Origin of the sequence: Allobosea sp. 2RAB26 (assembly GCF_052115465.1) — a bacterium.
Classification (GTDB): domain Bacteria; phylum Pseudomonadota; class Alphaproteobacteria; order Rhizobiales; family Beijerinckiaceae; genus Allobosea.
Genome location: NZ_JBFRGS010000008.1, coordinates 230,015 through 328,287, shown reverse-complemented (window position 1 = coordinate 328,287; position 98,273 = coordinate 230,015). Strand labels below are relative to the sequence as shown.

Here is a 98,273-nt window from a genome sequence, read left to right as displayed (position 1 = left end):
GGAGTGGTCGCGGCAGCTCCAGCGTTTGGAGCTTCCCTGATGTTTTGAGGGGCTTTTAGGGGCGTTTTCCCTCAGGAAACGCTGAAACACCGTATTTTGACGCGTGGAGAGCACCGGCCTCCCAGGCATGGTCCTTGCTCATGATGTCCCTGCCAACCCGGAGGCAGGGACGCAATGTCCGTCTTTCCACCCGCCCAATGCTGCATTCGAGCAGCGATCGCTCAACGACGGTAGCAGCGATTTCTCAAGCTTCTCCCCCAGTCCGCAAGTCTTTGCGATCAGCAAGTCCTGGCAACCGGCAAGTCTTGGCAATCAGCAAGGTCTCGCGGCCCCCACGTTTTTCGCACGCAGGCGCGGCCGTCTGGAGGCTCGTCGGCCGATGAGCCCGCATTCCTCCAATCAAAGCGCGAAGCAGGAGACGACATGCCTAGTGAACGCTGCAGGGTCTTGATGGTCTATCCGCGTTTCAACGCGGGCTCGTTCTGGAACTACAAGGCGACATGCGAGCTCGCCGGAGCGCTCCATCCCGCCGCCCCCCTCGGATTGATCACGGTCGCTGCACTACTGCCGGCGGCGTGGGAGATCCGTCTCGTCGACCTGAACACGGAGGAACTCGCCGAAGAGAATCTCGGCTGGGCCGACCTCGTGATGACGGGAGGCATGCTGCCGCAGCAGGAGGGTACCCTCGCCATCATCGAGCAGTGCCGCATGCACCGCAAACCGGTCGTCGTCGGCGGACCCGACGCAACCTCCACGCCGCATGTCTATGAGGCCGCGGACTTCCTGGTGCTCGGGGAGGCGGAGGAGATCATGGCCGGTTTCGTGTCCGCCTGGAGATCGGGGGCGAGGACCGGCGTCTTCAGGTCCGAAATGGGCAAGACCGATGTCACGAGGAGTCCGACGCCGCGCTTCGATCTGCTGAAATTCGAGCGCTATCTGCATGTCGGCATCCAGTTCTCGCGCGGCTGCCCCTTCAATTGCGAGTTCTGTGACATCATCGAGCTCTATGGGCGCGTGCCGCGTACCAAGACGAGCGCGCAGATCCTGACCGAGCTCGAGGCGCTGCATGCACTCGGCTATCGCGGCCATGTCGATTTCGTCGACGACAATCTCATCGGCAACAAGAAGGCGCTCAAGCAGTTCCTGCCCGACCTCAAGCGCTGGATCACCGAGAAGGACTTCCCCTTCGAATTCTCGACCGAGGCGTCGATCAACCTTGCCGATGATTCCGCCCTGATGCAGGCGATGAGCGAGGCCAATTTCTTCACGATCTTCGTCGGCATCGAGAGCCCGGACTCCGAGACGCTCATCTCGATGCAGAAGAAGCAGAACACAAGGCGCAGCCTGCAAGAGAGCGTGCACAGGATCTACCGGGCGGGGCTGTTCGTGAATGCCGGCTTCATCCTCGGGTTCGACAGCGAAAAGGGCAGCGTCGCGCGCGACATGATCGCCTGTATCGAGGATACCGCGATCCCGGTCTGCATGGTCGGCCTGCTCTATGCCCTGCCCAACACCCAGCTGACGCGACGCCTGGAGCGCGAGGGCCGGCTCCAGATACCCGATGAGACCGCTCCCGCACTGCAGTTCGGCGATCAGTGCACCGCTGGCCTCAACTTCGAGACCAGTCGCCCGCGTCGCGCCATTCTGGCGGACTACGAGGCCGTTCTGGAGGCCGTCTATGCGCCCGGGGCTTTCTTTGGGCGGGTTCGGCGCGTCGGCCGGATGCTCGACTGCACCAATCGCCGTCTGGAGCTGCCGAAATCCATGGAATGGCAGGAGCTGAAATCGTCCTGGCGTCTGCTCTGGCGCTTGTCGACGATGAGGGGCGGCGTCAGGCGCGAGTTCTGGAAGACACTGGTCGACTGTCTCGCGCATAACCGCCGGGCCTTGCCCTATGTGATGATGATGGTCGCGCTCTACGTCCATCTCGGCCCGTTCTCTCGCCAGGTGATCGCCCAGGTGCAGCAGCAGATCGACGATATCGACAGGGGGCGCCACGCGCAGATTCGAGTGAAGCAACGCGAGCCGGAGGTGATGGCCGTGGGCTGAGGGGCGCTTCGCAGTTACGACCTCGCCTTCCGCCTGATCACTGTCTGGCATGGCTATGTCGGCCGCTCCTCGCAGGGCGGTGAAGCGTCCTTGAAATTGGACGCCGCGGCACGGGAAACTGGCTACTGAAAGCCCCGATCGGCCCCGTGGCGCGCCTTTCGCCGGAACAAAATCATAAATCCCTTCAAATGCTAACGACCGTTCACATCGTGCGGCTGTGCCCGTCTGGTCCCGTCCGGACGTTCTGGTAAGACCGGACTGTCGCAGCGGCAGGTTCCTGCTTCGTGCTCGCGGCGGTGGTGGTCATGGAGGCTTCGCCGGTGAGGCGGAGCGCGGGCGATCGGCCCGGGAGGGAGCGCTGCTTGCCTGGTGTAGCGACGATACTGACCCGGGCGAGGGTTTCGGGCCATGCGCGGGGCATACGGGCGAGGCGCATGTGCGGCGTGATCGTGGAAGCCGCTCCCGTGATTTTCAGACGATGGGTCGGATGCTTGCTGCTCCGCGCCTCCGGCGCGGCAGCGCGTCAAGCGGCGGACCGGGGAGCGAGCGGCGGCGCGAGACGGCGCTCGCTGCCGATCTGATGTGTGTTCTGGCCGACGGCGCCCTGACGGGCGCTGAGTGAGACGACGTAAGCGACCTCGCAATCCGGGGTTGCATCAAGGATTGGGGCGCTCGGCGCCTGGGGGGATTTGGGCTTCGCCATGACCGCAGAGATCGAGACGGGGCGCCGGGTTCGGCTGGCCGGAACAGGCATCGATGACGGGGCTGCTCCCGTGGTCAACCGGGCGGAGCGGGTTGCCGCGCCGGTGCGCCACTGGCGCAGGCGTCGCGCAGTGCTGCTTGCCTGCACGGCGCTGGTCATGCCGGTCATGCTGGTGGCGACGCAGCGGCCAGCGCTGGCACAGTACACCGGAGCCAATGGCGGCAATGGCAGCGGCGCGCCGAATGGCGCTACCGCAGGCGGCGCCGGAGGCGGCGGCGCCTACGGAGACGGCAGTGCGACGGCTCCCGGCGGCGGCGGCGGAAGCACCGGTGGTCAGGGGAATCGAGGCGGGAGCGGTGGCGGCTCCGACGGTGCCGGCGGCGGCGGCGGTGGTTATGCGGCGGGCGCCGGTGGTGGCGGCGGCGGTGCCGGCGGTGCGGGTCTGACCCTTAACGCCGATCTGAACAACAGCGCCGCCATTACCGGCGGCAAAGGCGGTAATGGCGGCGGCGGAAACTACAATTCCGTGCCGAACTACTCCTATGGCGGTGGCGGCGGTGGCGGCGGCGGTGGCTCCGGCATCATCGCCGGAACCGGCGCGAACCTCACAAATTCCGGCACGATCACGGGCGGCAATGGCGGCGGCGGCGGCTCATCCAACGGAGCAATCAATCCGTTCACCGACCCCTCCGGCAACGGAGCGGGCGGCAGAGGCGGCAACGGCATTACCGCGACCGGCTCGGCCGGGCTGACGATCACGAATACAGGCACCATCAAGGGCGGCGGTGGCGGCACCGATTTCCAGAACGCCCAACCCTACCGGCCACAGGCCGGCGGCTACGGAATCATCGGGCAGAACCTGACGATCATCAATAGCGGCACGATCGCGGGTGGCGCCTTGGGCGGTGCCGGAGGCCTGAACGGCGCAGCGTCGACGGCCATCATCATCACCGGCGGCACCAACAGCATCAGGGCGCTCGCCGGCAGCTCGATCGGCGCGATCGAACTCGGCGGCACCACCACGCTGGCCGGCGTCTTCAACAACACGATCCAGGTCAATGGCGGCGTCGCCATGTCGGTGAGCGGCGCGACCGCGGCCGATGATGTCACCGGCATCACCACTCTGACAAACTACGGCACGACCACGATCGGCGCCGGGCGCACGCTCAGCGCCCAGACCATCAACAACGCCGCGGGCACGATCAGCATAGGCACTGGGGCGACCCTGAAGGGCATCGGCAATACGCTCAACAACAATGCGGTCATCGATGTCGGTGTGGGCGGCAGCGTCATCGATGCCGGCGCGATCAACAACCAGGGCGGCGGCACGATCAATTTCAATGGCCCGACCGGGTCGGCGGTGCTGTCGGCCGGCCAGGGCATCAACAATGACGGGCAGATCAAGGTGCTCGGCGGCGATGTCGCCGTCATCGGCGACATCAACAACCAGAATAACGGCACGCTTTCGCTGACCGGCGGCAACATGACCGGTATCGGCACGCTGACCAATAGCGGCACCGCGACGGTCAATGTCGCCGCGGGCTACAATCTCGGTGTCGGGACGTTCACGATGACCGGCGGCAGCGTCACCGGAACAGGCTCGATCACGGCCACGACTGCCTTCAACCTGTCGGCCGGCACGATCGGCGCCAGCCTCGCGGGCGCCGGCGCTCTGGCAAAGACGGGTGTAGGCACGCTGATCCTGACCGGCACCAATACCTATACCGGTGGTACGACGATCTCAGCCGGCACCTTGCAGCTCGGCAACGGCACGACCGATGGCACGATCCTCGGCTCCGTGATCAATAACGGTACCTTGGCTTTCAACACCTCCGGCAGCATCAGCTATGGCGGTACGGTCACCGGCACGGGCGCTCTAACCAAGGCGGGCAGCGGCACGCTGACGCTCACGAGTGCCATCGGCAGCACCGGCGCGACAAACATCAATGGCGGCACTCTGAAACTGGGCGCCGGCGGCGCCCTCTCCAGCGACAGCCTGCTCAACATCAACAGCGCGGCGGGCGTCTTCGATCTCGACGGCCGCACGCAGACGATCGGTGGGCTCGACGGCTTGGGCGAGGTCAAGCTCGGCAGCGCTGGGCTGACGGTCTTGAGGACGTCCAGTTTGTCGAGTTTCGCCGGCGTGATCTCCGGCACCGGGTCGCTTACCAAGAGCGGGGCCGGCCAACTCGTCCTGACCGGCGACAACACCTATACGGGCGGGACGACGATCTCCGGCGGGACGCTTCAAATCGGCTCGGGCACGACAACCGGCTCGATCCTGGGCAATGTCGTCAATGACGGCATGCTCGCCTTCAGCCGCAGCGACGACTACATCTTCGCAGGCAACATCTCCGGCTCCGGCCAGGTCACCAAGACCGGCAACGCCAAGCTCATCCTGACAGGCAACAACACCTATACCGGCGGTACGACCGTCAGCTTCGGGACGTTGCAGATCGGCGACGGCACGACCGATGGCAGCATCGCCGGCAATATCTATGTCCGCACCAGCCTTGTCTTCAACACGGCCGGCACGAGCAGTTATGCCGGGGGGGCCTTGGACGGCGGCAGCGATCGCGGCACCTTCACCAAGGACGGTGCGGGCACCTTGACGATCACCGGGGAGAACACCCATCGGGGCGGCACCAAGGTGGTCGCCGGCACGCTCAAGCTCGGCGGCAACAACCGGCTGGGCAGCGATGGCGACCTCGAGGTCCAGTCGGGCGCGACCTTCGACATGGATGGCAGGGCACAGGGCCTCGCCAAGCTCGAAGGCGCCGGCACGGTCCAGCTCGGTACGGGCGGCGCACTGACGGTCGGCAACGCCGATGCCTCCTCGACCTTCGCCGGCGGCATCATCGGCGGCGGTTCGCTGACCAAGGCGGGGACGGGCACGCTCACGCTGACCGGCGCCAACGGCTTCACCGGCGGCACGACGATCAGCGGTGGCACATTGCAGATCGGCGATGGCAGCGGCACCGGCTCGCTCGTCGGCAATGTCGTCAACAATGCCGCGCTCGCCTTCAACCGCACCGGCAGCCTGAGCTTCGCCGGTGACATTTCCGGCACGGGTGCGTTGACCAAGAGCGGGGCGGGCACGCTGATCCTGACCGGCGCGGCCAGCCATGCCGGCGGCACGACGATCAGCGCCGGCGCCCTGCAGATCGGCGACAGCGGCACGACCGGCGCGATTTCCGGCAACATCCTCAACAACGGCGCGCTCGGCTTCAAGCGCACGAACGACCTTAGCTATGCTGGCGTGATCAGCGGCAGCGGCTCACTGACCCAGGCCGGCAGCGGCACCTTGACGCTGACGGCGGTTAACACCTTTTCCGGTGGCACGACCATCACCACCGGCGGCACGCTGCGGATCGGCAATGACGGCACGAATGATGGTTCGGTCGGTGGCGCTGTTTTCAATGACGGCTCGCTCGAATTCGACAACCTGAACGCTGCCAGCTTCGCGGGCGTGATCTCCGGCAATGGCGCGCTCCGCAAGCTTGGCAGCAACACGCTGACCCTGACCGGCGCCAGCACCTATTCCGGCCCGACCTCCATCGCCGCCGGCACCTTGCTGCTCGGCGGCAACAACCGGTTGAACACGAGCAGCGATGTCTCGGTCTCCTCGGGAGCGTCCTTCGACCTTGGCGGCTTCTCGCAAGGCATCGGCGCCCTCAGCGGTGCAGGCGAGGTCAAGCTCGGTTCGGGCGGGGCGCTCAGCGCGGGCACGACCACCGATTCGATCTTTGCCGGCGCCATCAGCGGCGCGGGCTCGCTGACCAAGACGGGCACGGGCCGCCTGAGCCTGACGGGCGACAACACCTTTACCGGCAGCACGACGATTGCTGCCGGCACGCTGCAGATCGGCAATGCCGGAACGGCTGGCGCGCTTGCGACCGATGTCAGCAATAGCGGCGTCCTCGCCTTCAACCGCATCAACGAATACATCTTCAGCCACGTCGTTTCCGACGGCGTCGGCGCGGGCTCGGTCGAGCAGAACGGCACCGGACGAACGATCCTCACCGGCACAAACACGTATACGGGAGGCACCACCGTCAATGCCGGTGCATTGCAGATCGGCAATGGCGGCGCGGCGGGTTCGATCGCGGGCTCGGTCACGGTTGCGTCCGGCGCCGAATTCGCGGTCAAGCGCTCCGATATCTATGCGATGCCCAATGCCGTCAGCGGCGCAGGCAGCTTCGCTCAACGCGGCACCGGCACGACGGTCCTCGGCGATGGCATGACCTATAGCGGCGGCACCGTGATCGAGGCCGGCACGCTCAAGGTCGGCAGCGGCGGCGCACAGGGCTCGCTCGGCAGCGGCGCCATCGCCAATGCCGGCGCCCTCGTCATCGACAAGAACAACGCGATCACGATCGCTGGCGCGATCAGCGGCACCGGCAGTTTCGAAACGACCGGTGGTACCGGCGGCACGGGCGTCACCAAACTCTCGGGCGCCAGCTCCTATACCGGCGCGACCACGGTCAGCGGCGGCACGCTGGAGGTGTCGGGCTCGCTCGGCAACACGGCGGTCACGGTGCAGAGCGGCGCGACGCTGGCCGGTGCAGGCACGATCGCCGGCGCGGTCACCATCGCCAGCGGCGGGCGCCTGGCACCTGGCGCCAATCCCGGCACCCTGACCACGGGCACGCTCAACGTCGGTGCGCTGACCTTGTCCTCCGGTTCGCAGCTCGATTTCGATCTCGGCCTGCCCAATCTCCCGACCGGGAGCGGCAGCGATCGCGTCGACGTGACCGGCAATCTCACGCTGGCCGGCACCCTCAATGTCGCGAATGCCGGCGGCTTCGGCGGCGGCATCTACCGCCTGATCAACTATGGTGGCACGCTGACGAATAACGGCTTGACGCTGGGCACGCTGCCGAGCGGCGTTTCGGCCGGCGATCTCTCGGTGCAGACCTCCGTCGCGAGCCAGGTCAACCTGGTCAACAGCAACGGCCTCACCCTGAAATTCTGGGACGGCGGCGCGGCGGGCAACGCCAATAACGGCGCGATCGATGGCGGCGCCGGAATCTGGAGCGCGACCAGCGGCAACTGGACCGACCAGAACGGCAGCATTAACGCCCCGGCGGCGCCGGCCCCGGGCTTCATGGTCTTCCAGGGCACGAGCGGCATCGTCACGGTCGACACGAGCCTCGGCACGGTCTCGGCGACGGGCATGCAGTTCGCAGCGGACGGTTACAGGATCGAGGGCGGTACTGTTACCCTCAGCGGCGCGCAGGCGATCATCCGTGTCGGCGACGGCACCTCGGGCGGCGCCTCCTATGTCGCCACCATCGCATCGAACCTGACCGGTGCGAGCGACCTGGTGAAGACCGATCTCGGCACGCTCGTCCTTTCCGGCGCCAACAGCTACACCGGCAACACGCTCCTGAACGCTGGCACGCTCTCGGTCTCGTCCGACGGCAATCTCGGCCAGGCGGCCGGCGGTCTGGTCTTCAACGGCGGCGTCCTGCGCGTGACCGGCACGAGCTTCACCGCGACCAGCCGGGCTGTGAGCTGGGGCAGCAATGGCGGTGGCTTCGACATCGCCGATGCGGCCAACAGCTTCACCCTGAGCCAGGCGCTCAGCGGCGCCGGCGGGCTTACCAAGCTTGGCGCGGGCACGCTCGTCCTGACCGGAGCGAACAGCCATACTGGCGGCACGACGATCTCGGCTGGTACCTTGCAGGTCGGTGCCGGCGGCACGACGGGCGAGATCACCGGTGCTGTCGTCAACAACGGCAGGCTCGCCTTCAGCCGCTCGGACAGCGTGACCTTCGCAGGCGCCATATCCGGCTCGGGCGCGCTGACCCAGATGGGGTCGGGCACGCTGATCCTGACCGGCGTCAACAGCTACACGGGTGGCACAGCGATCAGCGCCGGCACCTTGCAGATCGGCGATGGCGGCACGACGGGGGCGATCAGCGGCAATGTCGCCAATAGCGGCACGCTGGCCTTCAACCGATCCGACATGGTCGCCTTCTCCGGCCAGATCTCCGGGGCAGGTGCTCTGAAGCAGCTTGGAACTGGCACGCTCGACCTGACCGGCGTCAACACCTATTCCGGTGGCACGACGATCACGGCCGGCATGTTGCGCGGCAGCGCAACCAGCTTCGGCAGCGGCGCAATCCTGAACAACGCCGCCCTGGTGATCGACCAGGGCAGCGACGCCCAGTTCGCCAACGCCATCAACGGTATCGGCCGCTTCACCAAGACGGGCACCGGCTCGCTCAACCTGACCGGCACCAGCACGCTGTCGGGCCCCACCACGATCGCGGCCGGGCGGCTCGCCGTGAACGGCTCGCTCGCCAATTCCGCCGTGACCGTCGAAAGCGACGCGACGCTTGGCGGCAATGGTACGATTGGCCGACTGAACGTGCTCAGCGGGGGTATTGTCGCGCCAGGCAACTCCATCGGCACCTTGACCGTCAACGGCAACGTAAGCTTCGCGCCGGGTTCGATCTATCAGGTCGAGGTGAATGGCGCCGGCCAGTCGGACCAGATCATCTCGACCGGCACGATCACGGTCTCCGGCGCCACGCTCGCGATCGCGGCCATCTCGGGCGCGATGCCGCCCTCGGCGCGCTTCAAACTCTTCGATGCAGCAGGCGGCGTTTCCGGCCAGTTCACCTCGGTGACCAGCAATTTCGCCTTCCTGACCCCGGGCCTGAGCTACGATGCCGCGCAAACCTACCTGACGATCGCGCGCAACGATGTCTCCTTCGGCAGCGTCGGCCAGACCCGCAACCAGACGAGCCTGGGCACGGCAGGCGAACGGCTCGGCACCGGCAATCCGGTCTATGATGCCATCGTCAAGCTCGATGCCCCCTCGGCGCGCCAGGCGTTCGACGCCCTGTCGGGCGAAGTGCACGCGTCGGCGCAGGCCATCCTGGTCGAGGACAGCACTGTGGTGCGCGGAACGGCGATCGATCGCCTGAGGTCGGCGTTCGGGACCGTCGCGGCGGCGCAGCAGCCGGTCATGACCTACGGCTTCACGGCCGATATGGCAGCGCCCGTCACCGGGCCGATGCCGCGGCTCGTTCCCAGCGACCGTTTCGCGGTCTGGGGGCAGGGCTTTGGCTCCTGGGGCCGTAATGAGGCCCAGGGCGGCGTGTCGAAGCTCTCGCGCTCAAGCGACGGCTTCCTGCTCGGCGCCGATGCCGCGGTCTTCGACAACTGGCGCGTCGGTTTCTACAGCGGCTACAGCCGTTCGACCTTCGAGGCGAAGGGCCGGATCTCCTCCGGCAACAGCGACAATTATCATCTTGGTCTCTATGGCGGCGGCCAATGGGGCGCTTTCGGATTGCGCGCCGGTGCGACCTATAGCTGGCACGACCTCACGGTCGATCGCACCGTCTCCTTTACCGGTTTCTCCGACCGGCTGAGGAGCGACTACAATGCGGCAACCGCGCAGGTCTTCGGCGAACTGGGCTACCGCATCGATGCCGGGCGCGTCGCGCTCGAGCCCTTTGCCGGCCTTGCCTATGTCAACCTGCAGAGCGACGGCTTTACCGAGCGGGGCGCGGCGGCGGCTCTTGTCGGCCGCAGCTCCGACATGAGCACCGCCTTCACGACTCTGGGCCTGAGAGCATCGACGAACGTGACCGTGAACGGCATGGGCCTGGAGTTGCGCGGTGCGCTCGCCTGGCGGCACGCCTTCGGCGACGTCACGCCAGCCTCGCTTCTGTCCTTCGCTGGCGGCACCCCGTTCAGCATCACGGGCATCCCGATCGCGAAGAACGCGGCCGTCCTCGATGCCGGGCTCGACCTGGCCGTGTCGCCCAATGCGACGCTCAGCCTGTCCTATGGCGGCCAGTACAGCGCCCATGCGATCGAGCAGACTGTCAAGGGCACCTTCGCCGTCAAATTCTGACCGGGCGGATCCTGCCAGACCTTCAGCAAGAGGTGCCCTCGGGCGCCCCTTGCTTCGTCGCGGTCAGCGTAGATCGCGCGGCCTTGCCGCCTCACGGCGCCGCTTTGATCCCAGGACGCCCATTAGGGGCATCGGACCAGCCCTTTGGCGTATTGACGCTCGATGCAATCGATTACATCCTGCCGATAGTCCCGATTAATACGGGACAAGGGAGGAAACGATGATCAACAGCATCACAACCCGCAGGGGACTTCTGACGGCTGCCGCAGTGCTGGCGATGAGCGGCGCGGCGAGTGCACAACAATCCTACAAGATCGGGCTGTCGAATGGATGGGTCGGCAGCGAATGGCGCACGCAGATGATCGAGGAGGCCCAGGCCGCGGCCGCCGCCTGGAAGGCGAAGGGCGTCAATGTCGAGGTCGTGGTCCAGAGCTCGACCGTGGATGTGCAAGGCCAGATCGGCCATGTCCGCAATTTCGTGAACCAGGGCGTCAACGCCATCATCATCAACCCGAACAGCCCGACGGCCTTCGACCCGGTCTTCGCCCAGGCCAAGGCGCGAAACATCCTCGTCGTGTCCACCGATGCCGAGGTCTCGTCCAAGGACGCGATCTATGTCGGCATCGACCAGAAGGACTGGGCGGTGAAATCGGCGGAGTGGCTCGCCAAGGCGCTCGGCGGCAAGGGCAATATCGTCACCATCAACGGCATCGCCGGCCACCCCGCCAATGAGATGCGGGTCGCGGGCTATCGGGAGGTCTTCGCCAAGCATCCCGACATCAAGGTGCTGAACCAGGCCAATGCCGACTGGGACCAGGCCAAGGGTCAGCAGGCGATGCAGAACCTGCTCGCGACCTATCCGGCGCTCAACGGCGTCTGGGTGCAGGACGGCATGGCGGATGGCGCCTGGCGCGCGATCGACGCTGCCGGCAAGAAGGACCAGACCGCTGCGACCGGCGAGATCCGCAAGGACTTCCTGACGCGCTGGTCCGAGCAGAAGCTGAACTCCGGCGCCTCGGTCAATCCGCCGGGCGTGATGGCCTCGGCGCTCAACGTCGCGGTGCTGCGCCTGATGGGCAAGGAGTTCAAGGATGGAGTGTTCAAGGGGCAGTATGGCAACGCCATCTACATCCCGATTCCGTTCGTCGACAATGCCAGCCTGCCGGCGGCTCTGAAGCAGGCGGAGGGCAAGCCGGGCTACTGGTCTGTCACTGCGGTCGTGACGCCCGACGAGGCCCAGCAGTACTTCAAATAGCCATGGCTCTCCTCGAGGCCCGGGGCGTCGGCAAGCGCTTTGGCGCCGTTGTTGCCCTTTCCGACGGGCGGCTCAGGGTCGAGGCGGGCGAAATCCACGCCCTTCTCGGCGCCAATGGCTGCGGCAAGAGCACCTTGTGCAAGACTGTGGCAGGCGCCGTCGCGCCTGACGCGGGAACCATTGCGATCGATGCCGAGCCGCGGCATTTCCGCGGCCCGCGTGATGCGGAGCGCGCCGGCATCGCCCTGTTCTACCAGGAGCTCAGCCTCATCCCGCAGCTCAGCGTCGAGGCCAATCTCGGCCTCGGCCATGAGCCGCGCACGCGGCTGGGCTTCGTCGACCGTCGGAGCTCGCGGGCGAGGGCGCGTGAACTGATCGCTCTCTTCGAGGGAGTCGCGGGACCGGACCTGACACCCGAGGCGTTGATTGCCGATCTGACGCCCGATCTGCGCCAGATCGTCGAGATCCTGAAGGTGCTTGCCCGCGAGCCGCGCCTCCTGATCCTGGATGAGGCGACGGCGGCACTCGACGGGCGGCAGGCCGAGCGACTCTTCGAAATCCTGCGCCGGCGCAAGGGCGAGGGGGTCTCGACCCTGATGATCTCGCACCGTCTCGACGAGGTCTTTGCCGTCGCCGACAGGATCACGGTGATGCGTGGCGGCGCGACAGTCGCCGAGCTCGCAACGGCTAAGACCGATCGTAATACCGTCGTGCGGCACATGGTCGGCGAGACAAAACTTCGCCCCGCTGCCGGACGGCGCCCGCCTGCGGCACAGGCACAGGCAGGGCTGGTCGTGGCCCAAGTCTCGAACCCGCGCCTGCGCGATGTCTCGCTCAGGGTGGCGCCGGGCGAGATCGTCGGTCTCGGCGGGCTGCAGGGACAGGGGCAGTCGGCCTTCCTGCAAGGGCTGTTCGGCGTCCTGCCGTTTTCCTCCGGTGCGGTCACGCTCGCGGGCGAGGCCTTCATGCCGGCCCGACCGGCCGATGCGATCCGGCGCGGCCTCGCCTATGTCTCCGGCGACCGTGGGCGCGACGCGGCCCTGAGCGGCCGCTCGATCTTCGAAAACCTGATCGCTGCCGTCCTCGTCCGCGAGAAGCGGGCGCTCGTCCGGCGGAGCGTGCTCGTGCCGCGCGCCGCGCAGCATGCCGACAGCCTCAGGACCAAATATGCGAGCCTTTCCGCAGCGATCGGCACGCTGTCGGGCGGGAACCAGCAAAAGGTCTTCATCGCCCGTTGGCTGGCGACCGGGCCGCGCGTCGTCCTGCTCGACGATCCGACCAAGGGCATCGATCTCGCCGCCAAGGCCGATCTGCTGGCGATCATGCGGCAGCTCGCCGACGCGGGGGCGAGCATCCTGATCTACTCCTCCGAGGACGCCGAATTGCTGGAATGGTGCGATCGCGTCGCCGTCTTCAACGCCGGGCGGATCGTGGCCGAACTCGCCGAGAACACGCTGGATCCCTTCCATCTGACGCGCGCCTCCTATGGAGAGGTGGCATGAGCGCAGCCCTGATCCGCAGCCGGCCCTGGATGCTGACGCTCGCCGCGCTGATCGTACTCGTCCTGGTCAACACCGCCTTCCAGCCATCCTTCGTCCAGCCGGCGGTGCTGCAATCGAATCTCACGACTTTCCTGCCGCTGGCGCTGGTCGCCATCGGCCAGACCTATGTCGTGCTCAGCGGCGATATCGATCTCTCGGTCGGCGCGATTGCCGCGCTCGTCAATGTGGTGACGGTCAGCGTCATCGCCGCGATCGGCGGCGAGGGGATGGCGGCCATCTTGGCCGGCATGCTGGCGGGGCTGACGACCGCGCTGCTCTGCGGGCTCGTCAATGGCCTGCTCGTCGCGCTGCTCCGGCTCCAGGCCATCGTCACCACCTTCGCGACCGGTATCGTCTTTGCGGGGGCGGCGCTCTTCGTGCTGCCGCAGGCCGGCTTGCCGGTGCCCGAGCGATTCTGGCGCAGCTATGGCGCGACGCTGCTCGGGCTGCCGGTCGTGCTCTGGATCCTGCTGGCGGGGCTCGCCTTTGCGCTCGTCTTCGCCCGCCGGCCCTTTGCCGCGCATCTGCTGGCCGTCGGTGGCAGCCGTGTCGGTGCCTTCCAGACCGGCCTCAGGCTGGAGCGCATCCGCATCGGCGCCTTTGCCCTGTCCGGCCTGTTTGCCGGTTTCGCGGCCCTGTGCCTGACCGGGGAGACGGCGAGCGGCGATCCGCTGCTCGGACAGAGCCTCGCGCTCTCGTCGATTTCGGCCGTCGTGCTCGGCGGCACGGCGCTCTCCGGCGGCTCGGGCAGCCCTGTCGGTTCGGTGCTGGGCGCGCTGGTGCTCGGCATGATCGGCAATGTCATCTTCTTCGCCGGTCTGCCCTTCGCCTGGCAGACCCTGGTCCAGGGCGTCATCGTGCTCGCCGCACTGGCCGGCGGCGTGCTGGTGACGCGGCGATGACGGTGCGGGCCCTTCTCACCAATCCGCTGGCGCTCGCCGCGGGGGCGATCGCGCTGCTGCTCGCCATCGGCGAAGCGCTGTCGCCGGGTTTTGCCCAAGGCGACCAGATCGTCCGCCTGACGACAGTGGCCGCGATCCTCGGCATCGTCGCCGCCGGTCAGAACCTCGTCATTCTCGGCGGGCGCGAAGGCATCGATCTGTCGGTCGGGCCGATGGTCTCGCTCGGCGCGGTCATTGCCGGCAATGTCATGGCCGGGCAGGACGCCGCCATCCTGCCGGCGGTGCTGGCCGCCTGCGGCGTGACCTTCGGCATCGGGCTGGTCAACGGGCTTGGCGTCACCCTGGTCCGGATTCCGCCGCTGGTCATGACGCTCGGCATGACCGCGATCATCCAGGGCGGCCTCGTCGTCTATTCGCAGGGCGTACCCTCCGGCAATGCCGCGCCAGCCCTGATGGCCTTCGTCAATCGCCCGTTGCTGTTCGGGCTGCCCGGCATCCTCCTGGTCTGGGCCGTCATCGCACTGGCGCTCGGCTTCGTTCTGCGCTGCACGGCCTTCGGGCTCGGCGTCTACGCAATCGGCGCCAATGAGCGCGCCGCCATGCTCGTCGGGCTGCCCGTCGCGCGCATCCGCTGCCTGCTCTACGGCTTCTCAGGCCTGTTCGCCGGCCTCGCGGGTGTCTGCGTCATCGGTTACACCGGCAGCTCCTTCATCAGCATCGGCGATCAGTACGTCCTGTCCTCGATCATCGCGGTGGTCATCGGCGGCACATCGCTCGCAGGCGGCGCCGGGGGCTATCTCGGCACGGTGCTCGGGGCGCTGGCGCTCGTGCTGCTGCAGAGCGTGCTGACGACCTTGCAGCTTGAAACCTATGGCCGTCAGATGATCTTCGGCCTGACGCTCCTGGTGCTGATGCTGCTTTACGGCCGTCAGGCCAGGCTGCGGGTCTGATCATGAGCGTGCCCACGATCGCCACGGTCGCAGAACTCGCCGGCGTCTCGACGGCGACGGTCTCGCGGGCATTGCAGCGCCCCGACAAGGTCCAGCCGGAGACCCGTCGGCGCGTGCTCGAGGCCGTGGCGGCGACAGGTTTCGTGCCGAACTCCCAGGCGCGCAATCTCCGGAGCCGCGCGACCCGCACGGTCATCCTGCTGGTGCGCGACATCTCGAACCCGTTCTATCTCGAGATCTACAAAGGCGTCGAAGAGGCGGCCATGCGGGCCGGGTACAAGGTGCTGATGGGGGATGCGCGCGATGACGACGAGCGCATCACCCACTATGTCGACATGGTGCGCGCGCGCCACGCAGACGGGCTCATCCTGATGGTCGGTCGCTTCCCGGACGCCCTGAAGACGGAGCTGTCGCGGCTGCCGCCGATCGTGATCGCGCTCGAGACCTTTCCCGAGCTCGCGCTGCCGACCGTCTCGATCGACAACATCGCTGCGGCCCGGCAAGCCGTCGAGCACCTGCTCGGGCTCGGCCACCGCCGCATCGCCCATATCACCGGGCCGCTGCCGGAGCGGCTCGCGGTCGACCGGCTGGCCGGGTATCGGAGCGGCCTCGCCGCAGCGGGCATCGCGGCCGATGAGGCGCTGATCGTCGAGGGTGATTTCAGCCTGGACGCCGGCCGCCGGGCCGTGCGCCGTCTCAATGAGACCGGGACCGGTTTCACGGCGCTGTTTGCGGCCAGCGACCAGATGGCATTCGGTGCGATCAGCGAATTGCGCGCTTTCGGGCTTTCGGTCCCCACGGATGTCTCGGTCGTCGGCTTCGACGATATCGTGCTCGCCGACGCCTTCATGCCGCCGCTGACCACGATCCACCAGCCGCGTTTCGATATCGGGCGGCAGGCGATGGCGCGCATGATCGGTCTCCTCGGCGAGGAGCCGGCCGCCGCCAATCTGGTGATGGAGACACGCCTCGTCGTGCGCGGCTCCACCGCTCCTGTGCCACTCTGCCCGAACCCCAACCCGAGAACGAAGGAATGAGACGATGAAAGGTCCAGCCCTGTTCCTCGCGCAGTTCGTCGGCCCGACGGCGCCTTTCGACAGCCTCGATGGTCTTGCCGGCTGGGCGGCCGGGCATGGCTATGTCGGCGTCCAGATCCCGACCAACGATCCGGCGCTGTTCGATCTGGCGCAGGCGGCGCAGTCGAAATCCTATTGCGAGGACATCGTCGCCAGGCTCGATCGCCATGGCCTCCAGGTTACCGAGCTATCGACCCATCTCCAGGGCCAGCTGGTCGCCGTGCATCCGGCCTATGACCTGCTCTTCGACGGCTTTGCGCCGGCAGCTCTGCGCGGCAAGCCTGCCGAGCGGCAGGCCTGGGCCGTGGACCAGCTGAAACTTGCCGCCCAGGCCTCGCGAAATCTCGGCCTCGCCACGCATGCCACCTTCTCCGGTGCATTGGCCTGGCCCTATGTCTATCCATGGCCGCAGCGGCCGCAGGGCCTCATCGAGGAAGCATTTTCGGAACTGGGCCGACGCTGGACTCCGATCCTCGACGCCTTCGACGAGGCCGGCGTCGATCTCGCCTACGAGATCCATCCCGGCGAAGATCTCCATGATGGCATCAGCTTCGAGCGTTTTCTTGAATCGGTTGGTGAGCATCGACGCGCCACCATCCTCTACGATCCCTCGCATTTCCTGCTGCAGGCGCTCGACTATCTCGCCTTCATCGACATCTACCACGCGCGCATCCGGGCCTTCCACGTCAAGGATGCCGAGCTCAACCCGACCGGCCGTTCCGGCGTCTATGGCGGCTATCAGGGCTGGGTCGAGCGGCCCGGCCGTTTCCGTTCGCCGGGCGACGGGCATGTCGACTTCGCCGGTATCTTCTCGAGGCTGGCCCAGTACGACTATCAGGGCTGGGCGGTCGTCGAGTGGGAATGCGCCCTGAAGCACCCGGAACAGGGAGCAGCCGAAGGTGCTGCGTTCATCCGCAGCCATATGATCCGCAGGGCCGAACGGCCCTTCGACGATTTCGCTGCGAGCGGCGCCGACAGCGCGACCAACGGCAAACTCCTGGGGCTCACTCGATGAACGCGCGCATTCGGCTCGGCATGGTGGGAGGCGGCGAGGGCGCGTTCATCGGCGCAGTGCACCGCATGGCAGCGCGTCTCGACGGCGAATACGAGCTTCTCGCCGGGGCGCTTTCGGCCACGCCCGAAAAGGCCCTGCGCTCGGGCCTTGCGCTCGGTCTCGACCCGGCGCGGGTCTATGCCGATTTCGAAGCGATGGCGCGGGCCGAAGCGCGACGTCGCGACGGCATCGAAGCCGTGGCCATCGTCACGCCGAACCACATGCATGCTCCCGCCGCGCTCGCCTTCCTGAAGCGCGGCATCCATGTGATCTGCGACAAGCCGCTGGCGACGAGCCTGAAGCAGGCGCAAGGCCTGAAGGCGGCGACGGACCGTGCGGGCGTGGTCTTCGCGGTGACCTATAACTATTCCGGCTATGCCATGGTCCGCCATGCCCGGGCGATGGTCGCAGCCGGCGAGATCGGCCGCATCCGGGTCGTCCAGGTCGAGTACCCGCAGGAGTGGTTGACGGAGGCGCTCGAACAGACCGGCCAGAAACAGGCGGAATGGCGCACCGACCCGGCACGCTCCGGTGCCGGTGGGTCGATCGGCGATATCGGCACGCATGCCTTTCATCTGGCGGCCTTCGTCTCGGGGCTCGCTGTGACGGAGATCTCGGCCGAACTCACCAGCTTCGTGGCCGGCAGGCGTCTCGACGACAATGTCCAGGTCATGCTGCGCTACGAGAATGGCGCGCGCGGCAGCCTCTGGGCGAGCCAGGTCGCGCCGGGCAATGAGAACGGCCTGCGGCTGCGCATCTATGGCGACAAGGGCGGGCTCGAATGGGCGCAGGAACAGCCCGATCAGCTGAAATGGTCGCCCTTTGGCGAGGTGCAGCGCATCGTCACGCGCGGCTCCGGCGGCGCCAATGCGGCAGCGCAACGTGTCACCCGTATCCCCGCCGGACACCCCGAAGGCTATCTCGAAGCCTTCGCCACGATCTACCGGGAGGCCGCCGCCGCCATCCGGGCGCGCCAGGCCGGACAACCCATCCCTGGCGACTGCACGTTCCCGACGCTGGAGGACGGGCTTCGGGGCATGGCCTTCATCGAGGCCGCGGTCGCCTCATCGAAGGCAAACGCGCGCTGGACGAAACTGAAGGGCTGAAGGAGCTGCCACCCTGCGAGCCGCGTGCGGCTGGATCAGGGGGAGATTCAAAGCTCCCCCTGGCGCTGGTCTGGGCGTTCGCTTCGGTGAGGTGCCTTGGCGGGAACAGCTCATTGCTGCAGTGGGTTGCTTTCAGAAGCTCACCCTGATCTGGGCCTGGCCGCCGAGGCGGTTGGTGGAGCCGGAGAGTTCGCCGTCGAGGCGGGCGCCGAGCGTGACGGAGGGGCTGAGCCTGAGGTCGAGCCCGGCGGCGAGCAGCGCGCTGTTGCGGGCGGGCCTGGCACCCTCGACCGCGAAGCCTGAGCCGGTCAGGCCGGCGATCGAGGCGGAGAGGTTGGCGTCACGCTGGTAGTAATGCGCCCAGCTCGCCCGGAGATAGCCGGCGACAGGCAGCCCGTTCAGCCCGCTGGCATAGTCGAGCTGCAGGCCAAGCTCGCTGCGCGAGGTGATGTCGTTGCGCCGGGCCACGTTGAGCGCGCCGGCATTGGCGCCGGCCCAGTTCGCCTCGGTCAGCGCCGGGCTGCGCGCCTGGATCGCCTGCAGCGCCGCCAGCGGCGAGAGCGTCAGGCCGTTCCAGTCCAGCACGGCGGCGCTCGCCTGCAGCCGGCCGCTCCAGGCGGTGGTGGCATAGGACGAGGAGAGCGCGCTGCCGAGCACCGGGATGCTGCGCTTGATCTCGTTCTCGAGCCGGCCATAGCCGAAGGCAGCGGCAAGATTGACCGGCCCGAGCCGGGTCGTGCCGTACAGGCCGGCCTGGAAGACATCGGCCTCGGCCTTGCCGAGACCGCCGGCGAGCGAGGACCGGGCGCTGCCGCCGGAGACCGCAAAACCCGCAACCGTGCCGGGCATGATCCTGAAATCGGCGCCGACGGCGAGATGGGCATCGTCGAGATCGCGCTTGGCCGAGCCGGTTCGGGCCGAGCCATCGCTGCGGCCGACCGAGCCGAAGGCTGCGCCCCAGACGGTGTATGGCGGCGGATCGAGGAAAGCCGGCGCGGTCGGTGCGTCGGCGCCCTTGCGGACGAGGCCGGAGAAGGAGGCTTCGCCGGGAGCAGCCCCGCGCTGCCGCGGCCCGCCGCGAAGGGATCGAGCATCGCACGCAGGAACTGGTCGGCGGCCGAGACCGCCATCGCCGGTGCGGCGGTATGGGCCTCGCCCGAAAGCTGGTTCACCGCCCCGGGGATCGCAGCCGCCGGCAGGTTGTAGATGCCGAACAGCGCCGACGGATCGGCCCCACCCGCCACCGCCCGGTCGAGGCCTGCGGCCACGGAATAGGCGTTCAGCGGAGCCGTGACGCCGAGCGTCGTCATCGCCTTGGGCGTCAGTGTCAGGAGCACGTCATTTGCGGTGTAGCTTACCGCGCTGGTAACGCCGTCGCCGAAGGACGCGGTGACATCGGTCGTGCCGAATGTGCCGCTGCGGCCGCCGGCCGCCGAAAGCAGGGTATAGGCACTGTTGAAGGTGTAGGGGCCACCCAGCGGCACGATCCGCAGCGTGCCGGCAAGCGTTGCCGAGCCGGTGACGTTGACCCGGTCGGAGACCGCGCCCTGCACTTCGGCAATGTAGGTCGAGCCGGCGCCGAGCGTCAGGTTGCCGTTGACCGTGATCGTTCCGGGCGAATTGCCAGGCGCGAGCGTGCCGTAAACTGTGGTGCCGGGCACTTGGCCGGAGCCGCCGAGCGTAGCGCCCGCATTGACGGTCAAGCTGGAGGATGAGGCGATGGAGCCGTTCACCACCAGCGTTCCGACAGTCACGGATGTCGGGCCTGTATAGGTGCTGGTGCCCGAAATTGTCGTCGTGCCGGCGAAGTTCTGCTTGAGGCTGCCCGCCCCGGAGATCGTCCCGGCAAAGACCGCTCCGGTGTTGTCCTCGGTCGTCAACGTCTGGCCGCTGGCGATGATGACCTGCGCGCCGGTAACACCCGACAGGAAGCCGATCGTCTCGCTCTGTGCAACATCGAGGGTCGCGCCGCTGGCGATCTCGACACGCCCGGCGTCACTGATCGCCTGGCCGCCGGTGATGGTCAGGGTGCCAGCGGTGATGAAGGTCGTTCCGGTATAGGTATTGGCGCCCGAAAGTGTGAGCGTGCCGCCGCCGGCCTTGACCAGGCTCCCGGCGGAGGAGCCGTTCGAGATGACGCCCTGCAGCGTCGTCGTCGCGCCGCTGGCCACGTCGATGCCGCCGGAACCGGTGATGCTGAACGTCCGCGCCGCCGCCAGCGTGGTGGTGGCCGTGACCGCCAGCGTGCCGCCGTTCGAGAGCACCAGGTCGTTGGCGGCGTTGCCAAGATTGTTGCTGGCTCCGATCGAGAGCGTGCCGCCGCTGATGGCGATATTGCCGGTGAAGTCGTTCGCGGCGGACAATACGAGGGTGCCCGCGCCGGTCTTGTTGAGCGCCGTGGAAACGCCGCCGCTAATCAGGCCAGTGCCGCCGATAGAGCTGCCATAGGTCACCGTCCCGCTCGAGACGCCGATATTCGCCGTCACGCCGCTGAGGTAGATCGCAGCGCCGCTGACGCTGCCGGCTGCGCCGGGCGACCCGCTGAAACTGCTCGGGCCCTGTCCGACGCCCTGAGTGCCACCAGTCCCCCCGGTGACCGAGACGCCCGAAATCGAGGAATCGAGGATGGTCAGCGAGCCGCCGGTGGCGACATAGATCGCGCCCCCGCGTGCCGCGCCGCCCGCGCCGCCGGAGCCGCCATCCGAGCCTGGGCCTTGCGAGCCGTTGTTGTTGGTAACGCCATCGCCGCCCTGTGCGCCATTGCCGCCATTCGCATTGCCTGCACCGCCATTGTTGTTCGGCGTATAGGCCGTGCTGCTGGTTGTGCCGGAGCCGCCGCCGCCGCCGCCGCCATCGCCGAATGATGCCCCCGCAGTGCCCGCGGTCCCTTGCATGCTGGCATGGCCGCCGGTGCCGCCGAGGCCGCCCGCGCCGCCGCCGCCGGTGGCGCCGCCATTATTGGCTGCGCCACCGGCGCCGCCATTGCCGCCATTGACTGGATCTGCCGCCGCGTTCTGTGCCACGCCGCCATTGCCGCCCGCACCGCCGGTCGCCGCATTGCCGCTGAAGCTGACTTCGGCGATCGTGACGATGGCGCCGCTGCCGACCAGAAGGCCTCCGCCCGCACCGAGGCCGCCGCCCCCGCCGCCGCCCGAGCCATACGCGAGCCCGCCGCTGTAATAGCCGTTATACCCGTTCTCGCCTTTGCCGCCGCGCGCGGCGGTGTTGGTGATCGCGAGATTGGAGATGTTGACGGTCGGCGCATTGGCGCCATTGACCTGAATGCCTTGAAAGGCCGCCGCACCATCGATCGCCTGGTTGTTGCCGGTGATGTTCACCGTGACATTGGCGTTGCTCGCCTGCAGCTGGGTGAGCGAACTCGTCAGCGTAAAGCCATTGGTGATGTTGATCGTCGTGGTGGAACCGGCTCCCGCCGCGGCGACGACCGCCACGGCCGCGTTCCAGTCGCTCTGGTTCGCGACATCGATCGCCAATGCCGGCGTTGCCGCCAGGGCTCCGAGCATGGCGAGCGCCGATACGCTGGCCAACCAGGCCCGCCGTATGCCGGAATGGTGGTGTTCGCGGCCCGTAGACATGCCCGAGTTCGCGCTTACTGCCGGCGCCTGGCGCGCAGTCGATGCCCAGAAATTCATGCTGCGCCCCCCAAAGGCACCGTCCAACGCGATTCGTCCGCTGGTCCCGTCGTCACCGAGCAAAGGACCAAAAAACGAATGGCGAATAGCCATTGTTGACGAGAAATATCCGCGGGAATACGGAAGCTGAGCGCAGATACAAATCAGCAACACTTACCGTGAATGCTGACGTTTCGGCATCTTCACTGCACTTGTCTCAATGAGGCGGCGTTGCGTCGGAACCGATCCGTTTCGCTATCTTGGAGCGGCCGCTGTCTGCAACAACAACTGCTTGCTCGTCATCGCTCTGATCCACCACCCACGGGCGGACTGAAACAGCGCGCCGGGCCACCACGGCAGTGTCGATTATTCCGCGTGGGGTGACGGTCGCGCAGCTCTTCGACAAGGGAGCCAGGATGTTTCCGACGCTGAAGCGCTGTTCCCATCCGCCGCCGCGCGCTTCCCGCGCTGAACGAATAGCCGTTCAGGCCTTGGCCTCGCTGGTGGCGAGGTAGTCAAACACGACCTCGCCGAGGCCCAGCGTCAGGTCGGCAATGTAGTGGCTCGCCGAGACCACTTCGTGGACGGGCAGCCGCGCCACGTCACACATCGCATGCTCGAAGAGCTGCAGGGCGGCCGGGCCGGACCATGCCCCCTTCAACGTCACATCCTCCATGTAGTAGCGCACCAGCTCGCAAATGCGCGGCGAGCCGTCGACATGAGGGATGATCTTGATCATGAAGGCGGGCTTGGCCATGGCCTTGGCAAGTGGCGCCAGATCGAGCTCGCGATGCTTGTAGCCCATGGTGGCGGTCGCGCAGAGGACCGAGCCGTAATGCAAGGTGCCGACGAGCGTCTCCTGTTGATGCGTCAGCTTCGGCGTCGCCAGTTTCTTCGGAAAGCCCCAGATCTCGCGCCCGCCGGCAATGGGTGAATTGTCGTCGAGATACATGGCGTGGACATAGCTGCCTTCCTGCACCTCGCCCGACGCGGTGGTGAAGAGCACCGGGATGACCTGCCCGGTCTCGGTATAGTCGCCGAAGCCGGTCGAATCGGGCATGCGGATGAACTCATAGGCCACGGTATCGCCGATGACCTCAAGCGGCTCGGGCACGAACGCGCGCAGCCGCTCGATATCCGTCCGGTAGTTGATGACGACGAATTCGCGATTGTAGAATTTGTAGGGCGGCTTCGGGTAGGCGGGATTGTTCAGTGGCATCGCGAAAGCATTGGCGCGCACGTCGGCGATCTTCATGACGCTGTGTCCTCGCTGCTCGTTGTCGGTCTGAAGCCTGCTGCGACATGCTCGCAAGCCACTAACTGCGCTTTCGCATCGCCAGTTCAGCCAGATCGAAGGTGGCGACGCCATCGGGTGTCGCCGCGGGCCGAAGCACCTCGGGATAGCTCAGGGTGAAGCACGCGTCTTCGTAGCCCGATGCCCAGTGCTCTTCCATGGTCGCGCGCGAAAACTCGTAGTCCTTGGAGGAGCCCTCATAGCTCTTGGAGCGGTAGATCAGGTGGACGATGTTGTGGATCTTGTCGTCGGCTTCGGCGATCAACGCGAGAACGTCAGGATCGGCGTTGGCCAATGCCGCTTTCGGAACGTATTCGATCAGGTGCCGCAGCGCGCGCCGCAGGCTCTGGTTCTTCCGGAACTGATCGGTCGCTGCGCGGGTCCGGCTTGAGAACCGGATATCCTTCAAGCGCGAATCCTGGCTGGCCAGATCCTTGGGAAACTCGCCCTTCGCGCTCCACAGGTCGACCTGAAATGCGAGCGTGTCCTGGCGAGGCCGGCTGTCCAGAACCCATTGCAGCGGAGTGTTGGAAACAAGTCCGCCGTCCCAGTAGCTCTCGCCATCGATCTCGACGGCGGGGAAACCCGGGGGCAGGGCCCCGCTGGCCATGACATGCTCTGCCGCGATGACATGGGTCGCCGTGTCGAAATAGGCGAAATTGCCCGTTCTCACATTCACGGCTCCTACGCTGAAGCGCATCGGGCCGGCATTGATGCGATCGAAATCGACGAGCCGCTCCAGCGTCGCCTTGAGCGGGCTGACATCGTAGAAGCTCTCTGCAGCCGCACCGCTATCCGAGGACAGGAAGGGCGGGATCGGGCGCGGGCTGAAGAAGTCCGGCGCGCCGCCCATCAGCGTGGCGAAGGCGCGCGTCTGGTTGAGCCAGCCGTGAGCGAGATCGCCATTCCACGCCATCGCTCCCAGCATGGACGAGAGCAAGGCGGGGAAACCCGGCAGCGGCGCGGTGATCGCCTCCCAGAAGGCACGCAGCGCATCCACGCGCTTCTCCGGCGGATTGCCGGCGATCAGGGCGGAATTGATCGCGCCGATCGAGATGCCCGCCACCCAGTCAGGATGCAGTTCGGCTTCGGCCAGGGCCTGGTAAACTCCGGCCTGATACGACCCGAGCGCTCCTCCCCCTTGCAGAAGCAGCGCGATACGCTCGAACGGTGGGCGTTTGGGCATGCGGCGTACCTTGTTCATGGGGCGCAATGGCCAGGCATCTTGCATTGAACCGCTCTGCGATTGGTTCAGATTTTCATGCCGGTTGATGGGTTTCAAGAGCTGCTGATCGGGGCGAACGGGCCTTGGCTGTTCTCCCGGTTGGGGACAGCGCCAGTCCGAGGGGATCGGGCTTTTCGCTCGCTCAGGACAGTTCCTTCGCGCCGGCTGGCGTTTCGATCAGCGCACGATAGCGCAGATCATCGCCTGGTATGATGACAGGCGGACGGTCGATCCCGAGCGTCTCATAGAGCGTCGAGAGGGCGGCCGCGTCACGGTGTGCGAGCGTGAATGAGCGCAGCCGTGCACCGAGATCCGCAATCGCAGCCATCGCGCGCGGCTTGCCCCGCCTGTCGATGATGGAGGGGGCTGCTCCGCCAAGGGGCAGGGCGCCGTCATCCGGGATCGCGAAGTCAAAGGAGGGGGCGGACCATGGCAGCGAGACCTTTCGCCCAAAGATGTCTTCGCGGCCTCGAAGGACAAGGTCGATGGCGCTGGTTCGCGCGACCCAGCCGCGCAGGCGGCGCCCCGCATCCCAATCGGCTTTGACGGCGATGCGATCGTCGAGGCCGAACCAGCGTGCGCGGCCAGGCACCTGCGCATCCGGGTCGAGCGCGACGATTTCCAGATAGACGGTCCCGCCGAGCTGCAGCAGGTGATTATGGGTGCCCATATAGGCATGGCGCTGCCCGAAGGGGACATCGAGATCGAGGCAGGATCGAACATGGGCGACGCCTTCGACCAGCGTCGGCGCAATCACGGTGAGATGGTCGAGCGTCAGCATGTCCTGGCCAGCGGGCAAGGGGGTGGGGTTTCGTTCACGATTGTTCGGAACGCGGTCAAATCCGGAAACCGGGAATGCCGGCTGACGATGTATTTGGGGTGGTTCCCGCTCATGGATTCGAACCACAATTCCCTGAGCCAGAATCAGGTGTCCTGCCGTTAGACGAAGCGGGATCGTCTAACCCTGCTGTCGCCCGGCACTATGCGCGGAGAAATACACCAGGCATCCTCGGTCCGGTCTGAATACAAAGTGTTGCATGGCTCGCGGCTGCACATCAACGGCAATTGGCGTTGGGAGGCTGACCTCGGCCCAGCGAAGGGATCGAGAGAGTCAGGAGACGCCATGTCTGCCGATCTGCTGATCGAAAAATTTGTCGCGCTTTGGCCGGATTCGCCATTCGGGAGGGAGGATTATTACGCCTGGCAGATCACCCAGAGGGCCGCGGAACTGGTCGGAGCGGCGCTCAGCGCTCTTGATGACGGTTACGGGCGCGAGGGCGATATCGCCGTGCACCGGACCGCGACCATCGAGAACGGGGCTGTCCTGAAGGGGCCTGCGATCATCGGGCCGGGCTGCTTCCTGGCCGCCGGCGCCTATCTGCGTGGCGGCGTGTTCCTGGACGAGGGCTGCATCATCGGGCCCGGATGCGAGCTCAAGTCGAGCTTCCTGTTCAAGGGGGCCACGCTCGCGCATTTCAACTTCGTCGGCGACTCGATCCTGGGCGCGGACGTCAATCTCGAAGCGGGTGCGATAATCGCGAACCACCGCAACGAATGGGAGGCGAAGGCTATTCGCTTCGTCTTTGGCGGAGGGGTCGTCGAGCCCGGCGTCGAGAAGTTCGGGGCGCTCGTCGGGGATCATGTGCGGGTCGGTGCGAACGCGGTCATCGCGCCCGGCGCGATCATCGGCCGGGGGACCACAATCCCCCGGTTGACGCTTGTCGATCAGGCTCCCGGCCTCTGAGGGAGGGGCGGTCAAAGCCGGACGCTTGAGCCGCCGCCTTGTGCCTCTCGACCGAGCGGCGCTCGCAAGGGCCGCGCGGTGCAAAGGTCGCTTACGCCGCCCCGCTTTCGGCTGCGGGAAGCGCGGTCGGGCGTTGCGTTCCGTTGAGCAAGGCATGCACCGGATCATCGCCTGCGAAGCCGGCCTGGGCCAGTATCGCATCGACGATCGGCTTTTGCGCGCCATAGCTGAGGAGCTGGCTGCTGAGGTCCGCGATCGGGCCGCCATGTCCGGCCGATCCTGCGCCGCCAGCGCCCATGGCGCCGAGCAGGCCGCCCGCACTGAAGATCTTGATGTCGGAGATCTTCTCGATCGGCTTCATCACCTGCGCGAGAGCTTCGGGAATGACGGCGATGCGCTGCTTCGTCAGCTCGAAATCGACCATCTGCGGCGAGAGCGAATTGCGGGCTTCGTTGAGCGCACGCTCGCGCTTCGCCTCCGCCTCGCCGAGTTCGATGATGCCGCCCGCACGAACCTTGGCGGCCTCGGCCTCGGCCTGTGCCTTGGTCAGCATGGCCGCAGCGAGATTCTCGGCGGCCTCGCGTTCGGCCTCGGCCTTGACCGTGATACCGGTTGCGGCCTGCTCGGCATCCTTGCGAGCGTCGATGACGGCGATCTTCTTGGCGCGTTCGGCGACCTCGACGGCGCGCGCGGTCGCGACCTGCTCCTCGGCGGTGACGGCTGCCGCCTTGGCTTCCTCCGCCTTGGCCTTGGCCTGTGACTCGGCTTCGCTCTTCTGTGCAACGGCGATGGCGGCGTCGATCCTGGCTGTCTCGGTGATGCGCGTCGCTTCGGCCGCGCTTTCGGCGATGCCGCGCTCGGCCGTGATGCGGGCGGTCTCCTTGGCCTGGCGCGCCTCTGCCTCGTTCTTGGCGACGCCACGTTCGGTCTCGAGCCGGGCCGTCTCCTCGGCCAGGCGTGCGGCCTGCTCCGCACGGGCCTGTTCCGCGCGCGTCTCTGCCGTCTTGTTGACGATGTCGCGCTGCTGGTTGAGTTCAGCGTCGCGTTGCTCGCGCTCGATCGTCAGGCGCTGCAGCGTTGCCTCACGGTCCTTCGTCGCGATGGCCACCTCGTTCTCGCGCACGATCTCGTTGCGTTCGCGGCGCCGCTCCTCGGTGACGCGGGTCAGCGCGGTCAAACCCTCGGCGTCGAAAGTGTTGTTGGGGTTGAAATGCTTGATGTCGGTCTGGTCGAGCCGCGTGAGCGAGACGGATTCAAGCTCGAGGCCGTTGGATTGCAGGTCGGCCGCGACGGCATCCTGCACCGCCTTCACGAAGTCAGAGCGCTTTTCCTGCAGGTCCTTCAGGCTCATGGTCGCGGCAACCGAGCGCAGCCCGTCGACGAACTTGGCTTCCACGAGGGTCTTCAGCAGGTCGGCATTGTTGGTGCGGTCGCCCAGCGTCTGCGCCGCCAGGGAGATATTGTCCGCATCCGGTTTCACCCGCACGTAGAACTCCGCGGTGATGTCGGCGCGCATGCGATCGGCCGTGATCAGCGACTCGCCTTCGCTGCGGTGAACTTCAAGGCGCAACGTGCTGAGCTGCACCCAGGAATAGGAATGGAAGATCGGCAGGATCACGGATCCGCCGTCGAGGACGACCCGCTTGCCGCCTAGGCCGGTACGGACATAGGCCTTGTCCCGGGTCGAGCGCGTATAGAGCGCCGCCATGACCACGCCGATGCCGATGATGAGCACAATCGCCGTTCCGGCAATCGTGAGGACGGAAACATAGTCCATGAACGTATTTCCCCTTACCCAGCTTCAGTCTGCGCGCCGAGCTCATCGGGCGCAGGAATGGCCTCGAACAACCCATTGGAACCATCGACCACCAGAACGCTAGCCCCTTGCGGGATGAGGTGGCCCGCGGCGGCTTTCGCCCGAAGGACGTGGATGTTGCCGTGCAGGTCCCTCACGCGGACCCGCCCCGGCTTGCCCTGGTCGAGCGGGCCGAGCGTCACCGTGCCGGTCAGCCCGATCAGGTCGGACTGGCTGATGGCGTTGGATTCATCGCCCGGGATAATCCGCGCCGTCCAACGCGACAGCGCACGTGTCGTCGGCAGCGCCACCATCACGGCGAGCAGGCTCGCAAACAGTGTCGGCAGCGGCGAAAGGAGCGCCTGGGCCACGCCCTGAATGGCGAATCCGGCGATGGCGAACGAGGCCAGCCAGATCATGATCAGCACGAGCAGCGGCACGCCGCCCCGGTTGAGCCAGGACATCCAGGCATCGAGCGGGCCGTGCTCGCTATGGACGCCGTGATGGGAGAGCCCGTCATTCACCAGCGACGAGATCGACATCCCCACGACCATCGCGAGGATCTCGATGGCGACGATGCCGACGAGGATCAGCGCAGCGATCGTGAAGGGATAGAGGCCCGGCGCAGTCAGTGCGCTCATGAACCGCTGTGCCCTTTATAGCGGGCCAGCCGCTCCTGGATTGACCTCTCGCGTTGCAGGCGGGCCAGTTCCTCGACCTCGGAGGCACCTGTCTCCGGCCGCCCGGAGACACCGGTGACGCGCTCGATCGCGTTCAGCGATTGGGCCAGCCGGTTGTCATTGCGGACCGAGGCACTCACGCCCTGGCTCGCATCCTCCGCGCCTTTGCTCTTCTTCAGGGCGGCGAGCCGGGCAACGGCATCCTGCCGGGCGGAGTTGACAGCCTGGAGGGCCTTGCCCGCCTCCTCGATCTTGCCGGCAGCCTCGGCCAGCGCCGTCTCCAGCGCCGAGCGCTGTGCCTCCAGGTCGATCTGCAGGCCGATGACGGGTGTGACCAAATCCTCGCGCCCGCTGGCCAGGCCGACTTCGATCTTCCCTGCGAGATCCTCGATCTCGTCGTTGATCTCGGCGATCTTCGCCTTGAGGCGGTGCTCTTCGGCGCGTGCCTTGCCGGCGCCCGCCCGCGCATCCTCCGCGACCGCGTCGATCTCCCTGATCGACTGCTCGACGGTGACGATGGCGTTGGCGCCTTCAAGGGCATCGACGGTGCCGTGGGCGGCGCCTGCGATGATACGCCCGATGCGCGATAAAATTCCTTCGGTGGCCATGACGGTCTCCTTCGGTGCGATGGCAGCAGCGATGCCGACGAGGATGAGAGTCTCGTCATCCCGCAGCACCAGCCGTGCTTCGGCGTGATCCGACCAACCCGGTACGTAGCCGGCAACAGAATAGGGAATGAGCCTGCGCCCCTCGATGGTGGAGAGGCTCAGATGTGTGGGGGTCTTGATGGCATAGAGCCGCCCATCCAGCGGCAGGTCGGCGACGACGGTTCCACTGGTTCGGCCGGCGTGATCCCGCAGGCCGAGCGTCACCAGCCGCGCCGGTAACCGCGTCTGTTCGCGGATGGTGGCGTAAGCCTGCTCGTGCAAGGCGACGAGATTCGCACTGGCGCCGCGATCCCGTTCGATCTCGTCGAGAATGCGCATCATCTCGGCATAATCCGCGAGCGTTGCGCGGATCGCGCGCATGTCGTCCGGCGAGGGGTCCAGGACGTAGCTCATGGTCGACTGATAGCGCGAAACCATGCCGAGGATATAAAGCACTTCCTTTGTGCTTTCAAGGGACGCCTACGTAACGTCAGCTATGACCTGCCGTTGGTGCGCCGGTCATGAATACGGCCGGGCGCCGATGCGGAACAGGTGCTCGCCCGGAAGAGGGAAAATGCGGGCGCAGATGCGCCGGGGATGCCGCCAAGAGCACCCTGATATCGCCAGCAGCGCGGGCGCGAGGCCCCTCTTTCGCAATACATACAGAGAGACCTTCAGGACTCGGTGCTCAACAAGAGTATGGCGCGTCGCGCCTAGGATACTCTGTTGGCACCGGTGTCTGGCGACGTGCGCCGATTGCTGCCCTGTGCCATGAATTGCAGGCCGCGGTGAGGGCGGCGGGGCCACGCTAACCCGGAAGCCAGGATGACCAGGATTCTTCATCGCTCCCTGAATGGGCGGCTACCGCGAGCGGTTGCGGGGCAGGGCATCACGATCACGGATGCCGAGGGGCGCAGCTATATCGACGGTTCCGGTGGGGCCGCCGTCTCCTGCCTCGGCCATGGCCACCCGGAGGTGCTTGCGGCGATGCGCGCCCAGATGGACCGCATCAGCTATGCCCACACCTCCTTCTTCACCACCGATGTCGCGGAAGAGCTTGCGGAGCGCCTGATCGACCTGGCGCCAGCAGGGCTGGACTACGTCTATCTCGTCTCGGGCGGTTCGGAGGCGGTCGAAGCGGCGCTCAAGATGGCGCGGCAATATTTCGTCGAAATCGGCCAGCCGCAGCGCCGCCATTTCATCGCCCGCCGGCAGAGCTATCACGGCAATACGCTCGGCGCGCTCGCGGCCGGCGGCAATGCCTGGCGGCGGGCGCAGTTCCAGCCGATCCTGCCACAGAGCCACCATGTCTCGCCCTGCTATGCCTATCGTGACCTCAGGCCAGGCGAGACGTCCGAAGCCTATGCCGAACGGCTCGCCGACGAACTGGAGGCGAAGATCCTCGAACTCGGCGCCGAAGAGGTGATCGCCTTCGTAGCTGAGCCGGTGGTCGGCGCAACGCTGGGAGCTGTCGGGCCGGTCGCGGACTATTTCGCGCGGGTGCGCCGCGTCTGCGACAAATACGGCGTGCTGCTGATCCTCGACGAGGTGATGTGCGGCATGGGCCGCACCGGCACGATGTTCGCCTGCGAGCAGGACGGCATCTCGCCCGACCTCGCCACCATCGCCAAGGGGCTGGGGGGTGGCTATCAGCCGATCGGCGCCGTGCTGCTGTCGCAGCGGATCTATGACGCCTTCGCCCAGGCTCAGGGCTGTTCCAGCATGGTCATACCTATATCTGCCACCCGCTCGCGGCGGCGGCGGCGAACAAGGTCGTCGAGATCATCTCGCAGCCGGAAATGATGGGACACGTCCGCCTGATGGGCGAGCGCCTGCAGGCTGGGCTCGACGCACGGCTCGGCCAGCACGCCCATGTCGGCGACATCCGCGGGCGCGGTCTGTTCCGCGGCATCGAGATCGTTGCGGACAAGGAACCAAGGCCCCCTTCGATCCGGCCCTGAAGCTGCATGCCCGGATCAAGAAGGAGGCGATGGCGCGCGGCCTGATGAGCTATCCGATGGGTGGCACAGTGGACGGGCGGCTCGGCGACCATGTGCTGCTTGCACCGCCCTACATCATCCAGCCTGACGAGATCGACCTTATCGTCGAGCGGATCGGCGCGGCGATCGAGGCAGCGGTGCGCAGCTGACTGGCCCGATGCTTCAGCCTTTCCGTGTTTGCATCGGTCCCAAAAACCGGAACTTTTTCGGGCCAGTGATTTTGAGAACCGGCATCCTCCGGCGCTGCCTTCAACGAGATTGACAATGACGAACTCTCCTTGCCCACCGATCACTGACGCCGGCTGGCCGGACCAGATTGCCGAGATGCGAACCGGTTTTGCCGGCGCGCTCAATGTCTACCGAACGATGGCCCATCATCCGGAGCTGCTGAAGGCCTGGGCTGCGCTACGCCAGCATGTGGTGAGGGACAGCGCGCTCGGCGCCGTGCGTTCGGAGCTGGTTATCCTGCGCGCCGCGCACCGGATGGGCTCGCCCTATGAATGGGCCCATCATGTCAGCCGGTCCCGGGTTTTGGGGATGAGCGATGCGCGTATCGCCGCGATGCGCGGGATGCCGGAGGGCGAGGACGGGCTGGTCGCCCGCGCTGTCGACGCGCTCTTCGATCAGCGCCGCCTGCCGGCCGAACTCGAGGCCGAGCTTGCGGAGGCATTCGGGCGCAAGGCGGTCTTCGACCTGATCGCGACCGTCGGATTCTATTCCGTGCTCGGCTATATCCTGATGACCTACGACACGCCGATCGACGGGCCGGTCGCAACGGAAATGGCGGAACGGCCCTTGTCCGGCGCGTAGCAGGACTAGACCGGCCTTTGCGCGCGCCTCGATCAGGCGTGAGCTTTCGTCCAATGCGCAGCCGTCGCATCGAGGGTGGCCGCGATCACGGCGCCGACGCCGCGGTCGTTCAGGCGGTAGAAGATCCGCCGGCCGACGCGGCGCGTCGACACGATCCTTTGAAGCCGCAGGCGGGTCAGCTGCTGGGAGACCATGGCCTGGCTCAGGGACAGGGCGGTTTCGAGTTCCGCGACCGAGCGTTCCTGCTCTGCAAGCAGATAGAGCAGCTTCAGCCGGTTCTTGTGAGCCAGGACCTTGAACAGCTCGCTGGCCTGCAAGGCCCTGGCTTCCAGCGTCGCGGCTGGTTCCGGGAGGGAGGTCGCTCTGTCGTCCGGCATGGCACCCGATGGTCGCGCGATCAGGAAGTTCGCTATATCCATTGGAATATAACCGACCGGGCAGGTCGTTGTCCACGCAGCTCTTCCAGGCCATCGCTGGGAAGGACGATTTGCGCGCAACCGTTACTTCATGACTCTAACGAAGAAGCCAAGACATCGCATTGTATTTCCGTCTGAATAACGGGGAGGGCGGAGAGCTGTCTCCTTGGCCGGCACGCCCCAAACGGATCGAGGCCTGCGGCATGCCGCAGGCCTCGACGGTCACGTCCGAATCCTGTCGGTTACCGGAACAGCGCCAGCGACTTGGACAGGGTGATCCAGACACCCCAGGCAATCGGGATGCCGACGACGGCCCAGGCGAGCAGCGCCGTGCCGTCGAGCCCGCCCTTGCCGATGCCGAAGGAGCCGTAATGCAGGCTGGCGCTGGCATTGGCCGACTTGGCCTGGAGGGCGGCGACTTCCGCGTCCTTCATGAACCATTTCGTCGCAACGGGGCGCACGAGCAGGTTGCAGATAAAGCCCAGCACCAGCATGCCGGCCAGAATATACATCGTCCGGTCATAGACCTGCGCACGGGGCACGCCCGCATTGATCTGCGCCTCGCGGATGTAGTTCACGACCACCGGGCCGACGATGCCGGCCGTCGACCAGGCCGTCAGCAGGCGCCCGTGGATCGCGCCGACGAACTGGGTTCCGAACATGTCGGCGAGATAAGCCGGAACCGTCGCGAAGCCGCCGCCATACATCGACAGGATGATGCAGAAGAAGCCGACGAACAGCGCCAGCGAGCCGGCATGCGCCGCCCAGGGCGAGAGCCCGTAGAGCAGCATGCCGAGGCCGAAGAAGGTGGCATAGGTCAGCTTGCGCCCGAGCTTGTCCGACAGCGAGGCCCAGAAGAAGCGGCCGACGATGTTGAACAGCGAGAGCAGGCCGACAAAGGCCGCGGCGATCGTCGCGATCTGCTTCTTCTGCTCGGCATCGAGCGCGGCAAAGCCGATCTCGGGCTTGCCGATCAGCGATCCCGCGAAAATCTCCTGCAGCATGGGTGACGCCATGCCGAGCACCCCGATGCCCGCGGAGACGTTGAGACAGAGCACCGCCCAGACCAGCCAGAATTGCCGCGTCTTGTGCGCGTCCTTGAGATGGACATGGCCGGACGTGATCATCGCGTTCTGCGTTGCCGGCGGCGTCCAGCCTTCCGGGCGCCAGCCGGCGGGCGGAATGCGGTAGCCGAAGGCACCTGCCATCATAAAGGCGAAGTAGATCACGGCCATCACGACGAAGGTTTGCCAGACACCGACGGAGGTCGGCGTCTTGAAATAGTTCATCAGGATGTCAGCCAGAGGCGAGCCGATCATCGCGCCGCCGCCGAAACCCATGATCGCCATGCCGGTCGCCATGCCGCGCCGGTCCGGGAACCACTTCACCAGCGTCGAAACCGGAGAGATGTAGCCAAGGCCAAGTCCGATGCCGCCGATCACGCCCGAGCCCAGCCACATCAGCCAGAGCTGGTGGGTGTAGACGCCAAGGGCCGAGATCAGCAGTCCGCCACACCAGCACAGCGCCGAGACGAAGGCAGCCTTGCGCGGGCCCGAGCGTTCGAGCCAGCCACCCCAGATCGCTGCCGAAGAGCCGAGCAGCACGAAGAACAGCGTGTACATCCAGCCGAGATCGGCGACCTTCCAGTCGCAGCTCGTCGTGAACAGCGAGCCGATCAGCCCGACATCCGCCGCGCAGGCGACGGGCTTGGTGATGCCGATCGCTTGGCTGAGCGGCAGCCAGAACACGCTGAAACCATAGGCCATGCCGATGCATAGATGGATGCAGAGCGCCGCAGGCGGCACCAGCCAGCGATTGAACCCCGCAGTCGCGATGATCCGCTCCCGGTCCAGCAGGCCGGGCGACGGTGCGACTTGCCCCAGATCTTGTGCGATGCTCATCCCAGTCATTCTCCCCGAGCGTTTGGCGTCCTGGCCGGTTTCCGCACCGGCTTCTTCCGACACCGGCCTTCCCTCGAAGGGCCGGTGGCATTCCGTGAACAGCAGAGATGTCAGCGTCCGGCGGGCGCGCCCTTGATCTTGGGCAGCGCCTTGCGCAGCAGCGGTGGCAATCCGGACGGGTTTGCAGCGAAGGCTGCGATGAAGTCGTCGCGCATGCGCCGGCTCCAGAACTGGTTGATATGGTCGGCGATCGCGGGCACGGCCTGCTCGTCCGGGTAGGATTGGAAGAACTCGGCGATCTGGCCGCCCATGTGCGCGAGCTTGGCGCCTTTGCCTGCCAGCACCGCTTCGGCATGCGAGGAGGGCATGTTGCCTATCGTGCTCATGACGTGTGGGCCTCCCGCTCATGCGCGAGCGTGCCAGTGAAAAGCATGGCAGCATCGCTGCGCGCGATGCTGACCAGGGTGAGGCCGAGGCGCTTGGCCCGCTCGATCGCCAGGGATGTTGGGGCCGAAACCGAAACCAGGGTTCCGGCTCCGAAGATCGCGGCCTTCTCGACCATCTCGAATGAGGCGCGACTGGTGACGAGGACGAAGCCGTCATCGGTGCCATGGCCGGCACGAAGCCGGGCGCCGATCAGCTTGTCCAGCGCGTTGTGACGGCCGACATCCTCGCGCGCAGCCAGAATCTTGCCCTCGCTGTCGCACCAGGCCGCGGCATGGACGGCGCGCGTCCGGCGATGCAGGGGCTGGTGGCCTTCCAGTGCGGCGAGCGCTGCCCGGATGGCGCCAGGTGTCACCGGGGAGCGGCTGCGGGACACCAGTTCCGCCACCGGCAGATCGGCCAGGGTCTCGACGCCGCACAGGCCGCAGGAGGTTCGGCCCGAGAGATTGCGACGCCGGGCCAGATGCTCGCGGAAACGGCCGGGCGCCAGATCGACCGAGACCACGATGCCGTCTTCCCGCGGCGTGACCCGGATCTCGCGGATCTCGTCAACCCCGGCAATGATGCCTTCGGTCAGGCTGAACCCGACGACGAAATCCTCCAGATCGGCCGGGCTCGCCATCATCACCGCATAGGGCAGGGTGCCATAGACGACGTTCACCGGCGTCTCGACCGGGACCTCGGCGATCGCGAACGGCTGCGGGCCTGAGTCGAACCGCAGCGGTTCGACCTGGACGGCGCAGGAGGCCGGGGACTGGGCGGGCGAACTATTCTGCGGCATCCGGCAACCTGCCCGCGATCAGCCTGAGCGAAACGTCTTCCTCCCGGTTCCGCTCCTGCCATTGCGAATAGTAATTGGTGCGCCGAACCTCGACGGCCGTGACCTTGTATTCCGGGCAGTTCGTCGCCCAGTCCGAATAATCGGTGGTGATGACGTTGGCGCCGGTCGAGGCATGGTGGAAGGTCGTGTAGACCACGCCCGGTTGCATGCGTTCCGAGACCTCGGCCCGCAATGCGATATCGCCCGAGCGGCTGGCAAGCGAGATCAGATCGCCCGTCTGGATGCCGCGGTTCTCCGCGTCGAACGGGTGAATTTCGAGCACATCCTCATCGTGCCAGATCGAATTCTCGGTCCGGCGCGTCTGAGCGCCGACATTGTATTGCGAGAGAATGCGGCCGGTCGTCAGGATCAGTGGGAAGCGCGGGCCGGTGCGCTCCTGCGTCGGCACGTATTCCGTGATCATGAACTTGCCCTTGCCGCGCACGAAGCGGTCGACATGCATCAGAGGCGTCCCGTTCGGGGCTTTCTCGTTGCAGGGCCATTGCACCGAACCCTGCTTGTCGAGCTTGTCATAGCTCACCCCTGCGAAGCTCGGCGTCAGGCGCGCGATCTCGTCCATGATCTCGCTGGGATGGGCGTAGGCCATGTCATAGCCGAGCGCATTGGCGAGATCGATCGTGACCTGCCATTCCGACTTGCCCGAAAGCGGCGCCATGACCTGGCGGACGCGGTTGATCCGGCGTTCGGCATTGGTGAAGGTGCCGTCCTTCTCCAGGAAGGACGAGCCCGGCAGGAAGACATGGGCGTATTTCGCAGTCTCATTCAGGAAGAGATCCTGGATGACGACGCATTCCATCGCAGCGAGACCCGCCGTGACGTGCTGGGTATTGGGATCGGACTGCGCAATGTCCTCGCCTTGGACATAGAGCCCCTTGAACGTACCCCCGACCGCCTCGTCGAGCATGTTGGGAATGCGCAGGCCCGGCTCGGTCTCGAGCGGCACGCCCCACATCATCTCGAAGATCTGGCGGGTCGCATCGTCGGAGACATGGCGATAGCCGGAGAACTCGTGCGGGAACGACCCCATGTCGCAGGAGCCTTGGACGTTGTTCTGGCCGCGCAGCGGATTGATGCCGACGCCCTCGCGGCCGATATTGCCGGAGGCCATCGCGAGGTTCGCCATCGCCATGACGGTGGTCGAACCCTGGCTGTGCTCGGTGACGCCGAGCCCGTAATAGATCGCGCCATTGCCGCCGGTGGCGAAGAGGCGCGCGGCGGCGCGGACCTCGGTCGCCGGAACGCCGGTGAATTCCTCGCTCGCCTCGGGCGAGTTGCGCTCTTCGGCGATGAAGCGGGCCCAGATCTCGAAATCGGTGAGGTCGCAGCGCTCGCGGACATAATCCTCGTCGATCAGCCCCTCGGTGACCACGACATGGGCAATCGCATTGATCAGCGCGACATTGGTGCCGGGCTTGAGCTGGAGGTGATGCTCGGCCTTGATGTGCGGCGACTTCACGAGGTCGATCCGGCGCGGATCGGCGACGATCAGCTTGGCGCCCTCGCGCAGGCGCTTCTTCATCCGCGAGGCGAAAACCGGGTGACCGTCGGTCGGGTTCGCACCGATGACGATGATGACATCCGCCTTGGCCACCGACTTGAAGTCCTGGGTACCGGCGGAGGTGCCAAATGTCGTCTTCAGACCGTAGCCGGTCGGCGAGTGGCAGACGCGGGCGCAGGTATCGACATTGTTGTTGCGGAACGCGGCGCGCACCAGCTTCTGGACGAGGAAGACCTCTTCATTGGTGCAGCGGGACGAGGTGATCGCACCAACCGATTCCCGCCCGTAGCTGGCCTGAATCCGCTTGAACTCGGACGCCGCGTAGCCGATCGCCTCCTCCCAGGACACCTCGCGCCAGGGATCGGTGATCTTCTCGCGGATCATCGGCTGGGTGATGCGGTCCTTGTGGTTCGCATAGCCCCAGGCGAAGCGGCCCTTGACGCAGGAATGTCCCTCGTTCGCCTTGCCGTCCTTGTAGGGAACCATCCGCACGACGCGGTCGCCCTGCATCTCGGCCTTGAACGAGCAGCCGACGCCGCAATAGGCGCAGGTCGTGACCTTGGAATGCTCCGGCTGGCCCATCGCGATGACGGAGTTTTCCATCAGGGTCGCGGTCGGGCAGGCCTGGACGCAGGCGCCGCAGGAGACGCATTCGGAGCCGAGGAAGTCGGTTGGGCCGGCCGCGACGCGCGACTCGAAGCCGCGTCCGGTGATCGTCAGTGCAAATGTGCCCTGCACCTCTTCGCAGGCGCGGACGCAGCGGTTGCAGACGATGCATTTCGACGGGTCATAGGTGAAATAGGGGTTCGAAGCGTCCTTGCCGAGGAACAGCGCGTTGGCCGCGCCGTCCTGCTTCGCGAAGACGTGGTTCTCACCCTCATAGCCATAGCGCACCTCGCGCAGGCCGACGGCGCCGGCCATGTCCTGCAATTCGCAGTCGCCATTGGCCGAGCAGGTCAGGCAGTCCAGCGGGTGATCGGAGATGTAGAGCTCCATCACGCCCTTGCGCAGCGTCGAGAGCTGCTCGCTCTGCGTCCTGACCACCATGCCGTCCTCGGCCGGTGTGGTGCAGGAGGCCGGCGTGCCGCGCCGCCCCTCGATCTCGACCAGGCAGAGCCGGCACGAGCCGAAGGGCTCGAGCGTATCGGTGGCGCAGAGCTTCGGGATCTTGGTGCCGAGGCTCATTGCCGCGGCCATGACGGAGGTGCCGGCCGGCACCGTGACGCTCTGTCCGTCGACCGTCAGCGTGACCAGCTTCTCCGCCACGCGGATCGGCGTCCCGAAATCGATCTCCTTGATCAGGCTCATCAGATGCTCCTCATTCGGCGGCCATCGGCAGCGGTGGCCGGTCGAAATCCTCGGAAAAATGGTTCAGCGCGCTCAGCACGGGCATGGGGGTCAGGCCGCCCATCGCGCAGAGCGAGGCGTCGGTCATCAGGCGCGAAAGATCGCGCAGCACGGCGATGTTCTTCGGGCGCTCCTCGCCTGCGATGATGCGGTCCATCACCTCGACGCCGCGCGTCGCGCCAATGCGGCAGGGCGTGCACTTGCCGCAGCTTTCCTTGGCGCAGAACGCGAAGGCGAAGCGCGCCTGCTTGGCCATGTCGACCGTGTCGTCGAAGACGACGATACCGCCATGGCCGAGCATCGCCCGGATGGCCGCCAGCGCCTCGTAATCCATCGGCGTGTCGAGTTGGCTCGCAGTCAGATAGGCGCCGAGCGGACCGCCAACCTGGACGGCGCGGATCTGCCGGCCGCTCAGCGTGCCGCCACCAAAGCCCTCGATGATCTCCCGCAGCGAGATGCCGAAGGCGAGTTCGATCAGCCCGCCACGTCTGACATTGCCGCCGAGCTGCACCGGCAGCGTGCCGCGCGAGCGACCCATGCCGAAATCGGCATAGGCCTGGGCGCCATGGGCCAGGATCCAGGGCACGGCCGCGAAGGACAGCACGTTGTTGACGATCGTCGGCTTGCCGAACAGGCCTTGCAGCGCGGGCAGGGGCGGCTTGGCCCGGACGATCGCCCGCTTTCCTTCCAGGCTTTCGAGCAGCGACGTCTCCTCGCCGCAGATATAGGCGCCGGCCCCGAGCCGGGCCTCGAGGTGGAAAGCATGTCCGGAACCGAGGACCGAGTCGCCGAGCAGGCCGGCATGCTCCGCCTTCAGAATGGCGCGGCAGAGCGTGCGATAGGCATGCGGATATTCCGAGCGCAGATAGATGTAGCCACGCGTCGCGCCGACGGCGATTGCCGCGATCACCATGCCCTCGATCAGGAGGAAGGGGTCGCCCTCGATGAGCATGCGATCGGCAAATGTGCCGGAATCGCCCTCATCGGCATTGCAGACGATATATTTCTGATCGGCCCTGGCGTCCTGGACGGTCTTCCATTTGATCCCGGTCGGGAACCCGGCGCCGCCCCGGCCGCGCAGGCCCGACGCGCGAACCGTCTCGACGATCTCGGCCGGCTGAAGCGCGAGCGCCGACTGCAATCCGGCCAGGCCGCCATGGGCGCGATATTCCGGCAGGGAGAGCGGATCGGTGACGCCGACACGCTCGAAGGTCAGGCGTTGCTGGCGCTTCATCCAGTCGAGTTCGGCGACCGGGCCAAGGCGCAGCGTATGCGCATCGCCATGCATGAAGCCTGCATCGAACAGGCCGGCTACCCCTGCCGCGGTGACCGGGCCATAGGCGACGCGGCCCTCGCTGGTTTCAACCTCGACCATCGGTTCCAGCCAGAGCAGGCCGCGCGAACCATTGCGGACGAGTTCGATCTCGATGCCGCGCTCCGCGGCTTCTCGCAGGATCGCCTGCGCGACCGCTTCGGCGCCGACCGACAGGGCGGCCGCATCGATCGGCACGAAGACGCGGATGCCGGGGGGCGGGCTGTTGGTGAACTCCTGGCTCATCGCTGCCCCCTCGAGCCGGGCTGCGTCTCGCAAAGCGCAAGCAGGCGCGCAGCGTCGACGCGCCCGATCAGTTCGCCATCCACCAGGGCCGAGGGCCCGAGTGCGCAATTGCCGAGGCAATAGACGGTCTCGACCGCGACGGGGCTGTCGGGAGACGCGTGATCGACCGCGATGCCGCCCGCCTGGGCAAGATGCGCGACGAGGTCTTCGCAGCCGAGCGCCTGGCAGGCCTCGGCCCGGCACAGCTTGACGACGCGGCGCGGCGGCGGCTCGGACCGGAAGTCGTGATAGAAGCTGATCGTGCCATGAACCTCGGCCCGCGACAGATTCAACGCTTCCGAGATCAGCGGAACGGCCTCGGCGTCGATATAGCCGAACTCCTCCTGCAGCGCGTGCAGGATGGGCAGGGTTGCGCCTTCCAAATGAACGAGCCCGCCGACGATTCGACGTGCTTCGTCCCGGTCCCATGCCGGAAACTCAGCCATATTTCCTCCAAGCGGGCCGTTGAACCGGCCGTCATGCTTGTGGTCAGGGTGGCCAAGGCTGGAACGATTTCAAATCGTTTGTTCCAACTACGTGATAGTTTCTAGCTATCAAAAAGCAGCGTTCCCGGGATGCTTGCCGCATCTCCTTGCGTGCCAATCCATAGAACGCGGCCAAACGATTATAGTTCCCTCCGGGAGGAGCTGGATCTGCCGTCTTAGATAGAACTCAGCTATCTCACGATGGGCAGGCGAGGCAGGCCGGCCTCGCTGATCGGGCGCGACATCATCAGCAGGTTTCGCGCCAAGGGCGCGAAGGGCTGGCGGTCCGCCACGATCAGCCCGATGGTGCGCTTGGCGTCCGGCTCCACGAGCGGCAGGGCCTTGGTTCCGAGCGGTACCCCGAAGAACTCGAGCAGCTGCAGCGAGACGATGCTCGAGACGCCCTGGATCCCGGCATGAGAGCACAGGTTGAAGATCGAGTTGGTTTCGATTGCCGGCCGCGGCGAATGTCCGACGGAGCGAAAGATGCCGTCGATGATCCGTCGGTTCTGCATGTCGGAGGTCAGCAGGCAAAGCTTGAGCTCCGCGGCTTCCGCCCAGGTGATGGTGTCCTGCCGCGCGATCTCGCCATCCTCGCGCGTCAGCAGCACATAGGATTCCAGGTAGATCGGCTTCGAGATCACGCGGTCGAGAGGTTCATTGTCGAGATAGGTCAGGCCGACATCGAGCTCGAAATTGTCGATTCGGCTCTGGATCTCGGCCGAGGTCAGCGACAGCACGGTCAGGGAGACCGCCGGGTAGCGCTCCGAGAACGGCGCGGTGATGTGGGCGATCATCGGCAGGGCTGTCGGAATGGCGCCGAGCCGGATGCGACCGCTCACGCCCTGCCTGAGCTCGGCGATCGATTCCTTCAGCAGGTCGGCCTCTGCGAGGATGCGGCGGGCATGGGCGAGGACGACCTCGCCCTCCTTGGTCAGCCCCTGAAACCGGCGCCCCCGCTCGACGATAAGCACGCCGAGTTCTTCCTCCAGCTGTCCGATGGCGGTGGACAGGGTGGGTTGGGAGACGTGGCAGGCCTCGGCTGCGCGTCGAAAATGCTTCTCGCGGGCAAGGGCGTCCAGATAGACAAGCTGACGAATGATCATTGCAGCTAGGCTAGCGCGGCGGTCGTTCGGTTCAATCTGAAAATGTGCCGATCTGCCCGCGAAAGCGCTCAGACCTTCCGGAACTCCATGCGGTAGATCACCGCTTCGCCGGTTGCGGGATCATGGCCGGGCGCTCCGCTGATCACGAGTCTGTCCCCGGCCAGGATGTAGGGCCGGATCAGGTCGATCTGCCAGGTCGGGTTCCAGGCCGCGTCGACATGGTGGGTGACCTTGTCGTCCTCCAGCGTATAGGCCGCCGCATAGGCAAGCATCGAATCGAACAGACCGATCTTTTCCTCGGGCGATGGCGCAGACCCGACGGGCTTCTCCCTGTTCCGGTCAAGCACGAGCGCCATCATTCGACCGTCGGGCTGATAGGAAATGTAGCCGACCGGATCAGACCCCATGGCGTCGGTCACGACCCCGGTCGCGACAGCCTCGCGCGTCCAGGAGATCATTTTCCAGGTGCCCAGCAGAGCTTCGGCGTCGGCCATGCCAGTCTCCAACGACGCTTTCGCGAGTTGGTAGCCATCTTGCTCGGGGCATTCGATAAAGCAAATGGGGCTTAGGCGTGCTGCGCTGCGACGGGGCGCTCGATGCTTTTTCATTCCGGCGACGGAACAATGTCCACTCGCCGACGTTCCCTGTTCCGGTGTGATGCGCGGGGACGCTATGGGTAAGGCCGAACAATCTGCAATGGGCGATGAGCGTTATCGCATCCTGGTCGAGGCCGTCACGGATTATGCGATCTACATGCTCGACCCGGCAGGCACGATCGGCAGCTGGAACCGCGGGGCCGAACGCTTCAAGGGCTACACGGCGCTGGAGGTGCTTGGCACCAATTTCTCGCGTTTCTACACCGATGCCGATCGCGCGAGGGGACTGCCCGCGTTCGCGCTGGGCACGGCGGCGCGCGAGGGCCGCTTCGAAAGCGAGGGCTGGCGCGTCCGCAAGGACGGCACGACCTTCTGGGCCAGCGTCGTCATCGATGCGATCTATGGAACGGACGGCGAACTCCTCGGCTTCGCCAAGATCACGCGCGATCTGTCCGAGCGGAGAGAAGCCGAAAATGCCCTGCGTCGAAGCGAGGAGCGCTTCCGGCTCCTGGTGCAGGGCGTCACCGACTACGCCATCTATATGCTCGATCGCGACGGCATCGTCAGCAACTGGAATCAGGGTGCCGAGCGGATCAAGGGCTATGCGCCAGACGAGATCATCGGGCAGCATTTCTCCCGTTTCTATACGGCCGAGGATCGCGAGAGGGGCGAGCCCCAGCGCGCGCTCGACACGGCCATCCGCGAGGGCAAGTTCGAGAAGGAGGGTTGGCGCCTCCGGAAGGACGGAACGCCGTTCTGGGCAAGCGTGGTCATCGATGCGATCAAGGGGGACAATGGCGAGGTCATCGGCTTCGCCAAGGTCACCCGGGACATGACCGAACGGCGACGCCATGAGCAGGCGCTGGAGGAGGCGCGGCAATCGCTGCTTCAAAGCCAGAAGACCGAGGCCATCGGCCAGCTCACCGGCGGCGTTGCGCATGACTTCAATAATCTGCTGGCCGCCATCCTCGGCAGCCTGGAGCTCATCCGCAAACAGGCCTCGAGCGAGAAGGTCGCCGCTCTCGCCGATAACGCGATCGAGGGCGCGCGCCGGGGCATTTCCCTGACACAGCGCATGCTGTCCTTCGCGCGCCGCCAGGAACTTTCTCCCACGACGGTCGACCTGCCGAAGCTGGTCTCGGGCATGTCGGAGTTGCTCCAGCGCTCGCTCGGTCCGCTCGTCAGTATTGAAACGCGGTTTCCGCTGGCGCTGGATGCGGCGCGCGTCGATCCGCATCAGCTCGAACTGGCGCTGCTGAACCTGACCATGAATGCGCGGGACGCCATGCCAGGTGGCGGGACGATCATCATTGCGGCGCGCGCTGAGGATATTGCGGCGGCCGGGCGCTCGAACCTGGCGCCAGGGTGCTATCTCTGCCTGTCGGTGAGCGATGTCGGAGAGGGAATGGACGAGCAGACGTTGGCACGCGCGACCGAGCCGTTCTTCACGACCAAGGGGGTCGGCAAGGGCACCGGGCTCGGGCTCTCCATGGTCCATGGCATGGCCGAACAGTCCGGGGGGGGATTCGTCCTCAAGAGCCGGTCCGGAGAGGGGACGACGGCCGAAATCTGGCTTCCCGTCGCAGAGCGATTGCCGACGCAGGAGGTCTCGCCCGATGCCCGATCGTATCCGGCGGATGACAAGCCCCAGCGCTCATTGCGGGTGCTCGCCGTCGATGACGACGCACTCATCCTGATGAACACGGCGGCCTTGCTCGAGGATCTTGGACACAGCGTGATCGAGGCGGCCTCGGCCAGGGAGGCGCTCGAGGTGCTGGACGGCGGCGCAAAGATCGATCTCGTCATCACCGACCACGCGATGCCCCGGATGACGGGCGCCCAGCTCGCCGAAATCATCAGGGCGAAATGGCCGGACCTGCCGATCATCCTGGCAACCGGCTATGCGGAGCTGCCAACCGAGCAGGGACAGAAACTGCCCCGGCTCTCAAAGCCGTTCTGGCAGGTCGATCTCCAGCGTGCAGTCGACGCGGCAACAAGCTGAATTCGGCACGCAGATCCGACTGCGCCGCGGCCCAATACTAGCCAGCGAGTGCTGCCGTCGTGGTTGCCACATCCTGGCAATCGGAGTTCGTGGCGGCAACTTCCAGCGCGGCGATGAAAAGCGCGCCCTTGTCCGTCACATGCGTGATCAGCACCTCGACTGATCGCCCGTCATTGCAGACCAGTCTCAGGCGGTCGGCAAAGACCAACGGATCCCAGGCATCCAGATCGCCGATCAGCTCACCGGACAGGAGGCCGTCCGGCTGGGTCACCATGCGGTATTCCAGCGGAAGCTGTGCTCCGCTCTTGAGTACGATTTTTCCTGCAACTGGCATCGCTGCTCCTGTTCCGGGACGGGCGAAACTTCGGCGCGGTCCCTGAGATAATTTTCTCAAGAGTACCGCGCCTCGCCCGTCGATACGATAAAAAACCAATTGGTGCAGTGACTTATAGCGAGGCGTGCGCACCGCCTGCTCATTTCGAGCCGATGGCGCAATGGGAACAAATGAGTAAGTGGCGCATTCTGATGAGAGTGATGCTTTTGCGTCGATTGAGTGATCCGGGGCAGCGCAGGGTCGGACAATGAGCGAGACAACGATCAAGGGAACAAGCCTCAGCCGCGGCGAGCGACTTCAGGTCATGCTCGACGAGGACGAGCTGCGGGTGATCGATGACTTCCGGTTCAATAATCGCATGCCGACGCGTGCCGCGGCCGTGCGGGAGCTGCTCAGGCGAGGGCTGGAGGCCGTCGGTTACACGCTCGTGCCGGGCGCAAAATCCAGCTCCTACGGCGTGATGAATGGCGGGGACGGCGAAGGCGAGGCCCAGGCCGGATCAGAATGAGGGCGCCTCTTCGTGCCTGCGCACGGACGCATCGTGAGGCGCAGAATCTTTTCGGACCGATGGAACCTGACGGGGGGCATCGCAGTTGAGTGTCGCCAGTCGATTGTCGGTGTCGAAATCCTTCGTCTCCCCGGCGGACTGCCGGCGTGTCTATCTCCCCGTTTTTCCTTCCACTCTGCTCAGTCTGGCGGCCCCGCGATGATCCTCTCAGTGTCAGTTCATGCCGAATGCCGCTAGGAACGCTTGCACGCTCGAGACATCACGCAGCGCAATGAGCAGGGACCTGACTGTGACTACAGACGTGGAGCGCGACCGCCGCCTGATCCAGAGCGTGCTCGCGATATCCGACGATTGCATCAAGGTTCTCGACCTCGACGGCAAGCTGACCTTCATGAGCGAAGGCGGCATGCGGGTCATGGAGGTCCCCGATTTTGGGCCGATCGCGGGCCGCGCCTGGACCGATTTCTGGGAGGGCAAGGATCGGGCAGAGGCGATCGCCGCTGTTGCAGCGGCCAGGGCCGGCGGCACCGGCCAATTCGAGGGCTTCGCCAGGACGATGGCGGGCACGCCCAAATGGTGGAATGTCCGCATCACGCCCGTCCCCGGGCCAGATGGCAAGCCGGAGCGGCTGCTGGCGATTTCCCGCGACATCACGGCGCAGAAATCGGTCGAAGAGGCGCTGGTCGCGACCGAAGAGCGCTATCGCACCCTGTTCGACAGCATCGATGAGGGGTTCTGCATCATCGAGTTCTTCGATGGGCCGCATGGCGCGCTGAGCGACTACGTCCATATCGAGGCCAATCCCGCCTACGCGGTTCATGCCGGCATTCCCGATGTCGTCGGAAAGAAGCTCCGCGACATGGTGCGGGACGAGGCCGATGGCTGGGTCGAGCTCTATGGCGGGGTGCTCCGCACCGGCCAGCCGATCCGCTTCGAACGCGAGCTCGTCGCGACCGGCCGCTATCTCGAGCTCTCGGCCTTTCGCATCGAGCCGGCCAGCGCGAAGCAGGTCGCCGTGCTCTTCCAGGACATCACCGGCCGCAAGAAAGCCGAGGCCGCCTTGCAGGAGAGCGAAAGCCGGTTCCGGACCCTGTCGCAGTCCATGCCGAACCATGTCTGGACCGCGACACCGGACGGAATGCTCGATTGGTTCAACGAGCAGGTCTATTCCTATTCTGGCACGGGCGCGGGCTCGCTCGACGACGAGCGCTGGGCATCGATCGTGCATCCTGACGATCTCGCGAGTGCGGCCGCCGCCTGGGAAAATGCGCGTCGCGACGGGATCGGTTACGAGACCGAGTTCAGGCTGAGGCGCCATGACGGGGCCTTCCGCTGGCACATCGCCCGCGCCGTCCCGATCCTCGATGAGAACGGCGCGGTGGTGCGCTGGATCGGCACCAATACCGATATCGACGATCAGAAGACGGCCGAGGCGGCGCTATCGGACCTCGCCACGACCTTGGAAGATCGCGTCGATCTCCGCACGGCCGAGCTCGCCAGGGCGCAGGATGCGCTGCGCCACAGCCAGAAGATGGAGGCGATCGGCAACCTGACCGGTGGCGTTGCACATGATTTCAACAACCTGCTGCAGGTGATCAGCGGGAACCTGCAGCTGCTCTCGCGCGATATCACCGGCAATGAGAGAGCCGAGAAGCGGGCCGCGAACGCCATGGCAGGCGTGGCGCGCGGCTCAAAGCTCGCCGCTCAACTGCTGGCCTTCGGCCGCCGGCAGGCGCTGGAGCCCAAGGTCGTCAGCGTCGGCCGGCTGATCCGCGGCATGGACGATCTGCTTCGCCGCACGCTCGGTGAAGCCGTCGAGGTGGAAACGATGATCGCCGGCGGGCTCTGGAACACATTGGTCGATCCGACCAATGTGGAGAATGCGCTGCTCAATCTCGCGATCAATTCGCGTGATGCGATGGACGGCCAGGGCCGCCTCACCATCGAAGCCGGCAACGCCTTTCTCGACGACGCCTATGCACGCGCGCATTCCGATGTCTCGGCGGGCCAGTATGTCATGGTGGCGGTGACCGATACGGGCTCGGGCATGAGCCCTGAGGTCATGGAGCGGGTCTTCGAGCCGTTCTTCTCGACCAAACCCGAAGGCAAGGGCACAGGCCTCGGCCTCTCCATGGTCTACGGCTTCGTCAAACAGTCCGGCGGCCATGTGAAGATCTACAGCGAGGCCGGCCACGGCACGACGATCCGGCTCTATCTGCCACGCTCGACCCAGGTCGAGGATATGCCGGTCGAGAGCGAAACCGGCCCGGTCAGCGGCGGCAGCGAGACCATCCTGGTCGTCGAGGACGACGAGGCCGTTCGCGACACGGTGATCGCACTGCTGGGCGAACTCGGTTACCGCGTCCTGAAGGCACATGACGCGCAAAGCGCGCTTGCGGTCATCGAGAGCGGCATACCCATCGACCTGCTCTTCACCGATGTCGTGATGCCGGGAGTATTGAAGAGCCCGGAACTGGCGCGCAAGGCCAAGGAGAGGCTGCCGGAACTCGGCGTGCTCTTCACCTCGGGCTACACGGAAAACTCCATCGTGCATGGCGGGCGGCTCGATGAAGGCGTCAACCTGCTGTCGAAGCCCTACACGCGCGAGGCTCTGGCCAGGAAGATCAGGCAGGTCCTGTCGCATGGCGGCAGGAAACCGTCTGGCGACACGCCGGAGCCGGCAGTCAGCCCGGCACTGCTCGCTGCATCCGAGCCCGCGCGGAAACTCACGGTCCTCGTTTGCGAGGATGACGCCATCATTCGCATGGATACCGCCGATCTGGTCCGCGAGCTCGGCTATGTCGCGATCGAGGCCGATAGCGGGCGCGAGGCAATCGATATCGCGTCGCGGGAGGAGATCGACATCCTGCTGACCGATGTCGGCCTGCCCGACATTTCGGGCATCGAGCTCTCCCGGAGCTTGCGTGAACTCAAGCCGGCGATCGCCATTGTCTTTGCGACGGGGCGGGACCAGGTCGAGGGTCTTGATGCAGAGCCGCGCACCGAGCTGCTCAAGAAGCCCTATAGTCTGGACCTGCTCGGGCGGGTGTTGGGACGCGTCACGGGCTAGGCATTATCCTATGGCATGGGGCAGGAATGGCCGCTATGCCCATGGCTATGGAGAAATGTCTGAGCCGCATATCCGGGCGTGGACGGCCAATCGTGACCGGTCTTTTGACATAGACGCGTCGTCACGATTGTGTTTCCGCTCGTTTTTTCCGGGCGGGGTTTGATGCGTCAAGATTTCTCTGAAGATATCGCCGCGATCTCGTCCATTGCCGCGGTACCGAGCATTCTGGAAGTGGTGTGCCGGACGACGGGCATGGGCTTTGCCGCCGTCGCGCGGGTGACCGAGGATCGCTGGGTCGCCTGTGGCGTTCGCGACGAAATCGCGTTCGGCCTGCAGCCCGGCGGCGAGCTCAAGATCGAGACCACGATCTGCAATGAAATCCGCGACCATCGCGAGATGGTCGTCATCGACCATGTCGACGCGGACCCCGTCTATTGCCGGCATCATACGCCTGCGACCTATGGCCTGCAGAGCTATATCTCGATGCCGATCATCCTGCCGGATGGAACATTCTTCGGCACGCTCTGCGCGATCGACCCGCGGCCGCATGTCGTCAGCACGCCCGCCATTACCGGCATGTTCAAGCTCTTCGCTGAGCTGATCGCCTTCCACCTCGACGCCCACCAGAAACTCGCTGACAGCGCGGCCAGACTGGTCGGCGAATTGCAGAACACCGAGATCCGCGAGCAGTTCATCGCCGTGCTCGGCCATGACCTGCGCAATCCGCTTGCCTCCATCCATTCCGGCCTTCGCATGGTGCTGAAGAGCGATGACATGGCGAAGGTGCGCACGCTGGCGACGATGATGCAGAGCAGCGTTGGCCGGATGTCGCGCCTGATCGACGACGTTCTCGATTTCGCACGCGGGCGACTGGGCGGCGGGTTCATTCTCGAGCGCGGTGCCGAGACGAACCTGAAGCCCGCGCTAGAGCAGGTGATCGGCGAACTCCAGACCGCATATCCCGATCGCGAGATCGCGGCGGCGCTGCGGTTCGACGGCGTCATCGACTGCGACCCGGCGCGCATCGCCCAGATGGCGTCGAACCTCATCGCCAACGCATTGAGGCACGGCGCCGAGGACGGCCCCGTGATCGTGGACGCTCATCGGTCTCCCGACTATTTCGAGCTGTCGGTCTCGAATTCCGGAGAGCCAATCCCGCCTGAGATCATGGCCGAGCTCTTCAAACCCTTCGTGCGCGCCTCCGCCAGATCCCACCAGCAGGGCCTCGGTCTTGGCCTCTATATTTGCGCGCAGATCGCCAAGGCGCATGCAGGCACGCTGGATGTCATCTCGACATCCGAGGGCACGCGGTTCAGATTCAGGATGCCGCTCACCCTCTGAGCGACCCGGGTTTCGATCGGCGCCTATCGCCTCCGGGATGCCCGCCGGTGATGCGCGACAGAAATTGCCCCTTGCCCCGAAAAAGGAGTTCGCGCCCGCGATGGAGCGGACGGCATGATCCGCCCCTCACTGGGGTGTGGACACATCGACGCCGGGCCATATTCGGATTGAGGCCGGTTTGCCGAAAGCGCACCATGGCGTGATCAGTCAAATGGTTTGAACGGGGCTACGGAATGGAAATCTCCTTCAGGGGCAAGAAGGTCGTCGTCGCAGGCGGCAGCCGCGGCATCGGGCGATCCATCGCGCTCTCTTTCGCGGCGGCAGGCGCCGATGTGGCGATCTGCGCTCGCAATCCCGAGGGGCTCAGCGCCGTCGAAGCCGAGTTGAAGCGGCATGGCGGGGCGGTTTTCAGCATGGCATGCGATCTCGGCGAGGGCTCTGCGGCCGCGAGCTTTGTGGCTGACGCTGCTCGCGCGCTCGGCGGCATCGACATCCTGATCAACAACGCGTCGGGCTTCGGCTCGAAGGATGACGAGAGCGGCTGGCTTGCCAGCATCAATGTCGACCTGATGGCGACCGTGCGCGCCACCCAGACGGCGATACCGTTCCTGGAGGAAGCGGGCGGCGGCGCCATCATCAACATCTCGTCGATTTCCGGCCTGACGGCGGTGCCGCGTTCGCTGCCCTACGCTGCCATCAAGGCGGCCGTGGTCAACTACACCATGGGGCAGGGGCGGGCGCTCGCACCGAAGCGCATCCGGGTCAACGCCATCGCGCCGGGCTCGATCGCGTTTCCGGGCGGCTCGTGGGAAAATCGCAAGACGACCGATCCGCAGCTCTACGAGCGCACGCTCGGCAGCATTCCCTGGGGGCGCTTCGGGGCGCCGGGAGAGGTCGCCAATGTCGCCCTGTTCCTGGCGAGCGACATGGCAAGCTGGGTGACCGGGCAAACGATCGTCGTCGATGGCGGGCAGTTGCTGACCTGACGCAGCCGTGAAGACCTGACGCAGCGGTGAAGACCTGGGCCTGACGAAGCTGCATGAAGCGCAGCCGGCAACCCACCTTGCCACCGGATCATGGCTGCACCGACAGGCAAGCGGCGAGCGTCGCTCGCCTCAAAGCGAGCATTCGCCTCGGGGGGAGAAGCCTGAGGCGATGGCCCCGCCTGTCTATCTGCTTTCGGAAACAGAACTGGCTCGGCTCGGTGTCGTCACTCTTCCGGTCGCGAGGTCGGGATGAGACCAGGCCAGTAGAGCGCGTCGCTGGTCGGTCGCGCACCGAAAATGGCTTGGCCGACCCGAACGACATCGGCGCCTTCTTCGATGGCGCACTCGAAGTCACCCGACATACCCATCGACAACTGCACAAGGCCGGGATCGATGCTGACGGCGCGGTCCCGCAGGGTCCGCAGCAGCCGGAAACAGGCGCGCACGCGCTCGGAATCCGCACTGAAGATTGCCAGCGTCATGAGGCCGCGCGGCTTCAGGCGAGGGTACTCGGACAGACGTTCGACGAACGACACAAGATCGTCGGGATGCAGGCCGTACTTGCTGGCCTCGCCGGACGTGTTCACCTGAACGAAGACGTCGAGGTCGCGCCCCTCGGCCTCCAGCCGGCGGTTGAGCTCATCGGCCAGCCGGACGCTGTCGAGGGCATGGAACTCCGTGGCGAAGCGGGCGAGATACTTGACCTTGTTCGTCTGGAGGTGACCGATGATGCTCCAGCGGATCGGCAGGTCGCCAAGCACCGACCGCTTGTCCCGGGCCTCCTGAAGCTTGTTCTCCCCAAAGCTGGAGATGCCTGCAGCAAAGGCGAGCCGCAGGATATGGGCGGGAACCGTCTTGGTGACCGGCAGCAGATGCACATCGACTGGATTTCGCCCGCAGCCCTGGCACGCTGACGCGATGCGCTCCTGAACGGCTTTCAGGTTCATCGCAAATGCTTCGGCAGGGTCATGACCGAAGCGGGCGATATCCTCGGCCGAAAGGGCGCCCGTCGATGGTGCATTCATATCGAAGCAAGCTCCAGATGAGACCGCCGGGCAAGTCTTGCGAAGACCTTGCCGAGGGCGGCAACCCGACGATCCCGCCTTGATGCAGGTCCGTTATACCCAGATGAAGTGTAGTCCTGGCACATGCGACTGTTGATCTGCGGCGGATCGCTTCGTCGGTATTTATCTTGAAAATGGCCTGCTGCACCCATCCACTTGCAGAGGATAAGGCCGGCCATTTGCGGTGAGCCRGACTGCCCCGGTCTACGCGCTCTTCACAGTCCGGAATGCGCTCGAGAGCTGCTTGACTGCGACCTCAAGCTCGGCCGGAGTGTAGGCCGCGAAGCCCATCAGAAAGCCAGCCTCGCCATTGCCAGAAGCATGAAGGGCCGACAGACCCAGAAGCTCGACGCCAACGCGCTGCGCGGCGTCGATGGCCGCACGCTCTGAAAGGTCGCCGGTCAGCGCGCACGGCATCTGGAGTCCACCGATCGGAACCCGAGGCTCGACGAAAGCCGAAAGCTCCGTCCGCACGAGGCTTGCCAGGATTTCGAGCCGCTCGGCGTAGACATTACGCATGGCGCGAACATGCGCTCCGAAATGTCCTCCCTCCATAAAACGGGCGAGTGTCAATTGCGCGATCGAGGCGGTGTGGCCGTCCAGGAGCGTGCGCGCAATCGTCATTGGCTTGACCAGTTGCGGGGGCAGCACGACATAGCCGACCCGCAAGCCTGGAAAGAGCGATTTCGTGAATGTGCCGATATAGACGGTCCGGTCATGCTGATCGAGACCCTGAACGCAGGCCATTGGTTTGCCGGCGTAGTGAAACTCGCTGTCGTAGTCGTCCTCGATGATCCAGGCCTGATGCTTCGCTGCCCATTCGATCAGGGAGAGACGCCGGTCGAGCGCAAGTGTCGCGCCCGTCGGAAACTGATGGGACGGCGTCAGGAAGACGGCCTTGGCCTTGCGCGGATCGTCACGCAGTTGCTCGACCAGAATTCCCTGATCGTCGACGCGGATAGGCGCAGATTCCAGACCGGCTGCATCGAAGGCCTTGCGTGCCCCGTAATAGGCTGGATCCTCGATAAAGATGCGGTCTCCAGGATCCAGCAGCATATTGGCGCAGAGCGCCACTGCCTGTTGTGAGCTTGTCAGGACCAGCACGCGGTCGGGATGAGCGCGGGCGCCTCTCTCCAGGTTGACATAGTCTGCAATAGCGCGTCGAAGCGGCTCCGCGCCCTGGGGATCTCCGTGAAGAAGCGCCCGCGTGCCGGTCTCCTTCAGCACCTGCCGCTCCAGGCGTTGCCAGAGCGCGAGCGGAAAGCTGCGCGTCTCGGGTACGCCCGGGGCAAACGGCCGGGGAGATAGCTGCTCGCGAACGCCGCCACCGCGGAAGATGGCCGCTCCGCGTTCGCTGAGGTTTGAAGCCGGGCTACGCCGCAGTGCGCCGCGATGAGAGAGCCTGAGGCCAGGAGTGAACTCGGTCATCTCAGCCACGAAACTGCCGCTGCCCACCCGCCGGTCGATGAAGCCCTCGGCATGGAGCTGGGCATAGGCGGCCTCGATCGTGTCGCGGGAGAGACCGAGCGATTTGGCGAGCGCCCGCGAGGCCGGCAGCGGCTTGCCGGGACCCAGCGCACCATCGAGGATCATCTGCCGCAAAGCCCGTTGAATACGCGCGTGAAGCGGCAGTTCCGCATGGGCGGGATGGGCAAGCCATGCCTTCACCGATTCCAACTGAGAATGCTTGAACAATTGGTCTGACTTGCTCGAAGAAAGTGGAGGGGATGAACAGACCATTGATCCGCTAGGAGTCAAGCCGCCTCGCTGGCCCGGGCCAGGCGGGTTTTCAGGATAACGACCACGATCATGCCGCCTGTCTCGTCACCACCATCGCTCACTCCAAGTGATCTCGCGCCTCCGATCGTCGCGGGACTGATCTCTGTCATCGTCAACTATGGGGGAACCTTCATTCTGGTCTTTCAGGCCGCAAAGGTTGCGGGGCTCAGCCCGGAGCTGACGGCATCCTGGGTCTGGTCTGTTTCCATCGGCGTGGGGCTGACGGGGATCTATCTGAGCTGGCACTTTCGCGAGCCGATCATCACGGCCTGGTCGACGCCGGCGGCGGCGTTCCTCGTCACGGCACTCGCCACGACCCCTTATGCCGAGGCGGTCGGTGCTTACCTGATCTCGGCGGCCGCATTCGTCGCCCTCGGGCTGTCGGGCTATTTCGAGAAGGTCGTCAGGCTGATCCCGCCGGGCATCGCATCAGGCTTGCTCGCCGGTATCCTGCTGCAGTTCGGCATCGGCGCGTTTGGCGGTGCGAGCGTCGATCCTCTGCTGGTTGGGCTTCTGATCATCGCCTATCTCGTGCTGAAGCGCTTCATCCCTCGCTATGCTATCGTTGGCATTCTGGTGCTCGGCCTCGCCTTCTTGACTGTGAAGGGACGTGTCGATCTCGCGGGGCTTCAGTTCAAGCTTGCGGCTCCGGTGTTCACTGCGCCGGACATTTCGCTCAATGCGCTCTTGAGCGTCGCGTTGCCGCTGTTCCTGATCACGTTGACCGGGCAGTACATGCCGGGGATGCTCGTCCTGCGCAATGACGGCTTCAGGACCAGCGCCAATCCGATCGTGACCGTGACAGGTCTCGGTTCGCTGATCATGGCGCCGTTCGGTTCCCACGCCTTCAACATCGCAGCGATCACCGCAGCGATCTGCACGGGCAAGGAAGCGCATGAGGATCCGTCCAAACGGTGGATCGCAGGAATCGCCGCAGGCGTTTTCTATGTGCTTGTCGGCGTCTTCGGCGTGGCTCTGGCGGCGGTCTTCATGGCATTCCCAGCGACCTTCATCACGACGCTCGCAGGGCTGGCGCTAATGGGCACGATTGGCGGCAGTCTCGCCAGCGCTATGGCCGACCAGAGGTCGCGTGAGGCGGCGTTGATCACGTTCCTTGCCTCATCGGCCAAGATCAGCCTGCTCGGCATCGGCGGGGCGTTCTGGGGGCTGGTGATCGGGCTCGTCGCCTATGTGATCCTGCATGGCCGTTTGCCGCGCCGTGAGTCTGTCGAGGGCGCTCGTCCGTCGGCAGTCGGCAGAGGCGGGGCAGAGTGAGGGCATGCGGACTTCGCCTTCGTCAATGTCGGCCGACCCGAAACGTGATCCTTCTCGTGCAATCCCACGCCTCAGCTTTCGAGCAGAAACCGAACCATCTCACGCGAATTATCGGGGCCGCCGCGTCAGCTGCCCAGACGATCGCCACACCACCAAGCATGTCCACTACCATGGACAATCCGGTGTTCGGCAATCGTCTGACTTTTGCCGCTTCCGAACAGGCACCGCGTGACGGGCTTGCCGTTTACGACCGCATCGGTCGGCTTCTGACGAGCGATGCCTTACGCCAATATGCGCACCTTCGGCTCACGAGCCCATTGCCGGGTCCGGGGGGCTCCAGGAGGATTTCGGCCTTGTCGCCGAGCCTGACCATCGACTGTCCTGAGGTCCAGTCAGACACGCCAGCCACGTTCGTCGCTGCGGCGGGCGGAGACGGGAAGAGGCCCGGCAAGATCGGGCTGGAGGCGACACTCGAAACAACGGCGCTCCCCACAGATTTGCCGACGCGGAGATCAGATTTCCGCGTAGCGTCGCTGTGGTCACTCCGTGAATTCCGCGGTGCGTGTGCTCCCGGGCCCGGTCGCAAGGGCTGCGAAACGCTCCTCCGTGAACAGTTCCTCGATCGTCTGGAGCGTCTTGGTGTAGTGCGCGACGAGCAGGGCACAGGCCTCTTGCGGGGTGCCGTTGAGCACCGCCTTCATCAGCGCCTCGTGCTCGCTCTGCCCATTGCGCGGCATCCTGCCAAAGGCGTGCGAGATCGAGATATAGCGCGAGGCATGGTCGGCCAGGATCTCGCAGAACTCGAGCAGCCAGGGCGACCCGCAATTCGCCAGCAGCGCCCGGTGGAAATTGCGATGGGCGTCCTCCCAAGCGGCGCGCTCCGCAGGGAGATCCGAGCGATAGCGCGAGAGCCGGTGGAGGGCGAGCACGATGCCTTCCTCCCAGCGCTCGTCACGATGGCTGATCGCTTCCTCGAGCGCCCTGGTTTCGAGCCAGCAGCGCGTGCGGACGAGGACCCGCCAATCGTCGAGGGCAATCGTCGGCACCGAGAAGCCACGCTGCTCGTGCCGCTCGACGAGGCGCTCCGATGACAGCCGCGACAGGGCCTCGCGGACCGCATTGCTGCCGACGCCATAGGTCGAGGCAATCCCCTCGATGCGCAGCTTCTCACCCGGCCTGAATTCGCCCTGGATGATGTCGCTGCGCAGTTTCTGGTAGACCGTCGTCGACAGCGTGGTCTTCTCGGCAGCTTTTGCCATGGTCGTGTCTGTCCTGCTGCCGCTCACCGGGGTGCCCTGGAAGAGATGGTGTTACTCGAACGCTGCCAGAAGACGAACCTGTACTGCATCCAGGACACGACGCCGAACATGAAAAGCCCGAGCAGGCTGAGATAGATGATCAGCGAGAAGACGCGCGGGGTGTCGAGCTGCGATGCGGCAACCCGGATCAGCTCGCCGAAGCCCTGGCCCCCGCCGAGGAATTCGCCGGCGATCGCGCCCGAGACCACGCTGATCGCCGCGATCTTCAGGCCGGTGAAGAACTGCGGCAGGCCGGTCGGGATCTTCAGCTTGACCAGCGTCTGCAGGCGCGAGGCGCCGATGCTCTTGAACAGCATGCGCGCATTTTCGTCGGCCGCATGCAGCCCGGCCGCGGTGCCGACGATGATCGGAAACACCGAGATGAAGGCCGCCAGCGCGACCTTCGACATGATGCCGAAGCCGAGCCAGGCGACGAAGAGCGGAGCGAAGGCGAGCTTGGGCATGGTGTCGACCGCGACGATGTAAGGCATCACCGCGCGCTCGCCGAAGCTCGTTTCCCCGACCACGACGCCGAGCGTGACACCGATCGCCAGCGCCACGACGAAGCCCACGAGGACCTCGCTTGCCGTGACCCAGAAGGCTGGCAGCATATAGTCCCCGGCCATCAGGTTGCGCCCGACGAAGCCGATATCGCGCAGCGTATCGCCGGGGGTAGGCAGGATCAGCGGCGAGACGATCTCGGCGGCGGTGATGCCCTGCCAGAGCCCGAGGAAGAGCACGAGCAGCCCAAGCATCGAGGCCCAGCGCGGGGCCTTGGAAATCCACGAAACCTTTTCGATCCAGACCGTGTCGGCGGGCAGGGCGGCTGCCAACGGCTTCTCCGCGACATGGCTCAAAGGAATGCTCCCTTGTCGAGAAGGCCGCGGATCACACCGACATACTCGCCGAAGAGCGGCAGCGTGGTCATGTCGAGCGTCCTCGGCCGCGGCAGGGCGATGGGGATGCTGCGCACGATCCGCCCGGGGCGCGACGACATCACATGCACGATGTCGGAGAGGATGACGGCCTCGGCGATGGAATGGGTCACCAGGAAGGCCGAGGCGTTGCGCTCGCGGCAGATGCGCTGCAGCTCCATGTTCATGAAATCACGGGTGATCTCGTCGAGTGCGCTGAACGGCTCGTCGAGCAGCAGCACATTCGGCTCCGAGATCAGCATCCGGCAGATCGCGGCGCGCTGCGCCATGCCGCCCGAGAGCTGCGAGGGGTAGGTGTCCTCGAACCCTTTCAGCCCGACCAGTTCGAGCAGGACGCGAGCACGCGCCGCGGCCGTCTCGGCTGCAGCGCGCCCTTCGCGGACTTCGACCGGCAGCAGGATGTTCTGGAGCGTCGTCCGCCACGGAAACAGCGTCGCCTGCTGGAACATCATCCCGATATCGGCACGGGCGCCCAGCACCGGTGTCCCCGCGAGCATCACCCGGCCCTTCGAAGGCGGTGTCAGGCCCGCCATGATCTTGAGCAGCGTCGACTTCCCGCAGCCGCTCGAGCCGATGACCGAATGGAACTCACCTTCCCGGAGAACCAGATCGACGTTCTCCAGCGCCACCACGCGCTCGCCGTAGGATTTCGAAACCTGCGCGAGTTCGTAGACCGGCCGAGGTCGCGCCTCGGCCGATACAGTCGCCGCCACCGTCATCGCGGAGCGTTCCAGGCCGTGACGAGATCGTTGGAATAGGCCTTGGTCAGGTCGGCCAGCGGCTTCTTGAGATCGCCCGAGGCAACGAGCGTCTGTTGCCACATCTCCCAGGCGGCGGGGTGGTTGTAGCCAAAACCCTTGGCGGGATCGATCGGACTGGTCAGCTTGTAATAGACGTCGAGCAGAGCCTCGGCGAAGGGCATGTTTTCCAGCTGTTGCGGATTGCCCATGCGGGCATGTTTCAGGGTCGCGGCCCGGTTGGCCGGGTCGATCCCGAATTTGGTGCCCCTGACCAGCGCGCGGCCGAAGCGCTCCAGCATGCTGCGGTTCTCGTCGAGATATTTCCGCGTCACCACATAGCCGTTGCCGAAGAAGGACTGGAACGGCGGAGGTGTCAGCGAGCGCAGCTTGACACCGCGCAGTGTCAGCGTGGCCGCGCCCGCGGTGTCGGAGGCATAGGCGTCAATCGCCTTCTGCATGAAGCCGGCGACGGCCATGCCGCCCTCGCCAACCGTGATGAACTTGTAGTCCTGGCCTTCCTTCATGCCCTCGGCGTCGAAGATGGAGCGCACGAACGCGACCTCCGCCCCGTCTGCCGTACCGACGCCGATGACCTTGCCCTTCAGGTCGGTGGGCTTCTGAAACGGCGAAGCCTCCGGCACGACGAGGTTGAATTGGCTGCGCGTGAAGTAATTGTAGATGTAGACGAGATCCTGGCCGCGCTCGCGTGCCGCCATCAACGGCCCAGGGCCGGGATGGGCGAGCTGCGCCTGGCCCGCAAGAAGCGCCTGGATGGCCTGGGCCGAACCATTGACGCTGCGCGGCTGGATCTTGAGCTTCTCCTCGGCGAAATAACCTTCACCGATCGCGGCATAGAGGGCGAAATAACCCAGCCCGCCCGGGCTCGGATAGACGATCGTGAGCTCATCCTGCGCCTGCGCATGAACACGCGACGCTGCGAGCGCAAGCGGCAGGCCCGCCGCCGCTGCCATGAACTGCCTACGTTTCATCCCGCTCCCCTTGCGTTTTTCTGATACGGATGAGCGAACGATGCATTATCGGTCAGACGTGTCAAATAAATTCAGATTATCTGTTGTGTGATAAAAATATGCAGATTTATCTGGACAGGATCGAGCCGGCCCATATGCTGTCCCGATCGTGACCCAGCGCATGGCTTCCCAGATGACGACACTCGCAGACTTCGCCGTTCCGGCGCCGACCCTCCAGTCACTGCCGATCGAGGGCTCCTCGGCGCGCTTCCCGATCCGGCGGATCTACTGCGTCGGTCGCAACTATGTCGCCCATGTCAGGGAGATGGGCGGCGACGAGACCCGCGATTTCCCGCTGATCTTCCAGAAGCCGGCCGATGCGATCGTCCAGAACGGCGGCTTCGTTCCCTATCCGCCGATGACGGACGATTTTCACTTCGAGCTCGAGCTCATGGTGGCGATGAAGTCCGGCGGCTACAACATCCCTCAGGACGAAGCGCTCGAGCATGTCTTCGGCTACGGCATCTGCCTCGATATGACCCGCCGCAAGCTGCTCGACACGCCAGACGGCCCGCGGATCCCGTGGGAGCTTAAGAAATCATTCGATCACTCGGCGCCCTGCGGCCCGATCTACCCGGTCGGACAGGTCGGCCACCCGTCGACGGGCAAAATCCGCCTGGAGGTCGATGGTGTCGCACGCCAGGATTCCGACCTGTCCTTGATGATCTGGCGCACGCCCGAGATCATTGCGACACTCTCGAAATATTACTCGCTTGAGCCCGGCGATGTGATCATGACCGGTACGCCGCATGGCGTCGGCGCGGTCCTTCCCGGCAATGTTCTCGTCGGCAGCATCGAGCGCCTCGGCGCGCTCACCGTCACGATCGGCGCGCCGCCGCTGGCGGGCTGACCGATTGCGCCTGGGCGGAACAAGCGCTGGCCCGACCGTGTTTATCGCGAAGCTTCCTGCGGAGGTTTTGCCATGCAGCTATCGGCCAAGGACAGATTGATTGCGGCCCTCGTGGCCCAGCTTCATGCCGAACGCGAGACGAGGGATGCGCTCGCCTTTGTGATAGCGAATGGCCAGCGCGACCGGGATGTCCTCACCGCCATCCTCACGGATCCGGTGCCGGCCTTCACGCAGGCTGACTTGGCCTACGCCGAAGAACTCGTGCGCCGCTATCACAACCGCCGGGAAGCGGCTTGATGCAGGAAGCGCTGGGCAAGCAGTAACGCCATGGTCGCCGGCAAGCCATCCCGCGCCCATGGTCGGCTGCGGATCGTCAATCCCGGAGATCTGACGATCCGCAGGGGCCGGCGCGGCAGGGGCTTTGCCTATCTCGACGCCACTGACGAGCCCGTCCGGGACGCGGCCTTGCTTGAGCGGATCCGCTCACTTGCAATTCCGCCCGCCTATCGCGAGGTGCGCATCGCGGCCGATCCACGGGCCCATCTCCAGGCGGTCGGGCGGGACGAGGCCGGGCGGCTGCAATATCTCTATCATCCCGAATGGGAGCGGGTCCGCGAACGCCGCAAGTTGAAGCGATTGCGGCTGCTGATCGACGCGCTGCCCCGTTTGCGCAAGGCGGTCGCCGATGATCTCAAGGCGCGTTCGCTCTGCCGCAGGAAAACGCTGGCTTGCGCAGTCGCCATCATCGACCGCTGCCATCTGCGCGTTGGCGGCGAGGCCTATGCGAGGAGCAATGGCAGCCATGGTGCCTCGACGCTCCTCAAGCGCCATGTCGCGTTGACGGCCTCGCGGATCGACCTGCTGTTTCGGGGCAAGGGCGGAAAACAGATCGCATGCTCGCGGCAGGATGGCCCGCTCGCCCGAGCACTTGCCCGGATTGCGCAGTTGCCCGGCCGGCGACTGCTGCAATACCGGGACGAGGACGGCAAGGTGACGCCGGTCCATGCCGGCGACATCAACGCCTATCTCCGCGAGATCTCCGGCCTCGCCATCAGTGCCAAGGATTTGAGGATGCTGGCGGGGAACGCTGCGGCCGCCGAACTGCTGCTGGCCAGCCAGATCATGATCCGCGATGGCAGCGAGAAGCGTCAGCTCGCCGAGATCATGCGCGCCGTCTCGGAGCAACTGGCGAACACGCCTGCCGTGGCGCGCAAGAGCTATGTCCACGCCATCGTGGTGAAGGCCTATGCCAACGGGAAGCTCGCGGCCTCCTTCGAGAAGGCGCGCGCCAGGGGCGGCTGTTCCCGGATCGAGCGGGCGCTCGCCTCGCTGGCTGGGTGAGGTGAATCGCCGCCTCATGATCAGGTCGAAACCGATCCTGCCATAGGGCTTCGGCCATCTGGCTCAGGACGGCTGCCCTATTCCCGATCTTTTGCGTTGCGAACAAAACGCGAAAAATGATCGAATATGAGACATGTTCGCTCTCGATTCGCTGGCGCCACCAAGCTATCTCGACAGGCTCAACCCCGCGCAACGCCGCGCGGTCGAGCACGGCGTCGGCACGCAGCCGGGTCCCTTGCTGGTGATCGCGGGGGCGGGATCCGGCAAGACCAACACGCTCGCGCATCGTGTCGCGCATCTGATCCTGAACGGTGCGGACCCGCGCCGCATGATGATGCTGACCTTCTCCCGACGCGCTGCAGCCGAGATGGCGAGGCGGGTGGAGCGCATCGCGCGCGACGTGCTGGGAGAGGGGGCTGCCGTCATGACCGACGCGCTGACCTGGGCCGGGACCTTTCACAGCGTGGGAGCAAGGCTGCTCCGGGATTACGCGCCGGAGCTTGGGCTCGATCCGCATTTCACGATCCATGACCGCGAGGACAGCGCCGACCTGATGAACCTCGCTCGTCACGAGCTTGGCTACTCGAAAACGGAAGGGCGCTTTCCCAAGAAGGGCACCTGCCTTGCGGTCTATTCGCGCTGCGTCAATGCCGAAGAGCCGGTTGAGGCCGTGCTGGGTGTTTCCTTTCCCTGGTGCGCATCATGGGCAGGGGAGCTGAAGCAGCTCTTTTCAGCCTATGTCGAGGCCAAGCAGGCCCAGAACGTCCTTGATTACGACGATCTTCTGCTGTGCTGGGCCCAGGCCGCAAGCGAGCCCAGCCTTGCCGCGGAGATGGGCGGACGTTTCGACCATGTCTTCGTCGACGAGTATCAGGATACCAACAAGCTGCAGGCCTCGATCCTGCTGGCGCTCAAGCCCGATGGCCAGGGGCTCACTGTCGTCGGCGATGATGCGCAATCGATCTACTCGTTCCGCGCGGCCGAGATCCGCAATATCCTCGATTTCCCCCAGGCCTTCAGCCCGCCGGCTGAGGTCGTCACGCTCGATCAGAACTATCGTTCGAACCAGCCCATTCTGGCCGCCGCGAATGGGGTGATCGAGCTCGCCCGCGAGCGCTTCACCAAGAACCTCTGGACCGACCGCCAGTCGGGCGGCAAGCCCCAGCTCGTCAATGTTCGCGACGAAGCCGACCAGGCGCGCTTCGTCGCGACGCGCGTGCTGGAGAACAGGGAGGCGGGGCACACGCTCAAGCAGCAGGCGGTGCTCTTTCGGGCCTCGCATCACAGCGGCCCGCTGGAGGTCGAGCTGACACGGCGCAATATTCCCTACAAGAAGTTCGGCGGGCTGAAATTCCTCGATGCCGCCCATGTCAAGGACATGCTGGCGATGCTGCGCTTCGTCGAGAATCCGCGCGACAGGGTCGCCGGGTTCCGCTTGCTGCAGCTGCTTCCGGGCGTGGGGCCGACCTCCGCGCAACGCGTGCTCGATCAGGCCGGCACGGCAGATGATTTCGCAGCAGGCCTCGCGGAGCTGTCGGCGCCGGCGCGCACGGGCGACGCCTGGCCGGATTTCGTTGCGACATTCCGGGCGCTGCGCTCAGGGATAGGCTGGCCGGCAGACCTCGAACGGGCCCGTCTCTGGTACGACCCTCACCTGGAGCGCATTCACGAGGATTTCACCACGCGTCGCGCCGATCTGGTTCAGCTGGAGCAGATCGCCTCCGGCTATCCGTCCCGCGAGCGCTTCCTTACTGAGCTCACCCTCAATCCGCCCGACGCAACGAGCGATGAAGCGGGGCCGCCATCGCTGGACGAGGATTTTCTCGTCCTCTCGACCATCCACTCCGCCAAGGGGCAGGAATGGAAGTCGGTCTTTGTGCTGAACACGGTGGATGGCTGTCTTCCCAGTGACCTCGCCGTCGGGGAAACCGCCGAGATCGAGGAGGAGCGCAGGCTGCTTTATGTCGCGATGACGCGTGCCAAAGACGACCTGCATCTGGTCGTGCCGCAGCGCTTCTTCACCCATGGCCAGGCGGCGCGCGGGGATCGGCATGTCTACGCCGCACGCACACGGTTCATCCCGCACGCTCTATTGCACCTGTTCGAGCAGGCGACCTGGCCCATCGATCAGGCTCAGGCCGCCATGCAACACCGCAGCGGCGTGAGAATTGACGTGTCGGCGCGGCTCAAGAGCATGTGGCGCTGAAGCATAGGCCCCAAAGTCGGGTGGATTGCGGTTTTCGGGCAAGCCTATGCAACGGCAGACGGCGCGATCGCGCGGCGCAGGTGGTGCAGGCCCGCATTTTGCTTGTTCCCCTTAAGCTCTCGGTAACCCTGAAACCGCAGCCTTCATGGCTGGCCTGACTCAAATTTCACTCGGAGTGCCTCCATGGATGCCTTCACGATGGTGATCGTTGCCTGCATTTCCGGCGAAGCGACCTGCACCGCCGCCCGGATCAGCGAACAGGGTTTCACGACGGTGCAGGCCTGCGAAGCCCGCATCGACGACATCGCGCGCGCGATGACGGTGGAGTTCGGAAAGCGACCGGAATTCAAGGGCCGGCAGGTCACTTACGACGTCTCCTGCATGGACAGGGAACAGCTCTGGCACAAGCTTGGGGTGACCCAGGCCGAGACCTGATTGCGGCCGTTCGCGACGCAGGCGGCCTCTCGCGGGACACCGACGTCCGGATGCCGATCGGTGGAACAAACCGGAATCGAGCCCGTTCCTGATCACAGAACCCTCAGCGAAGGAGATCTGTGATGATGAAGAAGCTTGCTCTCGCCGCGACCCTGATTCTCGTGCCCGTCGCGTCATTCGCCCAGAATCCGCAGGGCGCGCAGGGTGGTGCAGCTGCCGGCGCGGCGACAGGCGCCGTGGGCGGGGCGATCGTCGGCGGTCCGGTCGGTGCTGTTGTCGGCGGCGTGGGTGGCGCTGTCGTAGGCGGCATCGTCGGCGACAATACCCCCCGCTTCAAGACCTATGTGGTCGAGCAGCGTGTGCCGTCCTACACCTATGCCGAGCCGCTCGCGGTCGGCACCGTGCTCCCGAATGAGGGCGTGACCTATCGCGAAGTGCCGCGCGAGTATGGCGCGACCCAGTACCGCTATACGGTCGTGAATAACCGCACTGTGCTGGTCGAGCCCGGCACCCGCAGGATCGTTCAGATCATCGAGTGATCAGCACAATCGTCCAACCGTTCGGCCCGCCAACGGCTTCCGTTGGCGGGCCGTTTGCTGCCTGGCGAACGCGTGGCCTTGTCCGCGATGTCCGGCCCTGGCTCGGTCCTGACTCCTATGCATCATCGAACCGAAAGATCCTCGCAGCACCGGCTTCGTCGCGCAGGCCCTTGTAAGTCGCATGGCGAAGCTTGCCGTCATCGGTCCAGCCGCGGAATTCGATCTCGGCAACCAGCACGGGCGAAACCCAGCGCGCGGCTGTCCGCTGGATGGCCAGGGGTGGTCGCGGAACGAGTCTCGCGTCGAGCCGCGCCTTCAAGGCGGCGCCGGACAGCTCGGTGAAGCCGCTGCCAACCCCGCCGACATAGACCAAGCCGTCGGCCTTTTCCGCAGCGAGCAGCAACCTGCCGATTCCTCCAAAGCCGATCGAAGGCTCATATCCGATGATGACGAAGCGCTCCGACTGGATGCACCTGATCTTGAGCCAGTCACCATCGCGGCCGGAGCGATAGGGTGCATCAAGGCGTTTTGCGATGATGCCTTCGAGGCCGAGCTTGCAGGCGAGGGTGTAGAACGCCTCTCCGTCGGCAATCACGTCCTCACTGAGCAGGATACCGGGAGACGCGCGGTCGATTGCATCGGCCAGGACTTCGCGCCGCTGCGAGAGCGGCAGATGCCGCAGATCCTGTCCATTGAGGTACAGAATATCGAAGGCAAACAGGACCGCGAGTTCGGCGCTGCCCTTGCCGTCTCGCCCGCCGAGCGCTTGCTCCAAGGCCGCGAGATCCGATTTTCCGCTCCGGTCGAGGATGACGGCCTCGCCATCGAGGATAGCACTGTCGACGACGATCTGTTTCGCCGCCGCCACGATCGCGGGAAAGCGGGCCGTCCAATCCCGGCCGTCTCGCGTAAGCAGGCGCACCTCGCGCGAAGGCTCGATATGGACGGCAAGCCGGTAGCCGTCCCATGCCACCTCGAAAGACCAATTGGCCCCCTTGGGCGGCTTTGCCGCCTCACTGGCAAGGCATGGCTCGACATGCTGCGGCATGGGATCGTCATCTTGCGTGCTGTCGTCAGGGAGACGGGCCTCCACTGGTATGGCAACGGGCGACACGACCGTGCCCTTCAACGCCTCCGAACCGGGGCCGGACCGCGACATCTGGCGCGCGCGCATGACGGGTTCTCCTCCACCGCAGACAAACGCCGGGCAGCGGGCACTCGTTCCGGCGACGTGGAACTTCGTGCCGCCTCAGCAGTTAGGATATGGTGGTGATATGGGAGTGCTGACATGGGTTCGTTACCCCGCGCTTTTCATCCCAAGCGGAAACCCGGACGACCTTCCGATCGACGGCCGCTGAGTGGTCGCCCCCGGCCGGCTGCCATCATGCCGACCGAGCTGTCACGCGAGATCTGTGAGGACGAGGACGGCAAGCATTATGCGGTCATCGTCTGGCGGCTTTATCCCGGTCTGCGCAGCATCACCTACACGCTCGATAGCGGCGCGCTCGTGAACTTTGTCGATGAGCGCAAGTTCGAGGTCGCCAGAACCGGTCTGATCATCACGCGGCTGGAGTGAATTCGACCAAGTGTTGCCGCATCCGGCAAATGACATTGCCGGAAGCGCTCCAAGGTTTAGGTTGCTCCCTACAGGGAGGTGCTTTGCATGTCCGATACCCTTTCTAGATCAGAACCAGTGACGGTGACACTCCGCACGCACGAAGACTATCGTGATGCTTGTGAGCGCGTTGGCCAGTTGGAAGGCATCAGGCCGAGCACCGCCCGAGATCGTCAGCTCGCTGCGCTTAGAACGGCCATCCACGCCTACGAGCCGCGGCAGACGCCATTGCGGACATCGCCATGACCACGTGAGGCCTGGTTGAGGTTCCCGCGCTTGGCAGGGCAATGCGACCAGCCCGTCAACGAAACGGAAGACGAGACAGAGCCGTTGCGACGCTCTGGCCGGGCAAGCCCTGTTCAGGCGCTCGGGTGCCTGGGGCGCATAAGGGCAGAACCATCTCACGATAACGTGTTCCCTGTAGCCGCCAGTCGACGCCGTTTCTGTCGTGAACGAATGCAGCCGCGCGCCGACGTCCATCACGGTTCCGGTGCTTCTTTGGTCGCGTGGTGCGGTGCAAACTGGAACCATCATGGACGCCCGCTCGTTCCTCGCTCGCGTCCGCTGAAATGCTATGGGGGAATGTCATGGCGCCGCGCGCTGTCTGGAAAGGCGTTCTGAAGATCGCCGAGGTGAGCTGCCCGGTTTCGCTCTACACGGCAGCCTCGACCGCCGAGCGGATCTCGTTTCACACCTTGAACCGCAAGACCGGCAACCGCGTCCATCGTCAGTACATCGACGAGGTCTCCGGCAAGCCGGTCGAGACCGAGGATCAGGTCAAGGGCTACGACAAGGGCAACGGCGATTACGTCCTGCTCGAACCGGAAGAGATCGCCGCCGCGATCCCGGAAAGCGACAAGACCCTCACGGTCGAGACGTTCCTGCGGTGCGACGAGATCGACGAGATCTTCTTCGACAAGCCCTACTATGTCGCGCCTGCCTCACCCGTGGCGTCCGAAGCCTTCGCGCTGATCCGCGAGGGAATGAAGGACCAGAAGTCGGCCGCGCTGGCCCGAACGGTCATCTTCCGCCGGATGCGATCGATCCTGATCCGTCCTCAGGACGAGGGCTTGGTCGCGACGACGTTGAACTTCGACTACGAGGTCCGCTCGGCCGAGGACGCCTTCAGCGAGATCCCGGGCATCAAGATCGACGGTGAGATGCTCGACCTCGCCGAGCACATCATCAAGACGAAGGCTGGCAGGTTCGATCCCAAGCAGTTCGACGATCGCTATGAAGCCGCGCTGGCCGAACTCGTCCAGGCCAAGATCGAAGGCCGCAAGATCAAGCCACAGAAGCGGCCCGAGCCCTCGAAGGTCGTCAGCCTGATGGAGGCATTGCGTCAAAGTGCCAAGGCTGGCGGCGGCGAAAAGCCCGCCGCGGCGAAGCAATCCCCGCGCAAGAAGGCGAGTTGATTATTTGCGCCGCGGTTCCAGGCTGCGCTTGAGCGCGTCCATGATGTTGACGACATTGCCTTCCGAGGCCGGACGCGGCGATGTCCTCGTCGGTTTGCGGCCCTTCTCCTTGGCCTTGATGACACCAAGCAGCTCCTCCTGGACCGGATCCTTGGCAAGCTCCGGCGACCAGTCCTTGGTGCGGGTCGCGATGAGCTTGTCCATCAGGGGACGCAGGTCAGAGTCCGGTGCGGCCTCGCCGATCCCGGCGAAATAATCTTTCTCGGGCCGGACCTCATCGCCATAGCGCAAGGTCCACAAGACGATGCCGTTATCGCGGGCGTCCAGCAGCACGGCCCGTTCGCGCCGATAGAGGACGAGCCGCGAGATTCCGACCGTCTTCGTACGCTTCATCGCTTCGCGGATGACGGAGAATGCCTCTTCCCCGACCTTTGCATCGGGCACGAGGTAATGAGGCGTGTCATACCAGATCCAGCCGACCGATGATCTTGGAGCGAAGGTCTGGATGTCGATGGTTCGGGTGCTCTCCAGTGCCACGGAGTCGAGTTCATCGTCTTCCAACATGACATAGTCGTCATCGCCCCTTGGATAGCCCTTGACCTCGTCCTCGTCGCTGACGGGCTTGCCGGTGACCGCATCGACGAAGCGACTTCGTATCCGGTTTCCGGTCTTGCGGTTGAGCGTATGGAAGCGGACCTTCTCGTTGTCCGATCGGGCCGGCATCATCGCGACTGGACAGGTCACGAGGGACAGCTTGAGATAGCCCTTCCAGAACGTCCGCGGCGCCATGGTCACATCTCCCGACACACCCGGTGAACGCGGTGGCGTGGCTGATCGTTCCCCGGCGCCGCTTTCGGCAACCCGTCAGGCAGCCGTGGCGCGCCTGCCCAGCTTCTTGATCGCGTCGGAGAGCGAGCCTGCCGCGTCGTCATAGCCTTCCCAAGCCTTGGTCGTCTTCAGCAGGCCCGGCACGGTCCGCACGGTAAAACGCTTGGGGTCGAGATCGGCTTTGACCTGCGGCCAAGTCAGCGGCATCGAGACCTGAGCGCCCGGCCGTGCCCGCGGCGACAGGGGGGCGACCGCCGTCGCCATGCGGTCATTTCGCAGATAGTCGAGGAAGATGCGGCCATTTCTGAGACGCTTGGCCATATTGACCACGTAGCGTGAGGGCTGTTCGGCGGCGAGTTCCGCGCAGATATGGCGAGCGAAATCTTTCGCCGCAGGCCACTCGATCTTGTTGCGCTTTCCAGCCGCCAAGGGCGTGACGACATGCAGTCCCTTGCCGCCTGTGGTCTTGCAGAAACTGGCCAGTCCAAGCGCATCCAGCCGTTCGCGCATCTGGCTTGCGGCCTCGATCACCTCACCGAATGTCACGCCGGGCCCTGGATCGAGATCGAAGACCAGGCGGCCCGGCGTCTCCGGATCTCCGGGCGCGCAGTTCCACGGGTGAAGCTCGATGCCGCCGATCTGGGCCGCCGCCGCCAACGCCTCGATCCGATCGATCTGGAGATAGGGCTTCTTGTCGCCAAAGACCCGGACGAGTTCGAACAGGTTCGAGGTTCCCATGCCGGCGTGGCGCTGGAAGAACATCTCGCCCGTAATTCCATCGGGCGCGCGCACAAGCGAACAGGGCCGGCCCTTGATATGGGGCATCATCCAGTCGCCGACCGCCGCGAAATATTCGGCCAGTTCCTGCTTGGAGACAGGCCGGTCATCCCCCGCATTCGGCCACAAGATCTTCTCGGGGTGGCTGATACCGACCCCCATGACAGTGGCCCTCTCGCCCCGACGGCGCGAGGATACCTGTTTCGGCTGCGGCGTCTCGGTGCCTTTCGGATCGGCGGGGAGGTCGGTTTCCACCTCGTCGGCGGGCTTGTCTTCGCGCAAGCCCTTGAAGGCGGCCTGACGAGCCATGCCATCCCCGGTCCAGCCGGCAAACTCGATCTCCGCGACAAGTTCGGGCTTCAACCAGGTGACCCCGGGCTCGCGCTTTGGAGAGCCGGCCCCTTTGAAGGGCGAGGCTGTCGCGGCCGCCGCCTTCAGCTTTGGCAACAGCGCCTGCACCTTGGCGGCGCTGTAGCCCGTACCCACCCGTCCGATATAGACAAGATCCGACCCTCGATTGACGCCGACCAGAAGCGACTTGAATTTGCCGGCCGTCGTGGACCATCCGCCGATCACGACCTCGTGCCCGGCGCGGCATTTGGCCTTCGTCCAGCTGTTGCTGCGCCCTGACACATAGGGCGCATCGACCGCCTTCGAGACGATGCCTTCCAGGGAGAGTTGGCAGGCCGATTTCAGGATGGCGTCGCCGCCGGTCTCGAAATGTTCGACATAGCGCAGGATGACGCCGTCGCCGTGGTCGTCGAGAGTCTCCTTCAGACGCTCCTTGCGCTGCAGGAGTGGCAGCTCGCGGAGATCGGCCCCGACGCTGAACAGCATGTCGAAGGCGAAGAAGATCAGATCCTCCGTCCTGCCCTCCGAAATGGCGGCCTGGAGGGCGGCAAAATCCGGCGTGCCATGCTTGTCGAGCGCGACGATCTCGCCATCGATGATGGCATCGGGCAGGCTCTCTCCCGCCTTGGCGATCGTTTCAAAACGGGAGGTCCAATCGAGCCCCTTCCGCGTCTTGAGCGTGACGGTCCCGCCCTGGACCCGCATCTGGATGCGATAGCCATCGAACTTGATCTCATGCACCCACCCGCCACCATTGGCGGGACGCTCGACACTTCGGCATAGCTGCGGCGCGATGAACGGTGGCATGGGGGCCGGGCGAGATCTCTTGGGAGATCCGGATCGTTCCGGGCTTCGTCTGCGCTGCGCGGCCAGACCCTTCCGGCTGTCCCATTCGGCGTCAGCGGCGAGGGCGTCCTTCGCGAGGAGGAATGGCTTGGGCGAACGCCCCTTGCCGGCCGCGATCGCGTCCATGCTGCGGCCGGAGGCAACGGACGTGTCGGCCTTCAAGACCGCATCACCGTCGCCATCCACGGAATGCGCGTCCCGGTGCTTGATCAGCAGCCAGTTGGTGCGCTTGCCGCCATCCCGGTCATGACGCATCCGAACGAGGACAAAGCTGCCCTCGAGGCGCTCGCCGTCCAGAACGAACTTGAGTTCGCCCTTTTCCAGTTGGCGCTCCGGGCTGATCTTGCCCTCCGGCTGCCAGTAGCCGCGATCCCAGAGCAGAACCGTCCCCCCACCATATTGCCCCTTGGGTATGGTCCCTTCGAAATCTCCATAGGGCAGGGGGTGGTCTTCCACCTCGACTGCGAGGCGCTTGTCGCCAGGATCAAGCGAGGGGCCCTTGGTCACCGCCCAGGACTTGAAGACCCCGTCCAGTTCCAGGCGCAGATCATAATGAAGCCTGGTCGCATCATGCTTCTGGATGACGAAGCGCAGGCGGTTCGATTTCGAAACCGCAGCGTCTCCGTCAGGCTCCCTGGTCTTCTCGAAATCGCGCTTCTGACGATACGCCTTGAGCTTTTCCAAGTGACACTCCGCGTTCGCGGCTGAGCTTGCACGCAAGATGCACGTCCTGGCGGCACTCCGTGCAAAGACATCACAGGAACAGGCGCGGGAAATGATTGTTCCGAAACTTCGAGACCTGCGACGTCAGGGGGCGCGTGAGGTCCAGCTGAAGCGCTATCGTGCGCGCCCGAACCATGAACAAGCCATCCTGATCGTCAATTAACACCGGCACCTTAGGATGATCCGGAATGGATGTGAGGATCTGGAATGCAGTCGAGTTCTGTGAAGCGTGAGCCAGGCGACCTGTCCATCGTCGTTCCCGCCCAATCCGGACGGTCAGTACGCGTATCGGGTGGCGATATCATCCGCATCGTCGATCCGAAGGGGCAGCAGGTCGCCGATCTCTGGGCCTTCGTCACCTCGCCCCGACTCGACTGGCTGAGCACGGCCCAGACCCGAGACATCAACGAGCGATTGTTTCCCAAGGTCGGAGAGAGCTTCTACAGCGACCGCGGCGTTCCGTTTCTGACATTGGTCGAGGACGGGTCCCCCGGTCCGCACGACATGCTGTTTCCTGCCTGCAACCGTGAACTCTACGAGCGGGCCGGGCTGCACGATCACCCAAACTGCAGGGACAACCTGCTCTTGGCACTTCAGGAAGAGGGCGTTGCGCTACCTTTCGTACCCGATCCGGTCGACCTGTTCCAAAACTCGCCTCCGCAACCAGACGGTCGGCTTGAGGTTCTCCCGTCGATCAACCCGCCTGGCGGGTATGTCGTCGTTCGAGCCGAGTGCGATCTTCTCCTGGTCGTTACGGCGTGTTCGGTCGATTTCCATCCGACAAACGGCGAGTGCTGTACAGAAATCGAGATCGAAGTCGTTCGCAGCTCACGCACTTCGTGATGGGGTGACCAGATCGCCATGCACTGGCCAGCGGGCTCATTTGACGCAATGATCGAGCGCGGGCTGGTGAATGATCCTGCCAGCCGCGCAATCAAACGCGCACTATGGGCCAAACATAAAGGCCCTGGCTCCATGGGAGGAGAATTCCATGCTCGTCGGCGTGCCCTGCGAAATCAAGGACAATGAAGCGCGTACCGGGCTCGTCCCGTCATCCGTCCGGGAGTTGGTCCATCATGGTCACCGGGTCATGGTCCAGTCGGGCGCAGGTCTTGGTGCCGGCATCACCGATGAGGACTACGTCGCGGTCGGCGCCAAGATAGTCGACGGGCCGGAGATAATATTCGCAGAAGCCGAGATGGTGGTGAAGGTCAAGGAACCCCTGGCCCAGGAGCGAAAGCGTCTGCGGCCCGGACAGATCCTGTTCACCTATCTGCACCTTGCTCCCGATCCTGCGCAGACCCGCGATCTCATTCAATCCAAGGCGATCTGTATCGCCTACGAGACAGTCACTTCACCCTCCGGCAGCCTGCCGCTTCTGGCGCCGATGTCCGAAGTGGCGGGCAGACTCGCACCTCAGGTCGGCGCACATGCCCTGGAGAAGGCCCAAGGGGGACGCGGCATCTTGCTGGGCGGTGTGCCGGGAGTCCCGGCAGCGTCCGTCGTGATTCTCGGCGGAGGCGTGTCGGGCACGCATGCGGCGACCATCGCCATTGGCATGGGAGCGCAGGTGACGGTCGTGGACCGGTCGGCGGAGCCGCTGAAGCGCCTGGCCACCCAGTTCGGCAATGCGATCACCACCGTCTTTTCCACGCAGGCGGCGATTGAAGAGCTCGTCAGGCAAGCGGACCTGGTGATTGGTGCGGTGCTGATCCCTGGCGCGTCGGCGCCCAAGCTGGTCAGCCACGATATGATCCGCACCATGAAGAAGGGCGCCGTCGTCGTGGACGTGGCCATCGATCAGGGCGGCTGTTTCGCGACCTCAAAGGCCACCACGCACTCCGACCCGACCTATATCGTCGATGGGGTCGTGCATTACTGCGTGGCCAACATGCCTGGCGCAGTCGCGCGCACCTCCACCTTCGCGCTCAACAATGCGACATTACCCTTCGTGCTGGCCATCGCCAATCACGGCTGGCGCGAGGCTTTGAAGCAGGATCCGCACTTGCGCCAAGGTCTCAACATATGCGTCGGGCAGGTCACCTGCGAGCCCGTGGCAAGGGCTCAAGGCCTGCCATTCGTCGAGCCCCTCGCGGTCATTGATCGCGCATGAATGCAAGCAAGGTTCCGGTCTAAAGCATCGGCCCGAAAAGTGGATTGCGGTTTTCCGGGCAAAGCCGATGCAAAGACAAAGGGTTAGATCATCGGACTGGATACGATCTCCGGTCCGATGATCTAGCAGGGCAACGCTCGCCTCGGCGCGACAATGCTTGTCGGGAATCTGGCCCCTGGGGCGCGGATTGTCGGTTCAACGCGCCTTCAGCTTAGACGGACACGCCGGGAACCATTTGGCGCGGTCATCCACGCATGGATGAACTCGGATCGGGAACGATCTCTGGCTGCAATCCGATCGTCGCGTAAGTCTCCGGCAGATTATTGGGAACATCGCGGCATCTCGCCACTTATGGAGGAAAGGCCGCAGGAGCCGGACGACAATGGCTGACGCGCATGGATTTCGCAGGCCTGTCGTGGAGCCCAGCAAGCCGCGGCTCCTGCATGTTCTGGGCCCCGGGCTGATCACTGGCGCATCTGATGACGATCCAAGCGGGATCGCGACCTATTCCCAGACCGGGGCGCAGTTCGGCTATATGACGACCTGGACGCTCGTCTTTTCCTATCCTTTGATGAGTGCCATTCAAATCATCAGTGCGCGGCTGGGACGCACCACAGGACATGGGATCGCAGGAAATCTGCGTCGGCATTATCCCGATTGGCTGGTCTATGGCGGCGTAACCCTGCTTCTTGTTGCAAACATCATCAATATTGGAGCGGACATCGGTGCGATGGCAGATGCCTTGCGCCTGCTCGTGGCTGGTCCGCAGCTCGTCTATGTCATTATATTTGGCATTGCTTGCATCCTTATGCAGGTTCTACTGGAATACAAACGTTATGTCAGTGTGTTGAAATGGCTGACGATCGCCCTTTTCGCTTATGTCGGAACCCTGTTTTTTGTAAAGATCGATTGGTTGGAATTGGGGCGGAGTCTTATACTTCCAAGCATATCTTTAAGGGCTGATTATTTGACTGCAATCGTCGCGATACTGGGCACGACGATCAGCCCTTATCTGTTCTTTTGGCAGGCCTCCCAGGAGGTCGAGGATATCATGGCGAATCCGAAGCGCGAACCGCTCAAGGAGGCGCCCCGGCAAGCCGATGACGCCAAGGCGCGCATACGGCTCGATACTTTTGTGGGTATGGGATTTTCGAATGTCATCGCGCTGGCAATCATGGTCACGGCCGCAGCCACGCTGCATGCCAATGGCGTGACGGACATTGAAAGCTCTTCGCAAGCGGCGGAAGCATTGAAACCCGTCGCTGGCGTCTTTGCCGAAGGACTTTTCGCGCTTGGCATTGTTGGGACCGGCCTGTTGGCCGTCCCCGTTCTCGGCGGATCAGCAGCCTATGCCGTCGGCGAAACGCTGCGCTGGCCGACGGGGCTCGATCGCAAGCCGAAGCATGCGAAGGCGTTCTACGTCACAATTGCGGTGGCAACCCTTTGCGGAGTGGCGTTGAATCTGACGCCGATCAATCCGATCAAGGCGCTCTACTGGAGCGCCGTCATCAACGGCATCGTGGCCGTTCCGATCATGGTGCTGATGATGGTGATGGCAACCCAGCCACGGGTGATGGGCGTACAAACGATCGGCCGTGGACTGACCTTCTTTGGTTGGCTTTCGACCGCTGTGATGGCCGTCACCGCCATTGGAATGGTGGCTACCAGCCTCCTGTAGCACGGCGTGCACAGGGCGAAACGCGCGGACAACACGTCTGCAATCGCGGCAGCGGCCTGGCACACTGGCGGTAAGGAGCGTTGGGCATCTCTCCAAGGCTCCCTCTGCCGGCTTCGGCATATCGCTTCAAACCGCAGCGCCGCCGGGGGGCGCCCTGTGGACGACGCAGTCATCGACATCTGGGTGGGAAACCACGGCGAGGTTTCAGTGTCGCATCGGCTCAGCCTGGACTGGTTGAACTTCCTGTTGGCGGATTTGCGTGGGGGCCTTGGGCCCTATGTCAACGTGTTCCTCCTGACGGATGTCGGGTGGGATCAAGCGACGATCGGGGCGCTCCTGACCGTAAGCGGGCTGATCGGCATTGCCTTTCACGCCCCTATCGGCGCCTTGATCGATGCCACGCGGGCCAAGCGGGCCCTCATAGTCGGCGGGGCCTGGGCCCTGGCGACGCTGGGCGCTGCCATTGCGACGGTCCCGACACTAGCGGTTGTCTTCGTCGCGGACGTCAGCATGGCGCTGTTGGGGGCCGTCTTTGCACCGACGATTGCGGCGATCACGGTGGGAATGTTCGGGCCGCGCGGCATTGCCCGGCAACTTGGGCGCAATGCCGCGTATGACCGCATCGGCAATGTGTTCATTGCTGCACTTGCTGCGCTGATCGGCACCCATTTCGGGCAACGCGGCGTCTTCTACATGCTTCCGCTGTTTGCAGGATTGGCGACGATTGCCGCGCTTTCGATTCCCGCGAGCGCGATCGACCATCGATTGGCCCGCGGTCTCGAAGGACCGAGCCGCGACCGGGGCGGTCCCTATGCATGGCGACGGCTGTTTGCCGAGCGGCCCTTTGCGGTGCTCGCGATCGGAGCTGCATTGTTCCATTTCGCCAATGCGCCGATGCTGGCCCTTGCGAGCCAGACGCTTGCCTTGGAGGCCAAGGGCTTCGAGACGGCCGTGACGTCCGCGGCGATCATCGTCGCCCAACTGGCGACGATCCCGATGGCTTTCCTTGTCATGCGGGCCAATCTCATCGGTGGGAAGTGGCTGCTGACGCTGGCATTCGCCGCTGTGCCTCTGCGCGGCATCTTGTTCGCGCTTGTCGATGACCCCTACTGGATGATCGGCTTCCAACTTCTCGACGGAGTCGGCGCAGGGCTGTTCGACGTGTTGCTGCCGCTTATTCTTTATGGTGCCGTCCGTGGCAGCGGTCGTTACAATATGGCTCGCGGGATCATCGGCACGATTCAGGGCATTGGCGGTGCGTCGAGCTATGTGTTTGCCGGCAGTCTCGTGGTCTGGGCCGGATACAGCGTTGCCTTTGCCGTGCTGTCCGCAGTGGGGCTGGTCGCGCTTATCCTGATGGTGATGGCAATGCCGGAAACGGTCCCCCGGATCCGGGCCGCGCAGGCTGCCGGCGGTCAAGGCGTCCGAACTTTTCCGCCCGACCGGAGTTGCTAGCTCGCCGTGCCGGCAGACGTCAGCGGCGTTTGGAGAAATCGGATGCGGATTGCGCAAGTTGCACCGCTGGCCGAGTCGGTTCCGCCGAGACTGTATGGCGGGACGGAGCGGGTCGCGTCCTGGCTCACCGAAGAGCTTGTTCGGCAAGGACATCAGGTCACTCTGTTCGCATCGGCCGATTCAACGACGTCCGCCGAGCTTGTCGCTTGCGCACCGCAGGGCTTGCGGCTTGCGGGCATTCGCGATCACACCGCGAGCCATCTTGCCATGCTTGCGAAGGTCCGGGCGCGTGCGGCTTCCTTCGACATTATCCATTTCCATCTCGATCTGCTGCAGCATGCCTTGTTCACGGATCTCGCGCACAAATGCGTGACGACGCTGCATGGCCGCTTGGACCTGCCCGATTTTCTCCCGGTCTATGAGGCCTTCCCCCAGATGCCGCTGATATCGATTTCCGATTGCCAACGGAAACCGATGCCGGCAACTGCGAATTGGCTGGCGACCGTCCATCACGGATTGGGTCCGGGCCTTTGCCCATTCGACGCGCGGGGAGGGGCGTATCTGGCCTTCCTCGGGCGCATCACGCCGGAGAAGCGACCGGATCGCGCGATCGAGATCGCCAAGCGTGCCGGCATGCCGCTCAAGATCGCGGCGAAGGTCGATCCGGTTGATGAGGAGTATTTCAGGACCCGGATCTTGCCGCTGCTCGATCATCCCTCAATCGAGTTCATCGGGGAAATCGACGAGGCGCAGAAATCTGCGTTCCTCGGCGGCGCTTGCGCCCTGCTGTTTCCGATCGATTGGCCAGAGCCGTTCGGGCTTGTGATGATCGAAGCGATGGCGGCGGGAACGCCGGTTATCGCTTGGCGCAACGGTTCCGTGCCTGAAGTCGTAAGGGATGGCGTATCCGGGATCCTCGTCGACTCCATCGCTGAAGCCGTTGCCGCTGCAAAGCATAGCGTTGCCATGGATCGCTTCCAGGTCCGGCGGTATTTCGACGGCCATTTCACCGCCGCCCGGATGGCGACCGACTATCTCGACGCCTTCAACCACTTGCTGCGTTCGTCGGGGGACGCCCGAAGGGCCGCAGAATAGACGCAGAACCATGACCCAATCCGCGCGGACCTGCCAGATCTCCAGCGAGGAGGAGCAGTGGGATGAATGAGCACAGCGTCGCCGCAGGCGAGCGCCAGATCCCGCCTCTGCAGGAACAACTGGCCGAGCACGCCCTCGATGCCCACCCGTCGCTCGTAGAGCGCCCATTGCGCACACTGAAGGCAGGCGATGCGTTCGCTGTTCTCGACAGCTATGGCGACCTCGGCATCACCCCCGACACGTCGGAGGGGCTATTCTCCAGCGACACCAGGCATCTTTCGCGGCTGCAACTGTTCTTCGAAGGGAAGCGGCCCCTCCTTCTCAGCTCGGTCATCCAGGACGACAACGCGTCCTTGACGGTTGATCTGGCCAATCCTGAGATTACCCGGAAAGATGGCACGACGGTCATTCCACGTGACGCGATCGCCATCGAGCGGACCAAGTTTCTCTGGAATTCCGTTTGCTATGAGCGTGTCGGATTGCGCAATTTCGACCGCATTCCCCACGAATTCAGGCTTTCCCTGTCTTTCGCGGCAGATTTCCGGGATCTCTTCGAAGTCAGGGGCATGAAACGCGCTCATCGCGGCGAGTTCGATGTCACGGTGTCTTCACAGATTGTGCGGTTCCTCTATCGCGGCCTCGATGACCGGGTGCGCAGAACCGTTCTTCGTTTCGAACCGGGACCGATTCAATTGACGCAGGACTTTGCGTCCTTTCAATTTTCACTCAAGCCCGGGGAGCGAACCTCGCTTCTCATCGCCATTGCCTGCGATATGCTTGACGCGCCGAGCCGAGGCGTGAGGTCCGAAGCAGATGCGCCCGGCGTGCCGCCTCAAGGCTTTGCCAAGGCCTATCAGGACGCTCGCCGGGATCTGCGCGCGCTGACCTCAAACATTGCCAAGGTCGAGTCCAAGAATACCCACTTCACGGATATTGTCTGCCGCTCGACGTCGGATCTTTACACGCTCATGACCCGGAGTGCCGACGGAGTTTACCCCTATGCTGGCATTCCGTGGTTTTCGACGATGTTCGGGCGCGACGGCATTATCACGGCCATGATGTTGCTGTGGACCGATCCCTTGGTGGCGCGGGGCGTACTGCTCCAGCTGGCGAAGGCACAGGCCGTCGCCGCTGAACCCGAAGCCGATGCGCAGCCGGGCAAGATCCTGCACGAACGGCGAAGCGGAGAGATGGCCAATCTCGGTGAGGTTCCGTTCGGCTTCTATTACGGCTCCGTCGATGCCACCCCGCTATTCGTTATGCTGGCAGGCCAGTATTTTGGTCGCACTGGTGACCGGGCGACGATCGAACAGATCTGGCCGAACATCGAGGCCGCACTTCAATGGTGCGACACATTCGGAGATCGCGACGGCGACGGATTTGTCGAATACTTTCGCGAGACCGAAAATGGCCTGGCCAATCAAGGCTGGAAGGATAGCCACGATTCGATCTCGCATGCCGATGGCTCCTTGGCTCAGGGACCGATCGCCCTCGTCGAGGTTCAGGCCTATGTCTATGCCGCGAAGCAAGCTGCAGCCACGATGGCGAGCGCTCTCGATCTCGGTGAGCGCGCCCACGCGCTACGGCGTGAAGCATCGATCTTGCAGGAGCGGTTCGACCGCGCTTTCTGGTGCGAGGATATCGGCTCCTACGCATTGGCGCTGGACGGAAACAAGCGGCAGTGTCGCGTTCGGTCTTCCAACGCCGGTCATGCTCTGTTCGGTGGCATCGCCTACCCCTCGCGGGCGGCGCAGGTCGCCCAATCACTCATGAGTGAAGGGGGGTTCAGCGGCTGGGGCATTCGCACGCTCAATGTCAATGAAGCCCGCTACAATCCGATGTCCTATCACAATGGCTCTGTGTGGCCTCATGACAACGCGCTGATCGCCCTCGGCTTTGGCAATTACGGCCTGAAAGCCGAGGCTGCACGGCTGTTCGAGGCTATCTTTGATGCCGCTGCCTATCAGGAACAGCGCCGCCTGCCGGAGCTCTTCTGCGGCTTCCTGAGACGGCGTCGACGTGGACCGACTGCCTATCCCGTCGCCTGCTCGCCTCAGGCCTGGGCTGCAGCCGCGCCCTTCGCGATGCTGGCCGCTTGCCTCGGGCTGCAATTGCCGGCGGCGACGAACGAGGTCAAACTCCTGGATCCCGTGCTGCCTTCGTTTCTCGACGATGTGACAATTCGCGGGCTGAGACTTGGGGCCTCGCGATTCGATGTGCGCGTGCATCGGCATGAGAGCGATGTCACGATCAATGTCCTGAAGCGGTGGGAAGACAGCAACGCTCGCGTCGTTCTGGTCAAAACCAAGTAATCCGGGCACGGGGGCTGCGCCTCCAGGACGAACTCGCCGGCGACCGAGGTTGCGCGGGTCGGTGTCCACGCTTTCCGCGCCGCAGGGAGTAGGCGATGCCTGCATTGCCTCGGAAGAAGAGGGGGGGTCTTTCTGGCAAGCGTCGCTTCAAATTTCCGACGTGATTTCAACCCCTTCGAGGCAAGAGTGAACGATCCGCTTCGAATCTGAACCGGATTCCATTTTCCGGCCGGATGTTCTAATCACACGCGATGGATACCGTCGCGCCACATGAACTCTTTCCCCATGTCCGCATCGTAATGGGCATGATCATCGGCCTCGGCATCACCCGGATGCTGACCGGCATCGCCGGTTTCATCCAGCATCCCGATCGTTATCGCGTCTCGATGCTTCACATGCTCTGGGTCGGCTCGATCCTGCTGGAACTCGTGCTGTTCTGGTGGTGGGAATTCGGGCTGTCGCGCATCCACAACTGGAGCTTCGGCGTCTACATCTTCCTGATCGGCTACGCGATCGTGCTCTATTTGCTGTCGGCGCTGCTGTTTCCGGACAACGTCGCTGAATATGCCGGCTACGAGGACTTCTTCATCAACCGGCGGCGCTGGTTCTTCGGCCTCATGGCGACGTCCTTCGTTCTCGACGTGGTCGATACCCTGATCAAGGGCACGGAGCGCTGGACCCAGCTCAGCGGCGATTACTTGATCCAGGTACCGATTGGCCTGGCTCTCTGTCTCGTTGCCTGTGTTTTCGCGCAACGTTGGATCCAGATGTCCATGGCTGCCGTGCATCTTGCCTATCAGGGCTATTGGATCGGGCGCATCGTCTACAACATGCAGTGACGACGCGGCCCGATCGGAACTTCAGCCGGAACGAGCCGGGTCGCGACTGCAGGCGACCTTATGGAAACCTTGCGCGCCAGTGCCTGAGCCAGGGCGCCGGCAAGGCCGGCAGCAAGGCGCTCGACCGCTCCTCGGCAAAAGGCAGGTTGATCGGCAGTGCGAGGGTTGGGTACGGTGAGCCATCGTCACTGCATACTGGCCTTATGCTGCAAACCTCCGCTCGACTGCCTGATCGGCAGTCCCTTTCCGGCAATGCCGTGCTCGTCGGACAGAAACCGGGCCGGTCATTCGTCGAGTGAAGGGCTGCTTCCCCTCCCGGTAACGTGTTAGGTTCCCGATCGATGGACGAGACGACTCAACAGCTCATTGAGATGCTTGAGGGCTCCCCGGTCCTGGTCGCCCTGTATGACCAGTTCGACCGGCTTCGAAAGGCGAACCGAGCCTTTCGCCAGGCCTATTCCATCCGCGCCAGCGAGGATCCGTCCTGGTCGGAGATCATGCGCCGGAATTTTTCGGCGGAAACCGGGACGGTCGTTCGAACCAAGAATTTCGAGGAATGGCTGATCTCGACGCAGTCGCGGCGAGGCAAGGTCGGGTACCGCGCCTACGAGACCGATCTGCATGACGGGCGGTGGCTCTGGATGACCGAGATGGTCAGCGATGACGGCTGGATGCTCTGCATCGCGAGCGTCACGACCGATCTCCATTCCGACAAGAGAACTCTGCGCCAGGACCGGGACAGTGCGGTCAAGGCCTCGTACACGGACGAACTGACCGGGGTCGCCAACCGCCGGTTCGTGATGGCCCGGATCGACGACATGCTGCTTCAGCGGCGCCTGGACAGCCGCCTGACGGGCTGCCTGGCCGTTCTCGATATCGACCATTTCAAGGTCATCAATGATCGCTTCGGGCACGCGGCTGGGGATGAAATCCTGTGCCGATTTGCCAAGGAGATCCACGCGAATGTCAGGCGCTCCGATTGTTTCGGCCGGGTCGGCGGCGAAGAATTCGTCCTGGTCATGCCCAGGACATCCGCGGACGAGGCCGCGCTGGTCCTGGAACGCATGCTCATTGTCGTTCGGGCGATGAAGCCGCTCGGCGGCCATGGTGATTTCCGCTGCACCTTTTCGGCAGGCATCGCCGAGACGGACCCGACGGATGTATCGCTGAGCCTGTACGCGCGTGCCGACAAGGCCCTCTATGCCGCCAAGTCGAGAGGCCGAAACTGCATTGTCGCGGCCGAGGGCGAAGCCGAGCGATCCCCCCAATCGATCGCGCCGTAGCGCGCAATTCTCATTCGCAACCGGGAGACCCTCGCCATCGGTCGCAACGTCGCGCGAGGATGATTTGGCGGGCGCGCGGGCCGGGCCATGACGGCGGATGCTGGACTGAAAATGCGCCGGCGGGCATGGCGACTGTGAAGCGGGCCGGCGGATCGGGACGCCGCGGGCAGCGCAGATTCCACGTTTGGAATCGGCTAGTTGGCCAAAGCATCTCTATCGGAATACTAGGCCATTCCTGCAGTAAAGGATGGTCGATTATTGAGGTTCACCGGTGTGGATTGTTGTGCAACAATTGTGAGGTGAAATGCTGACCTCGGAGGACACCATGCGACTAGGACTTGTATCCACCGCCGTCCTTGCAACCTGCCTGGCTACGTCTGCCTTCTCCGCCGATCTTCCCAGCCGCCAAGCGCCGCCTCCCCCGATCGTCTACGCTCCCGTCTTCACCTGGGCCGGATTTTACATCGGCCTCAACGCCGGCATGGGCTGGGCCGACTCGGGCAACATCACCGTTACCGGGCCGACAGCTGGCTCTTCCGGAATTCTGGGCGGCAATGGCGGCGATGGCGCGTTCGTCGGCGGCGGCCAGATCGGCTATAACTGGCAGTCCGGCGCATGGGTCTACGGTCTCGAGACCGATATCCAGTATGTCGGATCGAACGGCAATATGTCCTGGGGGCAATACACCTGGTGGGCAAACAATGGCGGTGGTGACGGCGGGTATTTCGGCACCGTGCGCGCCCGCATCGGTTACGCCTTCGATCGGACCCTGGTCTACATCACGGGCGGTCTGGCCTATGGCGGCCTGAACAGCAACCCCCTGACCGGCAACACGACAAGCAACGCCGGCTGGACCATCGGCGGCGGTGTCGAATACGCCTTCACCAATAACTGGACCGTCAAGCTCGAAGGTCTCTACGTCGATACCGGCGAGGGCCGACAGACCCGGGTCTTCCAAAACCCCGCGGGCGGCGTGCTCCCGGCCGGAATCTATACCGCGACCACCAGTGGCGGCGGCGGCGGCGGCATCGTTCGCGTCGGCGTGAACTACAAGTTCTGAGCCGCGCATCCTGGATCTGCAAACAGCCCGGACCATGCGCCGGGCTGTTTCCGTTTCTTCGGCCTCGCGGCGGGCGGGGCGGGACTGGGCAATTCGATCGCATCGTGTCGATCGAGATGAGAGCCGGGGATTCGAGCGACGCCCGCCGATCGGCAGCATCGCAGGCGAGATGATCAATGGTGCCAATTCTGCGGCGCACCAGGCAGATCTCCCGTGACCTCGACATGGGCGGCGCCGGTCGTCGACGGAAATTCCCGATAGGAGAACCTGAGATCGAGGAGATGGCCATCATCGGTCAGCAGCTGCACATCCGCGCGGCCGAAGACGGTCTTCAGTGCGGGAAAGGCCAACCGGACCTCGCCGCAGCTGGTCACTCCGATCGGATGCTGGAAGAAACCTTCAAAATCGTAAGATGCACGGCCGATCTTGATGCCGTTGCTCATCAGGGCGCCTCGCCCCGAGATTCCACCGAGATAACGCATGATCGTTTCACTTCACGGTTCATAGGCGTGACTAGGCCTGCTTATCCTTCTCCAGGGCAGCTGTAAGTTCGATCGGATCCACGAGGATGATCTGCGAGGAACCGCGTGAAAATTCGATAGCCGGGATCTGCAGCATCGTGGAGGTCCGGCGGAAGGCTCGGAACGACACGCCCACGATCTCTTCCTCGTCGGTGACGACCCGATAGGTTCCGGCCGGCTGAGGATCCGACAGCGCGCTCAACCTGAAGGGATGGCTGAACGTGATCTCCGTTTCGGTGGTCCGGTCCGTCATGATCCGCACCTGTCATTCCCTGCCAATGCTATCAGAGCCGCCGGCTCGGCTCTCTTCCGGACGCCACGGTTATTTCAGGTTGCCGAAATGGTTCGTTTGCGTAACGCCGGCGCGGATCTGGAGTTCTTCGATCGCGCGCTCGTGACCATCGGCGCCGCGCACCCGATATTGCCGCTGTCCGTTCTCGCTCGCCGGAAGTACCCGAATGATCTCGTATTTTCCGACGCCGGTTCTGTCGAAGAAGCCAAAAGCCAAGCTGATGACATCGCCTGCCTTATAATCGGTTGTCATGACGTGTGTCCTCGATGCCCGATCCGTTGCGCGCCTGCTCATGCGTCGGCGAAGCCAGGTGACCGATGAAGGCCGCTCCGTCGTCGCGATGGCCCATGATCACAAGATCCACGACGTCTCCGTCATCCTGAATCAGATGAATCGGAAAGGCGAACTGGAGAGGGTCTGCCCGGCTCAGGTTCGCGACAAGATGCCCGGAGCACATGTCCTTGGCAGTCCGTGACGTTCTGAAGCTGAATGATGCCGGCTGACGCGTGCCGTTGCGCCAGATGATCTGGCCATTGCCTTGCAAGACGAAAATCCAGTGCCGACCGGCGCCACAATGACACCGCGACCCGCTCTCGGTTCAGTGCGAAGGGAGGCGACAATCCACTACGCGCTTCTTTCAGTCGCTAAGCAAGTGCGAAGGCCGCGTCATCTTCGCACATACATCGATCCAGGCCCTCGGTCGATTGTCTCAACCCTGATTTGCTTGATGATTTCAATTCTGCCGGTCTGGCCGAAGGCATGACATATGACGACATCGATGCTTACTTTGAGCCAGGCGCGGGCGGAATCTTTTTCCAGCCTGCGTAGCCGGTTTCTCTCGCGAGCCCGTGCCCGGAAGACTTCCTAGCGTTCCATGGCGCCCATCAGCGCAGCGATCCTGATCGTCGCGAAATTGCAGAACGTATCGGAGACCGCGTAGGGCAGGACGATGTGGTCGTTATGGCGTATCGCGCCGCAGGTGTAGACGACGTTGGGAACATAGCCTTCGCGTTCGGACGGCTCCGGCCGAACCAGCGGCTCGCGGGACCGCGCGAGAACCTTCGACGGATCCTGCTTGTCGAGAAGAACCGCTCCGATCGCGTATTTCCGGACGGGCCCGACACCATGGGTCAGTAGCAACCAGCCCTCGTCGAGCTCGATCGGCGACCCGCAGGTGCCGATTTGGACGAACTCCCATGGGAATTGCGGTTTCAGGATCACGACACCGCCGTTCCAGGTGAAAAGATCATCGGAATAGATGAGATAGAGGTTCTCGTTGTCCTGCCGCGCGATCATGGCGTAGCGCCCGTCGATCTTCCGAGGGAACAGCGCCATGCCCTTGTTCGTCGCGGCCGTCCCCCGCAGGGGTGACAGCCGAAAGGACAGGAAATCGCTGGTCTCGATCAGTTCGGAGCGGATCGCCCGGCCGTTATAGGCCGTGTAGGTCGCCCGAAACACCGTCCTCCCATCTTCGTCGAACGCGACGAAGCGCGCGTCCTCGATGCCGTTCGACTGAGAGGCGGTAATGGGAAAGATCACCCGTTCGCTGATGTCGCCATCGGGCGAAAAGACGACCTCGACATCGTCGCCATCGAGACGCGCCATCCGGTTGCGCAAGGTGGCGATCGAGGCCAGGCGCGATGTCGGATCGACGCTGACGCTGCCATCGCTGGCGATCGAGCCGGAGCGGAACGTCAGGGACGAGATATGGCCCTCGCCAACGGCGCGTACGCTCAGGATGAAGCGGCGCCCGCCTGGAGGAGCGCCGGACTGATCGGGGTGGGAGACGATGCTTGGATTGAAGAGAGCCGCTGCCTCGAACGAATATTCATGGAGGAAATAGGCGCCGACGAGCTGACGCTGAATCCTGGTGAAGTCGCAATGCGTCGCGAAGGCGTCCTCCATTTCGTCGGCGCGCTGCTCGAATTTTTCCAGCAGGTTGCGGTGCCGGCCTTTGAAATTCTCCAGCACGTCGGCGAGCAGGCCTTCGGCCGTATCGCAATCCAGCGTCAGGACCCGGTCGACGATATGGTTCGCCCGGGTCTTGTCGACGGGGTTGAGGTCCCTCGGCTCGGTCGTGGGACCGAACCGGCGCACGACGACTCTGGAGGGATCGGGGCGCAAATACAGGGCCTGGCGGTTCAGGAAGGCGGGTTGGGACAATGCGACCCCAGTCTGTTTGTGCGCGATCGCCGAAGGCTCAGGCATGCAAGGCCCGAAGCGGCGCCAGTTTCGGGCGGTCCCCGCTGATGCGGGCCTGCTGGCGAATCTCGGCGAGGCTGAGAAGATAGGATACCACGGATTCGCCCCCGCGGTTCTCGTTTGCGCGGTCGCGGTGCAGGCCGTCCCGGCAGGCGCCGGTATCAAGATCGACCAGCGGCACCGAGAGGTCGTTGTGGCCGAGGAACCAGGCGAAGGCGCGTGCGGCCTCGGTCCGCCAATGCGGATCGCCATCGGCCCGACAGGCTGCGAGGCAGGCCGAGATTGTCGCCGTCGCCTCCAGCGGCTGCTGATCGAAGGACCTCGGTGCACGGCGCTTGTCGCCGAAACTGTCGGAGCCGACAGGCCTGAACAAACCCGCGGGCGTCGTCTGCAGATCCGCGAGCCAGCGCAGCGACCGCAACCCGGCCTCGAGATAGGCTGGGACCTTCATGGAGGTACCGGTTGCGATCAGGGCCTGGGGCAGGCGCGCGTTGTCATAGGAAAGCCCGTCCTCGAACCACACCCAGTTCGGTGTCTCGACTGCCGAGAGCAGGGCGAGCAGGCGATCGGCCAGCAGTGGGCGCAGCCAGATGGCAGTCGGCGGCGCCCCGGCGACGGCGCAATAGGCGTCGAGGCCGAGCAAGGTGAAGCCCCAGGCGCGGGGCGAGGTGAAGCTCTCGACGATGGGCAGGGCTTGCGCGAACAGGGCGGCTGCCCATTGCCGGCGCGACGGGCTGACATCGCTGCGCGCGCATTCGCCCAGCGCCCAGAGCGTCCGGCCATGACTGTCCTCGGAACCCGTATCTTCCAGCCAGCGCCGGTCGAAGCTCATGAAATTGCGGAAGCGTCGCGTGTCGGGATTCCAGGCGTGTTGGACGAAGGATGCGTAACGCGCCGTCAGCGCGTCCGTAAGCTGCCGTTCGCCGGTGCTGCTCAAGGTGCAGGCGAGGAGTAGCGCGCGGGCATTGTCATCCACGCAGTAGCCATGCGCGCGATCCGGCACGGAATGGACGGCATGCTGGAACAATCCGGTATCGTCGCACATGGACAGGAGATGTCCTGTCTGCATCTCCGGAGGCGCAGGAATCTGCGGCGAGGGCGTTGCCATGATGGGGCTGGCGACGACGCTCAGCACCCGGCCCCGACGCGCCGTCTCAAACGCGGCGAGATAGCGCTTGGCCGTTCGTTCCCAGGTCATCGAACGGCTGCTGGCATAGGCACGCAGCCGCATTGCCTGGCGCCTGTCGACATCGGTCAGCAGTCCCGCGATCTCGTCGCCGATGGCAACCGCATCGCCGAAGGGCACCAGAATGCCGCGCCCATCAGCGAGCAGTTCCTGGGCGTGCCAGTAGGGCGTCGAGACGACGGCTTTCCCGAGGCCGAAACTGTAGGCCAGCGTGCCCGATGTCATTTGCGCCTCGTTGAGATAGGGCGTGACATAGACATCGCACATCGAGATGAAGCCCAGTAGCGTCGCCTGATCGACGAACTGGTCGAGGAAGACCACATGATCCTCGACGCCGAGTTCGCGCACGCGGCTCATCAGGCTGGCGCGATAAGCCTCGCCCTGGTCGCGAACGAGATTGGGATGCGTTGCACCCAGAACCACATAGACCGCATCGGGGCGACGCCGCAGGATCGCCGGCATCGCGTCGATCATCACCTCGATGCCCTTGTTGGGCGACAGCAGACCGAAGGTTAGGATGACGGAGCGGCCACTGAACCCGAGCCTGGCCTTGGCGTCGTCAGGTGCGAGAAAGGCGACGTCGGGAATGCCGTGCGCGATCACCTCGATCTTGTCAGCGGGGAGTCTGTAGACTGTCCGCAGCAGGTCGCGGCCCTTCTCGGCCATGACGACGATGCGCGTCGAGGCGTCGACAATCTGTTCCATGACATCGCGCTGCACCGGCGTCGGCTCGGACAGGACGGTGTGGAGTGTGGTGACCACCGGCGTCTTCAGCCGCGACAGCAGCGCCATGATGTGGCCGCCGGCCTCTCCGCCGAAGATGCCGAACTCATGCTGGAGCGAGACGATGTCGAACCGCCCGTCATTCAGGAAGTCGGCGGCCCCTGCATAATCCTCCAACCGGTCGTCGCCGACCTGATAATGGACGGAGCGTGGATAGTCGTAAGCATGACCATGGTCGTTCATGGCCACGATCGAGGTTTCGAGATCCGAGCCCGACAAGGCGACCGCCTGTTGCAAATCCGTCGTGAAGGTCGCGATTCCGCAGCGACGCGGAAGCGAATTGCCGATGAAGGCAATGCGGTGGAGCGGGCTCATGGTCGGGCCTCCGTGAAGGGGTTGGACGGACCCGCCAGCGCCGGGAGCGGCAGGGGCGGCTGGGAAACGGCGTCGCCTGGCGCATTCGCATCATGCGCAGAGACGGCATGCAAAAGGTCGGGGCAGGGGCTTGTCGCGTCATAGGCCACCAGACAGGTCAGGCCTTCGCGCCCCGCCTCGATGCGCATGCTATCGGCCTCGATGAAGCAGCCCTCGCCGGCGACTGCTTGGAACGCCCCGAGCCTGGCGGTGCCAGCGATGATGACCAGCCAGGTCTCTCTGCTTGCACTGAGGTTCCAGACCGATCCCGAAGCCAAATCAAACCGCTCGAGGACGAAATACGGGCTCGCGACGAGCAGGGTCCTGCCATCGCCAAGATGCCGCACTGGGGCTTGCCCTGCGGCGGGCCCGGCCTGGGCCGCTGCAACGCCGTGCTCGATGTGAAGTTCGCGTTGGCGGCCATGGTCGAACAGGCGGAAGGTCGTGTCGCTTCGCTGCTGGATTTCCGCGAGGACAAGCCCGGGGCCGATCGCGTGGATCGTTCCGGCCGGCACGAAGATGACGTCGCCCTTGCAGGCCTTGCGCCACTGCACGAGGTCGGTGATGGAGCCATCCTCGATGGCGGCCCGCAGTTCTGCGGGCGTATGGGCCGATTTCAGCCCGACGCCGATCGTGGCATCCGGTGTCGCGGAGAGAATATACCAGGCTTCGGTTTTGCCGTGAGGGAGCCCCATAGCTTGCGCGAAAGCGTCGTCCGGATGCACCTGGATCGACAATGCCTCGCGCGTGAACAACAACTTGAGCAGCAGGGCGGGCTCGGCCGCGTGAATGTCGCGGCGTTGAAACCAGAGTTCACCGATGGCGACGCCGTCATGCGCGACCTCGCTCCAGGGCAGGAGATCGGTCGACCCCCAGGGTTTGGGCATCGCATGTACACAGGCCTGTTCGAGCGCCATATCGGTCTCCTGGTGCGCATCGCCAGTGATCGAGCGACGGCTGTCGATCGATGCGGCAATGGTCGGCGACGGCTTTCAATGGCGCCTGGCGAGGGACAAAAGGCCCGCCGCAGGCAGCATCATGCGCTCGTTGGGCGCATCGAACAGGCCACATACCGCTCCAACGCTGGAACAGGACTGCGGCCCGGATAGCAGGATGATCGCGCGTCGCGCGGTCCTCGATGGATCAGGTGCTCCGCTTCATGGGAGGACCTGCGCGCCAGGGCTGAGACCGGCTAGCACGGCTCGGTTCTTAGCAAGGGTGCGTGCAGACGGATCTCATCATCCATTGCGCGTCGCCTCGAAAGGCACATGCCCTCATTCGGCAGAGCTGCACGACTGACGCCATGCCGGAACACGCGGCCCGCAGCATAAAGTCTGGCCGCACACGATCGTTCCCGGCCTTGCCCTTGAGCTGGCCCCAAGCGGCCGGCGCACACCAAGGAGTGTCGCCACCAAAATAATGGCGCTTCCTGACATGAGAACAATTCACTACGGACGAGATTTAACCTAAATTATGAACTGGATTTGAAAAGCATCAAGAAAGTTGATTGCGCCGCTATATAGCGTGAATATCTCAGGAAAGATCCATAATTATTTTTGGGATGATGCCGACGTTCAGGATGGGATCCAATATTGGGAGATTGGATCGAGGTTTTTCAATTCAGTATGAGGGCCAGCGTGCCGCCTTGGTTGGCATGGCGGCACCCCTTCGAGACCGGAATCGGGAAAGATCGGATGGATCGGCAAGACGCAGCAGAGCCCGCGCAGTCCGACTTGCCTATGGCCTTAGGGCGACGGCGAGGTCCGGCCGATCCGTTGTGAAGGCGCTTACGCCCGCGGCGAAGGCCTGCTTGATGTCCGCCTGCTCATGCACGGCAAAGAGCCCGTAGCGGATCGCCTCACGCCGGCAGATCTCCGTGTCGGTGTCCTGGGCTTGCGAGATGCGCACCGCAATCTCAGGAACGCCCGCCATGCGAGCCTTTCGGCACAAGGCGCCAAGATCTCGCGTCGGCGCGGCGAGCGTCTTCTCGGCGATCAGCCAGATCAATGGCGTGGCTGGCGCCAAGCTGGACAATTCTTCCAGCGTCGCGATGTCGAACGCGGTGAAGGTCGTCCGGTCGAGCAGGCGCCTTTCCGTGAGCACTTCGACGATCTGGGCCTCGATCCCGGGATAGCGGCTGCCGTCGTGCCGGTTCTTCAGCTCGATGCGCAGCTTGATGCCGCTCGGCTCGAGAATGTCGAGCACCTCGTCAAGGGTCGGAATAGTCTCGTCGCTTGTGCGCAGCAGCGCCACCTCCCGGAGCTCGGCCCAGTCCTTGTCCGCGATCGCTCCGGTGCCGGCAGAGGTTCGGCCGAGCAGCGGATCGTGATGGACGACCAGCACGCCGTCGCGACTGCGATGGATGTCGAACTCGATGAAGTCGACAGCCATCGCGGCGGAGTTGCGGAAGGCGAGGCGGCTGTTCTCGGGCCAGAGTCTGGCGCCGCCGCGATGAGAGGCGATCTCTGTCATGTCACCGTCACAGTCCAAGGGGTTTTCTGCGTTGCAAGATAAATTGCGATATCAAGGTTCAGCAATTTATCTTGCATAGCTCCGAAGAGCTTGTCTACCTTGGGCGGCATGGGGAGGGTTGCATGAGCCTGACGGAGATTATCGCGGCGCACCGGGACGAACTGACCGAAGCCGATCGGCGGCTGATCGAGGTTCTCCTCGCTGACCGGACAGCCGGCAGCTTTCTGCCGGCGCACAAGGTCGCAGGGCAGGCCGGCGTGCATCCCTCGACTGCGGGCCGGCTCGCGCGCAAGCTCGGCTTTGCCACCTATCGCGACATGCGCGGCGCCTTGCAGGACGCGGTCGTCGCCGATCTCGACGCGTCGGTTCGCGTCCGGCGCCGGCTCAGCCGCGTCCGCGGCGATTCCCTCCTGGGCTCTGTCGTCGATGGCGAAATCCGTGCCCTGAACGCGCTGGCTGCGCAGATTTCGGATGCCGATATCATTGCCGCCGCCGGTCTGCTGCGCGACGCCGGGCGGATCCTGGTGGTCGGCGAGGGGCATGCGAGCAGCCTTGCCGACCTGTTCGTGCGCCGTCTCGTCAGGTCCGGCTACAGGGCGGCAGTGGTCGCCCATGCCGACTGGCAGGCGGCTGACCAATTGCTCGGCCTCGCCGCCGGCGATGTCGTCGTCGCCCTGGTCTTTCGCCACGAGAGTCCGGCGGCCGCGCGGATCATCGCCTATGCGCAAGGCATCAATGCCGGAACGCTCTTGATCACGGACCGGCGCACGGGTGTGCCAAATTGCGACGCGCAACTCGTTGCCGACCGTGGCGAGCAGGGCGAATTCCATTCGCTCACCGTCCCGATGGCGATCTGCAACACCCTGATCCTGGAACTGTCGCGCACCGACCGCGGTCGCTCGCTGAAGACGCTGGCAAAGGTCGAGACGCTGCAACGGATGTTTCGCGGCAAGCCGGGATAGCGGCTGCGGCGTCGCGCGTGATCGGACGACTGAACAAGGCCCCCGTAGTGGGGCGACCCATGGGAGGATGCAATGGCAAGAGCGATGAAACGCAAAGCCGGGCTTTGGGCTGTGCTTGGCGCGGGGCTGGCAGTGTCCGTGCAGCCGAGCGCGGCGGCAACAGAGCGGCCGGCCCTCACGGTGGCCGTGAACGAACTTGCGCGCTCGCTCGACCCCGGCGAGAACACCGGCAATGTCGACGTCCGGGTCTATTACTCGATCTTCGATACGTTGATCCGGCGCGATTTCGCGCATCCGACGGCAGACGGCGGTGCAAAACTGGTTCCTGGGCTGGCGGAAAGCTGGTCCTGGAGCACGCCGACCACCTTCGACATGAAGCTGCGCCGCGGCGTCGTGTGCCATGATGGCAGCCCGTTCAACGCCAATGACGTGCTGGCGACGTTTTCTGCCGACCGGCTTTGGGGGGCGAAGCCCTATTATCCCGATGGCCGCGTCTATTTCGGCAATTTCACCAATGTCGAGAAGCTCGACGAATTTACGATCCGGATCACGACGGCCCAGCACGACCCGATCATCGAGCACCGCCTGTCGAGTTACATGTCCTTCGTCATTTGCGACGAGGCCTGGAACAAGTTCAGGACGGAGGGTGTCGAAGCGAAGACCTGGATGGATCAGGCGGCCAAGGCGCTGCGCTGGAAGCCCGTCGGCACAGGCCCCTATAGCTTCGTCGACTACCAGAAGAACGACCGCATCACGCTTGCCGCGTTCGATCGCTATTTCGAGGGCGCTCCCGCCGCGAAATCCATCACCTTCCGCTCGGTTCCGGAGGTCGCAGCCCGTGTCGCCGGTCTCGTCGCGGGTGATTTCGATATCGCCGTCGAGATCCCGCCGGACCAGTGGGACGGCCTCAAGCGCTACAAGGATGTCACGCTGAAGACGGAGCCGCTGGAGAACAGCCATGTGCTCCAGTTCAACACCAACGACCCGGTGCTCTCCGACAAGAAGCTGCGCCACGCGATGAGCCTGGCGATCGACCGCAAGGGGCTGATCGACGCCCTCTGGAAGGGCCAGACCTATGCGCCCAACGGCCACCAGCTGCCGAGCTTCGGGCCGATCTATGTGAAGGAGAACAAGGGCTATTCCTACGATCCCGTGTTCGCCAGGAAGCTCCTCGCCGAGAGCTCCTACAAGGGTCAGGAGATCTCCTACCGGCTGATCCCGAACTACTACCTCTATAATGTCGAGGCCGCGCAGGTCATCCAGGAGATGTGGCGCGCGGTCGGCATCAATGCGCGCATCGATTTCGTCGACAGCTTCAAGGATGTCCGCAAGCCCGGTGCCCAGGTCTTCGCCTGGTCGAACACCTATCGCGTGCCTGATCCGGCAGGCGCGATCCTGACCCTGTGGGGCCCCGACACCGACAACCAGAACACCTGGAAATACTACGGCGCGAGCGCTGCATTCAACGAGGCCGCCAGGGAGCTGCTCGCCGAGACCGAAGAGACCAAGCGCAAGGCGCAGTTCGCGAAGCTGCTCGTTGCCTTCGAGGACGATATGCCGATGACGATGCTCTACAACCCCGTCACCGGCTACGCGCTGAAGAAGGGCATTAACTGGACGCCCTATAGCCAGTACTACATGGACTTCCGCCCCTCGAACCTGTCGATCGGCGCGAAGTGACGGACACGGGCCGCATCACGGAAACCGGCGAGGGGAGCGACACGCTCCTTTCCGTCGAGGATTTGACGGTCGGCTTCCGCACCGCCGCCGGCTATGCCGACATCCTCCATTCCGTCTCGTTCTCGGTCCGTCGCGGCGCCACGACATGCGTCGTCGGCGAGAGCGGCAGCGGCAAGAGCGTCTCCTGCCAGGCCGTGCTCGGCTTGCTGCCGCGGAACGGCCGGCGCGTCGGCGGGCGGATCCTGTTCGAGGGGCGCGATCTCGCCCTGGCGAGCGAAAGCGAGCTGGAGACGATCCGTGGACGCGGCATCGGCATGGTATTCCAGGACCCGCTCGGCTCGCTCAATCCGCTGCACACCGTCGGCACGCAACTGCGCGAGACCCTGCGGCTGCACAGCTCGCTCTCCGAGTCGCAGCGCCAGGCGCGCGAGCTCGAGCTGCTGCGGATGGTCGGAATTCCCGAACCCGCACAAAGATTGGCATCCTATGTCCACCAGTTTTCCGGCGGCATGGCGCAGCGCGTGATGATCGCGATGGCGCTGGCCTGCGAGCCGCGCCTGCTGATCGCCGACGAGCCGACGACGGCACTCGACGTGACGATCCAGGCGCAGATCCTCGACCTGCTCAACCGGCTCAAGGCCGAGCTGGGCATGGCGATCCTGTTCGTCACCCATGATCTCGGGGTTGTCGCCGAGATGGCCGACGATGTCGTCGTGATGCGCCACGGCCGCGTGGTCGAGGCCGGCCCGGCCGAGCGCATCCTGCAGGCGCCGGAAGCGCAATACACGCGCGAGCTTCTGGCCGCGATGCCGCGCCTCGATGTCGCCGCGCCGGTCTATCGCGAGCGGGTCGCCTCATGAGTGAACGGTCGGAACCGCTGCTGCGGGTCTCGAAGCTGCGTCGCCATTTCGGCGGCGGACGCTCCTTCTTCCGGTCGCACCGGACGATCCGCGCCGTCGAAGATGTCTCGCTCTTGCTGCGGGTCGGCGAGACGCTCGGCCTTGTCGGGGAATCCGGTTGTGGCAAGTCCACGACCGGCCGGATGATCGTCGGGCTCGAGCGCCCGAGCGGCGGCGAGATCGTCTTCAAGGGGCGCGATCTTGCCGGTTTGAGCCCGGGCGACTGGCAGCGGCAGCGCCGCGACATCCAGATGATCTTCCAGAATCCGCAATCGGCGCTCGATCCGCGGCTGAGCATCGGCCGGCAGATCCGCGAGCCGCTCGACCTGCACGAGATCGGAGATCGGGCCGGGCGGGATGCCGAGGTCGCGCGCCTGATGCGGGCGGTGGCCCTCCCGCCGGAAACGGCCGGACACTTTCCCCATCAGATCAGTGGCGGCCAGGCGCAGCGCGTCGTCATCGCGCGCGCGCTGGCCATGAAACCCAGCCTGATCGTCTGTGATGAACCGGTCTCGGCGCTCGATGTCTCCGTTCAATCGAAGGTGACCGAACTCCTGCGGGAGCTGCAGGAGCGGTTCGACATCGCCTATCTCTTCATCTCCCACGATTTGCGCGTGGTGAAGCAGCTCTCGCACCGCATCGCCGTGATGTATCTCGGCCAGATCGTCGAGGAGGGGCCGACGGATCCGGTCTACCGGCAGCCGCTGCACCCCTACACGATGGCGCTTCTGGCCGCGATTCCCGATCTCTCCGCGCCCAGGCGCACGCGATCGGCCCGGCTCATGGGCGATCCGCCGTCGCCTGCCAATCCGCCCCCGGGCTGTCATTTCCACACCCGCTGCCCCTATGCCCGCCCGCGTTGCTCCGCCGAGATGCCGGTGCTGCGGGAAGTCGAGGGTGGCCGCAGCGTCCGCTGCCATTTCGCCGAAGAACTGAGGGCAGAATCGTGAACCGGCCGCTTGTCATTGCCCATCGCGGCCACTCCGCCGGCTACCCGGAGAATACGCTGGAGGCCTATCGGGCGGCGATCGCCGCCGGGGCCGATCTCGTCGAGACCGATGCGCGCCTGACGGCGGACGGCGTCGTCATCGCCGCGCATGATCCGGATCTGGCGCGGCTGGCAGGCAGCACGGCGGCCATCGCGACAACAACCCACGCGGAGCTGGCGACGATCGCGCGCTCGAGCGGCATCCGGCTCGCGACCCTGGCCGAGGCGCTCGCAGCGATCTGCCCGCATCGACAGGCCCTGATCGACGTCAAGACGCAGGATCTGACGATCATCAACGCTGTGATCGCGGTGATCGATGGGGCAGGGCTGCGCGATCGGGTATGGATCGGTGTGCGCGACGTCCTGCAGGTCGCCCACGCCCGGCTCCAGATGCCGGGCATCCGGGTGCTCGCCTTCCTTCCCGATAGGGCAAACCCGGACCATTTCGCGGCAGCCGGAGCGAGCGCCTTCCGGATCTGGGAAGGCGGTCTCGACGGAACGGTCGCGACAGGCCTGCTCGGGCATGTGCCGGTCTGGGTCACGGCGGGAGGGAGCGGAACCGGGCGCCGTGTCGGAGATGTCGATGCCGATGGCCTTGCTGCCATCCTGGAGAAGTCGCCGCAGGCCGTGCTGCTCAACGACCCCGACCTGCTCGTCGGAACACAAAACCGCGTGGCGTCGTGATGCCGGGCCGTCATTTCCTGACCAAGCTGGCGCGCGGCCTCCTGACGGTTTGGCTGATCGTGACCCTGACCTTCGTCGCGCTGAACCTGTCGGGGGACCCGATCGATGCCCTGGTCGGAGACCAGGCCTCGCCCGAACTCATCGCGCATTACCGCGAGAAATTCGGGCTCGATCGACCCCTCTGGCAGCAATACGTCTCCTATCTCGCCGGCATCGCACAGGGCGATTTCGGCCTCTCGCTCTCCGATCAGCGCCCGGCGGTGGAGCTGATCGCAGGTGCGCTCCCCCATACGCTGCGGCTTGGACTGACGGCCTTCGTGCTTGGCCTCATTCTTGGTGTCGGCTTCGGCATCGTCGCGGCGCTGAACCGCAATCGGCCGGTGGACCGGCTGGTGATGAGCTTCGCCGTGCTCGGCTTCAGCCTGCCGAATTTCTTCCTCGGCATCCTGCTGATCCTGCTGTTCTCGCTGCATTGGCGGCTGCTGCCGAGTTCGGGCGACGCGACGGCCCTGCACCTGATCCTGCCTGCCGTGACGCTGGGCACGCATTTTGCGGGTACATTCGCGCGGTTCACCCGCTCGGCGATGCTTGAGGTCCTGAACAAGCAATATGTAGTGGCGGCCCGCGCCAAGGGCGTGCCCAGCATCCGCCGCGTGCTCTGGCATGCCCTGCCCAACGCCGCGATCCCGATCGTCACCATCATCGGGCTCAAGCTCGGCGATCTCGTCGCGGGCTCGATCATCGTCGAGACGGTGTTTGCGGTCCCTGGCGTCGGTCGGCTTCTCGTCAACGCGGTCACGTCGCGCGATTTCGCGCTGGTCCAGGCGATCCTGATCATGGTCTCGGTCACCATGATCCTCGCCAATCTCGCGGTCGACGCGATCTACACCCTGATCGATCCGCGCATGCGCGCCGCACGTTCGGAGAACTGAGATGGCGATGCCATGGTCCTTCCGTCGGGCTGACGACACTCCGGTGCGTGCGGAAGCGCGCTATCCCGTCCTCGTCGTCGTTGCCCTTGTCCTGCTGGCGGTGATCGTTGTCGTCTTTCTCTTCGCGGACTGGCTGGCGCCCTATGACTACCGCGCGCAAGCGCTGCTCAAGCGCCTCAGGCCGCCGGTCTTCCTGGGTGGGACGACGGATCATCTGCTCGGCACCGACGAACTCGGCCGCGATGTCCTGAGCCGCCTGATCTACGCCATCCGCTTCAGCGTGCTTGTCGCACTCGGGGGCACCTTGATCGGCGCCCTGATCGGCACGGCGCTCGGGTTCATCGCGGCGCATTTCCGCGGCTTCGTCGAGGAAGCGATCATGATGCTGGCCGACGTCCAGGCCTCGCTTCCCTTCATGATGATCGCGCTCGCGCTGATCGCCATGTTCGGGGGTGGCTTCCTGCTTTTCATCGCCATCATGGGGTTCTACGGCTGGGAGGTCTTTGCACGGCTGACGCGGGGCGTCGTCATCGCCGCAAACACGCAAGGCTATGCGACGGCCGTGGTCGCGCTCGGCGCGCCGGCGCGCCATGTCTATCTCCGGCATATCCTGCCCAACATCCTGAGCGTGCTGATCGTTCAGTTCACGCTCAACTTTCCGCAGGTGATCCTGCTCGAAACCTCGCTCAGTTTCCTTGGCCTCGGCATCCGCCCGCCTCTGACCAGCCTTGGCCAGATGCTGGGGGCAGGGCGCGCCTACCTGACCACCGCATGGTGGATCGCGATCCTGCCCGGCATGGCGATCTTCCTGACGACCATGTCGATTTCGATCATCGGCGACTGGGTCCGCGACAGGCTCGACCCGACGTTGCAATCACGCTGAGCGAGCAGGCACGGCCCCTGCCATCGTTCGGACTGGTTGCGTCACGGCCAATATTTCGGTTGCACCTGCACAGTGGCCGCCGCCAAATGTGCGGATGCAGCAGGAGGAATCGCCGTGCGTGGCACAGGCAGCTGGCAGGTCGTTGCGCAGGCGGAGGCAGGCACCCCGGCAGGCAAGCCGCCTGACGCCGTCTACGAGGCCCGTTCGCTGTCCGACTGCGGCGATGGACCAGGGTCCGACTGGCCCCACCGCACGGCCAAACGACTGATTCAAGAGCCGGCCGATGTCGCGATCACGGCTGCACTGGCTGAGATCGGCGCGCTTGCCGGCGCCGACCGGGCCTGGATGTTCGAATACGACGCCGCGCTGCTGCGCTTCCGGAACACCCATGAATGGAGCAGGCAGGGCGTTCGCTCCTTCGTCGAGGACCTGCAAAACACGCCGGTGACGATGATTGCCTGGCTGCAGCAGTTCCTGGTCTCGGGCAAGGCCGTGATGATCAATCGGGTTGCCGACTTGCCGCGTCCGGCCCGCCAGCTCCAGGTCGAGATGCTGCGCCAGGGCGACCAGAGCGTGCTCAGCGTGCCAGTCTTCCATGACGGGCAGTTGCGCGGCTGTATCGGGTTCGACGCGACCACCGCAGTCCGGTGCTGGCTGCGGGCGGATATCAGGGCGCTGTTTCAATGCGCGGAACTGATCGCGCTGGCGCGTTACGGATCGCACCGCAGCGAGCAGGCGCTGGCCGAC

The 98,273-nt window shown here is 64.8% G+C and carries 76 protein-coding genes, 1 tRNA gene and 3 pseudogenes (1 of these 80 cut by a window edge); 44 read left to right on the top strand and 36 right to left on the bottom strand.

All coding sequences use genetic code 11. The features are described from left to right. Positions 1 to 423: 423 nt before the first annotated feature. The 9 genes from AB4118_RS18245 to AB4118_RS18205 all read left to right on the top strand — a co-directional run bounded on the left by AB4118_RS18245 (position 424) and on the right by AB4118_RS18205 (position 18,509). Complete coding sequence (locus AB4118_RS18245) at positions 424 to 2,049, top strand: B12-binding domain-containing radical SAM protein (RefSeq protein ID WP_441491064.1); 1,626 nt, start codon at positions 424 to 426, stop codon at positions 2,047 to 2,049. Between the two features lie 701 nt (positions 2,050 to 2,750). Beyond that, the gene (locus AB4118_RS18240; RefSeq protein WP_441491063.1) at positions 2,751 to 10,625 is read left to right on the top strand and encodes an autotransporter-associated beta strand repeat-containing protein; all 7,875 of its coding nucleotides are present in this window, start codon (positions 2,751 to 2,753) and stop codon (positions 10,623 to 10,625) included. A 220-nt stretch (positions 10,626 to 10,845) separates the two neighbouring features. Next, on the top strand, positions 10,846 to 11,880 hold the full coding sequence (locus AB4118_RS18235; protein ID WP_441491062.1) for a substrate-binding domain-containing protein: 1,035 nt from the start codon (positions 10,846 to 10,848) through the stop codon (positions 11,878 to 11,880). A 2-nt stretch (positions 11,881 to 11,882) separates the two neighbouring features. Beyond that, positions 11,883 to 13,382, top strand: coding sequence for a sugar ABC transporter ATP-binding protein (locus AB4118_RS18230; RefSeq protein ID WP_441491061.1), 1,500 nt, complete (start codon positions 11,883 to 11,885; stop codon positions 13,380 to 13,382). Further along, positions 13,379 to 14,323 carry an ABC transporter permease gene (locus AB4118_RS18225; RefSeq protein WP_441491060.1) on the top strand — a complete coding sequence of 315 codons (945 nt, stop codon included), beginning with the start codon at positions 13,379 to 13,381 and terminating at the stop codon, positions 14,321 to 14,323. The genes AB4118_RS18230 and AB4118_RS18225 overlap by 4 nt, the downstream gene beginning before the upstream one ends. After that, positions 14,320 to 15,273, top strand: coding sequence for an ABC transporter permease (locus AB4118_RS18220; protein WP_441491059.1), 954 nt, complete (start codon positions 14,320 to 14,322; stop codon positions 15,271 to 15,273). The genes AB4118_RS18225 and AB4118_RS18220 overlap by 4 nt, the downstream gene beginning before the upstream one ends. A 2-nt stretch (positions 15,274 to 15,275) precedes the next feature. Then, positions 15,276 to 16,310, top strand: a complete 1,035-nt coding sequence (locus AB4118_RS18215; protein WP_441491058.1) for a LacI family DNA-binding transcriptional regulator — start codon at positions 15,276 to 15,278, stop codon at positions 16,308 to 16,310. 4 nt (positions 16,311 to 16,314) lie between these two features. Further along, on the top strand, positions 16,315 to 17,364 hold the full coding sequence (locus AB4118_RS18210) for a sugar phosphate isomerase/epimerase family protein (RefSeq protein WP_441491057.1): 1,050 nt from the start codon (positions 16,315 to 16,317) through the stop codon (positions 17,362 to 17,364). Then, the gene (locus AB4118_RS18205; RefSeq protein ID WP_441491056.1) at positions 17,361 to 18,509 is read left to right on the top strand and encodes a Gfo/Idh/MocA family protein; all 1,149 of its coding nucleotides are present in this window, start codon (positions 17,361 to 17,363) and stop codon (positions 18,507 to 18,509) included. Before AB4118_RS18210 ends, AB4118_RS18205 begins: the two co-directional genes overlap by 4 nt. Positions 18,510 to 18,641: 132 nt before the next feature. On the opposite strand, the pseudogene AB4118_RS18200 reads toward AB4118_RS18205, so the two are convergent. After that, positions 18,642 to 19,412 (bottom strand): annotated as a pseudogene (locus tag AB4118_RS18200) (autotransporter outer membrane beta-barrel domain-containing protein); the annotation flags it as partial. Positions 19,413 to 20,248: 836 nt separating this feature from the next. Beyond that, positions 20,249 to 22,033 (bottom strand): annotated as a pseudogene (locus AB4118_RS18195) (beta strand repeat-containing protein); the annotation flags it as partial. On the opposite strand from AB4118_RS18195, the gene AB4118_RS18190 reads away from it, so the two are divergent. Beyond that, positions 22,032 to 22,292, top strand: coding sequence for a hypothetical protein (locus AB4118_RS18190; RefSeq protein ID WP_441491055.1), 261 nt, complete (start codon positions 22,032 to 22,034; stop codon positions 22,290 to 22,292). The pseudogene AB4118_RS18195 and the gene AB4118_RS18190 sit on opposite strands and share 2 nt — an antisense overlap. A gap of 333 nt (positions 22,293 to 22,625) precedes the next feature. Here AB4118_RS18190 and AB4118_RS18185 read toward each other — a convergent pair whose 3' ends face one another. The 4 genes from AB4118_RS18185 to AB4118_RS18170 all read right to left on the bottom strand — a co-directional run bounded on the left by AB4118_RS18185 (position 22,626) and on the right by AB4118_RS18170 (position 25,614). Further along, the gene (locus AB4118_RS18185) at positions 22,626 to 23,396 is read right to left on the bottom strand and encodes an acetoacetate decarboxylase (RefSeq protein ID WP_441491054.1); all 771 of its coding nucleotides are present in this window, start codon (positions 23,394 to 23,396) and stop codon (positions 22,626 to 22,628) included. A gap of 61 nt (positions 23,397 to 23,457) precedes the next feature. Beyond that, entirely contained in the window at positions 23,458 to 24,621 is a 1,164-nt protein-coding gene (locus AB4118_RS18180; protein WP_441491053.1) for a patatin-like phospholipase family protein, read from the bottom strand. A gap of 181 nt (positions 24,622 to 24,802) precedes the next feature. Beyond that, positions 24,803 to 25,459 carry a VOC family protein gene (locus AB4118_RS18175; RefSeq protein ID WP_441491052.1) on the bottom strand — a complete coding sequence of 219 codons (657 nt, stop codon included), beginning with the start codon at positions 25,457 to 25,459 and terminating at the stop codon, positions 24,803 to 24,805. An 81-nt stretch (positions 25,460 to 25,540) separates the two neighbouring features. Then, positions 25,541 to 25,614 (bottom strand) — tRNA-Gln (locus AB4118_RS18170). Positions 25,615 to 25,783: 169 nt separating this feature from the next. Between AB4118_RS18170 and AB4118_RS18165 the strand changes: the two genes are divergently transcribed. After that, on the top strand, positions 25,784 to 26,404 hold the full coding sequence (locus AB4118_RS18165; protein ID WP_441491051.1) for an LbetaH domain-containing protein: 621 nt from the start codon (positions 25,784 to 25,786) through the stop codon (positions 26,402 to 26,404). 91 nt (positions 26,405 to 26,495) lie between these two features. On the opposite strand, the gene AB4118_RS18160 is transcribed toward AB4118_RS18165, so the two are convergent. From AB4118_RS18160 to AB4118_RS18150, 3 genes are read right to left on the bottom strand one after another with little or no spacing between them, the layout of a single operon-like run. Then, entirely contained in the window at positions 26,496 to 28,181 is a 1,686-nt protein-coding gene (locus AB4118_RS18160) for a flotillin family protein (protein WP_441491050.1), read from the bottom strand. A 14-nt stretch (positions 28,182 to 28,195) separates the two neighbouring features. Next, positions 28,196 to 28,840: an OB-fold-containig protein gene (locus AB4118_RS18155; RefSeq protein WP_441491049.1), complete on the bottom strand. Its 645-nt coding sequence runs from the start codon at positions 28,838 to 28,840 to the stop codon at positions 28,196 to 28,198. Further along, positions 28,837 to 29,982, bottom strand: coding sequence for a PspA/IM30 family protein (locus AB4118_RS18150; protein WP_441491048.1), 1,146 nt, complete (start codon positions 29,980 to 29,982; stop codon positions 28,837 to 28,839). Before AB4118_RS18150 ends, AB4118_RS18155 begins: the two co-directional genes overlap by 4 nt. 369 nt (positions 29,983 to 30,351) lie before the next feature. On the opposite strand from AB4118_RS18150, the pseudogene AB4118_RS18145 reads away from it, so the two are divergent. Together AB4118_RS18145 and AB4118_RS18140 are read left to right on the top strand one after the other, a co-directional pair. Next, positions 30,352 to 31,675, top strand: a pseudogene (locus AB4118_RS18145) (aspartate aminotransferase family protein). A gap of 115 nt (positions 31,676 to 31,790) precedes the next feature. Further along, positions 31,791 to 32,336, top strand: coding sequence for a carboxymuconolactone decarboxylase family protein (locus tag AB4118_RS18140; protein ID WP_441491047.1), 546 nt, complete (start codon positions 31,791 to 31,793; stop codon positions 32,334 to 32,336). Positions 32,337 to 32,368: 32 nt separating this feature from the next. Here AB4118_RS18140 and AB4118_RS18135 read toward each other — a convergent pair whose 3' ends face one another. The 9 genes from AB4118_RS18135 to AB4118_RS18095 form a co-directional block, all read right to left on the bottom strand. Then, positions 32,369 to 32,755: an ArsR/SmtB family transcription factor gene (locus AB4118_RS18135; RefSeq protein WP_441491046.1), complete on the bottom strand. Its 387-nt coding sequence runs from the start codon at positions 32,753 to 32,755 to the stop codon at positions 32,369 to 32,371. A 239-nt stretch (positions 32,756 to 32,994) separates the two neighbouring features. Next, positions 32,995 to 34,653, bottom strand: a complete 1,659-nt coding sequence (locus AB4118_RS18130) for an OFA family MFS transporter (protein WP_441491045.1) — start codon at positions 34,651 to 34,653, stop codon at positions 32,995 to 32,997. A 110-nt stretch (positions 34,654 to 34,763) separates the two neighbouring features. Then, positions 34,764 to 35,039: a formate dehydrogenase subunit delta gene (locus tag AB4118_RS18125; protein WP_441491044.1), complete on the bottom strand. Its 276-nt coding sequence runs from the start codon at positions 35,037 to 35,039 to the stop codon at positions 34,764 to 34,766. After that, positions 35,036 to 35,878 carry a formate dehydrogenase accessory sulfurtransferase FdhD gene (gene fdhD / locus AB4118_RS18120; RefSeq protein ID WP_441491043.1) on the bottom strand — a complete coding sequence of 281 codons (843 nt, stop codon included), beginning with the start codon at positions 35,876 to 35,878 and terminating at the stop codon, positions 35,036 to 35,038. The genes AB4118_RS18125 and fdhD overlap by 4 nt, the downstream gene beginning before the upstream one ends. Continuing rightward, positions 35,865 to 38,744, bottom strand: a complete 2,880-nt coding sequence (fdhF, locus tag AB4118_RS18115) for a formate dehydrogenase subunit alpha (RefSeq protein WP_441491042.1) — start codon at positions 38,742 to 38,744, stop codon at positions 35,865 to 35,867. The genes fdhD and fdhF overlap by 14 nt, the downstream gene beginning before the upstream one ends. Before the next feature lie 10 nt (positions 38,745 to 38,754). Continuing rightward, positions 38,755 to 40,341, bottom strand: a complete 1,587-nt coding sequence (locus AB4118_RS18110; RefSeq protein ID WP_441491041.1) for a formate dehydrogenase beta subunit — start codon at positions 40,339 to 40,341, stop codon at positions 38,755 to 38,757. Further along, on the bottom strand, positions 40,338 to 40,826 hold the full coding sequence (locus AB4118_RS18105) for an NAD(P)H-dependent oxidoreductase subunit E (protein WP_441491040.1): 489 nt from the start codon (positions 40,824 to 40,826) through the stop codon (positions 40,338 to 40,340). Before AB4118_RS18105 ends, AB4118_RS18110 begins: the two co-directional genes overlap by 4 nt. Before the next feature lie 230 nt (positions 40,827 to 41,056). After that, a complete protein-coding gene (locus tag AB4118_RS18100) occupies positions 41,057 to 41,971 on the bottom strand; it encodes a LysR family transcriptional regulator (RefSeq protein ID WP_441491039.1) in 915 nt (304 codons plus the stop codon). A gap of 68 nt (positions 41,972 to 42,039) precedes the next feature. Then, the gene (locus AB4118_RS18095) at positions 42,040 to 42,465 is read right to left on the bottom strand and encodes a lipocalin-like domain-containing protein (RefSeq protein WP_441491038.1); all 426 of its coding nucleotides are present in this window, start codon (positions 42,463 to 42,465) and stop codon (positions 42,040 to 42,042) included. A gap of 202 nt (positions 42,466 to 42,667) precedes the next feature. On the opposite strand from AB4118_RS18095, the gene AB4118_RS18090 reads away from it, so the two are divergent. Beyond that, positions 42,668 to 44,569 carry a hybrid sensor histidine kinase/response regulator gene (locus tag AB4118_RS18090; RefSeq protein WP_441491037.1) on the top strand — a complete coding sequence of 634 codons (1,902 nt, stop codon included), beginning with the start codon at positions 42,668 to 42,670 and terminating at the stop codon, positions 44,567 to 44,569. A 37-nt stretch (positions 44,570 to 44,606) separates the two neighbouring features. Here AB4118_RS18090 and AB4118_RS18085 read toward each other — a convergent pair whose 3' ends face one another. After that, a complete protein-coding gene (locus tag AB4118_RS18085; protein ID WP_441491036.1) occupies positions 44,607 to 45,035 on the bottom strand; it encodes a hypothetical protein in 429 nt (142 codons plus the stop codon). Between the two features lie 115 nt (positions 45,036 to 45,150). Here AB4118_RS18085 and AB4118_RS18080 point away from each other — a divergent pair, with 115 nt between their 5' ends. From AB4118_RS18080 to AB4118_RS18065, 4 genes are all read left to right on the top strand, one after another. Further along, a complete protein-coding gene (locus AB4118_RS18080) occupies positions 45,151 to 45,411 on the top strand; it encodes a hypothetical protein (protein ID WP_441491035.1) in 261 nt (86 codons plus the stop codon). Between the two features lie 289 nt (positions 45,412 to 45,700). Beyond that, complete coding sequence (locus AB4118_RS18075) at positions 45,701 to 48,481, top strand: hybrid sensor histidine kinase/response regulator (protein ID WP_441491034.1); 2,781 nt, start codon at positions 45,701 to 45,703, stop codon at positions 48,479 to 48,481. A 162-nt stretch (positions 48,482 to 48,643) separates the two neighbouring features. After that, positions 48,644 to 49,822, top strand: coding sequence for a GAF domain-containing sensor histidine kinase (locus AB4118_RS18070; RefSeq protein ID WP_441491033.1), 1,179 nt, complete (start codon positions 48,644 to 48,646; stop codon positions 49,820 to 49,822). A 233-nt stretch (positions 49,823 to 50,055) separates the two neighbouring features. Further along, a complete protein-coding gene (locus AB4118_RS18065) occupies positions 50,056 to 50,808 on the top strand; it encodes an SDR family NAD(P)-dependent oxidoreductase (protein ID WP_441491032.1) in 753 nt (250 codons plus the stop codon). 224 nt (positions 50,809 to 51,032) lie between these two features. Here the strand turns inward: AB4118_RS18065 and AB4118_RS18060 are convergent, their stop codons facing one another. Together AB4118_RS18060 and pdxR are read right to left on the bottom strand one after the other, a co-directional pair. After that, a complete protein-coding gene (locus AB4118_RS18060; protein WP_441491031.1) occupies positions 51,033 to 51,833 on the bottom strand; it encodes a YggS family pyridoxal phosphate-dependent enzyme in 801 nt (266 codons plus the stop codon). 243 nt (positions 51,834 to 52,076) lie between these two features. Next, positions 52,077 to 53,567, bottom strand: a complete 1,491-nt coding sequence (gene pdxR / locus AB4118_RS18055) for a MocR-like pyridoxine biosynthesis transcription factor PdxR (protein ID WP_441491030.1) — start codon at positions 53,565 to 53,567, stop codon at positions 52,077 to 52,079. A 114-nt stretch (positions 53,568 to 53,681) separates the two neighbouring features. On the opposite strand from pdxR, the gene AB4118_RS18050 reads away from it, so the two are divergent. Then, on the top strand, positions 53,682 to 54,926 hold the full coding sequence (locus AB4118_RS18050; RefSeq protein WP_441491029.1) for a benzoate/H(+) symporter BenE family transporter: 1,245 nt from the start codon (positions 53,682 to 53,684) through the stop codon (positions 54,924 to 54,926). A gap of 539 nt (positions 54,927 to 55,465) precedes the next feature. On the opposite strand, the gene AB4118_RS18045 is transcribed toward AB4118_RS18050, so the two are convergent. Genes AB4118_RS18045 through AB4118_RS18030 form a run of 4 tightly spaced genes read right to left on the bottom strand, consistent with a single transcriptional unit; the run spans position 55,466 to position 58,888 of the window. After that, positions 55,466 to 56,185, bottom strand: coding sequence for a GntR family transcriptional regulator (locus AB4118_RS18045; RefSeq protein WP_441491028.1), 720 nt, complete (start codon positions 56,183 to 56,185; stop codon positions 55,466 to 55,468). A 23-nt stretch (positions 56,186 to 56,208) separates the two neighbouring features. Further along, the gene (locus AB4118_RS18040) at positions 56,209 to 57,081 is read right to left on the bottom strand and encodes an ABC transporter permease (RefSeq protein ID WP_441491027.1); all 873 of its coding nucleotides are present in this window, start codon (positions 57,079 to 57,081) and stop codon (positions 56,209 to 56,211) included. Next, positions 57,078 to 57,878 (bottom strand): ABC transporter ATP-binding protein, encoded by an 801-nt coding sequence (locus tag AB4118_RS18035; RefSeq protein WP_441491026.1) that lies wholly within the window; start codon positions 57,876 to 57,878, stop codon positions 57,078 to 57,080. Before AB4118_RS18035 ends, AB4118_RS18040 begins: the two co-directional genes overlap by 4 nt. Beyond that, positions 57,875 to 58,888: an ABC transporter substrate-binding protein gene (locus tag AB4118_RS18030; RefSeq protein WP_441477901.1), complete on the bottom strand. Its 1,014-nt coding sequence runs from the start codon at positions 58,886 to 58,888 to the stop codon at positions 57,875 to 57,877. Before AB4118_RS18030 ends, AB4118_RS18035 begins: the two co-directional genes overlap by 4 nt. Positions 58,889 to 59,060: 172 nt before the next feature. Here AB4118_RS18030 and AB4118_RS18025 point away from each other — a divergent pair, with 172 nt between their 5' ends. From AB4118_RS18025 to AB4118_RS18000, 6 genes are all read left to right on the top strand, one after another. Then, positions 59,061 to 59,777 carry a fumarylacetoacetate hydrolase family protein gene (locus AB4118_RS18025; RefSeq protein ID WP_441491025.1) on the top strand — a complete coding sequence of 239 codons (717 nt, stop codon included), beginning with the start codon at positions 59,061 to 59,063 and terminating at the stop codon, positions 59,775 to 59,777. 72 nt (positions 59,778 to 59,849) lie between these two features. Further along, a complete protein-coding gene (locus AB4118_RS18020) occupies positions 59,850 to 60,074 on the top strand; it encodes a hypothetical protein (protein WP_441491024.1) in 225 nt (74 codons plus the stop codon). 30 nt (positions 60,075 to 60,104) lie between these two features. Further along, positions 60,105 to 61,118, top strand: coding sequence for a DNA topoisomerase IB (locus tag AB4118_RS18015; RefSeq protein ID WP_441491023.1), 1,014 nt, complete (start codon positions 60,105 to 60,107; stop codon positions 61,116 to 61,118). 133 nt (positions 61,119 to 61,251) lie between these two features. After that, positions 61,252 to 63,324: an ATP-dependent helicase gene (locus AB4118_RS18010; RefSeq protein ID WP_441491022.1), complete on the top strand. Its 2,073-nt coding sequence runs from the start codon at positions 61,252 to 61,254 to the stop codon at positions 63,322 to 63,324. Between the two features lie 183 nt (positions 63,325 to 63,507). Further along, complete coding sequence (locus AB4118_RS18005) at positions 63,508 to 63,759, top strand: hypothetical protein (protein WP_441491021.1); 252 nt, start codon at positions 63,508 to 63,510, stop codon at positions 63,757 to 63,759. Between the two features lie 122 nt (positions 63,760 to 63,881). After that, positions 63,882 to 64,298 carry a DUF1236 domain-containing protein gene (locus AB4118_RS18000; protein ID WP_069881129.1) on the top strand — a complete coding sequence of 139 codons (417 nt, stop codon included), beginning with the start codon at positions 63,882 to 63,884 and terminating at the stop codon, positions 64,296 to 64,298. A gap of 115 nt (positions 64,299 to 64,413) precedes the next feature. Here AB4118_RS18000 and ligD (AB4118_RS17995) read toward each other — a convergent pair whose 3' ends face one another. After that, positions 64,414 to 65,472 carry a non-homologous end-joining DNA ligase gene (ligD, locus tag AB4118_RS17995; protein WP_441491020.1) on the bottom strand — a complete coding sequence of 353 codons (1,059 nt, stop codon included), beginning with the start codon at positions 65,470 to 65,472 and terminating at the stop codon, positions 64,414 to 64,416. A gap of 210 nt (positions 65,473 to 65,682) precedes the next feature. On the opposite strand from ligD (AB4118_RS17995), the gene AB4118_RS17990 reads away from it, so the two are divergent. Both AB4118_RS17990 and ku (AB4118_RS17985) read left to right on the top strand, forming a co-directional pair. Further along, entirely contained in the window at positions 65,683 to 65,874 is a 192-nt protein-coding gene (locus AB4118_RS17990; RefSeq protein ID WP_441491019.1) for a hypothetical protein, read from the top strand. 626 nt (positions 65,875 to 66,500) lie between these two features. Beyond that, positions 66,501 to 67,328, top strand: a complete 828-nt coding sequence (ku, locus tag AB4118_RS17985; RefSeq protein WP_441491018.1) for a non-homologous end joining protein Ku — start codon at positions 66,501 to 66,503, stop codon at positions 67,326 to 67,328. Here ku (AB4118_RS17985) and ku (AB4118_RS17980) read toward each other — a convergent pair whose 3' ends face one another. Together ku (AB4118_RS17980) and ligD (AB4118_RS17975) are read right to left on the bottom strand one after the other, a co-directional pair. Further along, complete coding sequence (ku, locus tag AB4118_RS17980; RefSeq protein ID WP_441491017.1) at positions 67,329 to 68,117, bottom strand: non-homologous end joining protein Ku; 789 nt, start codon at positions 68,115 to 68,117, stop codon at positions 67,329 to 67,331. Between the two features lie 75 nt (positions 68,118 to 68,192). Next, on the bottom strand, positions 68,193 to 70,814 hold the full coding sequence (gene ligD / locus AB4118_RS17975; RefSeq protein WP_441491016.1) for a DNA ligase D: 2,622 nt from the start codon (positions 70,812 to 70,814) through the stop codon (positions 68,193 to 68,195). 246 nt (positions 70,815 to 71,060) lie between these two features. Between ligD (AB4118_RS17975) and AB4118_RS17970 the strand changes: the two genes are divergently transcribed. From AB4118_RS17970 to AB4118_RS17930, 9 genes are all read left to right on the top strand, one after another. Next, entirely contained in the window at positions 71,061 to 71,696 is a 636-nt protein-coding gene (locus AB4118_RS17970) for a DUF1989 domain-containing protein (RefSeq protein WP_441491015.1), read from the top strand. Positions 71,697 to 71,844: 148 nt separating this feature from the next. Then, a complete protein-coding gene (ald, locus tag AB4118_RS17965) occupies positions 71,845 to 72,966 on the top strand; it encodes an alanine dehydrogenase (protein ID WP_441491014.1) in 1,122 nt (373 codons plus the stop codon). Between the two features lie 382 nt (positions 72,967 to 73,348). Next, positions 73,349 to 74,644: an NRAMP family divalent metal transporter gene (locus tag AB4118_RS17960; protein ID WP_441491013.1), complete on the top strand. Its 1,296-nt coding sequence runs from the start codon at positions 73,349 to 73,351 to the stop codon at positions 74,642 to 74,644. Positions 74,645 to 74,800: 156 nt separating this feature from the next. Then, complete coding sequence (locus AB4118_RS17955; protein WP_441491012.1) at positions 74,801 to 76,099, top strand: MFS transporter; 1,299 nt, start codon at positions 74,801 to 74,803, stop codon at positions 76,097 to 76,099. Positions 76,100 to 76,141: 42 nt separating this feature from the next. Continuing rightward, the gene (locus AB4118_RS17950; protein WP_441491011.1) at positions 76,142 to 77,194 is read left to right on the top strand and encodes a glycosyltransferase family 4 protein; all 1,053 of its coding nucleotides are present in this window, start codon (positions 76,142 to 76,144) and stop codon (positions 77,192 to 77,194) included. A gap of 62 nt (positions 77,195 to 77,256) precedes the next feature. Beyond that, positions 77,257 to 79,506 (top strand): amylo-alpha-1,6-glucosidase, encoded by a 2,250-nt coding sequence (locus AB4118_RS17945; RefSeq protein WP_441491010.1) that lies wholly within the window; start codon positions 77,257 to 77,259, stop codon positions 79,504 to 79,506. Between the two features lie 251 nt (positions 79,507 to 79,757). Beyond that, a complete protein-coding gene (locus AB4118_RS17940) occupies positions 79,758 to 80,345 on the top strand; it encodes a hypothetical protein (protein ID WP_441491009.1) in 588 nt (195 codons plus the stop codon). Positions 80,346 to 80,686: 341 nt separating this feature from the next. Further along, a complete protein-coding gene (locus AB4118_RS17935; protein WP_441491008.1) occupies positions 80,687 to 81,628 on the top strand; it encodes a GGDEF domain-containing protein in 942 nt (313 codons plus the stop codon). A 325-nt stretch (positions 81,629 to 81,953) separates the two neighbouring features. Then, a complete protein-coding gene (locus AB4118_RS17930) occupies positions 81,954 to 82,688 on the top strand; it encodes an outer membrane protein (RefSeq protein WP_441491007.1) in 735 nt (244 codons plus the stop codon). 173 nt (positions 82,689 to 82,861) lie between these two features. Here the strand turns inward: AB4118_RS17930 and AB4118_RS17925 are convergent, their stop codons facing one another. From AB4118_RS17925 to AB4118_RS17890, 8 genes are all read right to left on the bottom strand, one after another. Then, positions 82,862 to 83,170, bottom strand: a complete 309-nt coding sequence (locus AB4118_RS17925; protein ID WP_441491006.1) for a hypothetical protein — start codon at positions 83,168 to 83,170, stop codon at positions 82,862 to 82,864. Positions 83,171 to 83,201: 31 nt separating this feature from the next. Beyond that, positions 83,202 to 83,462 carry a hypothetical protein gene (locus AB4118_RS17920; protein WP_441491005.1) on the bottom strand — a complete coding sequence of 87 codons (261 nt, stop codon included), beginning with the start codon at positions 83,460 to 83,462 and terminating at the stop codon, positions 83,202 to 83,204. A gap of 69 nt (positions 83,463 to 83,531) precedes the next feature. Beyond that, positions 83,532 to 83,753, bottom strand: coding sequence for a hypothetical protein (locus tag AB4118_RS17915; RefSeq protein WP_441491004.1), 222 nt, complete (start codon positions 83,751 to 83,753; stop codon positions 83,532 to 83,534). Then, a complete protein-coding gene (locus AB4118_RS17910) occupies positions 83,737 to 84,045 on the bottom strand; it encodes a hypothetical protein (protein ID WP_441491003.1) in 309 nt (102 codons plus the stop codon). The genes AB4118_RS17915 and AB4118_RS17910 overlap by 17 nt, the downstream gene beginning before the upstream one ends. Positions 84,046 to 84,365: 320 nt before the next feature. Next, complete coding sequence (locus AB4118_RS17905; RefSeq protein WP_441491002.1) at positions 84,366 to 85,709, bottom strand: glycoside hydrolase family 130 protein; 1,344 nt, start codon at positions 85,707 to 85,709, stop codon at positions 84,366 to 84,368. Next, positions 85,702 to 87,987: a glycosyltransferase family 4 protein gene (locus AB4118_RS17900; protein WP_441491001.1), complete on the bottom strand. Its 2,286-nt coding sequence runs from the start codon at positions 87,985 to 87,987 to the stop codon at positions 85,702 to 85,704. The genes AB4118_RS17905 and AB4118_RS17900 overlap by 8 nt, the downstream gene beginning before the upstream one ends. Next, positions 87,984 to 88,943 (bottom strand): class I mannose-6-phosphate isomerase, encoded by a 960-nt coding sequence (locus AB4118_RS17895; RefSeq protein ID WP_441491000.1) that lies wholly within the window; start codon positions 88,941 to 88,943, stop codon positions 87,984 to 87,986. Before AB4118_RS17895 ends, AB4118_RS17900 begins: the two co-directional genes overlap by 4 nt. An 820-nt stretch (positions 88,944 to 89,763) precedes the next feature. Further along, positions 89,764 to 90,498 carry a glycerophosphodiester phosphodiesterase family protein gene (locus AB4118_RS17890; RefSeq protein ID WP_441490999.1) on the bottom strand — a complete coding sequence of 245 codons (735 nt, stop codon included), beginning with the start codon at positions 90,496 to 90,498 and terminating at the stop codon, positions 89,764 to 89,766. Between the two features lie 122 nt (positions 90,499 to 90,620). Between AB4118_RS17890 and AB4118_RS17885 the strand changes: the two genes are divergently transcribed. The 8 genes from AB4118_RS17885 to AB4118_RS17850 form a co-directional block, all read left to right on the top strand. Continuing rightward, on the top strand, positions 90,621 to 91,460 hold the full coding sequence (locus tag AB4118_RS17885) for a MurR/RpiR family transcriptional regulator (protein ID WP_069881107.1): 840 nt from the start codon (positions 90,621 to 90,623) through the stop codon (positions 91,458 to 91,460). 84 nt (positions 91,461 to 91,544) lie between these two features. Then, on the top strand, positions 91,545 to 93,140 hold the full coding sequence (locus tag AB4118_RS17880; protein WP_441490998.1) for an ABC transporter substrate-binding protein: 1,596 nt from the start codon (positions 91,545 to 91,547) through the stop codon (positions 93,138 to 93,140). Next, positions 93,137 to 94,000 carry an ATP-binding cassette domain-containing protein gene (locus AB4118_RS17875; RefSeq protein ID WP_441490997.1) on the top strand — a complete coding sequence of 288 codons (864 nt, stop codon included), beginning with the start codon at positions 93,137 to 93,139 and terminating at the stop codon, positions 93,998 to 94,000. Before AB4118_RS17880 ends, AB4118_RS17875 begins: the two co-directional genes overlap by 4 nt. Next, on the top strand, positions 93,997 to 94,989 hold the full coding sequence (locus AB4118_RS17870) for an ABC transporter ATP-binding protein (protein WP_441490996.1): 993 nt from the start codon (positions 93,997 to 93,999) through the stop codon (positions 94,987 to 94,989). Before AB4118_RS17875 ends, AB4118_RS17870 begins: the two co-directional genes overlap by 4 nt. Next, positions 94,986 to 95,711, top strand: coding sequence for a glycerophosphodiester phosphodiesterase (locus tag AB4118_RS17865; RefSeq protein ID WP_441490995.1), 726 nt, complete (start codon positions 94,986 to 94,988; stop codon positions 95,709 to 95,711). The genes AB4118_RS17870 and AB4118_RS17865 overlap by 4 nt, the downstream gene beginning before the upstream one ends. Then, the gene (locus AB4118_RS17860; RefSeq protein ID WP_441490994.1) at positions 95,711 to 96,643 is read left to right on the top strand and encodes an ABC transporter permease; all 933 of its coding nucleotides are present in this window, start codon (positions 95,711 to 95,713) and stop codon (positions 96,641 to 96,643) included. The genes AB4118_RS17865 and AB4118_RS17860 overlap by 1 nt, the downstream gene beginning before the upstream one ends. 1 nt (position 96,644) lies before the next feature. Further along, entirely contained in the window at positions 96,645 to 97,526 is an 882-nt protein-coding gene (locus AB4118_RS17855; protein WP_441490993.1) for an ABC transporter permease, read from the top strand. Between the two features lie 114 nt (positions 97,527 to 97,640). After that, positions 97,641 to 98,273: the 5' portion of a LytTR family transcriptional regulator DNA-binding domain-containing protein gene (locus AB4118_RS17850; protein ID WP_441490992.1), read on the top strand. 348 nt of this gene lie beyond the right edge of the window; 633 of the gene's 981 nt are visible here — the first part of the coding sequence; it begins with the start codon at positions 97,641 to 97,643; the stop codon falls past the right edge of the window.

Excerpts from the sequence above, each read along its gene's own strand:
- AB4118_RS18245 (WP_441491064.1), top strand. The coding sequence starts at position 424 with ATGCCTAGTGAACGCTGCAGGGTCTTGATGGTCTATCCGCGTTTCAAC.
- AB4118_RS18240 (WP_441491063.1), top strand. The coding sequence starts at position 2,751 with ATGACCGCAGAGATCGAGACGGGGCGCCGGGTTCGGCTGGCCGGAACA.
- AB4118_RS18235 (WP_441491062.1), top strand. The coding sequence starts at position 10,846 with ATGATCAACAGCATCACAACCCGCAGGGGACTTCTGACGGCTGCCGCA.
- AB4118_RS18230 (WP_441491061.1), top strand. The coding sequence starts at position 11,883 with ATGGCTCTCCTCGAGGCCCGGGGCGTCGGCAAGCGCTTTGGCGCCGTT.
- AB4118_RS18225 (WP_441491060.1), top strand. The coding sequence starts at position 13,379 with ATGAGCGCAGCCCTGATCCGCAGCCGGCCCTGGATGCTGACGCTCGCC.
- AB4118_RS18220 (WP_441491059.1), top strand. The coding sequence starts at position 14,320 with ATGACGGTGCGGGCCCTTCTCACCAATCCGCTGGCGCTCGCCGCGGGG.
- AB4118_RS18215 (WP_441491058.1), top strand. The coding sequence starts at position 15,276 with ATGAGCGTGCCCACGATCGCCACGGTCGCAGAACTCGCCGGCGTCTCG.
- AB4118_RS18210 (WP_441491057.1), top strand. The coding sequence starts at position 16,315 with ATGAAAGGTCCAGCCCTGTTCCTCGCGCAGTTCGTCGGCCCGACGGCG.
- AB4118_RS18205 (WP_441491056.1), top strand. The coding sequence starts at position 17,361 with ATGAACGCGCGCATTCGGCTCGGCATGGTGGGAGGCGGCGAGGGCGCG.
- AB4118_RS18190 (WP_441491055.1), top strand. The coding sequence starts at position 22,032 with ATGGCGAGCGCCGATACGCTGGCCAACCAGGCCCGCCGTATGCCGGAA.
- AB4118_RS18185 (WP_441491054.1), bottom strand. The coding sequence starts at position 23,396 with ATGAAGATCGCCGACGTGCGCGCCAATGCTTTCGCGATGCCACTGAAC.
- AB4118_RS18180 (WP_441491053.1), bottom strand. The coding sequence starts at position 24,621 with ATGCCCAAACGCCCACCGTTCGAGCGTATCGCGCTGCTTCTGCAAGGG.
- AB4118_RS18165 (WP_441491051.1), top strand. The coding sequence starts at position 25,784 with ATGTCTGCCGATCTGCTGATCGAAAAATTTGTCGCGCTTTGGCCGGAT.
- AB4118_RS18160 (WP_441491050.1), bottom strand. The coding sequence starts at position 28,181 with ATGGACTATGTTTCCGTCCTCACGATTGCCGGAACGGCGATTGTGCTC.
- AB4118_RS18155 (WP_441491049.1), bottom strand. The coding sequence starts at position 28,840 with ATGAGCGCACTGACTGCGCCGGGCCTCTATCCCTTCACGATCGCTGCG.
- AB4118_RS18140 (WP_441491047.1), top strand. The coding sequence starts at position 31,791 with ATGACGAACTCTCCTTGCCCACCGATCACTGACGCCGGCTGGCCGGAC.
- AB4118_RS18135 (WP_441491046.1), bottom strand. The coding sequence starts at position 32,755 with ATGGATATAGCGAACTTCCTGATCGCGCGACCATCGGGTGCCATGCCG.
- AB4118_RS18130 (WP_441491045.1), bottom strand. The coding sequence starts at position 34,653 with ATGAGCATCGCACAAGATCTGGGGCAAGTCGCACCGTCGCCCGGCCTG.
- AB4118_RS18125 (WP_441491044.1), bottom strand. The coding sequence starts at position 35,039 with ATGAGCACGATAGGCAACATGCCCTCCTCGCATGCCGAAGCGGTGCTG.
- fdhD (WP_441491043.1), bottom strand. The coding sequence starts at position 35,878 with ATGCCGCAGAATAGTTCGCCCGCCCAGTCCCCGGCCTCCTGCGCCGTC.
- fdhF (WP_441491042.1), bottom strand. The coding sequence starts at position 38,744 with ATGAGCCTGATCAAGGAGATCGATTTCGGGACGCCGATCCGCGTGGCG.
- AB4118_RS18110 (WP_441491041.1), bottom strand. The coding sequence starts at position 40,341 with ATGAGCCAGGAGTTCACCAACAGCCCGCCCCCCGGCATCCGCGTCTTC.
- AB4118_RS18105 (WP_441491040.1), bottom strand. The coding sequence starts at position 40,826 with ATGGCTGAGTTTCCGGCATGGGACCGGGACGAAGCACGTCGAATCGTC.
- AB4118_RS18100 (WP_441491039.1), bottom strand. The coding sequence starts at position 41,971 with ATGATCATTCGTCAGCTTGTCTATCTGGACGCCCTTGCCCGCGAGAAG.
- AB4118_RS18095 (WP_441491038.1), bottom strand. The coding sequence starts at position 42,465 with ATGGCCGACGCCGAAGCTCTGCTGGGCACCTGGAAAATGATCTCCTGG.
- AB4118_RS18090 (WP_441491037.1), top strand. The coding sequence starts at position 42,668 with ATGGGCGATGAGCGTTATCGCATCCTGGTCGAGGCCGTCACGGATTAT.
- AB4118_RS18080 (WP_441491035.1), top strand. The coding sequence starts at position 45,151 with ATGAGCGAGACAACGATCAAGGGAACAAGCCTCAGCCGCGGCGAGCGA.
- AB4118_RS18070 (WP_441491033.1), top strand. The coding sequence starts at position 48,644 with ATGCGTCAAGATTTCTCTGAAGATATCGCCGCGATCTCGTCCATTGCC.
- AB4118_RS18065 (WP_441491032.1), top strand. The coding sequence starts at position 50,056 with ATGGAAATCTCCTTCAGGGGCAAGAAGGTCGTCGTCGCAGGCGGCAGC.
- AB4118_RS18060 (WP_441491031.1), bottom strand. The coding sequence starts at position 51,833 with ATGAATGCACCATCGACGGGCGCCCTTTCGGCCGAGGATATCGCCCGC.
- AB4118_RS18050 (WP_441491029.1), top strand. The coding sequence starts at position 53,682 with ATGCCGCCTGTCTCGTCACCACCATCGCTCACTCCAAGTGATCTCGCG.
- AB4118_RS18045 (WP_441491028.1), bottom strand. The coding sequence starts at position 56,185 with ATGGCAAAAGCTGCCGAGAAGACCACGCTGTCGACGACGGTCTACCAG.
- AB4118_RS18035 (WP_441491026.1), bottom strand. The coding sequence starts at position 57,878 with ATGACGGTGGCGGCGACTGTATCGGCCGAGGCGCGACCTCGGCCGGTC.
- AB4118_RS18030 (WP_441477901.1), bottom strand. The coding sequence starts at position 58,888 with ATGAAACGTAGGCAGTTCATGGCAGCGGCGGCGGGCCTGCCGCTTGCG.
- AB4118_RS18025 (WP_441491025.1), top strand. The coding sequence starts at position 59,061 with ATGACGACACTCGCAGACTTCGCCGTTCCGGCGCCGACCCTCCAGTCA.
- AB4118_RS18020 (WP_441491024.1), top strand. The coding sequence starts at position 59,850 with ATGCAGCTATCGGCCAAGGACAGATTGATTGCGGCCCTCGTGGCCCAG.
- AB4118_RS18015 (WP_441491023.1), top strand. The coding sequence starts at position 60,105 with ATGGTCGCCGGCAAGCCATCCCGCGCCCATGGTCGGCTGCGGATCGTC.
- AB4118_RS18010 (WP_441491022.1), top strand. The coding sequence starts at position 61,252 with ATGTTCGCTCTCGATTCGCTGGCGCCACCAAGCTATCTCGACAGGCTC.
- AB4118_RS18005 (WP_441491021.1), top strand. The coding sequence starts at position 63,508 with ATGGATGCCTTCACGATGGTGATCGTTGCCTGCATTTCCGGCGAAGCG.
- AB4118_RS18000 (WP_069881129.1), top strand. The coding sequence starts at position 63,882 with ATGATGAAGAAGCTTGCTCTCGCCGCGACCCTGATTCTCGTGCCCGTC.
- ligD (WP_441491020.1), bottom strand. The coding sequence starts at position 65,472 with ATGCGCGCGCGCCAGATGTCGCGGTCCGGCCCCGGTTCGGAGGCGTTG.
- AB4118_RS17990 (WP_441491019.1), top strand. The coding sequence starts at position 65,683 with ATGCCGACCGAGCTGTCACGCGAGATCTGTGAGGACGAGGACGGCAAG.
- ku (WP_441491018.1), top strand. The coding sequence starts at position 66,501 with ATGGCGCCGCGCGCTGTCTGGAAAGGCGTTCTGAAGATCGCCGAGGTG.
- ku (WP_441491017.1), bottom strand. The coding sequence starts at position 68,117 with ATGGCGCCGCGGACGTTCTGGAAGGGCTATCTCAAGCTGTCCCTCGTG.
- AB4118_RS17970 (WP_441491015.1), top strand. The coding sequence starts at position 71,061 with ATGCAGTCGAGTTCTGTGAAGCGTGAGCCAGGCGACCTGTCCATCGTC.
- ald (WP_441491014.1), top strand. The coding sequence starts at position 71,845 with ATGCTCGTCGGCGTGCCCTGCGAAATCAAGGACAATGAAGCGCGTACC.
- AB4118_RS17960 (WP_441491013.1), top strand. The coding sequence starts at position 73,349 with ATGGCTGACGCGCATGGATTTCGCAGGCCTGTCGTGGAGCCCAGCAAG.
- AB4118_RS17950 (WP_441491011.1), top strand. The coding sequence starts at position 76,142 with ATGCGGATTGCGCAAGTTGCACCGCTGGCCGAGTCGGTTCCGCCGAGA.
- AB4118_RS17945 (WP_441491010.1), top strand. The coding sequence starts at position 77,257 with ATGAATGAGCACAGCGTCGCCGCAGGCGAGCGCCAGATCCCGCCTCTG.
- AB4118_RS17940 (WP_441491009.1), top strand. The coding sequence starts at position 79,758 with ATGGATACCGTCGCGCCACATGAACTCTTTCCCCATGTCCGCATCGTA.
- AB4118_RS17935 (WP_441491008.1), top strand. The coding sequence starts at position 80,687 with ATGGACGAGACGACTCAACAGCTCATTGAGATGCTTGAGGGCTCCCCG.
- AB4118_RS17930 (WP_441491007.1), top strand. The coding sequence starts at position 81,954 with ATGCGACTAGGACTTGTATCCACCGCCGTCCTTGCAACCTGCCTGGCT.
- AB4118_RS17925 (WP_441491006.1), bottom strand. The coding sequence starts at position 83,170 with ATGCGTTATCTCGGTGGAATCTCGGGGCGAGGCGCCCTGATGAGCAAC.
- AB4118_RS17920 (WP_441491005.1), bottom strand. The coding sequence starts at position 83,462 with ATGACGGACCGGACCACCGAAACGGAGATCACGTTCAGCCATCCCTTC.
- AB4118_RS17915 (WP_441491004.1), bottom strand. The coding sequence starts at position 83,753 with ATGACAACCGATTATAAGGCAGGCGATGTCATCAGCTTGGCTTTTGGC.
- AB4118_RS17905 (WP_441491002.1), bottom strand. The coding sequence starts at position 85,709 with ATGCCTGAGCCTTCGGCGATCGCGCACAAACAGACTGGGGTCGCATTG.
- AB4118_RS17900 (WP_441491001.1), bottom strand. The coding sequence starts at position 87,987 with ATGAGCCCGCTCCACCGCATTGCCTTCATCGGCAATTCGCTTCCGCGT.
- AB4118_RS17895 (WP_441491000.1), bottom strand. The coding sequence starts at position 88,943 with ATGGCGCTCGAACAGGCCTGTGTACATGCGATGCCCAAACCCTGGGGG.
- AB4118_RS17890 (WP_441490999.1), bottom strand. The coding sequence starts at position 90,498 with ATGACAGAGATCGCCTCTCATCGCGGCGGCGCCAGACTCTGGCCCGAG.
- AB4118_RS17885 (WP_069881107.1), top strand. The coding sequence starts at position 90,621 with ATGAGCCTGACGGAGATTATCGCGGCGCACCGGGACGAACTGACCGAA.
- AB4118_RS17880 (WP_441490998.1), top strand. The coding sequence starts at position 91,545 with ATGAAACGCAAAGCCGGGCTTTGGGCTGTGCTTGGCGCGGGGCTGGCA.
- AB4118_RS17870 (WP_441490996.1), top strand. The coding sequence starts at position 93,997 with ATGAGTGAACGGTCGGAACCGCTGCTGCGGGTCTCGAAGCTGCGTCGC.
- AB4118_RS17860 (WP_441490994.1), top strand. The coding sequence starts at position 95,711 with ATGCCGGGCCGTCATTTCCTGACCAAGCTGGCGCGCGGCCTCCTGACG.
- AB4118_RS17855 (WP_441490993.1), top strand. The coding sequence starts at position 96,645 with ATGGCGATGCCATGGTCCTTCCGTCGGGCTGACGACACTCCGGTGCGT.